Origin of the sequence: Pseudonocardia sp. (genome assembly GCF_035305885.1) — a bacterium.
Lineage (GTDB): Bacteria > Actinomycetota > Actinomycetes > Mycobacteriales > Pseudonocardiaceae > Pseudonocardia.
Genome location: NZ_DATGOP010000145.1, coordinates 1 through 83,662 on the forward strand (window position 1 = coordinate 1; position 83,662 = coordinate 83,662).

The 83,662-nt window shown below is 74.4% G+C and carries 78 protein-coding genes, 2 tRNA genes, 1 other RNA gene and 1 pseudogene; 40 read left to right on the plus strand and 42 right to left on the minus strand.

Annotated features, from left to right (window positions below):
* On the minus strand, positions 1-580 hold a 580-nt coding region (locus tag VKZ81_RS32360; RefSeq protein WP_324245557.1), incomplete at its 3' end, for a hypothetical protein.
* 96 nt (positions 581-676) lie between these two features.
* Here VKZ81_RS32360 and VKZ81_RS32365 point away from each other — a divergent pair.
* From VKZ81_RS32365 to VKZ81_RS32375, 3 genes are read left to right on the plus strand one after another with little or no spacing between them, the layout of a single operon-like run.
* Positions 677-1,177, plus strand: a complete 501-nt coding sequence (locus VKZ81_RS32365; RefSeq protein ID WP_324245558.1) for a hypothetical protein — start codon at positions 677-679, stop codon at positions 1,175-1,177.
* A 3-nt stretch (positions 1,178-1,180) separates the two neighbouring features.
* Complete coding sequence (locus VKZ81_RS32370; protein ID WP_324245559.1) at positions 1,181-3,709, plus strand: Hsp70 family protein; 2,529 nt, start codon at positions 1,181-1,183, stop codon at positions 3,707-3,709.
* Entirely contained in the window at positions 3,706-4,641 is a 936-nt protein-coding gene (locus VKZ81_RS32375; RefSeq protein WP_324245560.1) for an OmpA family protein, read from the plus strand. The genes VKZ81_RS32370 and VKZ81_RS32375 overlap by 4 nt, the downstream gene beginning before the upstream one ends.
* 24 nt (positions 4,642-4,665) lie before the next feature.
* Here the strand turns inward: VKZ81_RS32375 and VKZ81_RS32380 are convergent, their stop codons facing one another.
* On the minus strand, positions 4,666-4,845 hold the full coding sequence (locus VKZ81_RS32380) for a hypothetical protein (protein ID WP_324245561.1): 180 nt from the start codon (positions 4,843-4,845) through the stop codon (positions 4,666-4,668).
* A gap of 89 nt (positions 4,846-4,934) precedes the next feature.
* Here VKZ81_RS32380 and VKZ81_RS32385 point away from each other — a divergent pair, with 89 nt between their 5' ends.
* Together VKZ81_RS32385 and VKZ81_RS32390 are read left to right on the plus strand one after the other, a co-directional pair.
* Positions 4,935-5,810 carry an SDR family oxidoreductase gene (locus VKZ81_RS32385; RefSeq protein WP_324245562.1) on the plus strand — a complete coding sequence of 292 codons (876 nt, stop codon included), beginning with the start codon at positions 4,935-4,937 and terminating at the stop codon, positions 5,808-5,810.
* Positions 5,807-6,412: a histidine phosphatase family protein gene (locus VKZ81_RS32390; RefSeq protein ID WP_324245563.1), complete on the plus strand. Its 606-nt coding sequence runs from the start codon at positions 5,807-5,809 to the stop codon at positions 6,410-6,412. Before VKZ81_RS32385 ends, VKZ81_RS32390 begins: the two co-directional genes overlap by 4 nt.
* Here the strand turns inward: VKZ81_RS32390 and VKZ81_RS32395 are convergent.
* From VKZ81_RS32395 to VKZ81_RS32440, 10 genes are read right to left on the minus strand one after another with little or no spacing between them, the layout of a single operon-like run.
* Positions 6,402-7,085: a PP2C family protein-serine/threonine phosphatase gene (locus VKZ81_RS32395; protein ID WP_324245564.1), complete on the minus strand. Its 684-nt coding sequence runs from the start codon at positions 7,083-7,085 to the stop codon at positions 6,402-6,404. The two genes, VKZ81_RS32390 and VKZ81_RS32395, sit on opposite strands and share 11 nt — an antisense overlap.
* A 38-nt stretch (positions 7,086-7,123) precedes the next feature.
* Positions 7,124-9,010, minus strand: a complete 1,887-nt coding sequence (locus VKZ81_RS32400; RefSeq protein ID WP_324245565.1) for an FHA domain-containing serine/threonine-protein kinase — start codon at positions 9,008-9,010, stop codon at positions 7,124-7,126.
* Complete coding sequence (locus tag VKZ81_RS32405; protein WP_324245566.1) at positions 9,007-13,269, minus strand: tetratricopeptide repeat protein; 4,263 nt, start codon at positions 13,267-13,269, stop codon at positions 9,007-9,009. The genes VKZ81_RS32400 and VKZ81_RS32405 overlap by 4 nt, the downstream gene beginning before the upstream one ends.
* Entirely contained in the window at positions 13,259-13,666 is a 408-nt protein-coding gene (locus VKZ81_RS32410; RefSeq protein ID WP_324245567.1) for a tetratricopeptide repeat protein, read from the minus strand. Before VKZ81_RS32410 ends, VKZ81_RS32405 begins: the two co-directional genes overlap by 11 nt.
* 7 nt (positions 13,667-13,673) lie before the next feature.
* On the minus strand, positions 13,674-16,247 hold the full coding sequence (locus VKZ81_RS32415; RefSeq protein ID WP_324245568.1) for an Hsp70 family protein: 2,574 nt from the start codon (positions 16,245-16,247) through the stop codon (positions 13,674-13,676).
* Entirely contained in the window at positions 16,244-16,747 is a 504-nt protein-coding gene (locus VKZ81_RS32420) for a hypothetical protein (RefSeq protein ID WP_324245569.1), read from the minus strand. Before VKZ81_RS32420 ends, VKZ81_RS32415 begins: the two co-directional genes overlap by 4 nt.
* A 13-nt stretch (positions 16,748-16,760) precedes the next feature.
* Positions 16,761-18,398: a hypothetical protein gene (locus VKZ81_RS32425; protein ID WP_324245570.1), complete on the minus strand. Its 1,638-nt coding sequence runs from the start codon at positions 18,396-18,398 to the stop codon at positions 16,761-16,763.
* The gene (locus tag VKZ81_RS32430) at positions 18,395-19,612 is read right to left on the minus strand and encodes a serine/threonine-protein kinase (RefSeq protein ID WP_324245571.1); all 1,218 of its coding nucleotides are present in this window, start codon (positions 19,610-19,612) and stop codon (positions 18,395-18,397) included. Before VKZ81_RS32430 ends, VKZ81_RS32425 begins: the two co-directional genes overlap by 4 nt.
* Positions 19,605-21,587: an AAA family ATPase gene (locus VKZ81_RS32435; RefSeq protein ID WP_324245572.1), complete on the minus strand. Its 1,983-nt coding sequence runs from the start codon at positions 21,585-21,587 to the stop codon at positions 19,605-19,607. The genes VKZ81_RS32430 and VKZ81_RS32435 overlap by 8 nt, the downstream gene beginning before the upstream one ends.
* A gap of 28 nt (positions 21,588-21,615) precedes the next feature.
* Positions 21,616-22,458 carry an FHA domain-containing protein gene (locus tag VKZ81_RS32440; protein WP_324245573.1) on the minus strand — a complete coding sequence of 281 codons (843 nt, stop codon included), beginning with the start codon at positions 22,456-22,458 and terminating at the stop codon, positions 21,616-21,618.
* Between the two features lie 168 nt (positions 22,459-22,626).
* On the opposite strand from VKZ81_RS32440, the gene VKZ81_RS32445 reads away from it, so the two are divergent.
* On the plus strand, positions 22,627-23,625 hold the full coding sequence (locus tag VKZ81_RS32445) for an L-threonylcarbamoyladenylate synthase (RefSeq protein ID WP_324245574.1): 999 nt from the start codon (positions 22,627-22,629) through the stop codon (positions 23,623-23,625).
* A 6-nt stretch (positions 23,626-23,631) separates the two neighbouring features.
* Here the strand turns inward: VKZ81_RS32445 and VKZ81_RS32450 are convergent, their stop codons facing one another.
* Genes VKZ81_RS32450 through VKZ81_RS32465 form a run of 4 tightly spaced genes read right to left on the minus strand, consistent with a single transcriptional unit; the run spans position 23,632 to position 29,524 of the window.
* Entirely contained in the window at positions 23,632-24,465 is an 834-nt protein-coding gene (locus tag VKZ81_RS32450) for a carbohydrate ABC transporter permease (protein ID WP_324245575.1), read from the minus strand.
* A gap of 1 nt (position 24,466) precedes the next feature.
* Complete coding sequence (locus VKZ81_RS32455; RefSeq protein WP_324245576.1) at positions 24,467-25,432, minus strand: carbohydrate ABC transporter permease; 966 nt, start codon at positions 25,430-25,432, stop codon at positions 24,467-24,469.
* 43 nt (positions 25,433-25,475) lie between these two features.
* Complete coding sequence (locus VKZ81_RS32460) at positions 25,476-26,753, minus strand: extracellular solute-binding protein (protein ID WP_324245577.1); 1,278 nt, start codon at positions 26,751-26,753, stop codon at positions 25,476-25,478.
* Positions 26,750-29,524: an alpha-mannosidase gene (locus VKZ81_RS32465; RefSeq protein WP_324245578.1), complete on the minus strand. Its 2,775-nt coding sequence runs from the start codon at positions 29,522-29,524 to the stop codon at positions 26,750-26,752. The genes VKZ81_RS32460 and VKZ81_RS32465 overlap by 4 nt, the downstream gene beginning before the upstream one ends.
* Positions 29,525-29,686: 162 nt before the next feature.
* Between VKZ81_RS32465 and VKZ81_RS32470 the strand changes: the two genes are divergently transcribed.
* The 12 genes and pseudogenes from VKZ81_RS32470 (at position 29,687) to VKZ81_RS32525 (ending at position 40,420) form a co-directional block, all read left to right on the plus strand.
* Positions 29,687-30,673 carry a LacI family DNA-binding transcriptional regulator gene (locus VKZ81_RS32470; RefSeq protein WP_324245579.1) on the plus strand — a complete coding sequence of 329 codons (987 nt, stop codon included), beginning with the start codon at positions 29,687-29,689 and terminating at the stop codon, positions 30,671-30,673.
* Positions 30,674-30,865: 192 nt separating this feature from the next.
* Entirely contained in the window at positions 30,866-31,345 is a 480-nt protein-coding gene (locus VKZ81_RS32475) for a hypothetical protein (protein WP_324245580.1), read from the plus strand.
* A 219-nt stretch (positions 31,346-31,564) separates the two neighbouring features.
* Positions 31,565-32,725, plus strand: coding sequence for a hypothetical protein (locus tag VKZ81_RS32480; RefSeq protein ID WP_324245581.1), 1,161 nt, complete (start codon positions 31,565-31,567; stop codon positions 32,723-32,725).
* A 47-nt stretch (positions 32,726-32,772) separates the two neighbouring features.
* A pseudogene (locus VKZ81_RS32485) lies at positions 32,773-33,285 on the plus strand (ABC transporter ATP-binding protein); the annotation flags it as partial.
* A 94-nt stretch (positions 33,286-33,379) separates the two neighbouring features.
* On the plus strand, positions 33,380-34,129 hold the full coding sequence (locus VKZ81_RS32490) for a GntR family transcriptional regulator (RefSeq protein ID WP_324245582.1): 750 nt from the start codon (positions 33,380-33,382) through the stop codon (positions 34,127-34,129).
* The gene (locus tag VKZ81_RS32495) at positions 34,126-35,097 is read left to right on the plus strand and encodes a tripartite tricarboxylate transporter substrate binding protein (RefSeq protein ID WP_324245583.1); all 972 of its coding nucleotides are present in this window, start codon (positions 34,126-34,128) and stop codon (positions 35,095-35,097) included. Before VKZ81_RS32490 ends, VKZ81_RS32495 begins: the two co-directional genes overlap by 4 nt.
* On the plus strand, positions 35,094-35,585 hold the full coding sequence (locus VKZ81_RS32500; protein WP_324245584.1) for a tripartite tricarboxylate transporter TctB family protein: 492 nt from the start codon (positions 35,094-35,096) through the stop codon (positions 35,583-35,585). Before VKZ81_RS32495 ends, VKZ81_RS32500 begins: the two co-directional genes overlap by 4 nt.
* A 10-nt stretch (positions 35,586-35,595) precedes the next feature.
* A complete protein-coding gene (locus tag VKZ81_RS32505; protein WP_324245585.1) occupies positions 35,596-37,083 on the plus strand; it encodes a tripartite tricarboxylate transporter permease in 1,488 nt (495 codons plus the stop codon).
* Positions 37,080-38,168, plus strand: coding sequence for a sialidase family protein (locus tag VKZ81_RS32510; RefSeq protein ID WP_324245586.1), 1,089 nt, complete (start codon positions 37,080-37,082; stop codon positions 38,166-38,168). The genes VKZ81_RS32505 and VKZ81_RS32510 overlap by 4 nt, the downstream gene beginning before the upstream one ends.
* Positions 38,165-39,025: a dihydrodipicolinate synthase family protein gene (locus tag VKZ81_RS32515; RefSeq protein WP_324245587.1), complete on the plus strand. Its 861-nt coding sequence runs from the start codon at positions 38,165-38,167 to the stop codon at positions 39,023-39,025. The genes VKZ81_RS32510 and VKZ81_RS32515 overlap by 4 nt, the downstream gene beginning before the upstream one ends.
* Positions 39,026-39,229: 204 nt before the next feature.
* Positions 39,230-39,691: a hypothetical protein gene (locus tag VKZ81_RS32520; protein WP_324245588.1), complete on the plus strand. Its 462-nt coding sequence runs from the start codon at positions 39,230-39,232 to the stop codon at positions 39,689-39,691.
* Positions 39,692-39,724: 33 nt separating this feature from the next.
* Entirely contained in the window at positions 39,725-40,420 is a 696-nt protein-coding gene (locus VKZ81_RS32525; RefSeq protein WP_324245589.1) for a CBS domain-containing protein, read from the plus strand.
* 5 nt (positions 40,421-40,425) lie between these two features.
* Here VKZ81_RS32525 and VKZ81_RS32530 read toward each other — a convergent pair whose 3' ends face one another.
* Positions 40,426-42,135 carry a sensor histidine kinase gene (locus VKZ81_RS32530; RefSeq protein ID WP_281689371.1) on the minus strand — a complete coding sequence of 570 codons (1,710 nt, stop codon included), beginning with the start codon at positions 42,133-42,135 and terminating at the stop codon, positions 40,426-40,428.
* 187 nt (positions 42,136-42,322) lie between these two features.
* Here VKZ81_RS32530 and VKZ81_RS32535 point away from each other — a divergent pair, with 187 nt between their 5' ends.
* Positions 42,323-42,805, plus strand: a complete 483-nt coding sequence (locus tag VKZ81_RS32535) for an RpiB/LacA/LacB family sugar-phosphate isomerase (protein WP_281689370.1) — start codon at positions 42,323-42,325, stop codon at positions 42,803-42,805.
* On the opposite strand, the gene VKZ81_RS32540 is transcribed toward VKZ81_RS32535, so the two are convergent.
* On the minus strand, positions 42,799-43,824 hold the full coding sequence (locus tag VKZ81_RS32540; protein ID WP_281689369.1) for a tripartite tricarboxylate transporter substrate-binding protein: 1,026 nt from the start codon (positions 43,822-43,824) through the stop codon (positions 42,799-42,801). The genes VKZ81_RS32535 and VKZ81_RS32540 overlap by 7 nt on opposite strands.
* Positions 43,825-43,995: 171 nt before the next feature.
* Between VKZ81_RS32540 and VKZ81_RS32545 the strand changes: the two genes are divergently transcribed.
* Positions 43,996-44,727, plus strand: coding sequence for a FadR/GntR family transcriptional regulator (locus tag VKZ81_RS32545; protein WP_281689368.1), 732 nt, complete (start codon positions 43,996-43,998; stop codon positions 44,725-44,727).
* A gap of 1,158 nt (positions 44,728-45,885) precedes the next feature.
* Here VKZ81_RS32545 and VKZ81_RS32550 read toward each other — a convergent pair.
* The 5 genes from VKZ81_RS32550 to VKZ81_RS32570 all read right to left on the minus strand — a co-directional run bounded on the left by VKZ81_RS32550 (position 45,886) and on the right by VKZ81_RS32570 (position 49,095).
* Positions 45,886-46,134, minus strand: coding sequence for a hypothetical protein (locus VKZ81_RS32550; protein ID WP_281689367.1), 249 nt, complete (start codon positions 46,132-46,134; stop codon positions 45,886-45,888).
* 213 nt (positions 46,135-46,347) lie between these two features.
* Positions 46,348-46,420 (minus strand) — tRNA-Ala (locus tag VKZ81_RS32555).
* An 86-nt stretch (positions 46,421-46,506) separates the two neighbouring features.
* Positions 46,507-47,256, minus strand: a complete 750-nt coding sequence (locus VKZ81_RS32560) for a DsbA family protein (RefSeq protein WP_281689366.1) — start codon at positions 47,254-47,256, stop codon at positions 46,507-46,509.
* Position 47,257: 1 nt separating this feature from the next.
* Positions 47,258-47,719, minus strand: coding sequence for a MauE/DoxX family redox-associated membrane protein (locus tag VKZ81_RS32565; RefSeq protein WP_281689373.1), 462 nt, complete (start codon positions 47,717-47,719; stop codon positions 47,258-47,260).
* A 131-nt stretch (positions 47,720-47,850) separates the two neighbouring features.
* The gene (locus VKZ81_RS32570) at positions 47,851-49,095 is read right to left on the minus strand and encodes an MFS transporter (RefSeq protein ID WP_324245590.1); all 1,245 of its coding nucleotides are present in this window, start codon (positions 49,093-49,095) and stop codon (positions 47,851-47,853) included.
* Positions 49,096-49,207: 112 nt separating this feature from the next.
* On the opposite strand from VKZ81_RS32570, the gene VKZ81_RS32575 reads away from it, so the two are divergent.
* Positions 49,208-49,612, plus strand: a complete 405-nt coding sequence (locus VKZ81_RS32575) for an SRPBCC family protein (RefSeq protein ID WP_324245591.1) — start codon at positions 49,208-49,210, stop codon at positions 49,610-49,612.
* A gap of 251 nt (positions 49,613-49,863) precedes the next feature.
* Entirely contained in the window at positions 49,864-50,736 is an 873-nt protein-coding gene (locus VKZ81_RS32580) for a polysaccharide lyase family 7 protein (RefSeq protein ID WP_324245592.1), read from the plus strand.
* A gap of 680 nt (positions 50,737-51,416) precedes the next feature.
* Here VKZ81_RS32580 and ssrA read toward each other — a convergent pair.
* From ssrA to VKZ81_RS32620, 8 genes are all read right to left on the minus strand, one after another.
* Positions 51,417-51,802, minus strand: a transfer-messenger RNA (tmRNA) gene (ssrA, locus tag VKZ81_RS32585).
* Between the two features lie 54 nt (positions 51,803-51,856).
* Complete coding sequence (locus tag VKZ81_RS32590; RefSeq protein WP_324245593.1) at positions 51,857-52,093, minus strand: hypothetical protein; 237 nt, start codon at positions 52,091-52,093, stop codon at positions 51,857-51,859.
* A 47-nt stretch (positions 52,094-52,140) separates the two neighbouring features.
* Entirely contained in the window at positions 52,141-53,046 is a 906-nt protein-coding gene (locus VKZ81_RS32595; RefSeq protein ID WP_324245594.1) for an amidohydrolase family protein, read from the minus strand.
* Positions 53,043-53,531, minus strand: coding sequence for an SsrA-binding protein SmpB (smpB, locus tag VKZ81_RS32600; RefSeq protein WP_324245595.1), 489 nt, complete (start codon positions 53,529-53,531; stop codon positions 53,043-53,045). The genes VKZ81_RS32595 and smpB overlap by 4 nt, the downstream gene beginning before the upstream one ends.
* 40 nt (positions 53,532-53,571) lie before the next feature.
* Positions 53,572-54,474 (minus strand): permease-like cell division protein FtsX, encoded by a 903-nt coding sequence (ftsX, locus tag VKZ81_RS32605; protein WP_324245596.1) that lies wholly within the window; start codon positions 54,472-54,474, stop codon positions 53,572-53,574.
* Positions 54,475-54,476: 2 nt separating this feature from the next.
* Positions 54,477-55,166, minus strand: a complete 690-nt coding sequence (ftsE, locus tag VKZ81_RS32610) for a cell division ATP-binding protein FtsE (RefSeq protein ID WP_324245597.1) — start codon at positions 55,164-55,166, stop codon at positions 54,477-54,479.
* A 63-nt stretch (positions 55,167-55,229) separates the two neighbouring features.
* Positions 55,230-56,345, minus strand: coding sequence for a peptide chain release factor 2 (gene prfB, locus VKZ81_RS32615; RefSeq protein WP_324245598.1), 1,116 nt, complete (start codon positions 56,343-56,345; stop codon positions 55,230-55,232).
* Between the two features lie 31 nt (positions 56,346-56,376).
* A complete protein-coding gene (locus VKZ81_RS32620; RefSeq protein ID WP_324245599.1) occupies positions 56,377-56,889 on the minus strand; it encodes a PadR family transcriptional regulator in 513 nt (170 codons plus the stop codon).
* Positions 56,890-57,068: 179 nt separating this feature from the next.
* Here VKZ81_RS32620 and VKZ81_RS32625 point away from each other — a divergent pair, with 179 nt between their 5' ends.
* Genes VKZ81_RS32625 through VKZ81_RS32645 form a run of 5 tightly spaced genes read left to right on the plus strand, consistent with a single transcriptional unit; the run spans position 57,069 to position 63,744 of the window.
* Positions 57,069-58,046 carry an ABC transporter permease gene (locus VKZ81_RS32625; RefSeq protein ID WP_324245600.1) on the plus strand — a complete coding sequence of 326 codons (978 nt, stop codon included), beginning with the start codon at positions 57,069-57,071 and terminating at the stop codon, positions 58,044-58,046.
* 5 nt (positions 58,047-58,051) lie between these two features.
* Positions 58,052-58,975 (plus strand): ABC transporter permease, encoded by a 924-nt coding sequence (locus VKZ81_RS32630; RefSeq protein ID WP_324245601.1) that lies wholly within the window; start codon positions 58,052-58,054, stop codon positions 58,973-58,975.
* Positions 58,972-61,098 (plus strand): ABC transporter ATP-binding protein, encoded by a 2,127-nt coding sequence (locus VKZ81_RS32635; protein ID WP_324245602.1) that lies wholly within the window; start codon positions 58,972-58,974, stop codon positions 61,096-61,098. The genes VKZ81_RS32630 and VKZ81_RS32635 overlap by 4 nt, the downstream gene beginning before the upstream one ends.
* Positions 61,099-61,136: 38 nt before the next feature.
* Positions 61,137-62,816: an ABC transporter family substrate-binding protein gene (locus VKZ81_RS32640; RefSeq protein WP_324245603.1), complete on the plus strand. Its 1,680-nt coding sequence runs from the start codon at positions 61,137-61,139 to the stop codon at positions 62,814-62,816.
* Positions 62,817-62,832: 16 nt separating this feature from the next.
* A complete protein-coding gene (locus tag VKZ81_RS32645) occupies positions 62,833-63,744 on the plus strand; it encodes a DUF3592 domain-containing protein (protein WP_324245604.1) in 912 nt (303 codons plus the stop codon).
* Positions 63,745-63,748: 4 nt separating this feature from the next.
* On the opposite strand, the gene VKZ81_RS32650 is transcribed toward VKZ81_RS32645, so the two are convergent.
* From VKZ81_RS32650 to VKZ81_RS32660, 3 genes are read right to left on the minus strand one after another with little or no spacing between them, the layout of a single operon-like run.
* Positions 63,749-64,267: a DUF2087 domain-containing protein gene (locus VKZ81_RS32650; protein WP_324245605.1), complete on the minus strand. Its 519-nt coding sequence runs from the start codon at positions 64,265-64,267 to the stop codon at positions 63,749-63,751.
* A 39-nt stretch (positions 64,268-64,306) separates the two neighbouring features.
* On the minus strand, positions 64,307-65,329 hold the full coding sequence (locus tag VKZ81_RS32655; RefSeq protein ID WP_324245606.1) for an acyl-CoA dehydrogenase family protein: 1,023 nt from the start codon (positions 65,327-65,329) through the stop codon (positions 64,307-64,309).
* Between the two features lie 8 nt (positions 65,330-65,337).
* The gene (locus tag VKZ81_RS32660) at positions 65,338-66,507 is read right to left on the minus strand and encodes an acyl-CoA dehydrogenase family protein (protein ID WP_324245607.1); all 1,170 of its coding nucleotides are present in this window, start codon (positions 66,505-66,507) and stop codon (positions 65,338-65,340) included.
* 120 nt (positions 66,508-66,627) lie between these two features.
* On the opposite strand from VKZ81_RS32660, the gene VKZ81_RS32665 reads away from it, so the two are divergent.
* Complete coding sequence (locus tag VKZ81_RS32665) at positions 66,628-66,870, plus strand: hypothetical protein (protein WP_324245608.1); 243 nt, start codon at positions 66,628-66,630, stop codon at positions 66,868-66,870.
* A 7-nt stretch (positions 66,871-66,877) separates the two neighbouring features.
* Positions 66,878-67,270: a hypothetical protein gene (locus tag VKZ81_RS32670; protein WP_324245609.1), complete on the plus strand. Its 393-nt coding sequence runs from the start codon at positions 66,878-66,880 to the stop codon at positions 67,268-67,270.
* A gap of 3 nt (positions 67,271-67,273) precedes the next feature.
* On the opposite strand, the gene VKZ81_RS32675 is transcribed toward VKZ81_RS32670, so the two are convergent.
* The gene (locus VKZ81_RS32675) at positions 67,274-68,011 is read right to left on the minus strand and encodes a tyrosine-protein phosphatase (RefSeq protein ID WP_324245610.1); all 738 of its coding nucleotides are present in this window, start codon (positions 68,009-68,011) and stop codon (positions 67,274-67,276) included.
* A gap of 55 nt (positions 68,012-68,066) precedes the next feature.
* On the opposite strand from VKZ81_RS32675, the gene VKZ81_RS32680 reads away from it, so the two are divergent.
* Both VKZ81_RS32680 and VKZ81_RS32685 read left to right on the plus strand, forming a co-directional pair.
* A complete protein-coding gene (locus VKZ81_RS32680) occupies positions 68,067-68,840 on the plus strand; it encodes a TetR family transcriptional regulator (protein WP_324245611.1) in 774 nt (257 codons plus the stop codon).
* 234 nt (positions 68,841-69,074) lie between these two features.
* On the plus strand, positions 69,075-70,199 hold the full coding sequence (locus VKZ81_RS32685; protein ID WP_324245612.1) for a polysaccharide pyruvyl transferase family protein: 1,125 nt from the start codon (positions 69,075-69,077) through the stop codon (positions 70,197-70,199).
* A 94-nt stretch (positions 70,200-70,293) separates the two neighbouring features.
* Here the strand turns inward: VKZ81_RS32685 and soxR are convergent, their stop codons facing one another.
* Positions 70,294-70,764 carry a redox-sensitive transcriptional activator SoxR gene (gene soxR / locus VKZ81_RS32690; protein ID WP_324245613.1) on the minus strand — a complete coding sequence of 157 codons (471 nt, stop codon included), beginning with the start codon at positions 70,762-70,764 and terminating at the stop codon, positions 70,294-70,296.
* A gap of 51 nt (positions 70,765-70,815) precedes the next feature.
* On the opposite strand from soxR, the gene VKZ81_RS32695 reads away from it, so the two are divergent.
* The 4 genes from VKZ81_RS32695 to VKZ81_RS32710 all read left to right on the plus strand — a co-directional run bounded on the left by VKZ81_RS32695 (position 70,816) and on the right by VKZ81_RS32710 (position 75,605).
* Positions 70,816-71,514, plus strand: a complete 699-nt coding sequence (locus VKZ81_RS32695) for an SDR family NAD(P)-dependent oxidoreductase (RefSeq protein WP_324245614.1) — start codon at positions 70,816-70,818, stop codon at positions 71,512-71,514.
* Positions 71,511-72,587, plus strand: coding sequence for an S-adenosylmethionine:tRNA ribosyltransferase-isomerase (locus VKZ81_RS32700; RefSeq protein WP_324245615.1), 1,077 nt, complete (start codon positions 71,511-71,513; stop codon positions 72,585-72,587). The genes VKZ81_RS32695 and VKZ81_RS32700 overlap by 4 nt, the downstream gene beginning before the upstream one ends.
* A gap of 359 nt (positions 72,588-72,946) precedes the next feature.
* Complete coding sequence (locus tag VKZ81_RS32705; RefSeq protein WP_324245616.1) at positions 72,947-73,606, plus strand: transglycosylase SLT domain-containing protein; 660 nt, start codon at positions 72,947-72,949, stop codon at positions 73,604-73,606.
* 100 nt (positions 73,607-73,706) lie between these two features.
* A complete protein-coding gene (locus VKZ81_RS32710) occupies positions 73,707-75,605 on the plus strand; it encodes an acyltransferase family protein (RefSeq protein ID WP_414709537.1) in 1,899 nt (632 codons plus the stop codon).
* Here VKZ81_RS32710 and VKZ81_RS32715 read toward each other — a convergent pair.
* Entirely contained in the window at positions 75,578-75,823 is a 246-nt protein-coding gene (locus tag VKZ81_RS32715) for an RNA-binding S4 domain-containing protein (protein WP_349255547.1), read from the minus strand. The two genes, VKZ81_RS32710 and VKZ81_RS32715, sit on opposite strands and share 28 nt — an antisense overlap.
* Before the next feature lie 61 nt (positions 75,824-75,884).
* Here VKZ81_RS32715 and VKZ81_RS32720 point away from each other — a divergent pair, with 61 nt between their 5' ends.
* Positions 75,885-76,625 (plus strand): SAM-dependent methyltransferase, encoded by a 741-nt coding sequence (locus VKZ81_RS32720; protein ID WP_324245618.1) that lies wholly within the window; start codon positions 75,885-75,887, stop codon positions 76,623-76,625.
* On the opposite strand, the gene VKZ81_RS32725 is transcribed toward VKZ81_RS32720, so the two are convergent.
* Positions 76,589-77,494, minus strand: coding sequence for a putative RNA methyltransferase (locus VKZ81_RS32725; protein WP_324245619.1), 906 nt, complete (start codon positions 77,492-77,494; stop codon positions 76,589-76,591). The two genes, VKZ81_RS32720 and VKZ81_RS32725, sit on opposite strands and share 37 nt — an antisense overlap.
* A gap of 54 nt (positions 77,495-77,548) precedes the next feature.
* Positions 77,549-78,679 carry a glycosyltransferase family 4 protein gene (locus VKZ81_RS32730; protein ID WP_324245620.1) on the minus strand — a complete coding sequence of 377 codons (1,131 nt, stop codon included), beginning with the start codon at positions 78,677-78,679 and terminating at the stop codon, positions 77,549-77,551.
* 130 nt (positions 78,680-78,809) lie between these two features.
* On the opposite strand from VKZ81_RS32730, the gene VKZ81_RS32735 reads away from it, so the two are divergent.
* The gene (locus VKZ81_RS32735; RefSeq protein ID WP_324245621.1) at positions 78,810-79,268 is read left to right on the plus strand and encodes a Fur family transcriptional regulator; all 459 of its coding nucleotides are present in this window, start codon (positions 78,810-78,812) and stop codon (positions 79,266-79,268) included.
* Entirely contained in the window at positions 79,261-81,507 is a 2,247-nt protein-coding gene (gene katG, locus VKZ81_RS32740) for a catalase/peroxidase HPI (RefSeq protein WP_324245622.1), read from the plus strand. The genes VKZ81_RS32735 and katG overlap by 8 nt, the downstream gene beginning before the upstream one ends.
* A gap of 60 nt (positions 81,508-81,567) precedes the next feature.
* Here katG and VKZ81_RS32745 read toward each other — a convergent pair whose 3' ends face one another.
* Positions 81,568-81,933: a SpoIIAA family protein gene (locus VKZ81_RS32745; RefSeq protein WP_324245623.1), complete on the minus strand. Its 366-nt coding sequence runs from the start codon at positions 81,931-81,933 to the stop codon at positions 81,568-81,570.
* 4 nt (positions 81,934-81,937) lie between these two features.
* Entirely contained in the window at positions 81,938-82,297 is a 360-nt protein-coding gene (locus VKZ81_RS32750; RefSeq protein ID WP_324245624.1) for a hypothetical protein, read from the minus strand.
* Positions 82,298-82,670: 373 nt separating this feature from the next.
* Between VKZ81_RS32750 and VKZ81_RS32755 the strand changes: the two genes are divergently transcribed.
* Positions 82,671-83,021 (plus strand): hypothetical protein, encoded by a 351-nt coding sequence (locus tag VKZ81_RS32755; protein WP_324245625.1) that lies wholly within the window; start codon positions 82,671-82,673, stop codon positions 83,019-83,021.
* Positions 83,022-83,067: 46 nt separating this feature from the next.
* Positions 83,068-83,220, plus strand: coding sequence for a hypothetical protein (locus VKZ81_RS32760; protein ID WP_324245626.1), 153 nt, complete (start codon positions 83,068-83,070; stop codon positions 83,218-83,220).
* A gap of 274 nt (positions 83,221-83,494) precedes the next feature.
* On the opposite strand, the gene VKZ81_RS32765 is transcribed toward VKZ81_RS32760, so the two are convergent.
* Positions 83,495-83,571 (minus strand) — tRNA-Met (locus VKZ81_RS32765).
* Between the last annotated feature and the right edge of the window lie 91 nt (positions 83,572-83,662).

The window sequence follows — 83,662 nt, forward strand, 5'->3', positions numbered from 1 at the left end:
GGCCGTCGACGCGACCAGCAAGGACATCCGGCGCTACCGCGCCCGGGCCCACGCCGCGGGCACCCTCACCCCCGAGGTCGAGAGGATGCTCGACGACCTCCAACGAGACCCGCACCAGCGAATCGTCCAGGAACTCTTCGCCCCCCGGCGCACCGACCCGTCTTCCTGCCCGGCCGTCGGAGCGGCGCTGACGATCCTCGGCCGCCTGCCGCGGGGCGGGCTCTGGCCGGGAGGCACCACCAAGCTGTGGGGCACGGGCCACAGCGGGCTCTTGCTCGTCGGCGTCGGTGTCGGTGTCGGTGTCGCGACCCTCCTCGAGGGCGCGGTGCACCTCGACGCCGTCGAGGGCTGGACCGTGAGCCGCGGGTGTGCGCTCACCACGTACGTCGGCGCGTCGTGGTTCGCCGGCGACGATGGCTGGCCCGCGTTCGTCGTGGCCATCGGGCTGGCGGTGGTCACCGTCGCGGCCTACCTCGGCGTTCGCCACGAGCCGCTGGACGGGCTGATTCCCGATCGGGGTCCTGCTCACGCCGGCCGCCGTCGGGATCGTCACGGGGATCCGGACGATCGGTGTCGGCACGACGGTGATCTGCGTGGCCGTGGCGCTGGTCGTACTGGTGGCGATGGGCCGGGCGGCGGTGCGTTCCGCTCGGCGGCAAGCGTGGTGAGGAGTCCCATGGAGGAGAACGGGTTGCGGGCGTGGTGGCGGAACCGCAGGCAGCGGCGCTACCCCCCTGAGTTCCGCATCGCCCGCCCGATCTGGCCGGACGGGGTGCAGCGCGACTACGAGCGCGTGGCGACGGCCCTCGCCACCCTCGCGGACAGGCCCGCGGAACCGTCCGACGACGGGGCGCTCGCCGAGGCCGCGCTCGGCCTGTGGCGGGCCCAGCGCCGGTTCGAGTCCGAGGACCCCGCCGGGACGTCGCAGCTGACCCGCCAGCTGCGTCGACACGTCGAGACCGCGTGGAAGGGGCTCGCCAACGCGGGGATCACCGTGCACGAGCACGACGACGAGCCGCACGACGACGGGCTGGCCCTCGAGGTCGTGGCGCGCGAGCCCCGCCCGGGGCTGTCCCGGGACACGGTGGTGCAGACCGTGTCCCCGTCGATCCTGCGCTCGGGGAAGGTCATCCGGACCGGCGAGGTCGTCGTCGGCTATCCAGTGGAGGACAAGTAAGGAATGACGCGCCAGACGATCGACGTCGGCATCGACCTCGGGACCACCACCAGCTGCATCGCGGTGATGGGACCGAACGAACCCCAGATCGTGCGCAACAACCTGAACGAGGAGTTCACGCCCTCGGCGGTCGCGGTGCGCAAGGCGGGCGAGGTGTACGTCGGGCGACGTGCCAAGGAGCGGATCGAGTCCGACCCGGATAACGCGCAGGCCGAGTTCAAGCGGTTCATGGGCTTCGAGGGATGGCGCAAGACGTTCGCCGCCAGCGGGCGCACCATGACCGCTCCTGAGCTGTCCGCGGAGGTGCTGAAGACGCTGCGCCAGTCCGCGGAGGGACACCTGCGCGAACCGGTCGACGCCGCGGTCATCACCGTCCCGGCGGCGTTCGAGGCGTCGCAGCGGTCCGACACGATCTCGGCCGCCCGGATGGCCGGTTTCGACACCGCGGAGCTGCTCCAGGAACCCATCGCCGCGGCGTTCGCCTACAGCAGCCATTACGCGACCGAGCGCGCGTTCTGGCTGGTCTACGACCTGGGCGGCGGCACGTTCGACGCGGCCCTCGTGCGGCTGGAGGACGGCCAGTCGACGATCGTGAACCACGCAGGTGACAACCACCTCGGCGGCACCCGGATCGACTGGGACATCGTCGACGAGGTCCTGATGCCCGCCGCGGCCGAGGAGTTCGGACTGGCCGGGTTCCGCCGCGCCGACGACATGGACCCGCGGTGGCGGGCGAACGTGCAGAAGCTCAAGATCGCCGCCGAGCAGCTGAAGATCGACCTGTCGGTGCACGACACCGCCTACAGCGACGTGGTGCTGAACGACCTCGACGGCGCGACCCTCAACTTCGAGGCCTCCCTCACCGCGGGGCAGCTGCACGACATCGCCATGCGCTACTACCGGCGCACGATCGAGCTGTGCCGGAAGACCCTCGCCGAGGCCGGTGTGCAGCCCGCCGACGTCGACAAGGTGCTCCTCGTCGGGGGCGCCACGCTGGCGCCCGCGGTGAAGGAGCTGATCGCCGACCCGGAGGCCGGGCTCGGCATCGAGATCGACGGCAGCCTCGACCCCATCACGGTCGTCGCGCGGGGCGCGGCCCTGTACGCGGCCAGCCGACCCAAGGAGACGACGACCCGGCAGCCGACCGCCGACGAGGTCGTCGTGGACCTGCGCTACGAGCTGCGCAGCGACGACCTGCAGCCCCCGATGGGGGGCACGGTGCGCGCCGCGTCCGCGCGGGACTGGACCGGCTACCAGATCCGGTTCGTCGACCCGTCCGAGGCCCGGCCGTGGACCGGCCCGCTGGTGCCACTGGCCGCCGACGGCAACTTCTTCACGGAGGTCTTCGCCCAGCCGGACACCACGACGCAGTTCCGCATCGAGCTCTTCGACCCGCGCGGAACGGCCGTCCCGATCCAGCCCGACACCGCGACCTACCGCCACACGAGCGGACCCGTCCTGGAGAACACCGAGACCCTGCGCCGGTCGATCGGGCTCGCGATGGCCGACAACACCGTCATGTGGTCCGCGCGCAAGGGCGCCGTGCTCGACCCGAAGTCGAAGATCAGCACGACGCACGAGGTCCGCACGACCGAGCACGTGTCCCGAGCCGGCGGCGGCGAGATCCGCATCCCGATCGTGGAGGGCGAGCGGGACCGGGCCGACCGCAACGCCAACGTCGGCACGATCGTCATCACCCCCAACGACGTCACCCGTGACGTGCCGATCGGCACCCCCGTCGAGGTCACCGTGGAGATCACCGCGGAGCAGGTGACGGCGTCGGCCTACGTGCCGCTGCTGGACGGGTTCTGGGACACCTCGGTACCGAAGCCGTCCGTCCCGGACATGGACGACCTGCGCGAACGGATGCGCGAGGCGGAGGAGCGCCGGCGCGAGCTGCACCTGCGTGCGGACAACGCGGTGTCCCCCGAACCCCGGGAGATGATCCGGCGGTTGGACAGCAGCGGGGCGACCGAGGAGCTGGCGCGCCTCGGCACGACCGGGGCCGTCGCAGAACCGGACCGCCAGGCGCTCGACGACCGGCTCCACGAGTACGAGGCCCAGCTGGACGCCGCCGAGGACGCGCTGATCCTTCCGGAGGAACGGGCGAAGGTGGACGAGGTGCGGGCGGCGACGGTGGCCGCGATCGGCCAGAACGACGATGCCATCGGCCGCGAGAAGCTCAGGGCGATCGACGCGGAGATCGAACGCGCGAGCGCGGCGAACGACGTCGTCGCCCTGCGCCGCCAGGCCGAGGAGCTGCAACAGCTCCAGTTCGACGTGCTGAACCGCGGCGGCCAGCTCCACCCGAGGGTGTTCCGGGAGCTCACGACCGCCGTCGGGTTCATGACCGATCCGGCCCGGGCGCGCTCGCTCATCGCGATCGGACAGGAGGCGCTGGCCCGCGGCGACAACGAGCAGCTTGCCGCGATCAACGCGGCCCTGGTCCAGCTCTTGCCCGAGAGCGCGCGGCCGCGCATGCCCAGCGCGCCCGGTGACGCGGGGCACGGCGCGACCGTGCGGGCCCGATGACCGCGCCCGACGAGGCGCGGACCGCGCTGCAACAGCTCACCGACGAGCTGGCGGTGGCCCGAGCGGCCGAGCTGGCCCGGTCCGGCGACCACGCGGGGGCGCTCTCCGCCCTGGCCGCCGTGCCCGGGCCGCCGACGGTGGCCCGACTCGACCTGACCGCCCGCATCCGCGCCCAGCTCGGCGACTACGACGCCGCCGAGTCCGCGTGGCGCCGGGCTGCCGAGCTGAGCGGGGGCGACGCGTTCCGCGCCGAGCGCGACCGCATCGCGGCCGAGCGGTCCCGACGCGCTCCGCGACGGCGGGCCGGGTGGTGGACCGGCCTCGCCGCGGTTGTCGCGGCGGTGCTGCTCGCCGTCGCAGTCGTCCTCGTGGCGTTCCCGCGGCTGGCGCAGGACCCGGCCGGCGAGCTCGCGGAGGTCCGGGCGCAGCAGGGCGAGATCGTGCGGCGCCTCGACCGCATCGAGGGCGCCGTGACGCCGGGGGACGCGCTCGGCACGGTCCAGGCGGACCTGACCGCCGAGCCCGGCTACCTCGTGCGCAGGGACGCCGATGGCCTCGTCGTCGCACTCCCCGGTTCACCGTTCGGGGGCGAGGGCGCACAGCTGAGCCCGGACGGCGAGGCGACGATCGCCGAGCTCGGCCGCCGGCTGGCGCCGCACCTCGACCGGATCGCCGTCAGGGTCGTCGGCCACACCGACGACACCCAGCTCCGCCCTGGCGCCGCGTTCCCGGACAACGAATCGCTGGCGCTCGCCCGGGGACTCGCGGCCGCCCGCCGCCTGGCCGAGGCCACCGGGCAGCCCCTGGAGTCGATCGCGATCGCCACGGCGGGGCAGGACCGGGCACCGTTCCCCAACACCTCGCCCGAGTCGCGTACGGCCAACCGGACCGTCACGGTCAGGATCGAGACCCGACCCGGCGCCGCCGACTGACGGGCCTCGCCCCCGGGGTTTTGTTCAGTCCGCGTCGACGGGCCTCGGCAGCGCGCCCGACGCCGCCGGATCGGTGATCGTCATCAAGGCGTGCCGCAACTGCGCGTAGGCCTCCTCCCCCAGCGTCGCGGCGAACCGGCGCTCGATCTCGGCGATGATCTCGTCGGCGTGGTGCTGCTCGTCGAGGCCGCGCTCGGTGGGCACCACGAGCTTGGCGCGCCGGTCGGCCGGATCGGGCCAGCGTTCGACGTAGCCGAGCGCCTCAGGACGGACCGAACCACGGGAGGACAGCCATGAACCGCACCGTCCTGATCACCGGCGCGACCGGCAGCGTGTCGAGCGCGCTGATCACCGCGCTCGAGGGCGCCCCGCTCACGCTGCGCGCGCTGGTCCGCGACGCGTCCCGGGCGAGCGGGCTCGCGCGACGCGGCGTCGAGGTCGTCGTCGGCGACCTCGGCGACCCCGAGTCGCTCCCGCCCGCCTTCAAGGGGGTGACCGACCTGTGGCTGTTGACCCCGATGGACCCGCGGGCGCCCGAGCACAGCGTGAACGCGGTGTGGGCCGCCCGGCAGGCCGGCGTGGAGCGGGTGGTGCGCATGTCGGCGATCGGCGCCGACCACAACGTCCCGACCCGCAACGGACGCCTGCACGCGTCCGACCGCGAGCTGCAGGCGTCCGGCCTGGCTTGGACGATCCTGCGCCCGCACGCGTTCATGCAGAACCTGCTCTGGCAGGCCGACCGCATCGCGGCAGAGGGCGTCTTCTCCTTGAACATGGGCGACGGCAGGCTCGGCACGGTCGACGTCCGCGACGTCGCCGAGGTCGCCGCCACCGTGCTGCTCGCCGACCCGCAGCGCCACCACGGCAAGGTCTACACCCCGTCCGGGCCCGAGATCCTGACCTTCGCCGAGGCCGCCGAGCAGCTCGGCCAGGCGCTCGGCCGGGAGGTCAGCTACGTCGCGGCGAGCGAGGAGGAGGCGCGCGCGGGCATGGTGGCGAGCGGCATCTCGCCCTGGTCCGCCGGGATGCTCGTCGAGTACGGCCGGGCGCTGGGCTCCGGGTTCGGCGCCTACACGACGAGCGACGTCGAGGACGTCCTCGGCCGCCCGCCGCGGCGGTTCGCCGACTTCGTGCGCGACCACGTCGCCGCGTTCACCGCCCGCGGGTGAACGCACCCGCCGAGCTGGTGCTGGTCCGGCACGCCGCGGCGGAGCCCCGGACCGCCGAGGCCCCCGACGAGGGCAGGGCGCTCACCGCGCGCGGGCGGCGCGACGCAGCGGCGCTGGTCGGCCCGCTGCGCGCGCTGCGGCCCGCGGCGATCTGGTCGAGCCCGTACCGGCGGGCGGTCGAGACGCTCGAGCCGACGGCCGCGGCGCTCGGGCTCGAGGTGCAGACCGGCTGGGAGCTGCGCGAGTGGGACGACGGACTGCCGTTCACCGACGACTGGGCGCCCCACTACGAGCGCAGCTGGGTCGACCCGTCGTTCGCCCGTGAGCGCGGCGAGAGCCTGGAAGAGCTCACCCGCCGCGCCGTCGCCGCCCTCCGCGCGCTCGCCCACCAGCACCCGGCCGAACGGGTGCTGGTGGGCAGCCACGGCACGTTCGTCGCCCGGGCGCTCTGCGGGTTCGGGGTGCCGGTGCGCTGGCCGTTCCCGCAGACCATGCTGACGCCGGCGATCTACCACCTGCGCTTCCGCGATCCGCGCGGGCAGCCGGTCATCACCGGACCGGGCATTTCGCAATCCCGTTCTCGTCCCGGGATCAACCGATGATCAGCACCGTCGTGTCGTCGACCAGCCCGCGCGCGACCGCCGCGGCCATCAGCGCGGAGCAGCACCGGCTCGGCTCCCCGTTCGGCACCGAGCCGAGCACCGCGGCGATGGCCGCATCGTCCAGCACCGACGTCAGTCCGTCGGTGCACAGCAGCAGCCGGTCGGCCGGGGACAGGCGGACGGTGCGCACCGCGGGCTCGACCCGCTCCGGCATGCCGAGGTGCTGCGTCAGTCGCGCCCGGCCAGGCAGGCGCGCTGCCTCGTCCGCGTCCATGACACCGGCCGCCACCAACGACTCGCCCAACGCGTGGTCCGTGGTGAGCCGGGTCAGACCGCCCCGGCGGGCGAGGTAGGCGCGGCTGTCGCCGACGTGGGCGATCGTGGCCGCGGCACCGCGGACGACGGCGGCGACGACGGTCGAGCCTATGCCGCCGAGGCGGTTGCCCGCCCGAGCCCGAAGATCGTCGCTGAGCTCGCGCACGACCGCGGCGACCTGGTCGCGGTCCGCGGGATCGCCTGCAGCCGCGAGCAGCGCCGGCAGCCGCTCGACCACGAACCCGGCCGACCAGGCGCCGTGGCGGGCCGATCCCATCCCGTCCGCGACGACGTAGGTCGCGGAGGTGTCATCCGCGGCGACCCGGTCGTCGTTGCCCCGCCTTCCCGGCCCCGGCATCGTCGCGAACGCGTGGCGCCGGGTCGACGCCCCCGCCCTCACAAGGCCTCCAGCAAGGCGGCGCGCAGTTCGGCTGCATCGCCCATCTCGATGACCGGGTCGTCCACCAACGCCCGGTCGATCACCGCGGCGAGGGCGGCCGGGACGTCCGGGTTGCGTTCCCGGATCGGAACCGGCGCGGTGCCCATGACCACGGCCCAGTCGTACTGCGGCTCGCCGAACGTCCGCGGGTACTCGCAGGTCAGCATGTGGTACAGGCAGGCGGCGGTCGACCACACGTCGACCTCCGGCCGCGCCTGCTTGAACCCGGTGACCTGCTGCCGCGGCACGAAGCGCGCCTTCCCGCCGACGGTCCCCTCCGACGTCACACCGCTGCGCCCCGCCGTCTCGAACGCCTTGGCCAGCCCGAAGTCCGCGAGTTTCACGACCCCGCCCGTGAACAGCAGGTTGCCCGGGCTGATGTCCCGGTGGACCAGCCCGGTGGCGACCACCACGCCGCCGCCCGCGAGGTGCACGGGCACCGGAACGCTGTGCGCGTAGGCCAGTCCGTCGAGCGCCTGGGCCGTGATCAGGACGGCCCGGCGCACGTCCAGCGGCCGACCCGCGCGCCGCATCAGGTCGGCGACGGAGCCGCCCTCGCAGAGCTGGGTGACGATGTAGAACACGCCGTGCCAGCGACCGCTCTCCAGCTGCTGGACGACGTGCCGGTGGCGGAGCGTCTCGGCGAGCCGGGCCTCCCGGACGAACCGCTGCTCGTCCGCACCGTGCGGCAGCATCAGCTTCAGCGCCACCCGGGTGCCGGTACGCGGCCTGGAGGCCGCGTACACCGCCCCCATCCCGCCCCGGCCGAGCAGCCCCTCGACGGTGTAGCCGCCGAACACCCCGGTCACCTGCTGCCCGCATTCCAGCCGCGTGTCGATCATCTCGACCAGCCGCACCGGGTCGCCCGCACACGCCTCGCAGACCGAGTCGGGGCCTGGCGCGCCGACGGGATCGGTGCAGACCGGGCAGGTCGCCAGCAGCCGGGTGCCGCCGGGCCGGTTGCGCGGCGGCGGGGCCGGCGCGGGAGCGCACCGCTCGCACGGGCCCCCGGCCGCCGACGCACCCCCGCAGACCGGGCACGGCGGCACGGCGACGGCCACGTCGATCGTCGCGCCCCCGACCCGGATGCGGTCGCCGTCGGCCAGGCGGTGCCGCTGCACGCGCCGGGGGCCCACGCGCGTGCCGGCCGGGGCGCCCAGGTCGTGAACCCACGCCCCCGGCGGATCGATCTCGAGAAGACAGTGTTGCGGGGCGACCGCGGCGTCGTGCAGCTGCAGGTCCGCGTTCGGCGACCGGCCGACGACCCACCGGGCCGGTCCGGTGAACCGGACCGTCCGGACGGGTCGCGAGCCGTCGTGCACGTCGAGGCGGACGTGCGGCGAGGTCAGCACGGTGGGCCCCGACCCGGCCGCGGACCGCAGCCGCTCCAGCGCCTGCGGTCCCGCGAGATCGGCGAGCACGCGCACCCAGGGCGGGTCCGGCGCGGCGAGCAGGCTCTGCAGCAGATCGTCCGCGCCGGTGCGCCCGCCGGGGTACGCGGACCGGACGGCACCGCGGGCCCGGCTGAGCTGCGCCTGCGCTGCGGCGCTCAGCTCCGGCCGCCCGCCGTCGGCACCGAAGAGCCGCGTGGCCGAGCCAGTCAACCGGACCAGGCGGTGCGCGTAGTTCGCCGGGTCGACCCCTGCCGCCGCGAACCGAGCGCGCACCGCGTCGGCCTCCGCCGGCGCCACCGCGGCATCGCCCGCCGCGAACCGGCACGCCCCGATGAGCAGGTGGATCGGTTCGATGGCGACGACCCCGGCCCGCTCGGCGGCCGCCGCGGCGAGCCGCCACACCGCGAGCGCACCCTCCGTCAGGTCGTCGAGCGAGTTCGCCCCGGTCATGTCTCGTGATCCGTCCGTGCGACCAGCGCTCCGCCGTCGACGTCGACCAGGATCCGGCGGGCGCCGTCGAACCGGCCCGACGTCAGGCCGTCCGCCACCAGGGCGGTCACCTCCGACTCGACGACCCCGGCCGCCGACCGCCCGTCGGTCGCGCCTCGCACGAGCAGGTCGCGAGCGGCCTCGGACACGACGAGCTCGTGCTCGGGAAGGCGGCCGCACAGGTCGTCCAGCCCGCGTTCGACGATCGCCGCCAGCGCGGTCCGCTCGAGCGGTTGCAGGTGCACCACGGTGCCGATGTGGTCTGCGAACACCGACCCCACCGCCGCCCGCACCGCGTCGTCGGCCCGAGACGCCGCCCCGTGGCCCGCTGCGCCGAACCCGAGCGTCGACCCGCCCGCCGCGGTGCTCGCCGTGCACACCACGATCGCGTCGGCGAACGAAACCCGCAGCCCGGCCCGCGTCGTGAGCACGCCGTCGGCGAAGATCGGCAGCAGTGCCTCCCGCACCTTCGGGTGGGCGCGGTCGACGTCGTCGAGCAGCACCACGCTGTGCGGGTGCCGCCGGACGGGTCCGACGAGCGTCCCGTCCTCGTCGTGGTCGCGATACCCGGCGGGCGTGCCGAGGAGCCCGAAGTGCGATGCGGCCTCGCCGTAGTCGCTCATCGGGATCCGGACCAGCCGAACGCCCTCGGCAGCGAGCGCGTCGGCGAGGGCGGTGGCCAGCAGGGTCTTGCCGCAGCCCGGCGGCCCGGCCAGCAGCATCGAACAGCACGCGCCGCGCGTCAGCCCGGCGCGGGCAGCCCGGACCGTCCTGGTGACCGCGGCGACCGCGGCGTCTTGGCCGATCACCCGCGCGGCGAGCCCGTCGGCGAGACCTGCCAGTACTCCGGCCGATCCGCCACGCACGCGATCCGGCGGGACGTCGAGCCGGGCCGCGAGTGCCGCCGCGACGTCGTCGGCGGTCACCACGGGGACGTCGTCGGGGCCGCCCCCGCCGTGCGACGACACCTCTGCGCACGCGGTGTCGAGCAGGTCGATCGCCTTGTCCGGCAGCCGCAGGTCGGGCAGGTGGGTCCCGGTGAGCCGGACGGCGGCGTCGCGGGCGTCGTCCCCGATCACGACGCGGTGGTGCTCCTCGAGCCGCCCGCGCAGACCGTCCAGGATGACGCGGGTGTCCGCCGGCGTCGGCTCGGACACCCGGACCAGTTGGAACCGACGCGCGAGTGCGCCGTCGGTCTCCACGTGCGCGCGGTACTCCTTCTCGGTGGTGGCACCGATCATCTGGATGGCGCCACGGGCCAATGCGGGCTTGAGGATCTGCGCAGCGTCGATCGCCCCGCGCCCCCCACCCGCACCCAGGATGGTGTGCGCCTCGTCCACGAACAGGACGACTCCGGCCGCCGCGGCCTCGTCGATGGCGGCCCTGAGCCGCTGCTCGAAGTCGCCCCGATAGGTGGTGCCCGCCACCAGCGCAGCCATGGGCAGCTCGACGATGCGACGCCCGGCGAGCGCGCTCGGCGGGTTGTCGCCCACCACCGCGAGGGCGAGCGCCTCCACCACCGCCGTCTTCCCGACGCCCGGCTCGCCGACGAGCATCGCGTTCGGTTTGCGCGCCGTGGCCAGCACCACCGCGAGCCTGCGGACCTCGGCGTCGCGGCCGATGACCGGTCCGAGCCGCCCCGCCTTCGCCAGCGCGGTCAGGTCGCGGCCGATCGCGTCGAGCACCGTCGTCGTGAACCGTCCCGTTGCGGCTGCGGGCTCGAGGCCCCGGTCGAGGACGACCAGGGCCGCGTGCGGGTCGCGGGGCCGGTCGTCGACGAGCGTGAGCAACGCGGCGCGCACGAGGTGCCAGAGGCGCATCGGGACGCCGTCCCGCGCCGCCCGCGCCGCTGCGCGGGCGAAGACCCGGCGCGCGGCGGGCGACCGGTGCGACCGCCCCGACCTGCGGGGCGTGCCGCGGGCCTCGCGCCGGCGCAGCGCGCGGCGCAGCCGGGTCGAGTCGACGCCGCTGTCCCGGAAGAGGGCCCTGACCTCGGCGACCTCGCTCTCGAGGGCAGCCGCGACGTCGGGGGCGAGGGCGGAGTTCTCGGTGTCCAACCGGGCGTCGGCCAGCTTCGCGCCCGCCATGAGCAGGTGTGCCGGCTCGATCTCCGCGGCCCCGCCTGCCTGGCACTCGACGTCGGCGAGCTCCCAGCAGAGCAAGACGGCTGGGGAGGGCCCCTCCGCGGGTCCGGTGGACGGGGACGACGCGGCGGTCGGGCGGTCCACCGTCCGGGCGGGCGGCGGGGTGTGCGGGCGCCGCTCCGCCCGCACGGCATCGGCCTCCTCGTGCCTGCCCATCATGCGCAGCAGCTCGATCATCTCGGCGATGCCCCGTTCGCCGAGCCGGTCCCGCGGGACCCGCGTGAGCTCGTCGAGTGCCCGGGTGTGGCGACCGACGCCGCGCAGCGCCTGCGCGAGCGCCACCCGCAGGCACGGCTGATCGACCGCGCCGGGAGGGAGGGCGTCGAACGACTCGAGCGCTTCGGCCGGCCTTCCGAGGCCCACGAGCGCCTGGGCGCGCGCGCCCGCGGCTGTGACCGAGGTGGGGTCCAGTTCCAGCGCCCTCGTCGCGTCGTCGAGCGCCTCCGCGCACCGGCCCTGAGCCGCGTTGGCGGCGGCCCGCATCGCGTAGGCCCGCTCGTCGTGGGGGTCGATGGTCAGCGCGGCGGCCAGCGGCTCGCACGCCTCCGCGGGACGTCCCGCTGCGAGCAGGGCCTCCCCCAGACCTCGTTGTGCCGCACGGGCCCGCGGCTGCAGCGCGACGGCGCGGCGCAGCCGCTCGACGGCCTCGCCGGCCCGACCGGCCGCCACCAGCGCCCCGCCGTGGGCCACCAGCGCCGGGACCGAGTCGGGGTCGGACCCGGTCAACGCGGCGAGGACCCGCTCCGCCTCCTGGTACCGCCCGGCCGTGGTGAGCGCGATCCCGAGCTGCAGGCGAGCGGCACGGTCCTGCGGGCGCTCGGCGACGAGGGTGGTCAGCAGCTCCACGGCCGCTGTCGCGCTGCCGAGTCGCGCCAGGCAGGCCGCCTGCCGGACCTGCGTCGCGGGCCGGTCGAAGGCCGGGGGCGAGATCACCGGGGCAGGGCTCGCGGTGACGACCTCGTAGACGTGCTCGAGCTGTTGCCGCAGCGCCGCCGGGTCGTGCGGGCGGTCGTCGGGCCGCCGCGCCACGCACGTCATGATCAGCTCGGTGAGCGTGTCCGGCGCCGGCGGCGGGTTCTCGGTGATGTGGCGCAGGGCCAGTGTCCCGTCCCTCGGCCGGTCACCGGTGAGCATCTCGTACAGCACGATGCCGACCGCGTACACGTCGGTGCGCGCGTCGAGCACGCCGCCGGGTTCGGCCTGTTCGGGCGCCCGGTACGCCGGGGTGCCCGGCACCTGCCCGTACACCGCCTGCACGCGCGCCCCGAACTCGGCCAGCTCCGGCACGGAGGCCTGCACCGGCCCGAACGCCTGCGCCAGCCCGAAGTCGGTGATCTTCAGGTCGCCGGCGGCGGTGAGCAGGCAGTTCGCCGGCTTCACGTCGCCGTGCAGCCGTCCGTGCCATGCAGCGGCGTGGGCCAGCCCGCTGCACAGCTGGATGCCCAGCTCGAGGACACGCTCCGGCGGCAGCCCGCCGCGCCGGATCGCCGCGGTGAGCTCACCCGGGACGTATTCGAGCAGCAGCGCCGGGCGGCCCGCGATCCGTTCCACCCACAGCGCCGTGACGACGTGCGGGTGGGGGTCGAGCTGCACCCACGTCCGGGCCTCGTTCTCGAACGCCGCGTGCCCGTCCGAGTGGTAACCCTCGAAGGTCTTCAGGGCGTACGTACCTTCCGGCACCGGCCCGTCCGGCTGGGCGTCGACGACGTAGACCGTGCCGTACCCGCCTCGCACCACCTTCCGCACCCGGTAGGCCCCGTCGGTGCCGTGCACCACCTCGCCGACGGCGTGGCCGGGCCGCGCCGTTCCCACGAGCTCGTCCAGCGCCCGCGCGGCCTCGCGGTCGTGCGGGGCGAGCCGCACCACCCGCTCCAGCACCCGCCGGGCAGCCGCGGCGCGCCCCGACTCGCGCAGCGCTTGCCCGAACGCGAGGTGTCCGGCCGGGCGCTCCGGGTGCTGGCACACCGCCGCCGCGTACTCGGCGAGCGCCTGCTCGATCTGCCCCGCCTCCCACGCCGACCGTGCGGCGTCGAGGTGTTGCTGGTAGGTGCGCGGCTCGTCCCGATCAGCGGCCACCGGCCCTCCGCTTCTTCTTGGCCCGCCGGGCGGGTGCCCGGACCACCGGCTTGCGGAGCTCGGCGAGCGCGATCGGTACATCCGTGCGGCCGGGGTCGAGCTCGCCCGCGCGCGCCCACAACTCGGCGGACCGCTTGCGACGGCCCTGTCGGTGGGTGATCTTGGCGAGCAGCACGATCGTGTCGACGTCGTCCGGCACGAGCGCCAACGCGATGCTCGCCTGCTCCCCCGCCTCGGCCCAGCGGCCGGCTCGGGCCGCCCGCACCGCAGCGTCGTGGGCCGCGTCGGCTCGCTCGACGATCCGCGCGAGCGGGGCGAGGTCGGCGCCGCAGCGGACGCAGCGCTCCCCGAGCCGCTCCTGCTGACCGCGGCACCGCGGGCAACTGTAGGAGTTCACGTCCGACCTACTCCGGATCCACGTCGACGATCGGCGGGAACGTCTCCACCCGGGCGAGCCACGGCGCGACCCGCTCGTCGAGCACCCGGCGCAGTGCTCGAGTCGCGTCCGGGGCGTTCACGTCGATCCGGTGCACGTCGGCGTGCGCCGCGTCGGCCTCGGTGAGCAGGCTCTGGTAGAGGTCGTCGAGGGCTCGCGTGCGCTGCGCCGCGGGGACGCCCGCCATCCGATCGCGCAGCTGGTCGCGGCCGCGGGCGATCTCGGCGAGCACCTGGACGCGCAGGGTGGCGGCGGACGGCCCCTCGGACGGAACGAGGACACCCGGTGGGACGAGGAGGTTCCACACCGCGTAGATGCGCCCCTCCACCTGCTCGACGGCCTTGCTCCAGTCGAGCTGGCTCTCGGCCCGGTACGCAGCGGTGCCGGTGGCCCGCAACGCGGGCAGCTCGGCGCGGAACTCCGCGGCCCGCTGGGCGTCGCGGCTCGCGAGCTGGTCGAGCAGCTGCTCGAGGTCGGCCATCTTGGCCTCGAACTCGGCGAACGACGGGGTCAGGTGGGCGCCCGCGCCCAACGCCAGGCCCTCGATCAGGTGCTCGACCACGGTCATCCGGTAGGTCGCCTGCGCGGCGTCGAGCCGCTGTTCGAGGAGCCCCTCCAGCTCCACGATGAGCTTCTCGATCCGCGGGCCGTGCGTGATCCGGGTCTCGGGGTCGACGAGGTTGCGCTTCTCAGCCCACGACGCGCGCACCGAGTCGAGGCGGTCCTTCAACCGATCCCACGAGTCGGACTCGAAGCTGCGCAGGTTGAGCGTCGCCCGCCCCTCCCGGCCCACCGTCGGGACCCGGGCGTGCACGTCGATCACCCAGTCGGAGCCGATCGTCACCGACAGCGCGACCCTGGTGCCCACCGGCGTGTCCGCGGGCAGGTCCGAGACCACGACCTCGCCGATGGGGATCGAGCCCTCGTACACCGGGACCGGGAGCAGGACCCCCTGGTTGACCGTGCGCAACCCGATCTCGACGTGGTGCGGGACCGGGTCGCCCTCCTCGGCGACGGTCCGCAGGCCCGACCGCACCTTCACCGAGATGGGGTTGGCGAGCACGGCGCCACCCCTCGGCTGGTCCAGGCCCGCCCGCAGCGTCTCGGCGTGCGAGTCCACCGTGCGGCCGTCCACCTCGACCGACACCGTCACCCCGGTCTCGTCCTCGGTGACGGGGATGTCGGCGAACCGGAACCCGCCGCCTGCGTCCGGGCGCACCCGCGCGGTGTACTCGCCGTCGTCGCTGCGCAGCACCACCACCGCACTCGTGGCGTCCGCGAGGCCGCCGCCGGTGAGCACGCGCCCGTTGATCTCGCCCCGCCCGTCCAGCACCACCGGCGGCCCGAGCGTCAGGTGGGTGGTGCGGCGGTCGACGAACGCCGTGCGCAACGCGGCGCCCGCCGCCACGCACAGATCGGGGTCGACGAGCTCGGGTTGCTTCCCGAACCGCTTGGCCAGCGCCTCCGACACGAGCGGTATGCGGGACGAGCCGCCGACCAGGACGATCCCGTCCAGCGACTCCGCGGACAGGTCGGGACGCCTGCGAGCGGCCTTCTCCAGCGCCGAGGCGCAGCTGTCGACCGTCCCCTCGATCCGGCGCGCGATCAGCGCCTCGAACTCGGCCCGCTCGAACGGCACCGTGAGGATCATCGGTTCGCCGTCGCAGTCGAGGAGGTTCTGCTTCACCAGGTCGGCGGCAGGCGACCGCGACAGCTCGATCTTGACGTCCTCCGCCTCCGCGAGCAGCGCCCCGAGCAGCGCGCGGTGCTCGGGCACCGAGACGTCGATGTTCAGGTTGTACCCGGGGGTCTTGTCGGCGAGCAGCCCGACGATGGCCTGGTCGAAGTCGTACCCGCCGAGGAACCGGTCGCCGTCGAACGACAGGTGGTCGAACGTCTCGGAGTTCCACTCCACCACGGAGGCGTCGAAGGTGCCGCCTCCCAGGTCGTAGACGAGGAACACCCCCTCACCGGCCGGCTCGCCCGCCCGGCTCGCGAGGTAGGCCTGCGCCGCGGCCTCCGGCTCGATCAGCGTCTCGACGACCTCCAACCCGGCCTCGGTCCCGGCCTGGGTGGTCGCGTTCTTCGCCCCCACCTCGAAGAACGCCGGGACCGTGATGATCGCCCTGCGCACGGGCACGTCCAGCACGGACTCGGCGAGATCCCGCAGATAGCGCAGGACGTGCGCGGATGCCTCCGTCGGGGTGATCGTCGCGTGACCGGCCCGCAGCGGTTGCGAGCCGCTCATGTCGCGCTTGAAGAACATCGCGGGCGGCGGTTCACCCGACTGCCGGGCCTTGTTCTTCGCCCGTGCTCCCACCACCGGGGTGCCGTCCCGATCGATCCACACCGCCGACGGCGTGAGCGGGGACCGGTAACGGTCGGTGATCACCAACGCCCCGCTGACCGGCCGCAGCCGGCCCGCGGCGATCTTCTCCGCCTTGTCCGGGATCGCCGCGTCGGCGGACACGGCCACACAGCTGTTCGTCGTGCCGAGGTCGATCCCCACCACGATCCCGGTGCCGATGTCCTCCGAGCTCACTCGTCCCCCTCCGTCTCCCGTTCGCCCCCCAGCAACACCTGCGCCCGACAGACCACCTCGCCGTCCGTCCAGCGCAACCCCGCCCGCTCGGTCTTCGTGACCCAGGGCCCGTCGCCGTCGAGCACGTCGACGAGGTCGGCCACGTCCGCATACGGCAGGCCCACCGGGTCGATCACCGTTCCGCCCCGTCGGGCGATCGCGCCGGCGAGGCGGTCGGCCAGCGCCCCGACGAGCTCCGCGTCGGCGGACAATCCGGCCGCGGCCATGCTCGGCCCGCTCGCGGCCACGAACTCCCGGAGCTTGTGCAGCACGACGACGAGCTCGCGGACCAGCTCCTTGTCCCGCCGCTCGGTCTCCGACAGCGCGTCGCGGAGCCGGTCCTCGGCGGCGTACCGGGCCCGCAGCGCCGCCCACGTCACGCCGTAGGCCGACCGACCGGGTGGAGCGCCTCCGCGCTCCCGCTCGTCGATGGCGAAGACCCGCTCCGCCGGTGTCGTCATCGCAGTTCCCCCCTCACCTCGGCTCCCGGATGGCGTGGACCCGCAGCGTCTCCAACACCCGGCCGACCGGGTCGCGCAGCCGCTGCTCGGCGGCGTTGATCGCGGCTTCGTCGACCACCCGGCCCAGGTGGCGCACCTCGCCGAAGCGCGCGCGGGACCGGCGAGCGACGGCGTGCGCCCTGCGCAGGACCGTGGTCGGCCGGACGCCGAGCACCCCGAACGCGGAGTCCCGGTACGGGTCCGCATCGGGGTGCCAGCGCCACGGGTTGTCGAACGGGACCTCGTCGCCGGTCCGCGCGGGCACGAAGGGGTCCGGCTCCGCGGCGGCGCGCAGCCGCTCCAACACCGCGTCGACGCGCCGCCTGCGGAGGGGATGCGCCCGCACGGCGGCCGCCAGCCGGGCCACGGCCGGGTGCTCGGCCAGCCCCTGCCGGTCGACGGCCCGGGTGCGTTCCAGGCGCTCCAGGAGCTCGATCGCCTCCATCGTCCGGGCCGCGGCCACGAGGTGCGCGATCTCGGCGACGTCGTCGCGGACGTCGCGCGTCGGGGGATCCGGCGCGCCGAGAACGTCGATCAGCTCGGCAGCCCACGCGCACCCCGGGTCCAGCGCCACCGCCTGCCCGAGCAGCGTGCGCGCCTCGGCGTCCCGGCCGGTGAGGTGGGCGCACTCGGCCTGTCTGGCGAGGCACTTGGCGATGTCCTTGTCGACCTCCCAGGGCGGCAGCCGCATGCCGGGCGAGAGGGCGAGCGCGTCGCGGAAGTACCGCTCGGCCAGCTGGTTGACCCGCTCGATCCGATGGATCTCGGCGGGGTCGTCGGTGATCCGGGGCGGCCACTCGGGGTACAGCAGCTGCGCGCCGCGCCAGTGCAGCAGGCGGGCCCGGTCGTCGGCGGGGACCGATTCGAAGGCCTCGGGCCGCAACACCTCGTCGACCCTGCGCAGGAGGTTCCGCACGAGCAACCACCCGTCGTCGCGATCGAGCAACGTCCACGCCCACTCGGTGGCCAGCACGACGAGCAGCCGGGCGGGCGCCGGCCCGGCCGGGTCGAGCTGCAACCACTCCGCGACCTCGTCGAAGACCGGGCCGAACCGCCGCTGCCGGATCGCCGCCGCGACCCGGCCGTCGAGGCCCGCGACCAGCGCCGCTCGAGCCCGTTCCACCGCCTCGGCGGGGAAACCCGAATCGCGGATCAGGGCGACGTGCTCCCCGGCCGGGCCCGGCGCCGGTCCACGCAGCTCACGGGCCAGCGCCACGTGCACCTCGAGGAGCATCGAGGGAAGGGCGTCGCGCACCGCGGCCAGCTCCTCTGCGGGCACGGGACACGCGTCCACCGGGGGAATCCGCTCGGCGAGGCCGTCCCAGAACGCGTCCGAGGCGTGCAGCGCCACCCACTCCGCCAGCGCCGCCCGCCAGTACGGCAGCGCCCGGTCGTGCGCGCCGGCGCGTTGGAGGTCGTAAGCGCGCGTGTGCAGGCAGATCGCGCGGTGGTGACGCACCCGGTCGTCCGGGCCCGGGTAGGGCCGGGTCCCGCCGAACAGCTCCTCGGCCTCGGCGGTCCAGGGGTGTACCTCGCCGTCGCGGTGCAGGGCCGCCCACGCCCGCTCGTCCCACTGCGCGCCGACGCCGTTGTCGACCGTTCCGTGCGTCATGCGCGGCCCTCCCGGGCCCGGAGCATCGTCAGGAACCCCTCCCCGGCCGGCGTACCGGCGAAGGCCCGCGCCGCGGCCCGCCACGTGGCGGGGCAGCTCGCCACGGCCAGGCCCTGCTTCGCCACGGCTCTCGCCCGACCGACCTCGTCGCGGCGCAGAGCCAGGTCGACCAGGAGCGGGTACAGCTCGACGACGCGTTCGGGCGCGGGCAGGGCGTCGTCGAGCGCGCCCGCCTCGATCGCGAGGCGCTCGGCGTGCGCCAGGTCTCCCGTCCGCAGGGCCTGTTCGAGCAACCCGACGTGCGCGCGCACCCGCTCGCGGTCCGAGACCGCGGGCGCGGCCGGCTCCGCCCGGTCCAGCAGCTCGAGCAGGACCGTGGCGTCGTCGGGCCGGTCGGCGCTGTTCGGCGAGAGCGCGCGCACGACGAGCTCCTCGAGCGGCTCGTTGCGAATGCTCGGCACCAGTTCCCCGGGCGGCGGAACCGGCCGGGTCCGGATCCGCCGCAACGCGCCGACGTCGGCGGGGCCCTCCTGCGGCAGGGCGGCCGTCACCTCGTGGTGGTGGGGCAGCCGCCCGGTCAGGAGCTGGTAGCCGATCATCCCGATCGCGTACACGTCGGCGCGCGCATCGACCACGCCCCCGCCGAGGATCTCGGGCGCCTGGTGGGTGAGCGTGCCGCCCATCGGGGCGGACCGGAGCAGGTCGTTGATCCGCTCGGCGTGCCCGAAGTCCCCGATCTTCAGCGAGCCGCTCGCCGTGCGCAGCACGTTGGCCGGCTTGAGGTCGAGGTGCACCGCGCCTTGCCGGTGCAGGAACCCCACGCCCTGGCAGATCTCGCGCAGCCAGGACCGCACCGTCGCGGCGGGCCAGCCGCGGTCCCGCACGACCCGGTCCGCCAGGCTGCCCTCGGCCAGCTCCATCACGAGGAACGGCACCCCGTCCTCGTCGACCCCCGCGTCGAGGCAACCGACCAGCCGGTGGCGCACGACCGGGTCGTCGCACCCGCCGACGAGGCGTTCGATCTTCAACGCCTCGCGCAGCATGGCCGGCGTCGCATCACCGCTGCCGAACCGCTTCAGCGCGACCGAGCGCAGCGGTACGTCGAGGACGCGGTGCTCGGCGCGGTACACCGTGCCGAACGCGCCCGCCCCGATCAGCTCGCGGACGACGTAACGGCCGGCCACGACGGGCGGCACACGGGTTTCGTCAGCCATGCGCGGCGATCACCGCCAACGCGCCGTCGCGGACGACCACCCGGGCCGCCGTCGGTTGCTCGCCGCGGTCGTCGGCCTCGTCGAGGAACCGCAGGAGGAGGCCGAGCACGGCGTCCGCGCACCGGACGACCCCCCTGGCCGCTTCGTCCACCCGCGTGGTGACCGCCTGCTCGACCACGTGCTCGCACACGTCGGGCGACCACTCCAGCCGCACGCCCAGCTCACCGAGGACCTCGCCGGCCCGCCGCTGCAGCGTGGCCTCGGCGATGTCCCGCAGGTCGTCCCGGGTGAACGGAGCGAACAGGATCGTCTCGTCGATCCGGTTGAGGAACTCGGGGCGCAGGAACCGCTCCAGCTCGCTGCGCAGCCGCCGAGACACCTCGGCCTCGTCCTCCTCCTCGTCCGGGAGCAGGTCGCTGCCCAGCTTCTCGGCTAGCTCGCCACGCAGGCCGGACGGGGCTGCGTCGAGTCCGCTCGCGCGCCTGCCGAGCGCGGCGAACCAACGCGCCCCGACGTTGGAGGTGAGCACGACGACGGCCTCCCGGGCGTCGCGGACCGGGCCGGCCGGGTCGGTCACGCGGCCCTCGTCCAGCAGCCGCAGCAACGCGTCGAGCACCAGCCGGTCGGCCTTCTCGACCTCGTCGAACAGCAGCACGCAGCGGGGCGTTCGGGCCAGGCCGTTGGTCAGCTTGCCCTCGCCGAAGCCGACGTACCCGGGCGGGGCGCCGATGAAGTTGCTGATCGCGTGCCGGGAGTTGTACTGCCCCATCTCGAACATGATCAGGTCGTCGGTGGAGCCGTACACCGCCTCGGCGATGAGGCGGGCGGTCATCGTCTTGCCGGTGCCGCTCGGACCGCAGAACAGGAAGGTCGCCAGCGGCCGGTCGCCCATCCGGAACCCGCGCCGGACGGCCCGCTTGATCAGCTCCAACCTGGGCAGCAACCGCGCGCCCACCGCGGGCTGGCCGATCAGCTGCCGCTGGAACCGCTCCAGGGCCTCGGACACGGACTCGGGTGTGGGCTCGGGCTCCACCTCCGGCTCGGTGTAGATGTCGGCGGCGAACCGCTTCAACGCGGGCAGGTCCACCCCGCTGGCACGCAGGACCCCGCTGACCGGGCTGCCCGGGACGCCGATCAGGGCCTCGAGCAGGTCCTGCTCGGCGACGACGGCCGACCCGCGCGCCGCGGCGACGCGGGCGGCGTGCTCGAGCGCGAGCCGGAACGCCGGCGCCACGCCGTCGCGCGTCACCCGCTCCGGCGCCGCTCCCCGCCGCCCGTCCCCGCGCAGCAGCATCAGCAGCCGCCCCCGCAGGTCGCGCAGGTCGAACCGCGCGTGCACGGCGCCCTGCGCGAGCAGGCCCTGCTCGGGAATCGCCATGGCGTGGGTCAACAGCAGGGTGCTGAGCGAACGGATGCCCAGGGCGGCCGCCTCCGTCACGGCCGAGTCGAGAACCCGCGCTGCGGCGGGGGTGAACGCCGCCTCGTCGAGCCGGCCGTCCGACCGCCACACGGTGGCCGGCGTGACCGGACCCCGCTCGGCGACGGCGCGCCACTCGGCGAGATCAGCACCGCCGTGGTGCTCCAGCACCTCCCGCGCCGCCGGTTCGAGGTGGGTCAGCGCAGCCGCGAGCAACGCGGACTCGTCGATCGGACCGTCGTGCCCGTCGAGCTCGTCGATCAACCGACGGGTGGCGGACGACGCGGTGTCCGAGGACAGCTCGACGACGACGGCCACGCCCGCGGGGGTCTGCTCGCGCATCGCGGTGGCGAAGACGTCGACCGGGATGCGTGCGCCGGCGAAGAGCCGGCCGGTCAGGCTCCCCGGCACCCGGGCCAGCGCGATGAGGAAGTGAGAGGGCTCGATGCGCGCCGCACCGGCCTCCACCGCCGCCGCCACGACGGTCCCGAGGTTCGCGGTCGCGCTGCGCAGCGACGGATCGAGCCGGTCGGCCGGTAGCGGGCGGTCGGTTCTCACACGTCCTCCACGGCAGACGGTGCGCCGCTCAGGCACCGGCGGCAGGGCTCGAGTCTCGCGTGGCGTGGGAGGGCTCGACCATGGGAGATTCATCGACGTCGTCGACCCGCGTGGCACCGGGACGGTTGGGCTCGACCCATGCCGCCAGCCGGTAGCCGATGCCGCGCACGGTCTCGATCAGTCGGGGCCGCGATTTGTCGAGCTCGAGCCGGGCCCGCGCGTCGTTGACCACGTCACGGACGTCCTCCTTCGTGAACGACCGTCCCGGCGGCCACTCGTGCCGCTCCCCCCACAGCGCGGTGATCAACTCGGTGTACTCGCACACGACGGGCGCTCCGTGGTTGCGGGCGCTCCGGTCGGCCATGTAACGAACCAGTTGGTAGGCCTTCGGCCGGAGACCGACGACCTCCTCGCGCCTTCCGTCGATCCGGCGGAACACCCGCGCGCCCACCCAGTCGACCTCGACCCGTGGGCGCTCCTCGGGCAGCTGCAGCCGCTCCGCGGGCCGCGTCACGTACGGGTCGACGTAGGCGAGGCTCCAGTAGCGGGCTCCACCCGAGGAATCGACGTCGCCGAGGATGAGGATCGTGTCGCCGTGCTGGAGCCGCGCCGTGCCCTCGAGCCTGGTCGTCCGGTCTCCCCGGCGGATCAGCGTGCCGTTGACCGTCGTGTTGTCGCTCGCGTACCAGGCGCCTGCCCGGAACTCGAGCACGCAGTGCACGCGACTCACCCACCGCTGCTGGTCGGGGCCGAGCTCGATGTCCGGTTGGGAGGTCGGACTCCCCCGGCCGATGCTCACCCGCTCCTTGCGCAGCTCGACCGAGCGGCGCTCCCCGTTCGGCGACGTGATGACCAGGCTCGTCGATCGCACCGCTCGATGATCGCGCATCATCCTCCGTCCGGCTGAGCGGCGACAGGGGCCTGGGCGCAGCCGCGCTGGTCCGGCAGGCGTATCGCCCCCGCGCCTTCGTCGGGCACCGGGCGCATATCCTGCTGGGCCGGGCCGGCATCGGTCCGGTGAACGGTGGGAGGATCGACGGTGTCGGCGGGTACCAGCACCATCCCGGAGGCCGCCATCGCGGAGGCGGCGGGCGTGCTGCGCGCCAGCGGCCTGGTCGCCTTCCCGACCGAGACCGTCTACGGGCTGGGCGCCAACGCCGAGGACGCAGCCGCCGTCGGCCGCGTGTTCGCGGTGAAGGGCCGCCCACCCACCCACCCGCTGATCGTCCACATCGCGCGCGCCGACCAGCTCGACGACTGGGCCGCCGACGTGCCCGAGCCCGCGCGCGTGCTGGCCGAGCGCTTCTGGCCGGGCCCGCTCACGCTGGTCCTGCGCCGCAGCCCCCGGATCCCGGACGCGACGACCGGCGGGCTGGAGACGGCTGCGATCCGCGTCCCGAACCACCCCGTCGCGCTCGCCCTGCTGTCGGCGTTCGGCGGCGGCGTCGCGGCCCCGTCGGCCAACCGCTTCGGCTCGGTCAGCCCCACCACGGCCGCCCACGTGCGCGCCGAGCTCGGCGACGCCGTCGACCTCGTCCTCGACGGCGGGCCGTGCGCGGTCGGGGTCGAGTCGACGATCGTCGACGTCACCGGCGGGGAACCGACCATCCTGCGGCCCGGCGGGGTGACCCGGGAGGACCTCGAGGCCGCGCTGGATCGCCCGCTCGCGGTGCCCGGGTCGAGCAGCATCCGGGTGCCCGGACAGCACCCGTCGCACTACGCGCCGCGCGCACGGGTCGTGCTCGTCGCGCCCGACGACGTCGTCGTCGAGGCCGAGCGCGCGCACGACCGGGGCGAGCGGGTGGGCGTGCTGCTGCCGCCCGCCGTCGCCGGCGCCGGCGCCGAGGTGAAGGCGCACGCCGTGGTGGCGGTGCCCGCCTCGACCGCGGCGTACGCGCACCGGCTCTACGGCTTCCTCCGCGAGTTCGACCGGGAAGGCTGCGACCTCGTCGTCGCGTCGCTGCCGGAGGAGCACGGGCTGGGCCTCGCCATCGCCAACCGGCTGCGGCGGGCCGCGGGGCCGCGGCCGCCCGCGTGAGGGCGCTCAGCCCTTGACCGCTCCGGCGGTGAGCGCGCCGACGATGTGCCGCTGGAACACCACGAACAGCACGATCACCGGGGCGACGGCGAGGACGCTGCCCGCCGCCAGGTACTGCGTGGTGATCTCGCCCGCGGTCTGCTGCAGGTTGACGACGCCGACCGACACCGGGAACAGCTCGCGGGTGTCGAGCAGGATGAACGGCACCGCGAACTGCGACCACGTCGTGACGCCGCCGAGGATCGCCGCCGAGGCGAGCCCGGGCCGGATGGTCGGCAGGATCACCGAGACGACCGTCCGCAGCCGGGAGCAGCCGTCGATCATCGCGGCCTCGTCGAGCGCCCTCGGCACGGTGTCGAGGTAGGTCTTGAGGAACCAGGTGAGGAACGGCGCGATCATCGCGATGTAGATCAGCACCAGGCCGACGTAGCTGTCGACGAGCCCGAGGGCCACGAACAGCCGGTACGCCGGGACGGCGATGATCAGCGGGGACACGAGCTGGGCGGCCAGCACGCCGCGGGAGTAGGTCCGCCTGCCGCGGAAGACGAACCGGGACAGCCCGTACGCGGCGGGGACCGCCACCAGCAGCGCGCCGGTGACGCTGACGGCGACGAGGAACAGCGAGTTCACGAGGTACCGCCCGATCGGGGTGTTCTCCAGCACCGTGGCGTAGTTGCCCCACTGCGGCGACTCCGGCAGCAGGCTCGGCGGCGACTGCAGGGTCTCCGGGCCGGTCTTGAGCGACAGCGACAGCACCCACGCCAGCGGGAAGGCGAACGCGATCACGAGCACGGCCTGGCCGAGGTGGTAGCCGGCCCGCCCGATCCGGTCTCCGCGCATGTCAGGCCACCCCCTCCTGGCGCTCGACCAGCCGGAGGTAGAGCGCGATCATCACCACGTTGAGCGCCATGAGGACCACGGCCATCGCGGCGCCGCGGCCGAGGTTGAGCTGGTTGAACAGCTCGTCGTAGACGCCGAGCGCGAGCACCTGCGTCGCGGTGCCCGGCCCGCCGCCGGTGAGCGCGAGCACCATGTCGAAGGTGTTGAACGTCTCGACCACGACCAGCACGAGCGTGGTCGTGAGGATCGGCAGCATCAGCGGCACCGTGATCCGGCCGAGGATCTGGTGCGCCCGCGCGCCGTCGATGCGCGCCGCCTCGTAGACGTCGTCCGGGATCGTCTTGAGCCCGGCGTAGCAGAGGATCATCGAGAAGGCGGTGCCCCGCCACACGTTGGCGACGATCACCGAGGTGAGGGCGAGGTCGGGGTCGGACAGGAACGGCGCCTGGCCGGAGAACCCGAGCAGGGACAGGCCGTGGTTGAGGATGCCGGACCCGGTCTCCTGGTACAGCAGGCCCCAGATCACCCCGATGACCACGCCCGGGATCGCCCACGCGGCCATGACGACCGCCCGGGTGACCACGGTGCCGCGCAGGCCGCGCCGTTCCGCGCCGTGCACGAGCAGCGCGGCCGCGAACCCGATGAGGAGCTGGAAAACCGTGCTGAACAGCACGAACACGAACGTGATGCCCAGCGTCTGCTGGAAGTCGGTGCCGCGGGCGAGCGAGCGGTAGGTGTCGAGGGTGAACCGGTAGGGCTCCCCGGAGACGAGGCTGGCGTCGGTGAAGCTCAACCGGACGATCTCGACCACCGGGTAGACGAGCACGAGCGCGAGCAGCAGGCCGAGCGGGAGCAGCCACGGCCACGCCGCTCTGCCGGGGTGCGCGAAGCGGTCGCGGCCGGGCGGCCGGTCCTGCCGGGTCGGGGGTCGGGTGCTGGTGGCCTCGGCGCTGAGGGAGGTGGTCATGGTGTGCCGTCCACGGGTCGGAGCGGGTGGGGTGGGAAGGCCGTCAGACGATGCGGTCGAGGGCCTGGTCCAGGGCCTCGGCGGCGCTCGTGGTGCCGGACGCGACGCTGGACAGGGCGATCTGCAGGCTGTTGGACACGGCGAGGTACTTGCGGGCACCCGGGCGCGTCCGCGAGTACGCGGCGAGGTGGTCGCGGAAGACGGGGGTGAACGGGTTCTGCTGGTAGGCCGGGTTGGAGTAGACGCTCTGCCGAGGTGGCAGGTAGCCGCCCGCGGTGCACCAGGCCGCCATCCCGTCGTCGCCGACGTAGGCCCGGACGACCCAGTCGATGCCGGCGTCGACCTCCTCCGGGTCGTCGCTGAACGCCGCCCACACCCATCCGCCCGCGGTGGTGACGTGGCGCTCGCCGGAGATGCTGGGGATGGGCGCGACGGCCCAGGTGTCGAAGAAGTCGCCGGTGGGCAGCGCGTTGTTGAGCGCGGCCGCCTGCCAGCTGCCGCCGATGAACATCGCGACCCGGCCGGCGACGACGTCGCTGTTGAGGTCGTCCTCCTTGCCGAACGTGGCGACGCGGCGCGGCGTGACGCCCTCGGCGACGCAGCGCTCCACCACCGCGAGCGCGTCGCGCATGGCGGCGTACCCGGGCCCGCTGCCGAAGGCGGGCTGCCCCGAGGCGTCGAACAGCTCCAGCCCCTGCGCCCAGTACTGCGGCCACAGCGTGGTGGCGACCGCGCCCTCGCTGCGGCCACCCGGGAACAGCACGGCGTGGCCCTGCTCGGCGAGCGGGCGGGCGACGGCGATCAGCTCGTCCCACGTGCTGGGCGGGGTCGGCACCAGGTCCTTGCGGTGGTAGAGGACGCGCACGTCGGTGGTGAACGGCAGCGACCGCACGTCGGGCCCGGAGCCGGTCATGATCGGGCGCAGGCTCGGGAACCAGTCGTCGACGTCGAGGCCCGCGGCCGCCACCTGGCTGGTGATCGGCCGGGCGTAGGGGGCCATCCGGCCGAAGACGTACCCGTCGACCTGGGAGACGTCCGGCGCCCTCCCCTGGGAGGCCTGCAGGAGCAACTTGGCCATGGCGGCGGCGGTGTCGGCGCTGGTGACGGCCGGCGCGATCGCCACCCCGGACTCCGCCTGGAAGGCGTCGAGCACCGACCTCAGGTAGTCGACCCGCTTCGGGTCGGTGCCCTGCAACGAGTAGGAGGGGATGGCCTGCCACGTCACGCCGGACGGGGCCGCGGCGCACCCCGTCACCGTGGCCGCGGCGCCACCCAGCACGGCCAGCCGCAGCACCTCCCGCCGGCTGAGCTTCACGGTCATCTGCGCGCACCTTTCTCCTCGTCGAGATCGGTCAACCGCACGGTCGCGATCTGGCCGGCCGCCAGGGGGAACCGGATCCGGGTCGTCCCCGCCCGCTCCAGCTCGACGGCCGACCCGTCGTCCAGGTCCCGCTCCTCGAGGTCGCACCGCCGGGCGGCGCCGACGGCGAACCGGGCGTGCAGCTGGGCGGTGACCGGCTCGTCGGTGCTGTTGAACACCCGGACGACCAGGCCGTCGCCGTCCTCGGCGGTCTTGACCGCCGACAGCACGACGCCCTCCGGCTCGACCGCGAGCCCGACGTCGGGGGTGTGCGGCCGGGGCTGGCGGGCCGCGCCCTGCACCGCCACCGCGCCCTGCACCGCCACCGCGCGCAGGGGCGTCGCGAAGCGCTCGGCCGCCCGGTAGAGCTGCCCGGGCCCGGCGGAGGGGCGGTAGGGCCGCAGCCCGAGCCGGAAGGTGTGCACGCCGGGGCACTGCGCCTGCGGGGTCGGCAGCTCCGGGCCGATCTTGTGCGGGCGCGCGGGGTGGTCGGTGCGGGCGAGCCAGCCGACGGCCCGCAGGGCGGTGACGTCGACCGTGCCGTCCGCGGCGCAGGTGTACTCGTGCAGGCCCTCGGTGAGGATCTGCATCCCCTGCTCGCCGTCCTCGGTCGCGACGAACCGGCGCATGGCGCACGCGCCCGACGGCGGCTCCTGCCAGCCCGCGTGGTCGCCGGAGACCGGGCCGCGGTGCACGACCCCGAAGGCGGACTCGGCCACCGTCCGGCCCGCGCCGAGGCCGGTGGGGAACCGCAGCCGGACCCGGTGGTCGCGGGCGCGGTTGTCCACCGTCAGCGCGACCCGCACGAGGTCCTCGCCGGGGAGGAGGGTGACGCGCAGCGCGACCGGCAACTCCTCCGTGGCCGACGTTCGGCCCGTGCGGTCCTGCGTCAGGCCCGCGGGGACGGTGAGCCGGGTGTGGCCGAGCATCTCGTGCGGGCCGGTGACGGTGCCCGGCCGCCAGGTCGCGGTGCGCGACGAGATCGGCTCGTCCCCGTCGACCGCGCCGAACCCGTACTCGTCGCCGCGGTCGCCGTCGTCGAGCAGCTCCAGCAGGCCGGTGGCGCGGTAGCCGGTGTCGGCCGCGGTCACCGAGAGCGTGCCGTCGGCTGCGAGCTCGACGGCGAGGATCCCGTTGTCGAGGCGGCGGGGCGACTCCCGCGGCGGTTCGGTGGCCGACCGGACGGGCGTGTCCTCGCCCGGCACCAGGCGGTACACCGACCGGCCGAGGGCGGGGACGTCCTCGGCCGTGAACGCGACGGCGTCGCGGCGGACCTCCTTGCGGCGGTCCAGCGCGTCGACCACGGCCACGTCGCCGCCGGCGGCGACGGTGAACGGGATCGGACGGCCGTCCGGGTCGAGCAGCCGGTAGCGCGACAGGTCGACCCCGTCGCCCTGGGTCCACCCGAACGTCCGCGTGCCCAACGGCGCGTCGAGGTCGGGGACGACCTGCACTTCGACCGGGCCGCTGCGGGCGAAGCCGCTCGGGTTGACCACGACGACGGGGATCTCCCCGGGCGGCGCGTCGGGCGCCGCCGCCCGCGCGATCCGCTCCACCGCGTCGTCGGCGACGGTTGCGGCGATCTGCTCGATCTTTCCGAAGCGGGTCTCCATCTCGGCGTGCACCTCGTCGACGGAGCAGCCGCAGATGGAGTCGTGGGCGTAGTTCTTGACCAGCTCGCGCCACGCGTGGTGCAGCAGGTCCCGCGACGAGCGGCCGTCGACCAGCGTCGCGAGCGCGTCCAGCCGTTCCGCCTGGGTGGCGAGCAGGCTCTCGGTGCGTTCGGCCAGCCCCTTCATCGGCGTGCGGGTGGAGGCGATGCCGTCGAAGACGTCGTGGCGCCGCCCGTGGCGGAACTCGCCGCGCTCGACCCGGTCGGGCAGCGGGCGCTCGGCCACGAGCTCGTGGAACTCCTCCAGCCCGCCCAGCCGCAGCGCCGTCGGCACGTCCTTGTCCAGCGACCGCACCATCTCCGGCACGCCGCTCTGGACGCGCAGGTGGTCACCCCCGTTGAGCAGCAGCAGCACGCCGGTCGGCGCGCGGCGGCCGAGTCGGTCCAGAAGCTCCGGCAGGGAGTCGTAGCGCACGAGCGTGCCGTGGTGCAGCCGCATCGCGGCGGCGTCACCGGTCAGCACGGCGGCGTTCGAGTAGCTCTCCGACAGCCACTCGACCAGCACCCTCGACCCGTCGGGCGCCTCCCACCAGAACTGGCTGCCCGTCTCGTCGACGTCCTGGCCGAAGCCCCGCATCGCGTAGAAGGTCGAGATGCCGAAGCCGCGCAGGATCTGCGGCAGCTGGTGGACGTGGCCGAACGTGTCCGGAAGGTAGCCCTCGCGCATCACCCACCCGAGCTCCGCCGACACCCGGCACCCGATGAGCAGGTTGCGGACCAGGCCCTCGCCGGAGACGTGGAACTCGTCGGGCTGCACGTAGAACGGGCCGGGGCGCAGCCGCCCCGCGCGGACCAGCGCCGTGAGCCGGTCGCGCTGGGCGCGGCGGACCTCCAGGTAGTCCTCCACGATGACCGCCTGCCCGTCCAGCAGGAAGGCGGGGAGATCGGGCTCGGCCTCCAGCGTGTCGACGAGCTCGTCCAGGAAGCGGACGAGGTGGAACCGCATCACCTCGAACGGCTCGTACCACTCGCGGTCCCAGTGCACGTGCGGCACCACGACCGCGATCTGCTCGCCGGTGCTCGGCCCGGTCCGGTCAGCGGCCTCGATGGAGGTCGACACCCGACTCCTCTCACAGCTACGTCAACGATGACGGTCAACGTTGACGTAGTGCACACTGTCCCGGTGGGCCTGTCAAGACGGACGGATGTCGAAACCCTGGACGATCCCCCCGGCAACCAGGGCGACCCGGCCCGTCGGCGGCGGCCGCCGAGCCGCCCGACCATGAAGGACATCGCCGACCGGGTCGGGGTGAGCATCAAGAGCGTGTCGCGGGTGCTCAACGGGGAGGGCGGGGTGTCCCCCGCGACCGCGCAGCGGATCCTCGACATCGCGTCCGAGGTCGGGTTCCGCCGCAACGACCTGGCCCGCGACCTGCGCAGGGGCCACCGGACCGGCACGATCGGGCTCGCGCTGCGGCGATCCTCGACCCGCTTCTACGACGACCTCATCCGCGGCGTCGAGGAGATCGCCGAGGAACGCGGCGCCCTGGTCCTCACCGCGGGCTCCCGCTCGGCGGAGCGCGAACGCGAGACCCTGCTCGCCCTGTCCTCCCGCCGCGTCGACGGGCTGCTCGTCGAGCCCAACGGGCCCGACCACTCGTTCCTGTCCGCCGAGCAGGCGATGGGGACCCCCGTGGTGTTCGTCGACCGGCCGCCGAGCCGGCTCACCGCCGACACGATCCTCAGCGACGACTTCGCAGGCGGGCGCGCGGCCACCGCCCACCTCGTCGCGCACGGGCACCGGCGGATCGGCGTGATCGGCGCCCTGCCCGACCTCCACACCGTGCGGGAGCGGTTGCGCGGCCACGAGGCGGCGCTCGCCGAGGCCGGGATCGCGCCCGACGAGCGGCTCGTCCGCCTGAACCGGGAGACCGCCGACCAGGCCCACGCCGCCGCGGCCGAGCTGCTCGCGGCGGTGGATCCCCCCACCGCGCTGTTCACGCTGAACAACGTCTGCACGATCGGCGCCGCCCGCGCCCTGCGCGAGGCGGGGCGGGAGAGCCGGGTCGCGCTGATCGGCTTCGACGACTTCGACCTGGCCGACCTGCTCACCCCGCCCGTCACCGTCGTCGCCCACGACGTGACGGAGATGGGCAGGCAGGCTGCCCGCCTGCTGTTCGCCCGGATCGACGGCTACGCCGAGCCACCGCAGCGCATCGTCCTGCCGGTCGAACTGATCGCCCGCGGCTCGGGCGAGATCGAGCCCTGACCCAGGACCAGGTCATCCCGTCGCGGCCCGGGGCCCCGTGCTCGCCCACCGCACCGGGGTCGGCAAGGCCCTGCTCGCATTCGGCCCGCCGGACCGCCTCGAGGCCGTCGTGGCCGCCGGCCTGCGCCGGGGCATGCGCGGGCTCCGGGCGGGCGCACCGCCCGCGAGCGCCGGCCGTGGCAGGCTTCGATCATGGCGACGCCCGACGAGCCGACCCGAGCCGACCTGGAGCGGCAGCTGCGCGAGGCGACGGGGGACCTCCGGGTGTGGGCACTGCGGGGCGGCGTGGCGCTGGCGCTGCTGGTCGCGCTCTTCGTGCCGGTGGCGCGGGTCGAGCGGATCGGCTACGGCGACCCGGTGGCGGGCACGCTGGTCGATCTCGTCCCGGCGCAGGCCCTCGCGCTGCTGGTGCTCGTGGGCGGGCTGGCCACGGTCGCCCTGCTCGGCCTGTGCGCGGGCGGCGCCGGCGGGCTGCGGCGCGCAGCCGCCGCAGCGGCGGTGCTCACGCTCGTGCTGGTCGTCGCGGTGGTCGTCGTCGACGGCGACCCCGGCACCGGCCGCACCGGCGACTGGCGCTACGAGGTGACCGCGGGCGTCGTCCCGCTGCTGGTGCTGCTCGCGCTCGCCTGCTCCGCGAGCCTCCGGCGCAGCCCCAGCGAGATCAACGGCTGACCACGGTCGCGGCGCGGCCCGCGCATCGGCTGGTACGGACCGGTGTCACCGGCTCGCGCGGTCGCGCGAGGTCCCGGCGGCGCGCACCAACCGCTACCGCGACGTCCCGGCACCGATTATCCTCGAAAGCCGAGTTTAATCGGAGGTTCCCGTGGAGCTCGCCACCGCGCGCGCGGTCCTGCCGACCGGCACCCGCCTCGACCACGCCGCCCCGCGCCGGTGAGCGGGCTCGCGAGCGGTTCCTCGACGCAGCCCCGCAACGTCGTCCTGCGGGTCGCCCCGGGCCCGGCCGCCGTCGGGTTCACGATCAACAGCCTCGGCGCGTGCCTGGTGTTGCTCGCCCGCGACCTGGACCGGCCTCCCGCGGGGCTGGTGTGGCTCTCCTCGTCGTTCGGCGTCGGACTGCTGCTGGTGGGCGCGGCGGGGCCCGTGCTCCTGGGCCGCGGCCCGCGACCCGTGCTGCGCGGCGCCGCGCTGGTCGCCGCCGCCGGGGCGGCGCTGCTCGGTACCGGGACCACGGCCTTCCTCGCCGCGGCCGGCGCGCTGCTGCTCGGCACCGGCTCCGCCGGGCTCGTCATGGTCACGCCCGCCCTGCTGCGGGGTCCCGCGGTCGGCGCACGCCTGGCGCGGGTCAACGCGGCCTCCAGCGTGTGCGGCATCCTGGGCCCGCTGTCGGTGGGGACGCTCGACGCGCAGCTGGGCAGCGGACGGTTCGCGCTGCTGCTCGCCGTGCCGCCGCTCGTGGCCATCGCGGCGACCGCGGGCTGGGCCCCCGGACCGGCGCGGGCCGCGCCGGAGGCGGTGTCGCCCCGGCCGCCCGCGCGGCGCGTCGCCGTGGCCTGGGTGACCGTGGTGCTCGGGGTGTCGGTCGAGTTCTGCTTCACGATCTGGGCCGCCGCCCGGCTGCAGGACGCCGGGCTCGCCCCGGGGCCCGCCGGGGCCGCGGCCGTGGCGTTCCTGATCGGCATGGCCGTCGGCCGGTACGGGGCGCCGTGGCTGATCGGGCGCGGGTTCCCGGTCGTGCCCGCCGGGTGCGCGGTCGTCGTCGCGGGAACGCTCGCGGTCGCCGTGCCCGACGGCCCGGCGCCGGTCGTCGCCGGGCTCGCGGTCGCCGGGCTGGGCACGGCCGCCTTCTACCCCGTCACCCTCGCCCGCCTGGTCCAGGTGCCGGGCATGTCCGACGTGCGCGGCCCCGCCTTCGGGGCGCTGGCGTCCGGCACCGCCGTCCTCGGCGCGCCGGTGGTGCTCGCCGGGCTCGGCACGGCGCTCGACCTGAGCGCGGCGTACCTGATCGCCGTGCTGCCGCTCGCCGCCGCGCTCGCGGCGATCACGTGGCGAGGGCGGGCAGGCCACCCGCCTTCGCCGCAACGCCCGGGGTGAAACCGCGCCGGGGGCCCGGTGAAACCGCACCGTCGCACCCTCGGCGCGTGACGACGACATCCCCGACCACCCCGGCCGTCCGCACCGAGGGGCTGGTCAAGACCTTCGGCGGCCGCCGCGCCGTCGACGGCGTCGACCTCGAGGTCGCGCCCGGAGAGGTCTTCGGCGTCCTCGGCCCCAACGGCGCGGGCAAGACGACCGTGCTGCGCATGCTGGCCACCCTGCTCGCGATCGACGGGGGTCGCGCCGAGGTCTTCGGCGTCGACGTGCGGCGCCACGCCCACGTGGTCCGCCAGCTCATCGGCCTCACCGGGCAGTACGCCTCGGTGGACGAGAACCTCACGGCCGCCGAGAACCTGTGGCTGTTCGGCCGCCTGCAGGGCCTGGGCCGGGCGGCGGCGCGCGACACGGCGCGGCGCCTGCTCGCCCGGTTCGGCCTGGAGGACGCCGCGGACCGGCAGGTCTCCCAGTTCTCCGGCGGCATGCGCCGCCGGCTCGACCTCGCCGCCAGCCTGATCACCCAGCCACCGCTGATCTTCCTCGACGAGCCGACGACCGGGCCGCCCGGTCGACGAAGTCCCGAGCCCGCTCCCTTGTCGGACCACCGTTGACGGTTTACGGTTAACCGTAATCCGTTACCCGACGACCCGAGAGATGAGCGTGACCGCGAACAGCAGCGCATGGCGCGCGTCCGTCGACGGCATCCGGCCTGCGCCCGCGCTGGGCAGCCACGTGCTGCAGCAGCTGCGGCGGCTGATCATCCGCGGCGAGCTGCAACCCGGCACCCACCTGGTCGAGGCCCAGCTGTCGGAGACCTTCGACGTGAGCCGCGGCCCGGTCCGCGACGCGCTGCGTCAGCTCGAGGTCGAGGGGCTCGTGGAGTCGCGCAGGCGCGGGGTGTTCGTCATCGGCCTGACGGTGCAGGACATCGAGGAGCTCTACTCGCTGCGCCAGCTGCTGGAGGCCGAGGCCGTCCGCACCTGCATGGCCCGCCCCGACCGGTCGTCGTACGCCTCGGCGCGGGAGGCGCTCGAACGCATGGAGGCCGCCGCCGAGGCCGGCGACAGCCACGCGTTCGCCGTCGCCGACCTCGCCTTCCACACCAGCTTCTACGACGCCTGCGGCCATCGCCGGCTCGCCAGCGTCTGGCAGCAGTACCGGCCGACGTTCGCCGACATGCTGTCGGTGACCAACGCCGAGGACCGCGACCTGCGGCCCACCTACCAGGACCACGTCGACCTGCTCGCCGCGATCGAGCGCGGGGACGAGGCGGCGGCCGTGGCCACGCTGCGCGAGCACGTCGACGGCTCGCGGCGCCGGATGCTCACCGCCTACCGGCGGTTCACAGGGGCGGGCGGGCCCCCACCCGCCACCGAAGATCGACGAGGGAGTCGTCAGCCATGATCCGTTGCACCCGGCGCGCGGTGATCGCCACCGCCGCGATGGCCGCGCTGGCCCTGTCCGGCTGCGCCGGCGGCGGGGAATCGTCCGGCTCGGACGCCGCCGCCTACCCGGAGGAGGACATCACGCTGATCGTCCAGGCCGCCGCGGGCGGCGGCTCGGACCTCAGCGCACGGGCGCTCGCCTCGGAGCTCGAGCCGATCCTCGGCGTCTCGGTCGTCGTGGAGAACCGCCCCGGCGCGGCCGGCTCCACGGCCATGCAGTACGTCGCCGACGCGAAGCCCGACGGCTACACGATCGGGTTCGTCCCGGTCGAGGTGGCGATGCTGAAGCACTTGAACTACGACGTCGACCCGGCCGACTACGACTTCCTCGGCCAGATCATGCTCGGCCCGGGTGTGCTCTCCGTGCCGGTCGACAGCCCGTACCAGACGCTCGAGGACTTCGTCGCGGCCGCGAAGGCGCAGCCGCTCGCGGTCGGCACCTCCGGCGCCGGGTCCATCTGGGAGGCCGCCGCGATGGGGCTGGCCAGGGAGACCGGCGCGCAGCTGACCCCGGTCCCGTTCGACGGTGAGGCCCCCGCCATCGCCGCGGTCGCGGGTGGCCAGATCGACGCCGCCGTCGGCGGCGGGGCGGCGACGTCCGCCGCCTACGCCGAGAAGCAGGTGCGCCCGCTCGCGGTGTTCCACAGCGAGCGCCACCCGCTCATGCCCGACGTCCCCACCGCCGCAGAGGCGGGCTACCCGCTCGAGTTCGGCGGCTGGGGTGGCATCTACGCGCCCAAGGGGCTGCCGCCCGAGGTCCGCTCGAAGCTCGAGTCGGCCATCCAGCAGGCGGCGAACTCCCCGAGCTTCACCGAGACGATCAGCAAGAGCGGGTCGCTGCCGGTCTACAAGAACAGCGAGGAGTTCACCGCGTTCGTCAACGCCGAGTTCGAGCGGTTCGGCACGCTCCTCGGGCAGGGCGGATGACGGCACCCGACGACTCGGGGGCGCCCGCCGCGCCCGGCGCCCGCCCGTCGAAGCCGATGGAGGTCGCCGTGGCCGCGGTCGCGCTCGCCGGCTTCGCCGTGGTCTTCCTGCTGGCGCGGGGCATCGAGCTGCGCGTGGAGACCGGCGGGATCGACCCGCGGTGGTGGCCGCAGGTGCTGGGCGCCACCGGCGCAGCGCTCAGCGCCGTGCTCCTCGGCCGTGCCGTGGTGGGCGCGCCCGCGCGGCGGGAGGGCGTGCAGGAGGCCACCCGCGACGGCCGGGTCCGCACCGTGCTCGTCGTGGCGCTGGCCGCGCTCTACGTCGTCGCCTGGCCGCTCGCCGGCTTCGTCGTGGCCACGCCCGTGTTCCTGGCCGCAGGCGCGTACCTGTTCGGCGGGCGGGGCTGGGCGGCGCTGCTGGCGTTCCCGGTCGGGCTGACCGCGCTGCTCTACCTGCTGTTCCACTCGGTGCTGGAGGTACCCCTGTGACGGTGTCACCGTGACGGTGTTCGTCGACGGCATCGCCGCGCTGCTCGACCCCACCGTCGCCGCCTGCTTCGTGGTGGGGCTGCTGGTGGGGACCCTGGTGGGGCTCTTCCCCGGCGTCACCGGGTCGATGGCGGTCGCGCTCGCCTCCGGCTTCACCCTGACCCTGGAACCGGTGCAGGGCCTCGCCGTCCTGCTGACGATCTACGTGGGCGCCAACTACGGCGACCGGATCCCGTCGATCCTGGTCAACACCCCGGGCACGCCCGCGGCGATCGCGACCACGTTCGACGGCTACCCGATGGCGCGCCAGGGCAGGGCGGGGCTCGCGCTGGTCAGCTCGGCGATGGTGACCACCGGCGGGATCCTGCTGTCGATGGTCCTGTTCGTCACCGCGGCCCGCCCCGTGGCGCAGCTGGCGCTCGAGTTCGGACCGGCGGAGATGTTCGCCCTGGTCGTGTTCGGCCTCGCGGTCATGGTGTCGGTCTCGGGCGACTCGGTGCTCAAAGGGCTGATCGCGGGCGTGGCGGGCCTCGTGCTCGCCACCGTCGGCCGGGACCCGATCACCGGGGACGCGCGGTTCGTCTTCGGCGTCAACGACCTCAACTCCGGCCTGCCGTTCATCGCGGTCATCATCGGCCTGTTCGGGGTCGCCGAACTGTTCGACCAGCTGCTCACCCACCGGCCGCACACCGTGAAACCGCTGTCGAGCCTCGGGCGCTGGTGGCCGACCCGTTCCGAGTACCGGCAGATGGCACGGCCGTTCGGGGTGGGCGGCGTGGTCGGGATGGTCGTCGGCGTCGTCCCGGCCGCCGGCGGCGACATCGCCGGGCTCATCGGGTGGGACCGCGCCAAGCGCCTGTCCCGCGAGCCCGAGCGGTTCGGCAAGGGGTCCCTGGAGGGCCTGACGGCGGCGGACACCGCGTCGAGCGCCACCCTCGGCGGGTCGCTCACCACCACCATGGCGCTCGGCATCCCCGGAGACGCCGTGATGGCCGTGATGATCGGCTCGATGATCATCTGGGGGATCCAGCCGGGGCCGTCGCTGTTCACCCGCAACCCCGAGCTCATGGTCAGCATCGCCGGCATCATGGTCATGGCGGCGCTCGTGTCGCTGGCCATCAGCCTCGTCCGCACCCGCGGCATCGTGCGCCTGCTGGACCTGCCCAACCACTACCTGTGGTCGGGCATCCTGCTCTGCTGCATCGTCGGGACCTACGCGACCACGAACAACACCTACACGGTGTGGGTCATGCTGGCCTCGGGCGTGGTCGGGGTGGTCATGAAGCGCTGCGGGTTCCCGCCCGGCCCCGTCGTCCTCGGCCTCCTGCTCGGGCCGCTGGCCGAGTCCAACCTGCGCCGGGCGCTGCTCATCGACGGGCCGAGCAGCCTCGTGTCCCAGCCCATCGCGGCCGGCCTGTTGGTGCTCGCGCTGCTCGCGCTCGTCGGGCCGCTCGTCGGCCGGGCCCGGGCGGCCCGCAGGCGGGCCGGGGTGCGATGACGCCACCCGTCCACCGCCGGTGGGTCGCGGTCGACCACCCCGCGTGGCGCCAGGCGCACGCCTCGACCGTGCTCGCCGTCGACGGCGACCTGCTCGCGGCCTGGTTCGCGGGCGAACACGAGGGCAGCCCCGACACCAGGATCTGGCTCGCCCGCCGCCCCGCCGGGGCGGCGCGCTGGACCGCGCCGGAGATCGTCGTCGAGGGCGGCGAAGCGCACTGGAACCCCGTGCTCGCCCTGGGGCCGGACGGCGCCGTGTGGCTGTTCGCCAAGCGCGGCCCGCTGATCTCCCGGTGGACGACGTGGGTGCGCCGCTCGGTCGACGGCGGCCGGACGTGGTCGCCGGAGTACCCGCTCGTCCCCGGCGACGTGGGCGGGCGCGGCCCGGTGAAGAACCCGCCGCTGCTGCTCGGCGACGGCACCTGGCTCGCGCCGGGCTCGCGGGAGAGCTGGTCGGACCCGCCGGTGTGGGAGTCGTTCGTCGACGTCTCGACCGACGCCGGCGCCACCTGGCGGTACGCCCCGATCCCGCTCGACCGGGACGGCCTGCGCGGGCCGGGCGTGATCCAGCCCGCGCTCTGGTCCGACGGCGACGCCGTCTACGCGTTGATGCGCAGCTCCGAGGGGCGGGCGTACCGCGCGCGGTCGACCGACGGGGGCCGCACCTGGTCGGCGGCGCGCCCGGTCGACCTGCCCAACAACAACTCGGCCCTGACGGTCGTCCCGCTGCCGGACGGCTCCGTCGCCTGCGTGCACAACCCCGTGAGCGGCGACTGGGGCGCCCGCTGCCCGCTCGTGGTGTCCCGGTCGCGGGACAACGGCGAGTCCTGGCAGGAGGTGCTGACGATCGACGACGGCCGGACCCCCGTCGACGACGACCCGACGCGCCGCCCCGGCCTCCCGCCGGACGGCCCCGGCTTCCGCGCCGCCGACGGCGGCGTGCGCACCAGCGGCCGGGGTGAGTACTCCTACCCGGCGGCCACCCTCCTCGGCGACACCCTGGTCATCACCTACACCTGGCAGCGGCGCGGCATCGTCGAGGCCACCGTTCCCGTCCACGCCCTGATCCCCCGAAGGACCCCATGACCGCCCAGATCATCAGCGCCGTCCCCGTCCCGTTCCGGCGGGACGGCGGGATCGACCTGCCCGAGTTCGACGCGACCCTCCGGTCGCTCGCCGAGCACGTGCACGGCGTGCTCGTCGCGGGCACGACCGGCGAGTTCCCGGCGCTCGACGACGCGGAGCGGGTGGAGCTGTTCGGCCGCGCGATCGCCGTGCTCGGCGCGGAGCGCGTCATCGCGCACATCGGCCACGCGAGCGCTCGGCAGGTGGTGCGGCTGGCCGAGTCGGCCGCACCGCTGGGGATCACGCGGTTCGCCGCGCTCACGCCCTACTACCTGCCCACCGACGACGACGGGGTCGTGGCCCACTTCCAGGAGATCACCGCGGCGCTCCCGGGCGCGCGCGTCTACGCCTACCTGTTCCCGGAGCGGACCGGCCTCGCCGTCTCGCCGGAGGCGCTCGGCCGGATCATGGCCCTCCCCGGGATGGCCGGCGTGAAGCTCTCGGGTGGCGCGGCGGCCCGGCTCGCCGAGTACGCGCCGTGCCTGCGCGACGGCCAGGAGCTCTACTCGGGCGACGACGCCACGCTGCCACTGGTGCTCGAGAAGGGCGGCGCGGGCGTGGTCTCCGGCGTGTCCGCCGCGTTCCCGCAGACCTTCGCCGCGCTCGCCCGCGCCCTCGACGCGGGCCCCGGGCCGGAGAGCGACGCGCTGCAGGCCACGGCCGTCCGGCTGGTCGGGCTCGTCGGCCCGACCATCCCCCGCCTGAAGGCCGCGCTCGCCGCCCGCACGGGGGCGGTCTGGGCGAGCCGGATGTCGCAGCCCGCGGTCGCCGACGACGTGCGCCGCGCCATCGAGGAGGCGGTCGCCCGGCACCGCTGACGGCCGCGCACCAGCGGCGGTTAACGCCTCGCCCGTGCGGAACGACCTATCCGCGGTCCCGCTCCTGCGCGGGGCGCGACCGGCCCGGGTGGCAGCCCGGTCCGACGAGGGCCCGCCTCCGCACGCCCCCCGGGGAGGCGGGCCCTCGCGCGTTCGTCGCCCGGCCACCCCAACCCGAAGGCTCCCGGCAGGATCGTCAGGGGCATGGACACGCGATGCACGGACCGCGGGGCCGCGTCGGACCCGGTCTTCCGGGCCACCGCCGTCGCCTGCATCGTGGCGGGGGTGGCGGGCGTCGCCGGGGCGCTCTGGCAGTTCGTCCCGCTCAGGGTGCCCGACGGCGCGATCTACTGGTTGTTCACCCTGCTGGGAGCCGCGCTCCTCCTCTGGCCGCCGCTGACCCACCTCGTCGGCGGCGTTCTCATGCTGCGCCGCGGCTCCGCCGGCGCCGCGGTGGTGACCGCGTTCGTGAGCGGGTGGGCCACGCTCAGCCTCCTCGCCCTGAACGTCGGGGTGCTCCTCCACCCGTACCTCCTGGCGCAGGCGGGCGCCACCGCCGTCCTGACCGGCCTGATCGTCTGGGCCGTCGCACGGCGCCGGCGCGGTCGCCCCACCCGATCCGGACCGGGACCGGAGACCCTCCCGGCCCCGGGCGGACGGCCCTGACCGGGACGCGGCGGTGCGGGAACGCTCGCGCCCATGAAGACAGCGACCGTCGCGGACGTGATGACCCGCCGCGTGCTGACCGCCCGCCCGGCGATGCCGCTCAAGGAGCTGGCCCGGGTGCTCACCGAGCACGGCCTGAGCGCGCTGCCCGTGCTCGACCCGGACGACCGGCTCATCGGGATGGTCTCGGAGCGGGACCTGCTGTCGAAGCAGGCCCGCCCGCTGCCCGAGCGCAGGCACTGGTGGCAGCGCCGCCGAACCCGGGAGGAGATCCGGCGCGCCGAGGGCGCCACCGTGGGGCACGTGATGACCGGCTTCCCGGTCACCGTCTCGCCGACGGCGCCCCTCGCCGAGGCGGCCCGCCGCATGATCGAGTACGAGGTCAAGCACCTGCCGGTGGTCGACGACGACGGGAAGCTCGTGGGCGTGGTCAGCCGGGCCGACCTCGTGCGGGCGTTCGTCCGGTCCGACGACGAGATCCGCGACGCGGTCCTGGACCAGGTGTTCCGGCACGTGCTGTGGGTCGACCCGACCGAGGTCGAGGTGTCGGTCACCGACGGCATCGTCACCATGACCGGCACCGTCGAGCAGCGCAGCACCGCCGAGCTCGCCGAGCGGCTCGTGCACCGCCTCGACGGCGTCGTCGACGTCGTCTCCGGCCTCGAGTACCGGTGCGACGACGGCGGCATCGGAGGCCGCACGGCCCGGTCCGCCGCGCCCAGCGCCTGAGGCGGTCAGCTCAGCGGCACCCGCCAGCTCATCCGGGTGCCGCCCCCGGGTGCCGGGGCGATGTGCAGGGTCCCACCGCACTCCCGCGCCCGATCCTCCAGGTTGCGCAGGCCGCTCCGCGCGACGCCGGGGCCCATCCCGCGCCCGTTGTCCACGACCTCGACGAGCAGGTCCTCATCCGCCTCGACGGTGAGCGTCACCGCGGTCGCTCCGGCGTGCCGCGCCGCGTTGCTCACCGCCTCCCGGACCACGGCCACCGCGTGCACGCCCACGCGGGGCGGGACGAGCGTGTCGACCGCGCCCGAGATCCGCACCGACGGCGAGAGGCCGTGGCCCTCGGCCGAATCGGCCGCCGCGTCCAGGAGCTGGCGGCGCAGCCCGGCCGCTTCCCCCGCGCCGGTGGTGTGCAGGTCGAAGATCGACGTCCGGATCTCCCGCACGGTCTCGTCGAGGCTGTGCACCGCGTCCTGGATCCGCTGCTGCACGGCCGGTTCCCGGCTGCGCCGCAGGGTGCTCTGCAGCGCCAGCCCCGTGGCGAACAGCCGCTGGATGACCCGGTCGTGCAGGTCGCGCGCGATGCGGTCCCGGTCGCCGAACACGGCCAGCTGCTGCTGCGCCCGGTTCTTCTCCCCCAGTTCCAACGCGAGCGTGGCCTGCTGGGCGAACGAGGTCAGCATCGGCACCTCGCTGGGCTGGAACGGCTGGGCCTCCCGCCGCCGCAGGGCGATCAGCACGCCCATCACCTGGTCCTGGGACTGCAGCGGCACCGCCACGGTCGGGCCGAAGCCGAACAGCTCCTCGCCGGCATCGCGCAGCCCGCCGACCGTCGCGTCGATCACGGCGGTTCCCGAGTCGACGACCTTGCGCAGCAGCGGGTCCTGCGGATCGAGGATGCGGCCGACGAGATCCACGTCCGCCACCCCCTTCTGGGCCCGCACGGTGAAGTGCTCGTCCGGCGGGGTCGGCCCGAGCACGATGAGCGTCAGGTCCGATCCGGTCAGCTCCTGGGTGCGCAGCGCCACGAGGCCGAGGGCGTCCTCCTCGGTGGCGCCGGACAGCAGCTCCGCGCGGATCTCCGCGGTGGCCTCCAGCCACGCCTGCCGCAACCGGGTCTGCTCGAACAGGTCGGCGTTCTGCACCGCGATCCCGGCGGCGGCGGCGAGCGCCTCGAGCACGACCTCGTCATCCGCGGTGAACTCGCCGCCGCCCTGCTTCTCGGTCAAGTAGAGGTTGCCGAACACCGAGTCGCGCACGCGCACCGGCACGCCGAGGAAGCTGCGCATCGGCGGGTGGTTGGGCGGGAACCCGACCGACGCCTCGTGCGTGGTCAGGTCGGCGAGCCGCAGCGGCCGCGGATCCAGGATGAGCTGCCCCAGCAGCCCCTTGCCCTCGGGCAGGCGGCCCATCCGCGATCGCGTCCCCTCGTCGACCCCGACGTGGATGAACCGCGAGATTCCCCCGTCGGGAGCCAGCACGCCCAGCGCCCCGTAGCGGGCGTCGACGAGGTCCACCGCGGACTGCACGATCCGTTGGAGGGTCGCGTCGAGCTCCAGGCCCGACGCGACGGCGAGCACGGCGTCGAGCAGGCCCTGCATCTGGTCCCGGATCTGGACGATCTCGGTCAGCCGCTCCTGCACGCCGTGCAGCAGTTCATCGAGCCGCAGGCCCGTCAGGACGTTGGGGCGTGACGGCGTCCCACCGAGGTCGTTCGGCATGGATCAACCTCGCCTCTCTCCCCCCGAGAGCCCATCCAACGTGGCACGGGACCGCACGGCGGGCAACCCGGCCCCAGGCCCGAAGACCAGGAACCCGCCGCCCGCAATCGGAGCGCGGGCGAGTTCGTGGAAGAATGGTAAGTCCATTACCCACCGCGCTCGCTCATCGAACGGCGAGGAGGACGACGTGCGCATCGGCATCGCGGCCGACCACAACGGCGTCGCGCTCAAGGCTCGACTCGTCGGCGTCCTCGCGGCGGGCGGCCACACCGTCACCGACCTCGGGGCGCACGACGGCGAGCAGGTCGTGGACTACCCGCCGCTGAGCCTCGACCTGTGCCGCCGGGTGGTGGCGGGCGAGGTCGAGCGCGGCATCCTCGTCGGCGGGAGCGGCCTCGGCGAGACCATCGCGTGCAACAAGGTCCGCGGGATCCGGGCGGGGTTGTGCCCCGACGAGTTCCACGCCCGGATCTCCCGCGGCAACAACGACTCGAACGTGCTGGTGCTGGGCGCCAAGGTCGTCACCCCGGAGGTGGCCGAGCAGATCACCGCGGTGTGGCTCACCACCCCGTTCCGGGGCGGGGTCCACCGGCGCCGGCTCGACCAGATCGCGGCGATCGAACGGGGCGAGCCCCTCCCCCCGGCGCCCGGCAGCGCCGGTGGTCAGTAGCTCTGCACGACCAGCTGCCGGAACTCCCCGGTGGCGCCCAGCACCCGGGCCACGAGATCCGCCGTCTCCGCCCCGCCGAGCGGGGCGAGCGGGCGCTTCTGCTGCTCGAGCTCGGCGAGCAGCTCCGGGTTGTCCACCGCGCATCGGTAGGCCGCGCGCAGGGCCTCGACGCGGTCGGCCGGCATCTGCGGCGAGGCGATCAGGGCGCGTCCGGTCTGGCCGAGCGCCACCAGGTTGTCGACGACCGACGCCGCGAGCGCGTCCGGGGGCGCGGCGTCGTAGATCGTCGGCGTGTCGGGCAGCAGCGGGTCGGACTGGTCGTCCACCGTGACGAGCGGTCGCACGTCCCCGGACGCGATCGCAGGCAGCTGACTGTCGACCGGCAGCACGTGTGCGTCGGCGTCGCCGGTCACGACGGCCGCGCGCGCCTCCGGCGCCCCGGCGAACCCGGTGATGATCTCGAACGGGAATCCGTAGGCGGCGCCGAGGATGTTCGGCGCGATGTAGTCGTTCGCGCCGGGCCCCTGGGCGACGAACCGCACGGGCCGGTCCGACGCCACGAGGTCGGCGAAGCTCTGCACCGGGCTGTCCTGGGCCACAACCACGACGTTGGCCGGTGCCGCGACCCGGCCGATCCAGTTGAGGTCGGTGAGGTCGAAGTCGGCACCGTCGGCCTCGGCGATCTGCGCGGACACGAGCCCCACCGTGTTCACGATCTGGAAGCGGAGCTCGTCCGGGCCGGCCGCCGCCGTCCGGTTGGTCGCGACCAACCCGCCCGCGCCCGGCTCGTTGCGGACCACGATCGTCGCGTCGAGGCACTCCTCCAGGTACGGGGCCAGCGCGCGGGCGTAGGTGTCGTAGCCACCGCCGGGTTCGTACGGGACGACCAGGTCGACGTTCTCCCCCGAGAACGGACCCGCCGCGGGGTCGCTCGAGCCGGCCCCGCACCCCGCGAGGCCGGCGGCGAGGACGAGGGCGGTCGCGGCGCGCCACGCTGCGCGCCTCGTGGTGGTGGACATCGGTAGCTCCTTCGCTGCGATGGACACGTCGTTCGGCGGTGGCCGCTGCGCGCCGTCGAGGAGTTCCAAGCCGATCCTCCCCAAATGGCCTATCCATTAGACCGCGATCTTCGCCCGAAGGCCAGGGAGGCCACGCCTTTGGACTGTCCATTTGCGCATACACTGCGTCACATGACGAGTCCCGAACCGGCGAGCAAGGGGGACCTGCTCAGCCGGGTCAGCGTGGGACGCATCTCCGAGGTCATCGTCGACCAGATCCGGTTGCTGATCCGCTCGGGCCGGCTGACGGCGGGCGACCGCCTGCCGTCGGAGCGCGAGCTGTGCGAGCGATTCGGCGTCAGTCGCGTCACGGTGCGTGAGGCCCTCCGCGTGCTGGAGGCCAACGGGCTCGTCGAGATCCGCGTCGGTGCCCGCGGCGGCGCCTTCGTCACCGCGCCCAGCAGCCGGATGGTCGGCGAGGGCATCGCCGACCTGATCTCGCTGTCGAGCCTGTCGGCGGTCGAGGTCACCGAGGCGCGGATGGTCTTCGAGCTCGGGCTCGTCGCGCTCGTGTGCGAGCGCGCCACGGCCGACGACATCGCCGCCCTCTACGCCATCTGCGACCGCAGCAGCGCCGCCATCGAGGAGGACGACTACCCGCTCGCCCTGTCGGCCGAGTGGCACACGCGGTTCGCGCGGGCCACGCACAACCGGGCGATCGCGCTGCTCGCAGACTCCCTGCACGACCCGATGCTCAGGTCGCTGCAGCAGGCCCGCACCGCGGAGCCCGCGCACGGCAGGCGCGGCGCCGAGGAGCACCGGGCCCTCGTCGACGCGGTTGCCGACCGCGACGTCGAGCGGGCCACCGAGCTGATGCGGGTGCACCTGCGTCGCACGGCGTCCCGGGTGTCCACGGGCTGCTGACCGTCACGCCTGCCGGCTCCACGCCCGACCTGCACGGCCGAACTGCGCCGGGGCGAGGCCCCGCTCGCCCCCAGGATCGACCTCGCGCCAGGGGCCCCCCACCCGCCCGGCTCCGTCGTCGGACCCCGGCCGCCGGGGACCGCTGCTCGCGCTCCCGGCCGGCGGTCCATGGCGAACGTCGACGCGGCGGTCCAACCTCGCCGCACCGTCGATCGGCACGACGTTCGGCGCGGTTCGCCCGGGGCGCGGGCGCCGCGTTGCCGGTTCCCCGGGCGCTCGCGGGGAACCAGCTGCCCTTCACCGGGGGCGCGCGGGTCCGGGCCCTCGAGCGCGCGGTCGCCGGTCGGGCGCTGGGTGGATTGCCGATCTCGGCCGACGTGTTCGACCTCGGCCGGCGATCCGCGTTCCTGATCAACGTCCCTACCGGGGGCACCCCGTTCGCCGCTGCGCACCGGGTCCTCCCCGCCGACGGAAACCCGGAAGTCGCACGCGGTGGACCTGGCGCGACCACGCTCGCGGCGTGCGTCGTGCTTCGCACCGGCGGCCCTGCGCCAGGCCGCCGTTCGGCACGGCCCCCTCGCGCACGGAGCCACGAGCGCGACGTGCTTCGCCCTGCTCTTCGCGATCGGGTGCCACTCCGGCGCAGTCCGGGCTCGCGATGGTTCGCGTGGGTGGTGGCGCTCGGGATCGGGGGCCGCTGCGCGCCCGGGTGCCGCCGCGACTCCTTCCTCCCGTGATCGGCCGGATACCTCGGCATCCGCCTCTGTGCAGCGGCAGGAACCCGGAACGAGGTGCCGCTCCTCTCGCCGCCGGCCGTCGCCGGCCTCGGTCTCGGCGTCAGCGCGAACTCCTCGATCGGCGCGGCGTCGGCGGTGTCGGCCGATCACGGGGCCGATCTCAGCGGCGTCGTCACGAGGACGTCCCAGCCGTGCGGTGCGTTCGGTGCCGTCGCGAGCACCGGCCACCTCGCACCGGGCGGTGGGCACGACGCCGTCGCGACCGCAGCCGGTTTCGCCGTGCTCGCCGCCGTGGCCGCCGCCGCGCGGGCCGCGACCCACCGCCCTGCCGAGAGGCCGCCGCGATTGTCAGACAGCACTCCACCGGCCGAGACGCTCAGGCCGGCGACGAAGACCCCCTTGCTGGAGGGCGCCGGCTCGATCAGTCCGCCTCCCGCGCCTCCCGCGCATCGGACTCGTCGGCGAGCGCATCGTCGATGAGCGCCTCGAGCGCCGCAAGGCTGTGGCGCTTCCCGTCGGTGCGGAGCACGACCGCTCCGTCGTCGTCCACACCGGCCTCGGCGAGCGCCTCCGTGATGCCGTGAGCGGCGAGCAACGCCTCCTTGCCGAAGCGGTCATAGGCCAGGTGCTTCGGGTGGGTGGAGGGGTGCTCCGGGTTGTCGTCAGCCACCGACCGACCTCCGTTCCAGCCCCCCGCTACGTCCTCCGATTGTCACCCATGCGTCGACCACACGCGCCGGGCGGCACACGAGTCCGCTGCTGGTGCTGCGCTCCGCCTGGCTGGTGCAACAGTTGCGTCAGCCAGCGACCGAGATCGCTACCGGATGCAGAAAACCCCGCCCTACCTGGGTGAACCAAGCTGACGGGGTTCCGGGTGCGAGAGTGGAGCTGACGGGATTCGAACCCGTGACCCCTTGACTGCCAGTCAAGTGCGCTACCAGCTGCGCCACAGCCCCTTGCGACGACCAAGTTACACGACGCTCCGGCGGCCCCGTGAGGCGGGTCGCCGTTACCCGGTCGCCTCGCTCGCCCCGGCGGACGATCAGGACTGGCCGCCGATGGCGTCCTGCAGCCAGCTCGTGTCGTTCAGGTCGACCTTCCGGCCGCCGACCACGACGGTCGGGGTGCCGAACCGGCCGTTGGTCTGCAGCGCGGTGTCACCCGTGGCCGCCTCGGTCTCCTTCGCGACCGCATCCGCGTGCGTGCCACCCTGCACGCACGCCGCGAAATCGCCCTGCGCGCCGAGCTCGGTGCCGAGCGCGATCAGCTCGTCGTCGCTCAGCCCGGCGCTGCCCTCGGCGGGCTGCTCGTCGAAGAGCTTCTTGTGGTACTGCGGGAAGACGCCCGCGGGCACCGCGCAGAGCGCCGCGTTCGCCGCCCGGGTCGAGTAGCCCGCGGGCTCGCTCAGCCGGTCGAGGATGGCGACCGTGTGGAACCGGACGGTGACCTTGTTCTCGTTCAGGGCGGTCGTGAGCTCGTTGCCGTAGCGCGCCTCGAAGCGCTCACAGCTGGGGCAGAGGTAGTCCTCGTAGACGTCGATCACCACGGGGCCCGAGCCCGCGGTGACGACCGCCCCGTCGGCGGTGGCGGTGTAGGTCGGTTCGACCTCGTGGCCGAGCGCGCGGGCGACGAGGAAAGCACCACCGACGGCCACGGCGACCGCGAGCACCACGCCGACCACGATCGCGCCGGTGCGGTCGCGCTTCTGCGGCACGCGGATGCCCGCGGCGGCGAGGCGACGCTCCGCCTCCTCCTGCTTGCGACGCCTCTCGTTGCGCGAAGCTCCGCCCATCTCAGCCCATCCTCCTGGTTCCGAGCCGGTCGTCGAGTGCCAGCACCGTGCGCGGGCGGGCGATCAGCCACCCCGCCATCAGCAGGAAGCCCGCGTCGCGCAACAGCTCCTGCCCGTAGGTCGTCTCGCCCGGATCCACCGCACCACCCCCGCCGAAGCAGCCGCAGTCGATCGACAGGCCGCGCGCCCACGCCTGCGTCACGCCCGCGACGAAGACGAGCAGCAGCGCGGCCGACAGCACGGCGACCAGGCGCGTGCCGACCCCGGCCAGCAGCAGGAGCCCGAGCGCGATCTCGACCCACGGCAGCAGCGCCGCGACGACCTCGACGCCGGCGTCGGGCAGCACGTCGTAGGCGCGCACGGCCACGTAGGTCTGGTCCGGGTCCACGGCCTTGAGCAGGCCGGACACCAGGAACACCGCGGCGAGCCCGAACCGGGCCAGCGCCCCGATGACGTCAGGCAGGCGGGCGCGGTTCACGGGCCGAGCCTATCCAGACCGGCGAGCACCCAGGGTGGCGGGCCGAGTCCGGAGGGTCACCGGGAGTGGATGGGGCTGTCACCCGCCACGGACGGGCACGGCGATCGGCGTGAGCGTCACGGGGTGGGCCTGCGGCGCGCCGGGCACTCGGCGTCCGACCGCTCCGCGCGGGCGTCCGCGGCGACCGTCGGGCTCGCCGCGGACGGCAGGGTCTCGGGCGCGCGCAGCCAGAAGGCGAGCGCGACGAGCGCCGTCGCCCCGGACATCGCGAACGCCGCCCCGTACCCGGCGAGCTCGGCGAGCGCGCCCGCGACCACGGGGCCGATGATGGCACCGAGGTCGGCGACCATCTGGAACCCGGCGAGCACCGTCCCGCCCCTGGCCCGGGAACCGATGACGTCGGCGACCGCGGCGTTCGTCGGCGGGTTCACCAGGCCGCTGCCCATCCCGGCGAGCAGGCTCGTCGCCAGGAACAGGACGGGGTCGGTGACGAAACCGAGGACGCCGGTGCAAGCCGCCGAGACGGCCAGGCCGGCGAACACGGGTGGGCGCCGGCCCCGGCGGTCGGCCCACCGGCCGGCCAGCGTCAGCGTCGCCGCGTTGCCCACGGCGAAGACGGCGAGCGCGACGCCGCCCCACGACTCGGGCCTGCCCAGCACCTCGACGACGAACAGCGGCACCAGCGCGACGCGGACGCCGAAGACGACCCACCCGTTGGCGAAGCTCGCCACGAGCGCGGCGCGGTAGGCGGGGTGGGCGAGCGCGCTGCGGAACCGGGCGGGCGGCTCCGCGGCGGCGGACGGCGGGGCGGCCGTCCCGTCCCGCCCGCGCAGGAAGAGCAGCGCGACGACCACGACGACCACGAGCACCGCCGCGTACACCAGGAACGGCGTGCGCAGGCTGACGGCGCCGAGCAGGCCACCGACGAGGGGGCCGATGACGTTGCCCAGCAGGAAGCCGGTGGCCCACATCCCGGAGGCGCGGCCGCGCATGTGCACGGGCGCGAGCCGGATGAGCAGCGACAGCGCCGAGACGGTGAACATGGTCGAGCCGACGCCGCCCAGCCCGCGCAGCACCAGCAGCTGCCAGTAGCTGCCCGCGAACGCGCAGGCCCCGGTGCTGAGCGCGACGATCGAGAGCCCGACCGTGAACGTCGGGACCTCCCCGACCCGCCCCACGATGCGCCCGCTGAGCGGCGCGAACAGCAGCCGGACGAACGCGAACGCGCTGATGACCAGCGATGCGGCGGTGATGCCGACGTCGAACGACCGGACGAACACCGGCAACGTCGGCGCGACGATCCCGTATCCGATCGCGATCAGGAACGAGGTGCCGACCAGCACCCAGATCTCGCGGGGCATCCGCTCTTCCGCGACTCGGCCGAGCCTCGGCCGTCCGACCTCGACCACGTCCTCACACCCTACGCCCGAACGTGCGACGGGTCGGCGGGCGGCGGGCCGGGTACCCGCCGGCATGGCGGAGTTCGAGGCGGAACGCGCCGTCCCGGCGACGGCGGAGCAGGTGTTCGCGGTGGTGGCGGACCTCGACCGGCTGCCGGAGTGGCTGCCCGGCCCGGTGGACGTGCGCCCGGCCGGGGACGGGGAGGTGCACGCCGACGTCCCGGAGCGCGGGGTCGACGCGAACGGCACGGTGCAGCTACGCCCCGAGCAGCTGCGGATGGAGTGGGCCCACGCCCCCGACTACGCGGGCTGGCTGCAGGTCGAGCACGGCGAGGGCGCCCGGTCGACGGTGCGGCTGCACCTGTCGTTCCTCGGGGACCAGCCCGAGGCCCACGGTGGTGGCCCCGCCGACGACGTGCGGGAGTGGCTCGACGACGCCCTGGCCCGCCTGGAGCGGGTGGTCACGACGACCGCCTGATCCCCACCCCCGCGAGTCGCGCTCCGGGTGTCGGCGAGTCGCGGGCTGGATGTCCGCGAGTCGCGGCCTCGGTGTCCGCGAGTCGCGGGCTGGATGTCCGAGAGTCGCGGGCCGCGTCGGGGCGGGTGCGGCGGCCCACGATCGGGGCACGCGCGTTGCGTCGATCACGCCCGCGGACGAGCATCGGTGACCGCCCGACGGGTGGCGTAGCGGGTTCGAGTGATCGTCGAGATCACCGGAGGAGGCGGGGCGTGGAGGTGCGTGCGCGCGCGGTGGCCGAAAGGTCCGGGGCGATCCCCGGTCGGAGGCGCGGTGGCGCGGAAGCCCGGCCGGCCCGCGCGCTGGCGGCCGCGCTGCTGGCCTGCGGGGTGCTCGCCGGTTGTTCGGGTGAGGAGGAGCCGCCGCCGAGCGAGGTACCCGGCGCGCCGGCACCGGGCCCAGCCGGTTGCGAGCATCCCGCCCAGGTGCTGGACCTGCAGCGGTGGAAGCTGACGTTGCCCTACGGGTCGGCCGAGGACGAGTCCGAACCCCAGGAGATCGAGCAGCCGGTGCTGGCCGGCTTCGTCAGCGAGCCGTGGTTCCGGCCGACCGACGACTGCACCGGGGTCGTGTTCCGCGCCGCCGTGAACGCGCCCACGACGAGCGGGTCGAAGTACCCGCGCTCCGAGCTGCGCGAGATGAACCCCGACGGCACGAAAGCCGCCTGGTCGTCGACCGTCGGCACCCACGTCCTGACGGTGACCGAGGCGTTCACCAACGTGCCGGAGGGCAAGCCGCACCTGGTCGGGGCGCAGATCCACGATGACGACGACGACATCTCGGTGTTCCGGCTGGAGGGGACCAACCTCTACGTCACCGACGGGGACGACGCGAACCACAAGCTCATCACCGACAGCTACGTGCCCGGGACACCGTTCGAGGCGAAGTTCGTGGTCCGCAACGGCACCGTCGAGGCCTACTACAACGGCGAGCTGCAGACGACGCTGCAGAAGGACTTCTCCGACGCCTACTTCAAGGCGGGCGCCTACACCCAGGCGAACTGCGAGCGGGTCGCCCCCGCGCCCTGCAGCGAGGAGAACTACGGGGAGACGGTGATCTACAGCCTGGAGGTCAGCCACGAGTAGGGCCGGTGACGGCGGGGCCGGTCTGCCGGCGACGCCGCGCATCGTGCGGGGCCGCCCCTCGCAGGTCGAGGGCGCTTCCGGCGTCACTGCCGCGATCGCTCCGCGGCCCTTGCCCCTGCGAGCCTCCGCGCCTCCTGAGGCCAGTCCGTCGCAGGCAGGCCGGAGGGCCCGCCCGACCGGCGCACGGCGCCGGTCGGGCGGCTTCCAAGGAGGTCCGCGGAACCTGACCGGGGACCACGGACTCTCCGGAGCCGCGAGCACCGCGGTACCGCGCCCGACGACGCACCGCCGACGGGCAAGACGTCCAACGACGCACGAGCTGAAGACGGGGGGCGAAGCCCCTCCGGGCGGGGTCTGGGGGTTACACCCCCAGACAGAAAACCGAAACGCCCCCCGCCCGCGCTCTCCACGGACAGGGGGCGCCCAGCCAGGGACCACAACACGTCGCGCACGACGCACGACACGACAGAACACGAGGCACAGCCCCGCGCAGACCGCACAACAAGCCGCCGACAACGCAGCGCGGACGCCGACACACGCGCCCGTGACGCACGAGCAGACAAAACGGGGGGTCCGGGGGGCGAAGCGAAGCCCCTCCGGGCGGGGTCTGGGGGTTGCACCCCCAGGTAGAAAACCGAAACGCCCCCCGTCCGCGCTCTCCGCGGACAGGGGGCGCCCAGGCGTGGAGGTGCCGGGAATCGAACCCGGGTCCTCCGTCGCTTCGCGAGGGCTTCTCCGTGCGCAGTCCGCTTTGCCTCTACTCGGATCCACCGGTCACGCGGACAAGCCGGTGTGACGATCCCAGTCGCTGTGTGATGTCCCCGTCCGCCCCGCGACCAGGCGAACGGGTGAGTCCCCTAGCTGATGCCGGACTCCGGGGCGGGGACGCCCCCGGGCCGACAGTCCCTCACTGGATCAGGCAGCGAGTGCGTACTCGGCCTGAGCCGGGACAGTGCGCTTATCAGCGGCACTTGTTTTTTTGCGACGCATGGTTAACGAGATCATCGTCGCCTTCCTCGGCACGCTTCCCCTCGCTCCGCATCCGGAGTCGAGACCGTTCACCCCCTTCTGCGCCCGTACCTCGGACGCACGTCGAGTGTAACGCCCGGGGTGGCTGGGTTCATCCAGGTTCTCGATCGGTTCTGGCCGCGTCGTCGTGCTCGCCGGTGCGCGGGGACGGCACGGCGCGGAACCCGCCGCTCTCGCTCGGCCCGTGCCACCCGCCGCCGAACGGGGGCGCGGCACCCGCCGCGCCCTGCTGCTCCTCCCACCGCCGTCGACGCTCGTAGCCGACGAGGAGGGTGACCGCCGCGGCGGCGGCCAGCACGACCAGAACGACGACGATCGCCAGCGCCACGTCCATCTCCGGGGGTACCCGGGAACGGGATCCGGCAACCGTGCTGGTCAGAGGCCCAGGAGGCGGGACGGTGCGGTGTGCAGGACCGAGCGGAGGAACGGGGCGCCGAGCCGCGGGTCGGCGGCCGCCCACCCGGCGACGGCGGCCACCTGTTCGGCGTACGGGTAGGGGATGTTGGGGAAGTCGGAGCCGAACACGACGCGGTCGGCGACGTCGACGAGCCGGGCGGGCCAGTCCGGGGGCAGCGGCGCGAACGCGCTGCTGAACGCGGTGCCGACCATCGTGGTGTCGAGGTGCACGCCCTCGTGGCGGTGGACGAGGTCGAGCGCGGCGCCGAAGTCGGGCATCCCGGCGTGGGCGAGCACGACGCGCAACCGGGGGTGCTCGGCGAGGACCTCGCCGAAGACGTCGAGGCCGGTGTGGGCGCCGCGGATCGGCCCGTGCCCGCAGTGCACGACGGCGGGGACGCCGGCGTCGGCCAGCAGCCCCCAGGCCGGGCGCAGGAGGGGATCGCGCGGGTCGAACGCCCCGACCTGGACGTGCACCTTCACCGCTCGCGCGCCCCCGGCCACGGCCGCGCCGAGGTAGTCGACGACGTCCGGCTCCGGGTAGAGGGTGGCGGTGGGCACGGCGTCGGCCGTGTCCGCGGCGAACCCGGTGACCCACTCGGTGAGCCAGCGCGCCATGCCCGGCTTGTGCGGGTACACCAGCGGCGCGAAGGCCTGCACGCCGAGCTTGCGCAGCGTGGCCAGCCGCTCCGGCTCGGGTGTGCGGTACTGGATGGGCCACGGCATGCCGTAGTGCACGGCCGCGTCGTCGAAGTACGCCCAGACCTTGCGCAGCACGCGCTCGGGCAGGAAGTGCACGTGGACGTCGACGATCCCGGGCACGCCGAGCTCGTCGAGGAACCGCGGGACGTCGTCGTCGGACTCCGGTGGCGCCGGAACCGTCACCGCTGCAGCTCCCGCACCCTGCCCTTCGCCGCGCGGCCCAGCGCCCGCTGGATCTCCCGGTCGGCGTCGCGCTTGGCGATGTCGGCGCGCTTGTCGTAGGCGCGCTTGCCTCGGGCGAGCGCCAGCTCCACCTTGACCTTGCCGTCGCTGAAGTACAGCGACAGCGGCACGAGCGTGAGCCCGCCCTCCCGGGTCTTGCCGATGAGGCGCTCGATCTCGCTGCGGTGGAGCAGGAGCTTGCGGTGGCGCCGCGGCTCGTGGTTGGTCCAGGTGCCCTGGGCGTACTCGGGGATGTGCAGGCCGCGCAGCCACACCTCGCCGTCGTCGATCGTGGCGAAGGAGTCGGCGAGGGAGGCGCGGCCCAGCCGCAGGCTCTTCACCTCGGTGCCCTTCAGCGCCACGCCGGCCTCGTAGGTGTCGAGGATGGTGTAGTCGTGTCGCGCCCTGCGGTTCTGCGCGATCACCTTGCGCCCCTTCTCCTTCACCGGTCCAGCCTACGTGCCGGGGCGGGTGCGGGGCGCGCGGTTACAGGCGCACGTACATCCGCAAGGTCACGTACCCGGTGATCGCGGCGATGCCCCCGCCGATCATCACGAGGATCGGGGCGACCCACACGATGTCGGTGAGCTCGACCGGTGGTACCACGCCGTTGGCGACGATGCCCGACAGCAGGTCGTCGATGAACAGGTACTTCCCCGCGATCAGGCCCACGACCGCGATCAGGGCGCCGACGACGCCGGTGACCACCGCCTCGATGAGGAACGGCAGCTGCGTGTACCAGCGCGTGGCGCCGACGAGGCGCATCACGCCCACCTCGGTGCGCCGGGTGTACGCCGACAGCTGCACCGTGTTGGAGATCAGCAGCACGGCCGCGATGGCCTGCACGAGGGCGAGCGCGAACGTCACGTCGCGGAAGCTGCCGATCATGTCGAACAGCTTGGCGACGACCTCGCGCTGGTCGATCACGTTGCGCACGCCGACCTGGTCGGCCATCGCCTGGCGGACGACGTCGGCGCCCGCGGACTGGTCGGCGAGCCGCACCCGCAGCGTGGCGGGCAGCGACTGCGGCCGGGCGACCTCGGCGAGGGCCTGCCCGGCGAACAGCTCCTGGAAGTGCTCGTAGGCCTCCTGCTGGCTCTGGTAGCGCACCGATTCCACGGCGGGCAGGCGTTCGAGCGTCTCGCGCAGGTCGGTGCAGATCGGCTGGCTGCAGTCGATGTCCGACGACGACACGTCCGCGGTGAGCGTGACCTGTACCTCGAAGCGGTCGCTGTAGAGCTGCTCGGTGCGGTCGATCGTGCGCACGGCGAGCAGGCCGGTGCCGACGAGGCCGAGGGAGATCGCGGTGGTGAGCACCATCGCGATCGTCATCGTGACGTTGCGCCGCAGGCCGGTGGCGACCTCGCGGACGACGAAGTCGGTGCGCATCCCTACCGCCCCACGCCGTAGACGCCGCGGGCGTCGTCGCGGACGACGGTGCCGAGGTCGAGCTCGACGACGCGGCGGCGCATCGAGTCGACGATCGAGTGGTCGTGGGTGGCCATCAGCACGGTGGTGCCGGTCCGGTTGATCCGCTCCAGCAGCAGCATGATGTCCTGGCTGGTGTCGGGGTCGAGGTTCCCCGTCGGCTCGTCGGCGAGCAGCACCTGCGGCCGGTTGACGAACGCCCGGGCGATGGCGACGCGCTGCTGCTCACCGCCGGACAGCTCGTGCGGCATCCGGTCGGCCTTGCCGGTGAGCCCGACGAGGTCGAGCACCTCGGGGACGACCCGGTCCACGGTGCGGCGCGACTTGCCGATCACCTCGAGGGCGAACGCGACGTTCTCGCCGACGGTCTTGTTCGGCAGCAGCCGGAAGTCCTGGAACACGCACCCGATGCGCTGGCGCAGCTTCGGCACGCGGCGCCGCGGCAGCTTCGCGACGTTCATGTCCGCGACGTAGATGTTGCCCTTGGTCGGCACGTCCTCGCGCAGCAGCAGCCGCAGGAACGTCGACTTGCCGGAACCCGACGGGCCGATGAGGAAGACGAACTCGCCCTTCTCCACCGACATCGACACCCGGTCCAGTGCCGGGCGCGTCGAGGTCTTGTACAGCTTGGTGACGCGTTCCAGGCGGATCACGACGCGGAGGCTACTCGTCGGTCGGTGCCACCCCGGGCACCGACCCGCCCCTCGCGGCCGGACCTAGGCCTGGGCGTCCGCGGTGGCCTGGCTGCGCCGCCAGCGGATGCCCGCCTCGATGAAGCCGTCGATGTCGCCGTCGAGCACCGCGGAGGGGTTGCCGACCTCGTACTCGGTGCGCAGGTCCTTGACCATCTGGTACGGGTGCAGCACGTAGGAGCGCATCTGGTTGCCCCAGGACGAGCCGCCGTCCTTCAGCGCGTTGAGGGCGGCCTTCTCCTCCTGGCGACGCCGCTCCAGCAGGCGGGCCTGCAGCACCCGCATCGCGGCGGCCCGGTTCTGGATCTGCGACTTCTCGTTCTGGCAGGACACCACGATGCCGGTGGGCAGGTGGGTGATCCGGACCGCGGAGTCGGTGGTGTTGACGCTCTGCCCGCCGGGGCCGGAGGAGCGGAACACGTCGATGCGGATCTCGTTCTCCGGGATGTCGACGTGGTCGGTGGTCTCGGTGACCGGGAGGACCTCGACGCCCGCGAACGAGGTCTGCCTGCGCCCCTGGTTGTCGAACGGCGAGATGCGCACGAGCCGGTGGGTGCCCTGCTCGACGGAGAGGGTGCCGTAGGCGAACGGCGCGTGGACCTGGAACGTGGCCGACTTGATGCCGGCCTCCTCGGCGTAGGAGATGTCGAGGACGTCCACCGGGTAGCCGTGCCGCTCGGCCCAACGCAGGTACATCCGCATGAGCATCTCGGCGAAGTCGGCGGCGTCCACCCCGCCCGCCTCGGCGCGGATCGTGACCAGGGCCTCGCGCTCGTCGTACTCGCCCGACAGCAGGGTGCGCACCTCGAGCGAGGCGATCTCCTCGCGGAGCTTGGCGCGCTCGGCGTCGGCGTCGGCGATGGCCGACTGGTCGCCCTCGTCCTCGGCGAGCTCGTAGAGCACGGGCAGGTCCTCGAGCCGGCGGCGCAGGTCCTCGAGCCGGCGCAGCTCGCCCTGCGCGTGGGCGAGCCGGCTCGTGACGCGCTGCGCCTCCTCCGCGTTGTCCCAGAGGTCGGGCTGGCCCGCCTGGTCGGAGAGGTCGGCGATCTCGGCGCGCAGCGCGGGCAGGTCGGCGACCGCCTCGATGTTCTCCAGGGTGGCGGAGAGGTCCTTCAGATCCGCCGCGACGTCGGGGTTCACAACGCTCCAGGTTACGCCCCGCGGCGGCGGCTCACTCCGGTATGGCATCCAGCAGCTTGAGCACCGCCCGGACGTGGGCGACCGCGAAGTCGGCCGCCGCCTTGCGGTACGGGTCGCGCTCCGCGCGCGCGGCCGCGCGGGCCACCGCGAGCCGTTCGAGGTAGGCCTCGCGGCTGGTGCGCACCAGCTCGGCCCGCTGTCGCGGGGTGAGCGTCCCCGCGTGCAGCAGGCGCAGTACGAGCGGGCTGCGCAGGCTGTCGGCGCCCCGGCCGGCGGCGACCCACGCGCGGAACGCGCGCTTGCCCAGCGGGGTGAGCACGTACTTCTGCGACGACCGCGGCCCCTGCTCACCGCGCTCGAGCAGACCGGCCACCGCGAGCGCGGGCAGCTCCCGGTAGACCTGGCTGCGGGTCACCGAGAAGAACGCCCCGAAGCGCTCCTTCGCGGCGGTGACCAGCTGCCCACCCGACATCGGGCCCTCGTGCAGGAGACCGAGCAGCGCGGCGGCGGTGGCGTTCACAGCGGGAGCTCGGGGGGCGGGCATGCGGGCCACCGTGCCAAACGGAGCCGGGGTTCGCCACGACCGGGTGGTGCCGTTTCCGGCACGTCCCGGCCCGCCGACGCGTCGCCGCGACCGCGCCGGAGGCGGCCCCGGGTGTCCGCCCGCATCCCGGGGGGCGAGGATGGGGCGCCCGGTAGAGACCCGCGTAGGCAAGGAGACGCATGGTCCGGTTCCTGGCCCGCCGCCTGGTCAACTACGTCGCGCTCTGCCTGATCGCCACCTTCCTCGCCTTCAGCCTCGCAGCGCTGACGTTCGACCCGCTGGCGAACCTCGCCGACCGCGTGCCGCCGCCGCCCGCCGAGGTCATCGCGGCGAAGCGGGCGGAGCTGCGGCTCGACGAACCCATCCCCCAGCGGTTCGCCGGCTGGCTCGGCGACGTCGTGCGGGGCGACTTCGGGACGACCGTGACGGGCGTGCCGATCTCGGAACAGCTGTTCAGCCGCATCGGGGTGAGCCTGCGGCTGTTCGCCGTCGGCACCGTCCTCGGCGTCGTGGTCGGTGTGGTCGTGGGCGTCGCGAGCGCGGTGCGGCAGTACCGGTTCGGCGACTACGCAGCCACGATCTTCTCGTTCCTCGTGCTGTCGACGCCGGTCTTCGTGCTGGCGCAGCTGCTCAAGCTCGGCGCGCTGCAGCTGAACGAGGCGGCCGGGACCACGATCCTGTACTTCCAGGGCGAGGCGACGCCGGGCTTCCAGGGCAGCGCCGCCGCCGCGCTGGTCGACCGGCTGCAGCACCTGGTGCTGCCCACCCTCGCGATCGCGCTGGGCCAGATCGCCTACTACAGCCGCTATCAACGCAGCGCGATGCTCGACGTCCTCGGCAGCGACTTCCTGCGCACCGCGCAGGCCAAGGGCCTCACCCGCCGCCGCGCGCTGTTCAGCCACGGCCTGCGCACCGCGCTCATCCCGATGGCCACGCTGTTCGCGTTCGGGTTCGGGCTGCTCGTCACCGGGGGCGTGTTCACCGAGCGCATCTTCGGCTGGTTCGGGATGGGCGACTGGCTGGTCTACGGGGTGCAGCAGCAGGACACCAACGTCGTGGCGATCGTGACGCTGTTCGTCGCGGTCCTCGTGCTGATCTCCGGCTGGCTCTCCGACGTCCTCTACGCCGCGCTCGACCCGCGGATCAGGATCAGGTGAGCGGGATGGCGACACCGGTGGAGAGCTCGGCGCCCGTCGACGGCGCCACCGCGCCCGCGCTGCCGGGCCGGACCTCCCGCGGCCGGCTCGTCCTGCGCCGGTTCCTGCGCAACTGGACGGCGATGCTGGGGCTCGCGGCGATCGTGCTGCTGTTCGCGCTGGCCTACCTCGGCCCGCTGGTGAACAGGTGGGGTTACGACGAGCTCGACTACTCCGCGTTCCTGCAGCCCCCGTCGGCCGAGCACTGGTTCGGCACGACGCAGGTCGGCGCCGACGTCTTCGCGCAGACGATGCGCGGGCTGCAGAAGTCGCTGGTGATCGGGCTGCTGGTCGGGCTGATCTCCACCGGGCTCGCGGCGGTGGTCGGCGCGGCCGCCGGCTACTTCGGCGGCTGGGTCGACCGGGCCCTGATGTGGCTGGTCGACCTGCTGCTCGTCCTGCCCTCCTTCCTGATCATCGCCATCCTCTCCCCCGCCTTCCGGGACGAGACGTGGCTGGTCTTCGTCGTGCTGCTGGCCGCGTTCGGCTGGATGATCACCGCCCGGATCGTGCGCGGCATGACGCTCTCCCTGCGGGAGCGGGAGTTCGTCAAGGCGGCGCGGTTCATGGGCGTGCCGCCCTGGAAGATCATCTTCCGGCACATCGTGCCCAACATGTCGTCGTTGTTGATCATCGACGCGACGATCACCGTCGGGTCGGCGATCCTCGCCGAGACCGGGCTGTCGTTCTTCGGGTTCGGGGTGCAGCCGCCCGACGTCTCGCTCGGCTCGCTGATCGCGGCGGGCACCGACTCCGCGCTGACCTACCCGTGGCTGTTCCTGTTCTCCGCGGGCTTCCTGATCACGGCGGTGCTGTCGGTGAACCTGGTCGGCGACGGGCTGCGGGACGCGCTCGACGCCGGCTCCGGGCAGCGGGCGGGGCGGCGATGAGCCTCGCGGAGCCGCTGTTCGGCGACGGGCCCGTGGCCGCGGACGAGCCGGTGCTCTCCGTGCGGGACCTCGCGGTGTCCTTCCCCGGCGACGCGGGCCGGGTCGAGGCCGTCCGCGGGCTGGACCTCGACGTCGCGCCCGGCGAGGTGCTCGGCATCGTCGGCGAGTCGGGGTCCGGGAAGTCGGTGTCCTCGCTGGCGGTGATGGGGCTCCTGCCCGGTCACGCACGGGTCACCGGGTCGGTGCGGTTCCGCGGCGTCGAGCTGCTCGGCAAGCCGGATGCGGAGCTGTCGCGCATCCGCGGCCGCCGGATCTCGATGGTCTTCCAGGACCCGCTGTCGGCGCTCACGCCGGTCTACCCGGTCGGCGACCAGATCGCAGAGGCGCTGCGCGTCCACCGGCGCGACGTGTCGGCGGCCGCCGCCCGGGCCAGGGCGGTGGAGCTGCTCGACCTCGTCGGGATCCCGAACGCCGCCGCCAGGGCGCGGTCGTTCCCGCACGAGTTCTCCGGCGGCATGCGCCAGCGCGTCATGATCGCGATGGCCATCGCCAACGACCCGGACCTGATCATCGCCGACGAGCCGACCACGGCCCTCGACGTCACCGTCCAGGCGCAGGTGCTCGAGGTGCTGAAGACCGCGAAGGAGGCCACCGGGGCGGCGATCGTCCTCATCACCCACGACCTCGGCGTCGTCGCGGGCACCGCCGACCGCGTGATGGTGGTGTACGCGGGCCGCGCGGTGGAGACCGCGCCCGTCGACGAGCTGTTCGCCCACCCGCGGATGCCCTACACCCTCGGCCTGCTCGGCTCGCTCCCCCGGCTCGACGCCGACGAGCGGCGGCCGCTGGTCCCGATCGAGGGGCAGCCGCCGTCGCTCACCGACCTGCCGCCCGGCTGCCCGTTCGCCCCGCGCTGCCCGCTCGCGGTCGACCTCTGCCGCGAGGTGGAGCCCGACCTCGCTCCGGTCGCGGGCGGGCCGCACCACGGCTCCCACCGCGCCGCGTGCCACCGCAGCGGCGAGCTCGGCCGCCGCGACGCCGCCGACGTGTACGGCGCCGAGCCGGTGCCCGGGCCCCCGGAGACCCCGCGCGAGCAGCGCGCCTGTGTCCTGCGGGTCGACGGCCTGGTCAAGCACTTCCCCGTCACCAAGGGCGCCGTGTTCCGCCGCCGGGTGGGCACCGTGCACGCCGTCGACGGGGTGGGCTTCGACGTCCGGGAGGGCGAGGCGCTCGGGCTCGTCGGCGAGTCGGGCTGCGGCAAGACGACGACGCTGATGGAGATCCTCGCGCTCGAGCCGCCGCAGGGCGGGACGGTCGAGGTGCTCGGCCGCGACGTCGCGACGCTGACCGGGAAGGACCGCACCGCGCTGCGCCGCGACGTCCAGGTGGTGTTCCAGGACCCGATCGCCTCGCTCGACCCGCGGATGCCGGTGGCCGACATCCTCGCCGAGCCGCTGGTCACCCACCGCGTGCCCCGCGAGGAGGTGCAGCGGCGGATCCCGCAGCTGCTCGAGCTGGTCGGGCTGCGGCCGGAGCACGCGAGCCGCTACCCGGCGGAGTTCTCCGGCGGGCAGCGCCAGCGGATCGGCATCGCGCGGGCGCTGGCGCTGGAGCCCAAGCTGCTGGTGCTGGACGAGCCGGTGTCGGCCCTCGACGTCTCCATCCAGGCGGGGATCATCAACCTGCTCGAGGACCTGCGGGTGCGGCTGGGGCTCGCCTACCTGTTCGTCGCCCACGACCTGTCGGTGGTGCGCCACGTCGCCGACCGGGTGGCCGTCATGTACCTGGGCCGGATCGTGGAGATCGGCGACGTCCGCTCCGTGTTCCGCACGCCCGGCCACCCGTACACGCAGGCGCTGCTCTCGGCGATACCCGTGCCGGACCCCGCCGTCGAGCGCTCCCGGGAGCGCATCCTGCTCACCGGGGACCTGCCCGGCCCGACGGAGCCGCCGTCCGGCTGCCGGTTCCGCTCCCGCTGCTTCCGCTACGCCGCGCTCGGCGCGGACGACCGGCGGCGGTGCGAGCTCGACGACCCGGGGTTGGGCCCGCCGCCCGGCACCGCCCGCGAGACCCACGACCACGAGGTCGCGTGCCACTTCGCCGCACCGCACGCCGTGCTGTGACGTTGCACCGACCGAAGGCCGCGACAGGAGGGACCCCCATGCGCATCCGGTCGACGACCGTCCTCGCGCTCGTCACCGCGTTCGCCCTGACCGCCTGCGGGGGCGGCGCGGGCGGGGGCGGTGGTGCCCCGGTGGTGGCGCCCGACGAGCTGCAACAGGGTCAGAACGACATCAACCCGGTGCCGCGGGACCAGGTCCGCGACGGCGGGGACCTGCGCTGGCCCCTCGACCAGCTGCCGGACAACTTCAACCGCAACCACATCGACGGCACGCTCGAGGTCAACAGCGAGGTCGTCTCGGCGCTGCTGCCGTTCTCCCACCGCACGCTGCCCGACGCGACGGTCGAGGTGGACTCCGACTACTTCACCTCGATCGAGCTGACCTCCACCGAGCCGCAGACCGTCACCTACACGATCCGGCCCGAGGCCACCTGGGACGACGGCACGCCGATCACGTGGCGCGACCTGCAGGCGCAGTGGCAGGTGATGAACGGCAGCGACCCGGCCTTCCAGGTCTCCTCGACCACGGGGTACGAGGACATCGCCTCGGTGGAGCGCGGCGTGGACGACAAGCAGGCGGTCGTCACGTTCGCCCGGGTGTTCAGCGAGTGGCGGAGCCTGTTCTCACCGATCTACCCGGTCGCGACCAACACCGACCCCGACACGTTCAACCGGGGCTGGATCAACGCCGTGCCGAACTCGGCGGGCCCGTTCCGGCTCGAGGGCATCGACACCACGGCCCAGACGATCACGCTCGTGCGCAACGAGAAGTGGTGGGGCGAGCCGGCGAAGCTGGACCGCATCATCTTCCGGGTCGTCGAGCGGGCGGCGTTGGCCGACGCGCTCGCGAACGGCGAGATCGACTGGTACGCGATCGGCTCGGACATCAACCTCTTCACGCGGGCGCAGACCATCCCGGGCGTGGAGATCCGCCAGGCCGTCGAGCCGCGGTACAACCACATCACGTTCGGCGGCGCGCCCGGCGCCCCGCTCTCGGACCCGGCGCTGCGCCGCGCCGTCGCGCAGTCCATCGACCGCCAGGCCATCGCCCGCGCGATGGTCGGCCAGATCGTCCCGGAGATCACCCCGCTGGGGAACTACCTCTACGTGCAGGGCTCGAAGAACCACGTCGACCACTCGCAGGTGGTCGCCCACGACCCGGCGGCAGCGGCCGCGGAGCTCGACCGGCTCGGCTGGGCCTCCCCCGGCGAGGGGCAGATCCGCACGAAGGACGGCAACCCGCTCACCCTGCGGCTGGTGACCGACGCGGGCAACCCGATCACCGAGCGGATCGTCGCGCTGATCCGCGACCAGCTCGGCGCCGCAGGCATCGGCGTCGAGGTCGTGCAGGCCGCGGCGAGCGACTTCTTCGACGAGTACGTCACGCCGGGCAACTTCGACATGGTGACGTTCGGCTGGGCGGGCACCGCGTTCCCGGTGACGTCGACCCGCAACATCTACACGAGCACCGGCGAGCAGAACTACGGCAAGATCAGCACGCCGGAGATCGACGCGCTGTACGACCAGGCGATCCGCGAGCTGGACGACGCCCGGCGGGTCGAGCTGGGCCAGCAGATCGACCAGCTGCTGTGGGAGGAGGTGCCGCAGCTGCCGCTCTACCAGTCCACCGGCGCCTACGCGGTGCGCTCCACGCTCGCCAACTTCGGCGCCCAGGGCTTCGCCGACGTCGACTACGCCGACGTCGGCTTCGTCGGCTGAGCCCGCCCGGCCCGACGTGACCCGCGCGCTGCGGTACGGGCTGCTCACGACCGGGCTGGTCCTCGCCGGGTGCGCCGTGCTGGGCCTCGTCGCGGGCAGCGCGCTCGCGGCCGCGCACCGGCAGCTGGCGCCGCTCACCGGGCGAACGCTGGGGACGATCACCGCGGTCGACGGGAGCCGGGTGGAGGTGCGCTGGACGCCGGGGGACGGTCCCGAGCGCACCGACGCCGTCGAGCTCGCCGGGCCGGCTCCCCCGGTCGGCACGCGCACCGAGGTGGCCTACGACCCCGCCGCCCCGGACCACCCGCTGGTGCCCGGCGCGGCACCGCTGGCGGCGGCCGACGGCGCCCTCGGCGCCCTCTACCTGGCCGCGACGGTCGCCGCGCTCGTGATCGCGGTCGCCTGCTGGCAGGTCGTGAGCCGGTGGTGGGTGGCCCGCCGGCCCGCCCACCCCGTCGCCGTGCGGCGGGTGCGGGTCCAGGCCGGGCTCCTCGCGCGCAGCTACCTCGAGACCGAGGCGACGCCCCGGCGCTGGATCCCCGTCCACTTCGACCCGGCGCTGGTCGGCCTCCGCTCGCCCGCGACCGTGCGGGTGCACGGCGACCCGCTGCGCGACCGGCTCGTCGCGGTCGGCGTCGAGGGGCGGCTGCTGCCCGCGTCCGGGCCCGTGCGGGCGCGCGAGCCGCGCGGGCGGCGCACCGACAACCCGACCGCCCCCGACGCGGCCACGCTCGCGCGGGCGACCCGCCTCGCGCCGCTGCGGCGGCAGCTGCGCGCCGATCTCCCGCTCGCGCTCCCGGCCCCGCTCGCCGCGCTCGCGTGGACCTACCTCGACGGAGGCGGGCTCGCCACGTGGGCGGGGGCCACCGCCCTGCTCGCCGCCGCGGGCCTGTGGCTCGGCGCGCTGCGCGGCTCGGACCCGAGCTGAGCGGTCAGTCGCCCCACACGTCGACCCAGCCGCCGGAACGCCAGTACTCGCCGGCCTCGCGGGAGAGCAGCTGGTGGTCGACGAGGTAGCGGCGCAGGGCTGCGTGGTCGGTGGCGCCGCCCTCGGTCCACGCCCGCAGCACGGCGTCCACCTCCCGCTCCGGGTACCGGCGCCCCGGCTCGAAGGCCTGCGCCACGTGCTCCAGCACCAACCTGCGCTTGGACTCCTGCGCCGGCAGGGCGACCAGCCGCCCGTCCGTGATGAACCGCCCGACCACGTCGCCCGCGCCCTCGGGGGCGGGGGCGGCGTCCCGCGCGGCCTGCTTGATCAGCTCGACGCGCACGCCGTCGTCGTCGACCAGGCCCGCGGCCTGCAGCCGCTGCAGGGCGCGCCCGACCGCCCGCGCGTCGAGCCCGGTCGCCTCGCCGATCTCGGCAGGCGTGCGCGAGCCCAGCACGAGCGCCGCGAGCACGCGCAGCCGTTCCGGCTCGGCGAGCAGGCGGGCGATCGCAGCGGCGTCCACGGCGCGGGAGGCTACCGCCCGGCCGCTGGTGGGCCCCGGCTACGCCGGGAGCGTCAGGTCGGCGATCCGCGCCCGGTGCGCCTCGGCGTCGCCCCACTGGCCCGCGAGCCGCTTCGCGCGCTTGTAGAAGAAGTGCGCGTCGTGCTCCCAGGTGTAGCCGATGCCGCCGTGGTACTGGATCATCGCGCCGGTGGCCTGCAGCGCCACGTCGCTCGCCTTCGCCTTCGCCACGCTGACCGCGAGCGGAGCGTCCGGCAGCCGCGCGTCCACGGCGTGGGCGGCGTAGAGGGCCGCGTGCTCGGCCATCGTGACGCCCACGTGCAGGTCGGCCAGCGCGTGCTTGATCGCCTGGAACGAGCCGACCGGCACCCCGAACTGCTCGCGCTCCGTGTCGTAGGCGACGGTGCGGGTGAGCGCCTCGCGTGCGACGCCGACCAGGTCGGCCGCGACGAGCACGGTGGCCCGCGCGGCCAGCTCGTCGACGACCTCCGCGGTCGCGCCCGGCAGCGCCTCCCCGGCGCCCGCTTCCAGGTCGGCGAGCCGGGTGGTGCCGTCGTAGGAGCCCCGCGGCGTGGCCGTCGCGCCCGTCACGAGCGCCAGGCCGCCGCCGTCCGACCGCGCGACCACGGCGTCGGCCACGGCCCCGTACTCGACGGCGGGCAGGCCGCCCGGGACGCCGCCGCGCAGGGTGAACGCGCCCACGGCCCCGCCGGTGGCGAACCGGGGCAGCCAGGCCGCCTTCTGCTCGTCGGAGCCGGCGAGGCGGACCGCCTCCGCGGCGAGCACCGTGCCGCGCCACGGCCCCGGCACCACGCCCGCCCCGAGCGCCCTGGCGATCACCTGGGCCTCGACGAGCCCCAGGCCGAGGCCGTCGTGCTCCTCGGGGATCATCACGGCGAGCCAGCCCTGCTCGCCCGCGGCCTTCCACAGCGCGGCCGGGTGCCCGTCGCCCGCGGTGTCCTCGAACACCGCGCGCACCGCGGCCAGGTCGAACCGCTCGGCGAGGTAGCCGCGCACCGCGGCGTCGAACTCGCGCTGGTCCTCGGTCAGTGCGAAGTACACGACCCCTCCTACCGCGGCAGGCCGAGCACGCGCTCGGCGGTGACGTTGCGCTGCACCTGGGACGAGCCGCCCCAGATGGTGACCGAACGGGACCACATCGCCTGGGCGTGCAGCGGCCGCAGGTCCAGCCCGTCGGTCGAGTCGAGGGTGGCGTCCTCGCCGAGGATCTCGTCGTAGACCTCCCAGAGGTCCTGGAACGTCTCCGACCACTGCAGCTTCGTCATGGACGCCTCGAAGCCGAGGTCGCGGCCCTGCTCGACCTGGGTGAGCACGTGCATGGCGTGCAGGCGCAGGCACTCGAGCTCGGTGAGCACGCGGGCGAGCTTGCTGCGGACCACCGGGTCGCGGTCGCGGCCGAGCCGGCGCGCCACGTCCGCGATCCGGTCGTAGTGGCGGCGGAACTCGGTGTACTGCGCGATCCCGGACGCCCCGCGCTCGAACGACAGCAGCAGCATCGCCGTGCGCCAGCCCTCGCCGATGCCGCCGAGGCAGTCGGTGACCGGCACCCGCGCGTCGTCGAAGAACACCTCGCCGAACTCGCTCGCCCCGCTCATCTGCTTGAGCGGGCGGGCCTCCACCCCGGGCTGGTGCATGTCGATGAGCAGCATCGACAGGCCGCGGTGGCGCTGCGAGCCCGGCTCCGTGCGGACGAGGGCGAAGATCTTGTCGCCGTGGACGGCGTTGGTGGTCCACACCTTCTGCCCGTTGACGACGAACTCGTCGCCGTCGCGGACCCCGCGGGTGGAGATCGCGGCGAGGTCGGAGCCGGCGCCGGGCTCGGAGAAGCCCTGGCACCAGATCACCTCGTTGCGCAGCATCGGCCCGATGATCTCCTTCTTCTGGGCGTCGGTGCCGATGGCCATGACGGTCGGCGCGAGGAAGGTGAGCCCGAGCCCGTTGGCGGTGCGCGGCGCGTCGGCCCGCACCATCTCCTCGTCGTAGATCGCCTTCATGCCGGGCGTGCCCCCGCGGCCGCCGTACTCGACCGGCCACTGGATCCCCGCGAAGCCCGCGGCCGCCTTGTCGCGCTCCCAGTCGCGCCGCAGCCGGAAGCTCTCGTCGGGGTCCAGCGACTCCCAGAAACCGGGACGGCGCCACTCCTCGGGGATGTTGGCCTGCAACCAGGCTCGCAGCTCGCGGCGGAACTCCTCCTCCGCTGCGGTGTACGTCAGATCCATCGCGGCCTCCTCGCACGCGCCCGCCAACTGCCCACAACCTTGGCATACCGGCGAGTAACCTGCGCCCGCTACGGCCCCGGCGCACAAGGATGCGCCGCGTGGCCAGGTACTCTCCGCCCTATGCGCACTGAGCGGGTGACGGTGAGCCTGCCGGCCGAGATGGTGGCCGAGGCCCGCAACGCCGTGCGGCGCGGGACCGCGCGGAGCATCTCCTCCTACATCGCCGAGGCCGTGGCGGCACGCCAGATGCGCGACCGGTCGCTCGCGGCCCTGGCCGACCTGTACGGCGGTCCGCCCCCGCCCGACGAGCTGGCCGAGGCGCGTCGGACCCTCCGCCTGGTGCGCCGGGCCGCTGCGGTCTGATGCGCGCATGATCGGCGGTCGAGTCCTCGACGCCACCGCTCTCGCCGCTTTCGCCACCGGGCGCCCGGTCTACGTCCGGGCGCTGGTGTGGGCTGCCGTCGAGGAGAACATCGTGCTCGCCGTGCCGAGCGCCGCGCTCGGCCGCGCGTGGTCGATGCTCGAGCCCGAGCACCACCCGGCGCTGCAGGTGCTGCTCGACCTGCCCATCACGGTGATCGACGAGCTCGGGCCGGCGTCGGCCCACGAGTCCGGGATGCTGCTCGCAGCCTCCGGGCACGACGACCTCGTGGCCGGCCAGGTGGCCGCGAGCGCGCGGCGCCGGGGCTGGCCCGCGGTCACCGGCGACCCGGCGTCGCTGCGGAAGCTCGACACGACCGTCGCGATCGAGGAGCTCCCCTGAGCGCTACCGGCCGGTGAGCCGGGCGTGCAGCCGGGCGAACGCGTCCGCCTCGAGGCCGTGGGCGCGCAGCCAGCCCGCGGCGCCGCCGTGCTCGCCGTCGAGGTGGTCGAGCACGGCCGCCATCGCCTCGGCCCGCGGCAGGTGCGGGGTGAGGTCGTCGGGCATCGGCAGCCCCGCGGCCGCCGTCCACCGCGCGAACAGCGCCTCCATCCGCTCCCCGGAGAGCGCGTAGTCGGCCACCACGGCGTCGCGCTCGACGCCGACCGCGTCCAGCACCAGCGCCACGAACACGCCGGTGCGGTCCTTGCCCGCCGCGCAGTGCACGAGCGTCGGGCCCGCCGCGGCGAACCGCCGCACCGCCGCCACGACGTTGTCGGCGCGGTCGCGCAGGTAGCCGAGGTAGATGTGGATCAGCGGGTCCACGTCCTCCTCGGTCTCCGGGAGGGTGCGCCCCTCCTCGGGGATGAGGCTCAGCGCCACGGTCTCGACGCCCGCATCGGCGAACGCGGCGGGGCTCGCCGAGCGCGCTCGCTCGCGCTCGGTGCGCAGGTCGAGCACGAGCCGCAGCCCGAACTCCTCGACCAGGTGCTTGACGTCCGAGGTCGTGCAGAACTCCAGCGACGCGCTGCGCAGGAGCTCCCCCCGCCGGGTGGTGCCCCCGCCCACCAGCGGCAGTCCGCCGACGTCGCGGATGTTGTCGAGACCTTCCAGGGCGAGCCAGCGATCCACGGGTTGGGCCACGCCACCACCCTCGCACGCGGAACCCGATCAGACACCCGCCCGTATCGTGTTCCAGGTGGAGCAGCGACTGGTGGCCGCGGCGCTCGCGGTCGCCCGCGCCCGCGGCCGCGACGTCGCCGACGTGCCGCTCGCGGAGATCGCCGCCGCGGCGAGCATGTCCCGCAGCACGCTGCTGCGCCGCCTCGGTGGCACGCGGGGTCCGCTGGACGACGCCGTGCGCCGCGCCGGCGTCGACCCCGGTGGCCGCCCGCCCGCCCGGGAACGGGCGATCGCGGCGGCCGCGTCGCTGATCGCGGAGAAGGGGCTCGGCGCCACCACCCTCGACGCCGTCGCCGCGGCGGCCGACTGCGCCCTGCCCACCCTGCACGGCCTGTTCGACGGGCGCGACGGCCTGCTCGCCGCGGTGTTCGACCGGTACGGCCCGCTGCCCGATCTGGAGGCGCTCGCCGCCGACCCGCCCGAGGAGCTCTGCGCGCTCGTGCGCGGGGTGCACCGGGCGATCGTCACCGCGTTCTGGCGGGAGCCGCGGGTGCTGCCCGCGATCTTCGCCGACGCCTGCGGCAGGCCGAGCGGGCCGGGCCACGCGGTGCTGGAGGCGATGGTCCCACGCCTCACCGAGAGCCTGCGGGCCCTGCTGTCGCCGCACATCGCCGCGGGGCGGCTGCAGCCGTTGCCGTTGCCCGTGCTCGTCCACCTGTTGCTCGGTCCGATCGCCACGCACGTGCTGCTGCGCCCGACCCTGGAGGCGACGCAGCGCGAGGGGCTACCGTCCGTCGACGAGATCACCGAAGCGCTCGCGGACGCCTACCTCCGCGCGGTCTCCCGTTGATCGCGGACGTCACCCGATCGTGTGGCGCGCACGTGCCGGCGGGCGGCCGCCGCGGCGGGTGCCGATTCGAGCGGTCGGCGCAGGTCCGGGCCCCGCGAAGCGATCATGGAGGTGGGCGGCGGGCACCGCATGCCGAACGTGCTGAACGGGTGCTTTCGGCCACACCGTAGGCTGCGGCGAATGAGTGACCGTCGTAGGTCACACAGAGTCGCCGCCACGGACCCGAGGGAATCGATGACGGACCCCCGCGCCAACCTGATCCGCCAGCAGCTCGCCGATCTCGGCAGGCGGCACGCCGCCGAGGAGAACGCCAAGGCGGCCACGCCGCGCGCCACCCGCGTGCTCATCATCGGGAACTTCGGCAACGGCAACACGGGCGACGAGGCCATGCTCGCCCGCACCCTGCAGGAGCTGCCCCCGGACACCGACGTCCGCGTGGTGTCGCGCAACCCGCGGATGGTCGAGGCCCTGCACCGCGTCCCCGCCGTGCCGATGGAGGGCATCTCCTTCATCAAGTCGCTGAAGTGGTGCGACGGGATCGCGGTCGTGGGCGGAGGCCTTTTCGGCTCCGGCTCCTCCTCGCTGGTCAAGATCCTTCCCGCGATCGTGTGGGCGGCCACGGCGCGTGGCCGCGACATCACCTACCTGGCGATCGGCGTCTACCCCGGCACCCCCGACCGGGTGCTCGACCTGCTGCGCCGCTCGGTGCGCAAGCCCGGGCGGATCAGCGTCCGCGACGAGGTCTCGGCCGCCGTGCTGGGCGACAAGATCATCGCTCCGGTCGTCGGCGACCTCGCGATGGGCCTCAAGCCCGCCCCGCCCGCGGAGGCGCGGCGCGCGCTCTCGTCCGCGGGCGTGGACCCCGCGGTGCCGCTGCTGCTCGTGGCGCCGAAGGCCCTGCCCAACCCGATCCTCGTCGACGCGCTCCAGGACGCGGCCGAGACGCTCGCCCGCCGCTGGATCGAGCGTGGCGGCGCGGTCGCCGGCCTTGCGATCAGCACGCACGCCGACTACGGCCTCGGCCTCGCCCGCCGCGACGAGGTGCTGGTCAACGAGCTGGGCGACCGGCTCGGGCGCAAGCTCCCCGTGCTCGGCCCGCAGCTGGAGCCCAGCCTCGCCAAGGCGATCGTCGGCGAGGCCGACGCGCTGTTCGGGCTGCGCATCCACGCGCTCGTCTTCGCCGTCTCGATGGGCGTGCCCTGCCTCGGCGTCGGCTGGGAGGAGCGCACCACGGCCTTCCTCGCCGAGCACGAGCAGGCGGCGATCAGCACCCGGCCGCCGGTCGAGCAGCTGCACGCCTGGGTGGACCAGACCCTGCCCGCGCGCTGGTCGGCCCGACCGCGGCTGCTCTCCTCGTAGCCGTCCCGGACTTCCGCATGGCCACCTTCGCGCAGCGTCGTGGCGTGAAGGTGGCCATGCCGGAACGGGGGCTGCAACGGGGGCTGGAACGGCGCTAGACGCCCTCCGCGGGGGTGCGGCGCAGCAGCGGCGGCAGCAGCCGCGCGCCGGGGCCCAGCTCCCCCACCCGGTCGTCCGGGTTGTAGAGCCGGCAGCGCTTCAGCGACAGGCAGCCGCACCCGATGCACGAGTCCAGGCCGTCGCGGAGCGCGACGAGCGCCTGGATCTGCTCGTCGAGGCGCCCCCGCCACTTCTTCGACAGCCGCGACCAGTCGGCCTTCGTCGGGGTGCGCCCCTCCGGCAGCTCGTCCAGGGCCTCGCGCACCTCCTCCAGCCCCACCCCGATCGTGCGGGCGGCCCGGATGAACGCCAGCCGCCGCAGCACCGAACGCTCGTAACGGCGCTGCCCGCCGGAGGTGCGCGTCGTGCGCAGCAGCCCCTCGCGCTCGTAGAACCTCAGGGCGGACTGCGGGAAGCCGCTGCGGCGCGCCACCTCCCCGATGGTGAGCAGGTCCGTCGTCTCCACCCGGCCGTTCCTCCTTGACCTGAACTTGACTTCAGGTCGCACGGTACCGGTATGACCTCCTCCACCGCCATCGTGACCGGGGCGGGCCAGGGCTTCGGCCTCGCCCTCACCGCCGCGCTCGCCGCCCGCGGCACCACCGTGGTCGCGTGCGCCCGCAACGGCGACCGCCTGCGGGCGGCCACCGCCGCGCTGCCCGGCGTCGTCGCGCTCGCGGGCGATGTCACCGACCCGGCGTTCCGGGAGCGGCTCGTGGCCACCGCAGGCGGGCGGCTCGACCTCCTCGTGCACAACGCGGGCGAGCTCGGCCCGTCGCCGCTGCCCAGGCTGGAGCGCTACCCGCTCGAGGCCCTCCGCGGGGTCCTGGAGACCACCGTGCTCGCCCCGCTCGCGCTCACCCAGCTCGCGCTCCCGCTGCTGCGCACCTCCGGCGCCGGGACGGTCGTCACGCTCAGCTCCGACGCGGCGGTGGAGGCGTATCCGGGCTGGGGCGGGTACGGCGCGGCGAAAGCCGCGCTCGACCACCTCGCCGCCGTGCTCGCGGCCGAGGAACCCGACCTGCGGGTGCACGCCTTCGACCCGGGCGACATGCGCACGGCGATGCACCAGCGCGCCTTCCCCGGCGAGGACATCTCCGACCGGCCGGAACCGCAGACCGTGGTGCCCGCCTTCCTGCGGCTGCTCGACGAACGGCCGCCCAGCGGCCGCTACCGGGCCGCCGACCTCGCGGCCCCGGCCGGGGGCCTGCGGTGACCGCTCCGGGCACCGCGTTCGCCGTACCCCCCGAGCTGCCGGCCGCGGAACCGCCCGAGGCGCGCGGGCTCGCCCGCGACGAGGTGCGCCTGCTCGTCGCCCGCGAGCGCAGCCCGCTGCGCCACACGACGTTCCGCGCCCTGCCCGCGGCGCTGCGCCGCGGCGACCTGGTCGTCGTCAACACCTCCGACACCGAACCCGCCGCCGTCGACGGGCACCGCGCCGACGGCAGACCCGTCACGCTGCACGTCTCCGGCCCCGCCCCCGACCACCTGCACGTGGTCGAGCTGCGGACGCCGGACGGGAAGCGGGTGAGCGACGGCATCGCGGGCGAGGACGTCACGCTGCCGCGCGGGGTCGTGGCGACGCTCGTCACCGGCCACCCCGACCCCCGGCGCGCCACCGGCAGCAGGCTGTGGCGGGCCCGCATCCCGGTGGCGGGCGGGCTGCGGGCGTGGCTGGCCGAGGTCGGGCGGCCGATCCGCTACGGCCACGTGCGCGGGCGGTGGCCGCTCTCGGCCTACCGCACCCTGTTCGCACGGGCGGAGGCCGAGTTCGGCAGCGCCGAGATGCCCGGCGCGGGGCGCCCGTTCACCCCGGCCGTGCTGGACCGCCTGCACGCCCGCGGCGTCCGCGTCGCCCGGGTCGTGCTGCACACCGGGGTGTCCTCGCTCGAGGCCGGGGAGGCACCGCTGCCGGAGCGCTACCGCGTCCCGGCGGAGACCGCGGACGCCGTGAACGCCACGCGCGCGGCCGGCGGCCGGGTCGTCGCCGTCGGCACCACCACGACGCGGGCGCTCGAGACGGCGGCGGACGCGGACGGGCGGGTGTCGGCGCGGGAGGGCTGGACGCACCTCGTGCTCGGCCCGGACCGCCCGGCCCGGGTCGTCGACGGCCTCGTCACCGGCTGGAACGAACCGGACGCCCCCCACCTGCTGCTGCTCGAAGCGGTCGCCGGTGCCCGGCTCGTGAGCAGGGCGTACGCCGCGGCGGTCGAGCACCGGTACCGGTGGCACGAGTTCGGCGACTCCTGCCTCCTGCTCCCGGCCCACCCCGCTCGTCGCACCGGGTGACCGTTCACCGCGCGTCCGGACGTCGGCGAGGAGGTTGCCTCGAACCCGGCGAACGGCACCTGAGCTGCGGTGAACAGCAGCGCCTGCCCTTGTCGGAGGGGTAGGACCCCCATACCCTTTCGCCCAGCGTCACGATCCGATCACGTGCGAGCAAACGGACCGGACTCCCCACCCGGTCCCCGGACCCCCGACCGGCAGCGCGTGAGCGGGTTGCTCCCCAGCGCTGAAAGGGCTGTTACGTGGCAGGACACCGCTCCCCCCGTGGTGCTCGTGCGCCCCGAATCGCCAGAGAACCCGGCACCGGACGCCACCGCGCAGCCCACCGGCCCGCTCCTGCGGGGCCGTCGCTGGGCACCACCGTGGTCGCCACCACGGCGGCGGTCGGGGCGGTCGCCACCGGCGCGTTCACCGCGATCGTCCCCGCGCTCGAGGACGGCACGGCCACCTCCGCGTCCGCCGACGGCCCCTTCGACGCGGCGCTCGCCTCCAACAGCACGGCGCTCGAGGCGGCCGCCCCGGCCGTCTCGATGGTCCCGGTGGAGCTCGCCGCGGAGGCCGAGTCGGTCGAGGACCACGTGGCCCGGGTGGTGCAGGCCGCCGAGCTGGCCCGCATCCACGCCGAGCAGGCCCGTGAGCAGGCCGAACGGGAGCGGATCGCGGCCCTCATCGCGCGCGGCGGGCTCGACGGCTGGATCGCCGAGGCCCTGCAGATCCTGGAACTGCCGCAGAAGCTCGCCCCCGCCGTCAAGAACATCGTGATGAAGGAGTCGGGCGGCAACCCGCGCGCGGTCAACAACTGGGACGCCAACGCCCGCCGAGGAACTCCCTCGCAGGGGTTGATGCAGACCATCCCCTCGACGTACAAGCGTTACGTGCACCCCGACCTCAAGGACCGCCCGATCACCGATCCGGTCGCGAACATCACCGCGGGCATCCGGTACATGATCGACACGTACGGGATGAAGACGCTCGAAGCGGGCGGCCGCACCAACAGCGCGGGGAAGTACGTCGGTTACTGAGCACCTGCCGGGCACCGGGCGGCCCGGCGTCTCCGCTCCACCCGCGAGGTTCCGCCCGGAGCTGGAGGGCCTGCGCGCCCTCGCGGTCGTCCTCGTCGTGGTGCACCACGTCTCGGACGGGCGGGTGTCCGGTGGGGTCGACGTCTTCTTCCTGATCTCGGGGTTCCTGCTCACCGGGCAGCTGGCCCGCGCGGTGGAGCGCGGCTCGCTCGACCTGCGCGCCCGCTGGAGCCGGATGGCCCGCAGGCTGGTGCCGTCGGCCACGGTCGTGCTGCTCGCCACGGTCGCCGCGGGGGCGCTGCTGCTGCCCGAGGCCCGGTGGACCCAGACGGTGCGCGAGATCGCGGCCAGCGCGCTGTTCCTGGAGAACTGGCAGCTCGCCGCGGACGCCGTGGACTACGCGGCCCGCAACAACACCACCAGCGTGGTACAGCACTTCTGGTCGCTGTCGATCCAGGTGCAGTTCTTCGTGGCGTTCCCGCTCGCCGTCGCGGTCCTCGCGCTCATGGCCCGCGGCGCCCCGCACCGCGCGCACGCCTACCTCACGGCGACCCTGCTCGGCGTCTTCGCCGCGTCGTTCTCCTACTCGATCGCGCTCACGGTCACCGACCAGCCCCTGGCCTACTTCCACTCGCTCACGCGCCTGTGGGAGTTCGCGCTCGGCGGGCTGCTCGCGCTGTGGGTCGACCGCGTCCCGTGGACGCGCGGCGAGCGCATCGCGTTCGGCTGGGTCGGGGTCCTCGGCCTGGTCGCCTGCGGCTTCGTGCTGGACGGGGCCTCGACCTTCCCCGGCTACGCGGCGCTGTGGCCGACGCTGGCCGGCGCGCTGGTGCTCGCCGGCGGCGTCACCCGCTCCCGGTTCGGCGCCCACCGGCTGCTCCTGCTGCGCCCCGTGCAGTACGTCGGGGCGATCAGCTACCCGCTCTACCTCTGGCACTGGCCGGTGCTGATCCTCTACATGGTCGCCCGCGACCGGGACCAGATCGGGCCGCTGGGCGCGCTCGGCATCATCGCGCTGTCGTTCGCGCTCGCGGCGGTCACCGCCAAGTACGTCGAGGTCCCGGTGCGCCGCGCGCCCTTCAGCAACGGCGACGCGTACCGGTACGCGGCCGCCGCGATCGCGGCCGTGCTGCTCGCCTGCGCCGCGTGGCAGTTCGTCGCCACCCAGCGCGAGATCCCCGCCGACCAGCTCGGCAGTGCGCAGTACCCCGGCGCGGCGGCGCTCGTGCACGGCGAGCCCGAGCCCGCCCCGCCGCTGCCGGCCGCGGTGTCGGTCTACGAGGACTGGGTCTTCGTGCAGGACTGGGACTGCACGCCGCTGGAGGAGGTCGCCTCCGACATCTGCGCCGAGCCGGTGGCCGAGCCGCCCGACAAGCGGATCATGGTGGTCGGCGACTCGCACCTGGAGCAGTTCATGGCCGCGCTCAGCCCCATAGCGCGGCAGCACAACTGGCAGCTCATCGCGGCCCTACGCGGGGCGTGCCCGTTCTCGACGGTGTCCGAGGTGGACCCGGAGGACGCCGAGTGCACGGCCTGGAACGCCGCGGTCGCCGCCGAGATCGCCGAGCAGCGCCCCGACGCCGTCGTCACGCTCGCGTCGCGGGACGTGCGCAGCGGCCTGACCGAGCAGACGCCGCCCGGCTTCGTCGAGCAGTGGCGCCACCTCGCCGACCTCGACATCCCGGTGCTGGCGTTCCGCGACAACCCGCGGTTCGCCTACGACGTGCCCGACTGCGTCCGCCAGGAGGGCCGGGAGGGCGACCCGTGCGGGGTGGACCGGGCGGAGGTCTACGCCGACGAGCCGCCCTACGCGCTGCTGGACGTGCCGCCGAACGTGACCTTCATCGACCTCGCCGACCAGATCTGCGACGAGGAGCGCTGCCCCGCCGTGATCGGCAACGTGCTGGTCTACCTCGACGACAACCACCTCACGGCCTCGTACGCCACGACCATCGCGCCGCTGATCGAGGATCAGGTGCTCGCGGCGTTGGACGGCTGAGCGACCCGGGCCCGCAGGTCGCCGACGGCGACGACGTCCCCCGGCCGCAGCTGCGCACCCCTGCGGGCCTCCGGGCGGCCGTTGACCTGCACCTGCCCGGCGTCGAGGAGCTCGCGCGCGTGCCCGCCGTCCTCGGCGAGCCCGGCCAGCTTCAGGAACTGGCCGAGCCGGATCGGGTGCTGCGCGACCGGGACGTCCTGGATCGGGGGGCGGCTCACGTTCCCCATCCTCCCGTTAACCGTTTGCCGCTCACCGATCGCCTCCGACACCGTCTCGCCCGTGCTCTCCGTCCTCGAACTGCACGAGATCGCCGAGGCCGACCACCGGATCCTCAACCCGTTCACCGACGCCCACCTGATGGAGCTCGCCGCGGTCGCGCGCGTCGGGCCCGGCACCCGCGTGCTCGACCTCGCGTGCGGGAAGGGCGAGCTGCTGTGCCGCTGGGCGCAGGAGCTCGGCTCGACCGGGGTCGGGGTGGACCTCAGCCCCGTCTTCACCGCCGCCGCCCGGGCGCGGGCCGCCGAGCTCGGCGTGGCCGACCGGGTCGCCTTCGTGCAGGGCGACGCGGCCGCCTACCGCCCGGAACCGGGCGGCTTCGACATCGCCGCCTGCATCGGGGCCACCTGGATCGGCGGTGGCGTCGGCGGCACCATCGAGCTGCTGCGCGCCGCGGTCCGGCCCACCGGGCTCGTGCTGGTCGGCGAGCCGTTCTGGCGGGAGCCGCCGACCGCGCAGGCCCGCGCCGCCTTCGGCGAGCCGGACCCGTTCACCGACCTGCCCGGCCTGCTGGACCGGTTCGAGGACGCGGGTGCCGACCTCGTCGAGATGGTGCTCACCGACGAGCACGGCTGGGACCGCTACGTCGCCGCGCAGTGGTGGGCGCTGCGGCGCTGGCTCGACGAGCACCCGGGCGACCCGGCCGCCGAGCAGGTGCGCGCGTTCCGGGACGAGTCCCGCCGCGCCCACCTGGCTCACCAGCGCCGTTACCTCGGGTGGGGGGTCTTCGTGCTCCGGCCCTGACCGTCGGCGCACCGCGAGCGGTGCACCGAGACCTCGACGGCCACGGTCACCTCGACCGGGTCGGGCAGGCGGGCGATCGCCCGGGCGAGCTCGTCGTCGGTGAGGTGGCGGGCGCTCGGCCCCATGGCCATGACGGCGTGGACGTCGTCGTGGCCCAGCGCGACGCGCAGGTCGACCCGGCGCAGCGCGACGCGGTCGAAGCGGCGGAACGAGGCGGCGAGCCGCTCCGGCTTGCGCGGGTCGATCCCGATGCCGCCGACGAGCCTGCCGAGCTCGGCGAGGTGGCCGGGCAGCGGCGCGGCCACGACGACGATCCCGCCCGGGCACAGGATGCGTTCGATCTCCGCGACGCCGCGCGGCCCGAACACGCTGAGCACCACGCCCGCCGCCCCGCTGCGCACCGGCAGCGGCGCCCACACGTCGGCCCCGATCGCGGCGGCCCGCGGATGGGCCCGCGCGGCGCGGCGCAGCGCGGCCGTCGAGGCGTCGAGGCACAGCCCGTGGCGGTCCGGGCAGGCATCGAGGACGATCGACAGGTGGTGGCCGGTGCCGCCGGCGAGGTCGACGACGATCCCGTCGCCCGCCGGGGCGTGCCCGGCCGCCAGCTCGGCGAGCGCGGCGCTCACCGGCCGGTAGTGCCCGGCACCGAGGAAGCGTTCCCGGGCGGCGACCATGCGGGCGTCGTCGCCCCGGTGGCGGCGACGCCCGCCGATCAGGTTCGCGTAGCCCTGGCGGGCGATGTCGAACGCGTGCCCGGTACCGCACAGCAGCCGGCGCTCGTCCCGCCGCAGCGGTCCGCCGCAGATCGGGCACTGCAGCCGCTCCGCCACCAGCTCGAGGGGGTCGGCCGCACCGGTCGGCGCGCGCACCGCGGTTCAGGTGAGGCGGGGTCGCGTGTTCAGGCCGTCACCCATGCCGTCACGCTACCCGGTGGTCCCGCTCGGGGACGGGGCGCGCTCGCCGTCCAGCCCGGCCAGGTTCCACAGCGCCGCGATGTAGGCGTTCCAGGCGGGTTCGGAGTCGGGCGGGCGCACCCCGGCGCGCAGCGCCGCGAGCCGTCCCGGCTCGTAGAGCGACCGGAGCGCCCGCGCCAGGTCGACCACGTCGCCGGGGGCGCAGAGCAGGCCGTCGACGCCGTCCCGGACGGTCTCGGGGAAGTTCCCCACGCGCGTGGCCACCACCGGCAGCCCGTGGTGGTGGGCCAGCGCGACGAGCTGCGACGCGGTCGCGGTGCGGTACGGGAGCACGAGCGCGTCGAAGCCGGCGAACAGCTGCGGGATCCGCTCCGCGGGCAGGTAGTCGGGGGTCACGTGCACCCGGTCGGCGAGCCCCAGCTCGGCGACGAGCGCGTCCAGCTCGGCGCGGTCGGTGTAGAACTCGCCGACGATCGCGAGCTCGACGCCGGGCAGCAGGGTGAGCGCCCTGAGCAGGACGTCGACCCCCTTGTACGGGCGGACCTTGCCGAAGAACAGCAGGCGCCGCCGCGGCGGGGCGTCGGCCGCCGCCGGGCAGCGGGGCGTCGCCGGCAGGTGCGGCGGGAGCGCGGCGACCGCGGCCGGCCGGTCGGTGAGCCGCCGCAGCGCCTCCCGCTCGGCCCCGGTGTGCACCAGCACCGCGTCCGCGGAGCGCATGAGCCACGACATGAGCAGCCGGTCGCCCGGCAGCCGCTCGTGGGGCACGGCGTTGGCGCAGATCACGACGACCCGCGCGGTCCGGCGGGCGGCGCGGGCGATCGCGGCCAGCGCCGGGGCCTGGAACGGCACGTAGTAGACGAGCACGACGACGTCCGACTCCGCCGCGGCCACCCGCCCCGTGCGCGCCCAGGTGAGCGGGTTGCGCCAGGACAGCGGCTCGCGCAGCGTCGGGTACACCTCGGCCTCCGGCGTGGCGAGCGGGTGCAGCTGCGCCGGCAGGAGCCGGGCCGGGCCCTGGTGGGTCCAGGTCCGCACGCGCACCGCGTGACCGCGCGCGGCGAGGCGGTGCGCCAGCTCGTTGGTGAGCAGCGGGATGCCGCCCCGCCACGGGAAGGCCGGCCCGATCAGCGTGACGCGCACTGGCTGTGACAGGGGATCGCGGGGCTCCTCGACATCGGACGACACGCCGGGCCCCAGGATAGCTGCTGGTCAGAAAGCACCGTGCAGCCTTTTCTTGACTCGTTCCAGAAAGCGGGCCACACTCGTCCGCGTGCCGACGACCGCCGAGTTCGAGCACATGCTGCGGGGGGCCTCGCTGCGTGTGACCCGCCCCCGCGTGGCGGTGCTGTCCGCGGTGCACCACCACCCCCACGCCGACACGAGCGCGATCATCTCAGCCGTCCGCGAGGACCTCGGCGAGGTGTCCCACCAGGCGGTCTACGACATCCTGCGCGCGCTCACCGTGGCGGGGCTGGTGCGCTGCATCGAGCCGCCCGGCTCGGTGGCTCGCTACGAGGCGCGGGTCGGTGACAACCACCACCACATCGTCTGCCGGGCGTGCGGCGCGATCGCCGACGTCGACTGCGCGGTCGGGTCCGCACCCTGCCTGACCCCTTCGGACGACCACGGTTTCGTGATCGACGAGGCCGAGGTCGTCTACCGGGGCCTGTGCCCCTCCTGCTCCACCACCACCGCAACCACCGACACCCGGAAGGATTCCCGTGTCTGACAGCCAGGATGCTGTGATCAGCGAGGTCAACGAGGAGAGCGCGGGCGGCTGCCCCGTCTCGGCCGGCCGCCGCAACCACCCCACGGAGGGTGCGAGCAACCGCGACTGGTGGCCCAACCAGCTCAACCTCAAGATCCTGCGCAAGCACGCCCCGGCGTCCAACCCGATGGACCCGGACTTCGACTACGCCGCGGAGTTCCTGTCGCTGGACCTGGACGCTCTCGCGCGTGACGTCGACGAGGTGCTCACGACCCCGCAGGACTGGTGGCCGGCCGACTTCGGCCACTACGGCCCGCTCATCATCCGCATGGCGTGGCACAGCGCCGGCACCTACCGGATCGACGACGGCCGTGGTGGGGCCGGCGCGGGCATGCAGCGGTTCGCGCCGCTGAACAGCTGGCCGGACAACGCCAACCTCGACAAGGCCCGCCGCCTGCTGTGGCCGGTGAAGAAGAAGTACGGCCGCAAGATCTCGTGGGCCGACCTGATGATCTTCGCGGGCAACCGCGCCCTCGAGATCATGGGCTTCAAGACCTTCGGCTTCGCCGGCGGTCGCAAAGACGTCTGGGAGCCGGACGAGGACGTCTACTGGGGCCCGGAGCGCACCTGGCTGGGCGACGAGCGCTACACCGGTGACCGCGAGCTGGAGACCCCGCTCGCCGCGGTCCAGATGGGCCTGATCTACGTCAACCCGGAGGGCCCGAACGGCAACCCCGACCCGCTCGCCGCCGCCCGCGACATCCGCGAGACCTTCCGCCGGATGGCGATGAACGACGAGGAGACCGTCGCCCTCATCGCCGGTGGCCACACGTTCGGCAAGACCCACGGCGCGGCCAACCCCGACGAGTACGTCGGGCCGGAGCCCGAGGGCGCCCCGATCGAGGAGCAGGGCCTCGGCTGGAAGAACAGCTTCGGCAAGGGCAAGGGCCGCGACACCATCACCAGCGGCCTCGAGGTCACCTGGACCCCGACCCCGACCAAGTGGAGCAACTGGTACTTCCACAACCTGTTCCAGTACGAGTGGGAGCTCACCAAGAGCCCGGCGGGGGCGCACCAGTGGCGGCCGAAGAACGGCGCCGCCGCGAACACCGTGCCGGACCCGGAGACCGGTGAGCTCAACCGCGCGCCCGGCATGCTGACCACCGACCTGGCGCTGCGGTTCGACCCGATCTACGAGCCGATCGCGCGCCGGTTCTACGAGAACCCCGACGAGTTCGCCGACGCGTTCGCCCGCGCGTGGTTCAAGCTGACCCACCGCGACATGGGCCCGAAGCAGCGCTACCTCGGCCCGCTGGTGCCGCAGGAGACGCTGATCTGGCAGGACCCGGTGCCGGAGGTCGACCACGAGCTGATCGACGCCGAGGACATCTCCGCCCTCAAGCAGCGGATCCTCTCCTCCGGGCTGTCGATCTCGCAGCTGGTGTCGGTCGCGTGGGCGTCGGCGTCCACGTTCCGCTCCAGCGACAAGCGAGGCGGCGCGAACGGGGCCCGCATCCGGCTGCAGCCGCAGCGCGGCTGGGAGGTCAACGAGCCGGAGACCCTGAACCACGTCCTGAACACCCTCGAGGGCATCCAGGAGTCGTTCAACAGCTCCCAGACCGGGGGCAAGAAGGTCTCGCTCGCCGACCTGATCGTCCTCGGGGGCTGCGCCGCCGTGGAGCAGGCCGCGCGCAACGCGGGCCACGAGATCCAGGTGCCGTTCACCCCGGGCCGCACGGACGCCACCCAGGACCAGACCGACGTGGAGTCCTTCGCCCCGCTCGAGCCGAAGGCCGACGGGTTCCGCAACTACCGCGGCAAGGGCAACCGGCTGCCCTCGGAGTACCTGCTGATCGACAGGGCGAACCTGCTGGGCCTCACCGCCCCGGAGATGACCGTCCTGGTCGGCGGGCTGCGGGTGCTGGGCGCGAACTACCAGCAGTCGCCGATGGGCGTGTTCACCTCGCGCCCGGAGACCCTGACGAACGACTTCTTCGTGAACCTGCTCGAGATGGGCACCACGTGGAAGCCGACGTCGGAGGACCAGGAGACCTTCGAGGGCCGCGACGACGCCACGGGCGAGGTCAAGTGGACCGCGAGCCGCGTCGACCTGGTGTTCGGGTCGAACTCCGAGCTGCGGGCGCTCGCGGAGGTCTACGCGAGCGACGACGCCCAGGAGAAGTTCGTGCGCGACTTCGTGGCGGCGTGGGACAAGGTCATGATGGCCGACCGCTACGACGTCAAGCACGTCCACGCCTGATCCCGGCGTAGCGACGACGGCCCCCAGGACGCGGTCCTGGGGGCCGTTTCGCGTCTCGGCCTACCCGCGCACCCAGGTCCAGGCCTCGTGCAGCCGGTCGCGGTCGAACGTCCGGAGCCGACCGGCGATGACCAGGCCCGCCGCCCTGGCGCACCACCGTTCCCACGCGGGCGCACCGACGATCGCCACCTTGTCGAAGTCCCGGCGGTGGCGCAGGTCCAGGCACGTGTTGGCCCAGGCGGCGCGCAGGTCCCAGCCGCGGAACGCCTCGTCCACGAGGACGAGCACGCGCAGACGCCCGCCGGCCGCGAGCGCCGCCTCCAGCCTTGGGACGAGGACCTCGCGGTAGTCGTCCCGCGTGAGGACGCCGCTCGCGCGGAACGCGACAACGGCGTCGCCGCCGTCGCGCAGCGGTTCGAGCGGCACCGGGTCAGGCGCTCGAACCGGCCGCGCGGCGGGCGAGGCCGTCGAGCACGTCCACGCGCGCGGGCGGCACCCGCACGTCCAGCACCAGGCGATCCCCCGCCGAGGTGAGCTGGAAGTCGAAGAAGGAGCAGCACGACGACTCGCGGGAGATCAGGTCGCGCACCGCGGCCTCCGTCCCCTCCCCCGCGGCGAGGTCGACCCGCAGCCACGTCGGCGCCTGCCGGCGCACCCCGCGCAGCGCCGTGGCGAACAGCGCATCGAACTCGGCCTCGCGCAGCGGCCGCTCCGCGGTCGGCAGGCTGCAGGCGTCCACCGGCGCCCACGCCGCCCCGCTCCGCGCGGGCCCGTCCACCCCGCCGGCCATCGCACCCACCTCCGAGAACGCCGATCAGGTCCGCCACCGACGCTAAGCCCGTACCGCGGTACCGGATGCAAGGCGCGATCTCCGCCCGTCCTCGGCGGGCACCGACGGTGGAGTCGTGGGAGGGGACGGCGTGACGAGAACCCGGGCGCTCCGCGACGCGGCCGCGCCCGGCACCGGGCTGGTCGTCCGGTCGTGGACGGTCGGCTCGCCGGACCGGCAGCGGGCCGCGGTCGCGGCGGCCGGCGCGGCGTGGGAGGAGGCGCGACGGGCTGCTGTCGACGACCACGCTGGTGAGGGACGGACGGCACGAGCGTCGTGCACGTGTCCCGGTGGCGCGACGAACGCACGCCTTCGCCGGTACCGGGAAGCGGGCGTGGGCGGCCGCGGTGGAGACGCCGCGGTCCCGGGGATCGAGCGGGCGGGCGTCGTGCCGTACCGGGTGCTGGGTCAGGCGCCGGGCAGCCGGAGCGGGACCCGCCCGGACGGTCCGGGCTGTGTCGTCCTCGTGGACATCGCGACCGAGAACCGCGACCGTACGACCGGGTGGGTCACGTCGATGCTCGAGCTGCCGCCCGTGGGCACCGAGCAGACCGGCCTCACCGCCGCGACCTCCCACGTCAGCCTCGACGGCACCCGGGTGCTCAAGCTGGCCGGGTGGTCGACGAGCAGAGCCACGTCGTCGCCGCGGCGCGGAGGAAGGGGCCGGACGTGGAGCGGCTCGTGATGGCCGCACCGGGCGTGCGGGTGCTCGGCCACCGCCGGTTCACGTGGTGGGAGACCGCGGCCTGCGGGCGGTGGCGTCGCCGGTCGTGCCGCCGCACCCGCGCTGGCGCCCGTTCGAGGTGCCCGCCGACGAGGGGATCGCGCGGGCCCGCGTGCGATCGCCGGCGCCGGTGGAAGTGGCCGCCCCGGACCCGGGGTGACCGGCGGCGTTCGCCCGTGATCGACGTGCCGCTGTGGTGCCCGACTCGGGCGACGAACCGGCGTACCTGCCCGCGCTCGAGCGGTCGCTCGCGCAGCGGGGCTTCACCGACGTCATGCGCTACAACAACGCCGAGCCCTGGTCTGCGACATCGACGAGCGGATCTTCACGCCGACCCGGAGGCGGTGCACGACCCGCAGCCACGGGCCCGGCGACGGCGTCCGCACCGACCGATGCGAAGGGCCCCCGGGAATCATCCCGGGGGCCCTTCGACGTGGTAGCGGGGGCAGGATTCGAACCTGCGACCTCTGGGTTATGAGCCCAGCGAGCTACCGAGCTGCTCCACCCCGCGTCGTTGTTGTTGTGCCTCTACTGTACACCCGCCCGTAACGCCCCTGCAGCGGGGGTCCCCGTCCCCGGGCTGTGACGATGATCGCCCCCGT

Bases quoted from the DNA above. Each gene is read 5' to 3' on its own strand.
- VKZ81_RS32365 (WP_324245558.1), top strand. From the start codon at position 677: ATGGAGGAGAACGGGTTGCGGGCGTGGTGGCGGAACCGCAGGCAGCGG.
- VKZ81_RS32370 (WP_324245559.1), top strand. From the start codon at position 1,181: ATGACGCGCCAGACGATCGACGTCGGCATCGACCTCGGGACCACCACC.
- VKZ81_RS32375 (WP_324245560.1), top strand. From the start codon at position 3,706: ATGACCGCGCCCGACGAGGCGCGGACCGCGCTGCAACAGCTCACCGAC.
- VKZ81_RS32385 (WP_324245562.1), top strand. From the start codon at position 4,935: ATGAACCGCACCGTCCTGATCACCGGCGCGACCGGCAGCGTGTCGAGC.
- VKZ81_RS32395 (WP_324245564.1), bottom strand. From the start codon at position 7,085: ATGCCGGGGCCGGGAAGGCGGGGCAACGACGACCGGGTCGCCGCGGAT.
- VKZ81_RS32400 (WP_324245565.1), bottom strand. From the start codon at position 9,010: ATGACCGGGGCGAACTCGCTCGACGACCTGACGGAGGGTGCGCTCGCG.
- VKZ81_RS32420 (WP_324245569.1), bottom strand. From the start codon at position 16,747: ATGACGACACCGGCGGAGCGGGTCTTCGCCATCGACGAGCGGGAGCGC.
- VKZ81_RS32425 (WP_324245570.1), bottom strand. From the start codon at position 18,398: ATGACGCACGGAACGGTCGACAACGGCGTCGGCGCGCAGTGGGACGAG.
- VKZ81_RS32430 (WP_324245571.1), bottom strand. From the start codon at position 19,612: ATGGCTGACGAAACCCGTGTGCCGCCCGTCGTGGCCGGCCGTTACGTC.
- VKZ81_RS32450 (WP_324245575.1), bottom strand. From the start codon at position 24,465: ATGCGCGGAGACCGGATCGGGCGGGCCGGCTACCACCTCGGCCAGGCC.
- VKZ81_RS32455 (WP_324245576.1), bottom strand. From the start codon at position 25,432: ATGACCACCTCCCTCAGCGCCGAGGCCACCAGCACCCGACCCCCGACC.
- VKZ81_RS32460 (WP_324245577.1), bottom strand. From the start codon at position 26,753: ATGACCGTGAAGCTCAGCCGGCGGGAGGTGCTGCGGCTGGCCGTGCTG.
- VKZ81_RS32470 (WP_324245579.1), top strand. From the start codon at position 29,687: ATGAAGGACATCGCCGACCGGGTCGGGGTGAGCATCAAGAGCGTGTCG.
- VKZ81_RS32475 (WP_324245580.1), top strand. From the start codon at position 30,866: ATGGCGACGCCCGACGAGCCGACCCGAGCCGACCTGGAGCGGCAGCTG.
- VKZ81_RS32490 (WP_324245582.1), top strand. From the start codon at position 33,380: ATGAGCGTGACCGCGAACAGCAGCGCATGGCGCGCGTCCGTCGACGGC.
- VKZ81_RS32495 (WP_324245583.1), top strand. From the start codon at position 34,126: ATGATCCGTTGCACCCGGCGCGCGGTGATCGCCACCGCCGCGATGGCC.
- VKZ81_RS32500 (WP_324245584.1), top strand. From the start codon at position 35,094: ATGACGGCACCCGACGACTCGGGGGCGCCCGCCGCGCCCGGCGCCCGC.
- VKZ81_RS32510 (WP_324245586.1), top strand. From the start codon at position 37,080: ATGACGCCACCCGTCCACCGCCGGTGGGTCGCGGTCGACCACCCCGCG.
- VKZ81_RS32515 (WP_324245587.1), top strand. From the start codon at position 38,165: ATGACCGCCCAGATCATCAGCGCCGTCCCCGTCCCGTTCCGGCGGGAC.
- VKZ81_RS32520 (WP_324245588.1), top strand. From the start codon at position 39,230: ATGGACACGCGATGCACGGACCGCGGGGCCGCGTCGGACCCGGTCTTC.
- VKZ81_RS32525 (WP_324245589.1), top strand. From the start codon at position 39,725: ATGAAGACAGCGACCGTCGCGGACGTGATGACCCGCCGCGTGCTGACC.
- VKZ81_RS32530 (WP_281689371.1), bottom strand. From the start codon at position 42,135: ATGCCGAACGACCTCGGTGGGACGCCGTCACGCCCCAACGTCCTGACG.
- VKZ81_RS32540 (WP_281689369.1), bottom strand. From the start codon at position 43,824: ATGTCCACCACCACGAGGCGCGCAGCGTGGCGCGCCGCGACCGCCCTC.
- VKZ81_RS32545 (WP_281689368.1), top strand. From the start codon at position 43,996: ATGACGAGTCCCGAACCGGCGAGCAAGGGGGACCTGCTCAGCCGGGTC.
- VKZ81_RS32560 (WP_281689366.1), bottom strand. From the start codon at position 47,256: ATGGGCGGAGCTTCGCGCAACGAGAGGCGTCGCAAGCAGGAGGAGGCG.
- VKZ81_RS32570 (WP_324245590.1), bottom strand. From the start codon at position 49,095: ATGCCCCGCGAGATCTGGGTGCTGGTCGGCACCTCGTTCCTGATCGCG.
- VKZ81_RS32575 (WP_324245591.1), top strand. From the start codon at position 49,208: ATGGCGGAGTTCGAGGCGGAACGCGCCGTCCCGGCGACGGCGGAGCAG.
- ftsX (WP_324245596.1), bottom strand. From the start codon at position 54,474: ATGCGCACCGACTTCGTCGTCCGCGAGGTCGCCACCGGCCTGCGGCGC.
- VKZ81_RS32620 (WP_324245599.1), bottom strand. From the start codon at position 56,889: ATGCCCGCCCCCCGAGCTCCCGCTGTGAACGCCACCGCCGCCGCGCTG.
- VKZ81_RS32625 (WP_324245600.1), top strand. From the start codon at position 57,069: ATGGTCCGGTTCCTGGCCCGCCGCCTGGTCAACTACGTCGCGCTCTGC.
- VKZ81_RS32630 (WP_324245601.1), top strand. From the start codon at position 58,052: ATGGCGACACCGGTGGAGAGCTCGGCGCCCGTCGACGGCGCCACCGCG.
- VKZ81_RS32635 (WP_324245602.1), top strand. From the start codon at position 58,972: ATGAGCCTCGCGGAGCCGCTGTTCGGCGACGGGCCCGTGGCCGCGGAC.
- VKZ81_RS32640 (WP_324245603.1), top strand. From the start codon at position 61,137: ATGCGCATCCGGTCGACGACCGTCCTCGCGCTCGTCACCGCGTTCGCC.
- VKZ81_RS32660 (WP_324245607.1), bottom strand. From the start codon at position 66,507: ATGGATCTGACGTACACCGCAGCGGAGGAGGAGTTCCGCCGCGAGCTG.
- VKZ81_RS32665 (WP_324245608.1), top strand. From the start codon at position 66,628: ATGCGCACTGAGCGGGTGACGGTGAGCCTGCCGGCCGAGATGGTGGCC.
- VKZ81_RS32670 (WP_324245609.1), top strand. From the start codon at position 66,878: ATGATCGGCGGTCGAGTCCTCGACGCCACCGCTCTCGCCGCTTTCGCC.
- VKZ81_RS32685 (WP_324245612.1), top strand. From the start codon at position 69,075: ATGACGGACCCCCGCGCCAACCTGATCCGCCAGCAGCTCGCCGATCTC.
- VKZ81_RS32695 (WP_324245614.1), top strand. From the start codon at position 70,816: ATGACCTCCTCCACCGCCATCGTGACCGGGGCGGGCCAGGGCTTCGGC.
- VKZ81_RS32750 (WP_324245624.1), bottom strand. From the start codon at position 82,297: ATGGCCGGCGGGGTGGACGGGCCCGCGCGGAGCGGGGCGGCGTGGGCG.